The 112140-nt window shown below is 68.4% G+C and carries 115 protein-coding genes, 3 pseudogenes and 2 riboswitches (1 of these 120 only partly in view); of the genes and pseudogenes, 51 read left to right on the top strand and 67 right to left on the bottom strand.

Annotation, left to right across the window (positions count from 1 at the left end; genetic code table 11):
- Positions 1–844 carry the 5' portion of a sensor histidine kinase gene (locus EVU97_RS12315; RefSeq protein ID WP_240730226.1) on the bottom strand. The gene continues 503 nt to the left of window position 1, outside the view, so 844 of the gene's 1347 nt are visible here — the first part of the coding sequence; the start codon lies at positions 842–844; its stop codon lies beyond the left edge, outside the window.
- 258 nt (positions 845–1102) lie between these two features.
- On the opposite strand from EVU97_RS12315, the gene EVU97_RS12310 reads away from it, so the two are divergent.
- The 3 genes from EVU97_RS12310 to EVU97_RS15020 all read left to right on the top strand — a co-directional run bounded on the left by EVU97_RS12310 (position 1103) and on the right by EVU97_RS15020 (position 1953).
- Positions 1103–1285, top strand: coding sequence for a hypothetical protein (locus EVU97_RS12310; RefSeq protein ID WP_047310683.1), 183 nt, complete (start codon positions 1103–1105; stop codon positions 1283–1285).
- A gap of 45 nt (positions 1286–1330) precedes the next feature.
- Positions 1331–1585 (top strand): hypothetical protein, encoded by a 255-nt coding sequence (locus tag EVU97_RS12305; protein WP_047310684.1) that lies wholly within the window; start codon positions 1331–1333, stop codon positions 1583–1585.
- A gap of 209 nt (positions 1586–1794) precedes the next feature.
- Entirely contained in the window at positions 1795–1953 is a 159-nt protein-coding gene (locus EVU97_RS15020; RefSeq protein WP_165357961.1) for a hypothetical protein, read from the top strand.
- Positions 1954–1962: 9 nt separating this feature from the next.
- On the opposite strand, the gene EVU97_RS12300 is transcribed toward EVU97_RS15020, so the two are convergent.
- Both EVU97_RS12300 and EVU97_RS12295 read right to left on the bottom strand, forming a co-directional pair.
- The gene (locus EVU97_RS12300; protein WP_165357960.1) at positions 1963–2619 is read right to left on the bottom strand and encodes a DUF1345 domain-containing protein; all 657 of its coding nucleotides are present in this window, start codon (positions 2617–2619) and stop codon (positions 1963–1965) included.
- Between the two features lie 127 nt (positions 2620–2746).
- Complete coding sequence (locus EVU97_RS12295) at positions 2747–2941, bottom strand: hypothetical protein (RefSeq protein WP_129666189.1); 195 nt, start codon at positions 2939–2941, stop codon at positions 2747–2749.
- Positions 2942–3081: 140 nt separating this feature from the next.
- On the opposite strand from EVU97_RS12295, the gene EVU97_RS12290 reads away from it, so the two are divergent.
- Positions 3082–3654 carry a hypothetical protein gene (locus EVU97_RS12290; RefSeq protein ID WP_129666187.1) on the top strand — a complete coding sequence of 191 codons (573 nt, stop codon included), beginning with the start codon at positions 3082–3084 and terminating at the stop codon, positions 3652–3654.
- Positions 3655–3719: 65 nt separating this feature from the next.
- On the opposite strand, the gene serS is transcribed toward EVU97_RS12290, so the two are convergent.
- From serS to EVU97_RS12265, 5 genes are all read right to left on the bottom strand, one after another.
- Positions 3720–5036, bottom strand: coding sequence for a serine--tRNA ligase (gene serS, locus EVU97_RS12285; protein WP_129666185.1), 1317 nt, complete (start codon positions 5034–5036; stop codon positions 3720–3722).
- A 135-nt stretch (positions 5037–5171) separates the two neighbouring features.
- The gene (locus EVU97_RS12280; RefSeq protein WP_129666183.1) at positions 5172–6029 is read right to left on the bottom strand and encodes a hypothetical protein; all 858 of its coding nucleotides are present in this window, start codon (positions 6027–6029) and stop codon (positions 5172–5174) included.
- 69 nt (positions 6030–6098) lie between these two features.
- Positions 6099–6359 (bottom strand): hypothetical protein, encoded by a 261-nt coding sequence (locus EVU97_RS12275; RefSeq protein WP_047310689.1) that lies wholly within the window; start codon positions 6357–6359, stop codon positions 6099–6101.
- A 94-nt stretch (positions 6360–6453) separates the two neighbouring features.
- On the bottom strand, positions 6454–6753 hold the full coding sequence (locus EVU97_RS12270; RefSeq protein ID WP_052946817.1) for a ribbon-helix-helix protein, CopG family: 300 nt from the start codon (positions 6751–6753) through the stop codon (positions 6454–6456).
- Entirely contained in the window at positions 6750–7016 is a 267-nt protein-coding gene (locus tag EVU97_RS12265) for a hypothetical protein (RefSeq protein ID WP_047310690.1), read from the bottom strand. The genes EVU97_RS12270 and EVU97_RS12265 overlap by 4 nt, the downstream gene beginning before the upstream one ends.
- A 171-nt stretch (positions 7017–7187) precedes the next feature.
- On the opposite strand from EVU97_RS12265, the gene EVU97_RS12260 reads away from it, so the two are divergent.
- Complete coding sequence (locus EVU97_RS12260) at positions 7188–8234, top strand: diacylglycerol kinase family protein (protein WP_165357959.1); 1047 nt, start codon at positions 7188–7190, stop codon at positions 8232–8234.
- A gap of 11 nt (positions 8235–8245) precedes the next feature.
- Here the strand turns inward: EVU97_RS12260 and hutI are convergent, their stop codons facing one another.
- The 5 genes from hutI to hutH are packed head-to-tail and all read right to left on the bottom strand — an operon-like array spanning position 8246 to position 15325.
- A complete protein-coding gene (hutI, locus tag EVU97_RS12255; protein ID WP_129666179.1) occupies positions 8246–9424 on the bottom strand; it encodes an imidazolonepropionase in 1179 nt (392 codons plus the stop codon).
- Complete coding sequence (locus tag EVU97_RS12250; RefSeq protein WP_129666177.1) at positions 9421–10740, bottom strand: formimidoylglutamate deiminase; 1320 nt, start codon at positions 10738–10740, stop codon at positions 9421–9423. Before EVU97_RS12250 ends, hutI begins: the two co-directional genes overlap by 4 nt.
- The gene (locus tag EVU97_RS12245) at positions 10737–11966 is read right to left on the bottom strand and encodes an allantoate amidohydrolase (RefSeq protein WP_240730225.1); all 1230 of its coding nucleotides are present in this window, start codon (positions 11964–11966) and stop codon (positions 10737–10739) included. The genes EVU97_RS12250 and EVU97_RS12245 overlap by 4 nt, the downstream gene beginning before the upstream one ends.
- A 19-nt stretch (positions 11967–11985) precedes the next feature.
- Positions 11986–13737, bottom strand: a complete 1752-nt coding sequence (gene hutU, locus EVU97_RS12240) for a urocanate hydratase (RefSeq protein ID WP_129666175.1) — start codon at positions 13735–13737, stop codon at positions 11986–11988.
- 28 nt (positions 13738–13765) lie between these two features.
- On the bottom strand, positions 13766–15325 hold the full coding sequence (gene hutH, locus EVU97_RS12235; protein ID WP_129666173.1) for a histidine ammonia-lyase: 1560 nt from the start codon (positions 15323–15325) through the stop codon (positions 13766–13768).
- A gap of 99 nt (positions 15326–15424) precedes the next feature.
- Here hutH and EVU97_RS12230 point away from each other — a divergent pair, with 99 nt between their 5' ends.
- From EVU97_RS12230 to EVU97_RS15140, 4 genes and pseudogenes are all read left to right on the top strand, one after another.
- Positions 15425–16180: an IclR family transcriptional regulator gene (locus EVU97_RS12230; protein WP_129666171.1), complete on the top strand. Its 756-nt coding sequence runs from the start codon at positions 15425–15427 to the stop codon at positions 16178–16180.
- Positions 16181–16413: 233 nt separating this feature from the next.
- A pseudogene (locus EVU97_RS12225) lies at positions 16414–17355 on the top strand (SDR family NAD(P)-dependent oxidoreductase).
- A gap of 118 nt (positions 17356–17473) precedes the next feature.
- Positions 17474–17950, top strand: a complete 477-nt coding sequence (locus tag EVU97_RS12220; RefSeq protein ID WP_129666169.1) for a pyridoxamine 5'-phosphate oxidase family protein — start codon at positions 17474–17476, stop codon at positions 17948–17950.
- A 271-nt stretch (positions 17951–18221) separates the two neighbouring features.
- Positions 18222–18557: a hypothetical protein gene (locus EVU97_RS15140; protein WP_187036339.1), complete on the top strand. Its 336-nt coding sequence runs from the start codon at positions 18222–18224 to the stop codon at positions 18555–18557.
- 31 nt (positions 18558–18588) lie between these two features.
- Here the strand turns inward: EVU97_RS15140 and EVU97_RS12210 are convergent, their stop codons facing one another.
- From EVU97_RS12210 to EVU97_RS12140, 15 genes and pseudogenes are all read right to left on the bottom strand, one after another.
- The gene (locus EVU97_RS12210; RefSeq protein ID WP_047310698.1) at positions 18589–19020 is read right to left on the bottom strand and encodes a pyrimidine dimer DNA glycosylase/endonuclease V; all 432 of its coding nucleotides are present in this window, start codon (positions 19018–19020) and stop codon (positions 18589–18591) included.
- A gap of 739 nt (positions 19021–19759) precedes the next feature.
- Positions 19760–19996 (bottom strand): YbdD/YjiX family protein, encoded by a 237-nt coding sequence (locus EVU97_RS12205; RefSeq protein ID WP_129666167.1) that lies wholly within the window; start codon positions 19994–19996, stop codon positions 19760–19762.
- A 106-nt stretch (positions 19997–20102) separates the two neighbouring features.
- Positions 20103–20654 (bottom strand): hypothetical protein, encoded by a 552-nt coding sequence (locus EVU97_RS12200; protein WP_129666165.1) that lies wholly within the window; start codon positions 20652–20654, stop codon positions 20103–20105.
- A gap of 126 nt (positions 20655–20780) precedes the next feature.
- Positions 20781–21014, bottom strand: coding sequence for a YbdD/YjiX family protein (locus EVU97_RS12195; protein ID WP_129666163.1), 234 nt, complete (start codon positions 21012–21014; stop codon positions 20781–20783).
- Positions 21007–23268, bottom strand: coding sequence for a carbon starvation CstA family protein (locus tag EVU97_RS12190; protein WP_205744907.1), 2262 nt, complete (start codon positions 23266–23268; stop codon positions 21007–21009). Before EVU97_RS12190 ends, EVU97_RS12195 begins: the two co-directional genes overlap by 8 nt.
- A 117-nt stretch (positions 23269–23385) precedes the next feature.
- Entirely contained in the window at positions 23386–23973 is a 588-nt protein-coding gene (locus EVU97_RS12185) for a GNAT family N-acetyltransferase (protein ID WP_240730224.1), read from the bottom strand.
- 44 nt (positions 23974–24017) lie between these two features.
- Entirely contained in the window at positions 24018–24902 is an 885-nt protein-coding gene (locus tag EVU97_RS12180; protein WP_129666161.1) for a TauD/TfdA family dioxygenase, read from the bottom strand.
- 15 nt (positions 24903–24917) lie between these two features.
- Positions 24918–25033: riboswitch (SAM riboswitch) on the bottom strand.
- 605 nt (positions 25034–25638) lie between these two features.
- Positions 25639–30432, bottom strand: a complete 4794-nt coding sequence (locus tag EVU97_RS12175; RefSeq protein ID WP_129666159.1) for a type ISP restriction/modification enzyme — start codon at positions 30430–30432, stop codon at positions 25639–25641.
- Positions 30433–30592: 160 nt separating this feature from the next.
- Complete coding sequence (locus tag EVU97_RS12170) at positions 30593–31894, bottom strand: cyclopropane-fatty-acyl-phospholipid synthase family protein (RefSeq protein ID WP_129666157.1); 1302 nt, start codon at positions 31892–31894, stop codon at positions 30593–30595.
- Entirely contained in the window at positions 31891–33285 is a 1395-nt protein-coding gene (locus EVU97_RS12165) for an FAD-binding oxidoreductase (protein ID WP_129666155.1), read from the bottom strand. The genes EVU97_RS12170 and EVU97_RS12165 overlap by 4 nt, the downstream gene beginning before the upstream one ends.
- Before the next feature lie 87 nt (positions 33286–33372).
- Positions 33373–34629 (bottom strand): FAD-binding protein, encoded by a 1257-nt coding sequence (locus EVU97_RS12160; protein ID WP_129666153.1) that lies wholly within the window; start codon positions 34627–34629, stop codon positions 33373–33375.
- A gap of 34 nt (positions 34630–34663) precedes the next feature.
- The gene (locus tag EVU97_RS12155) at positions 34664–35245 is read right to left on the bottom strand and encodes a M15 family metallopeptidase (RefSeq protein WP_129666151.1); all 582 of its coding nucleotides are present in this window, start codon (positions 35243–35245) and stop codon (positions 34664–34666) included.
- 973 nt (positions 35246–36218) lie between these two features.
- Positions 36219–36323, bottom strand: a pseudogene (locus EVU97_RS15460) (NADP-dependent oxidoreductase); the annotation flags it as partial.
- A 293-nt stretch (positions 36324–36616) separates the two neighbouring features.
- Complete coding sequence (locus EVU97_RS12145; RefSeq protein WP_047310707.1) at positions 36617–36994, bottom strand: nuclear transport factor 2 family protein; 378 nt, start codon at positions 36992–36994, stop codon at positions 36617–36619.
- Between the two features lie 8 nt (positions 36995–37002).
- A complete protein-coding gene (locus EVU97_RS12140) occupies positions 37003–38019 on the bottom strand; it encodes an NADP-dependent oxidoreductase (RefSeq protein WP_129666149.1) in 1017 nt (338 codons plus the stop codon).
- A gap of 59 nt (positions 38020–38078) precedes the next feature.
- Between EVU97_RS12140 and EVU97_RS12135 the strand changes: the two genes are divergently transcribed.
- On the top strand, positions 38079–38543 hold the full coding sequence (locus EVU97_RS12135) for a GNAT family N-acetyltransferase (protein WP_165357958.1): 465 nt from the start codon (positions 38079–38081) through the stop codon (positions 38541–38543).
- Between the two features lie 13 nt (positions 38544–38556).
- On the opposite strand, the gene EVU97_RS12130 is transcribed toward EVU97_RS12135, so the two are convergent.
- Positions 38557–39726, bottom strand: a complete 1170-nt coding sequence (locus EVU97_RS12130; protein ID WP_129666145.1) for an acyl-CoA dehydrogenase family protein — start codon at positions 39724–39726, stop codon at positions 38557–38559.
- 333 nt (positions 39727–40059) lie between these two features.
- Between EVU97_RS12130 and EVU97_RS12125 the strand changes: the two genes are divergently transcribed.
- The 3 genes from EVU97_RS12125 (at position 40060) to EVU97_RS15015 (ending at position 43260) form a co-directional block, all read left to right on the top strand.
- The gene (locus EVU97_RS12125; protein ID WP_129666143.1) at positions 40060–41463 is read left to right on the top strand and encodes a hypothetical protein; all 1404 of its coding nucleotides are present in this window, start codon (positions 40060–40062) and stop codon (positions 41461–41463) included.
- Between the two features lie 147 nt (positions 41464–41610).
- Positions 41611–43029, top strand: coding sequence for a hypothetical protein (locus EVU97_RS12120; protein ID WP_129666141.1), 1419 nt, complete (start codon positions 41611–41613; stop codon positions 43027–43029).
- A gap of 84 nt (positions 43030–43113) precedes the next feature.
- Entirely contained in the window at positions 43114–43260 is a 147-nt protein-coding gene (locus tag EVU97_RS15015; RefSeq protein ID WP_156170139.1) for a hypothetical protein, read from the top strand.
- Between the two features lie 71 nt (positions 43261–43331).
- Here the strand turns inward: EVU97_RS15015 and pheA are convergent, their stop codons facing one another.
- The 3 genes from pheA to EVU97_RS12105 are packed head-to-tail and all read right to left on the bottom strand — an operon-like array spanning position 43332 to position 45397.
- Entirely contained in the window at positions 43332–44312 is a 981-nt protein-coding gene (gene pheA / locus EVU97_RS12115) for a prephenate dehydratase (protein ID WP_129666139.1), read from the bottom strand.
- Positions 44309–44737, bottom strand: a complete 429-nt coding sequence (locus EVU97_RS12110) for a DUF4446 family protein (RefSeq protein WP_047310715.1) — start codon at positions 44735–44737, stop codon at positions 44309–44311. The genes pheA and EVU97_RS12110 overlap by 4 nt, the downstream gene beginning before the upstream one ends.
- 33 nt (positions 44738–44770) lie before the next feature.
- The gene (locus EVU97_RS12105; protein ID WP_118913724.1) at positions 44771–45397 is read right to left on the bottom strand and encodes a TMEM165/GDT1 family protein; all 627 of its coding nucleotides are present in this window, start codon (positions 45395–45397) and stop codon (positions 44771–44773) included.
- A 73-nt stretch (positions 45398–45470) separates the two neighbouring features.
- Between EVU97_RS12105 and EVU97_RS12100 the strand changes: the two genes are divergently transcribed.
- Entirely contained in the window at positions 45471–47639 is a 2169-nt protein-coding gene (locus EVU97_RS12100) for a hypothetical protein (protein WP_129666137.1), read from the top strand.
- Positions 47640–47797: 158 nt separating this feature from the next.
- On the opposite strand, the gene EVU97_RS12095 is transcribed toward EVU97_RS12100, so the two are convergent.
- Positions 47798–48691 carry a DUF5926 family protein gene (locus EVU97_RS12095; RefSeq protein ID WP_129666135.1) on the bottom strand — a complete coding sequence of 298 codons (894 nt, stop codon included), beginning with the start codon at positions 48689–48691 and terminating at the stop codon, positions 47798–47800.
- A 185-nt stretch (positions 48692–48876) separates the two neighbouring features.
- Positions 48877–49293: an ATP-binding protein gene (locus EVU97_RS12090; protein ID WP_047310719.1), complete on the bottom strand. Its 417-nt coding sequence runs from the start codon at positions 49291–49293 to the stop codon at positions 48877–48879.
- Positions 49294–49531: 238 nt separating this feature from the next.
- Here EVU97_RS12090 and EVU97_RS12085 point away from each other — a divergent pair, with 238 nt between their 5' ends.
- Positions 49532–50068 (top strand): VOC family protein, encoded by a 537-nt coding sequence (locus EVU97_RS12085; protein WP_129666133.1) that lies wholly within the window; start codon positions 49532–49534, stop codon positions 50066–50068.
- A 110-nt stretch (positions 50069–50178) separates the two neighbouring features.
- Here EVU97_RS12085 and EVU97_RS12080 read toward each other — a convergent pair whose 3' ends face one another.
- Entirely contained in the window at positions 50179–51087 is a 909-nt protein-coding gene (locus EVU97_RS12080) for a glycerophosphodiester phosphodiesterase family protein (protein WP_240730223.1), read from the bottom strand.
- Positions 51088–51181: 94 nt separating this feature from the next.
- On the opposite strand from EVU97_RS12080, the gene EVU97_RS12075 reads away from it, so the two are divergent.
- Positions 51182–52255 carry an enoyl-CoA hydratase/isomerase family protein gene (locus tag EVU97_RS12075; RefSeq protein WP_129666129.1) on the top strand — a complete coding sequence of 358 codons (1074 nt, stop codon included), beginning with the start codon at positions 51182–51184 and terminating at the stop codon, positions 52253–52255.
- Between the two features lie 200 nt (positions 52256–52455).
- Here the strand turns inward: EVU97_RS12075 and EVU97_RS12070 are convergent, their stop codons facing one another.
- The 4 genes from EVU97_RS12070 to ccmA form a co-directional block, all read right to left on the bottom strand.
- Complete coding sequence (locus EVU97_RS12070) at positions 52456–53139, bottom strand: hypothetical protein (RefSeq protein ID WP_129666127.1); 684 nt, start codon at positions 53137–53139, stop codon at positions 52456–52458.
- 339 nt (positions 53140–53478) lie between these two features.
- A complete protein-coding gene (locus tag EVU97_RS12065) occupies positions 53479–53793 on the bottom strand; it encodes a multidrug efflux SMR transporter (protein WP_047311180.1) in 315 nt (104 codons plus the stop codon).
- A 14-nt stretch (positions 53794–53807) separates the two neighbouring features.
- Positions 53808–53871: riboswitch (guanidine-III (ykkC-III) riboswitch) on the bottom strand.
- A 43-nt stretch (positions 53872–53914) separates the two neighbouring features.
- Positions 53915–55429, bottom strand: a complete 1515-nt coding sequence (locus EVU97_RS12060; RefSeq protein WP_129666125.1) for a DUF6297 family protein — start codon at positions 55427–55429, stop codon at positions 53915–53917.
- Positions 55353–55985, bottom strand: a complete 633-nt coding sequence (gene ccmA / locus EVU97_RS12055) for a heme ABC exporter ATP-binding protein CcmA (RefSeq protein ID WP_205744905.1) — start codon at positions 55983–55985, stop codon at positions 55353–55355. Before ccmA ends, EVU97_RS12060 begins: the two co-directional genes overlap by 77 nt.
- Positions 55986–56125: 140 nt before the next feature.
- On the opposite strand from ccmA, the gene EVU97_RS12050 reads away from it, so the two are divergent.
- On the top strand, positions 56126–57601 hold the full coding sequence (locus tag EVU97_RS12050; protein WP_129666121.1) for a UDP-N-acetylmuramoyl-L-alanyl-D-glutamate--2,6-diaminopimelate ligase: 1476 nt from the start codon (positions 56126–56128) through the stop codon (positions 57599–57601).
- A 247-nt stretch (positions 57602–57848) separates the two neighbouring features.
- Positions 57849–58028 carry a hypothetical protein gene (locus EVU97_RS12045; RefSeq protein WP_129666119.1) on the top strand — a complete coding sequence of 60 codons (180 nt, stop codon included), beginning with the start codon at positions 57849–57851 and terminating at the stop codon, positions 58026–58028.
- A 76-nt stretch (positions 58029–58104) separates the two neighbouring features.
- On the opposite strand, the gene EVU97_RS12040 is transcribed toward EVU97_RS12045, so the two are convergent.
- Positions 58105–58869 (bottom strand): ABC transporter permease, encoded by a 765-nt coding sequence (locus EVU97_RS12040; protein WP_052946911.1) that lies wholly within the window; start codon positions 58867–58869, stop codon positions 58105–58107.
- Between the two features lie 104 nt (positions 58870–58973).
- Here EVU97_RS12040 and EVU97_RS12035 point away from each other — a divergent pair, with 104 nt between their 5' ends.
- The 6 genes from EVU97_RS12035 (at position 58974) to EVU97_RS12010 (ending at position 63454) form a co-directional block, all read left to right on the top strand.
- A complete protein-coding gene (locus EVU97_RS12035) occupies positions 58974–59810 on the top strand; it encodes a uracil-DNA glycosylase (RefSeq protein ID WP_129666117.1) in 837 nt (278 codons plus the stop codon).
- Between the two features lie 100 nt (positions 59811–59910).
- Positions 59911–60819: a TIGR04222 domain-containing membrane protein gene (locus EVU97_RS12030; RefSeq protein WP_165357957.1), complete on the top strand. Its 909-nt coding sequence runs from the start codon at positions 59911–59913 to the stop codon at positions 60817–60819.
- A gap of 71 nt (positions 60820–60890) precedes the next feature.
- A complete protein-coding gene (locus EVU97_RS12025; RefSeq protein ID WP_129666116.1) occupies positions 60891–61304 on the top strand; it encodes a hypothetical protein in 414 nt (137 codons plus the stop codon).
- Positions 61305–61333: 29 nt separating this feature from the next.
- The gene (locus EVU97_RS12020) at positions 61334–62134 is read left to right on the top strand and encodes a TIGR04222 domain-containing membrane protein (RefSeq protein ID WP_047310727.1); all 801 of its coding nucleotides are present in this window, start codon (positions 61334–61336) and stop codon (positions 62132–62134) included.
- Positions 62077–62991 carry a DUF692 domain-containing protein gene (locus tag EVU97_RS12015; RefSeq protein ID WP_240730222.1) on the top strand — a complete coding sequence of 305 codons (915 nt, stop codon included), beginning with the start codon at positions 62077–62079 and terminating at the stop codon, positions 62989–62991. Before EVU97_RS12020 ends, EVU97_RS12015 begins: the two co-directional genes overlap by 58 nt.
- Positions 62984–63454: a hypothetical protein gene (locus tag EVU97_RS12010; RefSeq protein WP_129666114.1), complete on the top strand. Its 471-nt coding sequence runs from the start codon at positions 62984–62986 to the stop codon at positions 63452–63454. Before EVU97_RS12015 ends, EVU97_RS12010 begins: the two co-directional genes overlap by 8 nt.
- Here the strand turns inward: EVU97_RS12010 and EVU97_RS12005 are convergent.
- Positions 63451–63912, bottom strand: a complete 462-nt coding sequence (locus EVU97_RS12005; protein ID WP_118913767.1) for a pyridoxamine 5'-phosphate oxidase family protein — start codon at positions 63910–63912, stop codon at positions 63451–63453. The two genes, EVU97_RS12010 and EVU97_RS12005, sit on opposite strands and share 4 nt — an antisense overlap.
- Before the next feature lie 146 nt (positions 63913–64058).
- Between EVU97_RS12005 and EVU97_RS12000 the strand changes: the two genes are divergently transcribed.
- Positions 64059–64262, top strand: a complete 204-nt coding sequence (locus tag EVU97_RS12000; protein WP_047310729.1) for a hypothetical protein — start codon at positions 64059–64061, stop codon at positions 64260–64262.
- Here the strand turns inward: EVU97_RS12000 and EVU97_RS11995 are convergent.
- Complete coding sequence (locus EVU97_RS11995) at positions 64247–65371, bottom strand: FUSC family protein (protein WP_129666112.1); 1125 nt, start codon at positions 65369–65371, stop codon at positions 64247–64249. The two genes, EVU97_RS12000 and EVU97_RS11995, sit on opposite strands and share 16 nt — an antisense overlap.
- Positions 65372–65578: 207 nt before the next feature.
- Here EVU97_RS11995 and EVU97_RS11990 point away from each other — a divergent pair, with 207 nt between their 5' ends.
- Positions 65579–66097, top strand: coding sequence for a hypothetical protein (locus EVU97_RS11990; protein ID WP_047310731.1), 519 nt, complete (start codon positions 65579–65581; stop codon positions 66095–66097).
- A 71-nt stretch (positions 66098–66168) separates the two neighbouring features.
- On the opposite strand, the gene EVU97_RS11985 is transcribed toward EVU97_RS11990, so the two are convergent.
- Together EVU97_RS11985 and EVU97_RS11980 are read right to left on the bottom strand one after the other, a co-directional pair.
- On the bottom strand, positions 66169–67557 hold the full coding sequence (locus tag EVU97_RS11985; protein ID WP_129666110.1) for an NAD(P)/FAD-dependent oxidoreductase: 1389 nt from the start codon (positions 67555–67557) through the stop codon (positions 66169–66171).
- A gap of 122 nt (positions 67558–67679) precedes the next feature.
- Positions 67680–68711 (bottom strand): PDR/VanB family oxidoreductase, encoded by a 1032-nt coding sequence (locus EVU97_RS11980; protein WP_129666108.1) that lies wholly within the window; start codon positions 68709–68711, stop codon positions 67680–67682.
- A 155-nt stretch (positions 68712–68866) separates the two neighbouring features.
- Here EVU97_RS11980 and EVU97_RS11975 point away from each other — a divergent pair, with 155 nt between their 5' ends.
- Both EVU97_RS11975 and EVU97_RS11970 read left to right on the top strand, forming a co-directional pair.
- Entirely contained in the window at positions 68867–69592 is a 726-nt protein-coding gene (locus EVU97_RS11975) for a type 1 glutamine amidotransferase (protein ID WP_129666106.1), read from the top strand.
- 43 nt (positions 69593–69635) lie between these two features.
- On the top strand, positions 69636–69851 hold the full coding sequence (locus EVU97_RS11970; protein WP_129666104.1) for a hypothetical protein: 216 nt from the start codon (positions 69636–69638) through the stop codon (positions 69849–69851).
- Between the two features lie 23 nt (positions 69852–69874).
- Here the strand turns inward: EVU97_RS11970 and EVU97_RS11965 are convergent, their stop codons facing one another.
- Both EVU97_RS11965 and EVU97_RS11960 read right to left on the bottom strand, forming a co-directional pair.
- A complete protein-coding gene (locus EVU97_RS11965) occupies positions 69875–70492 on the bottom strand; it encodes a PaaI family thioesterase (protein ID WP_129666102.1) in 618 nt (205 codons plus the stop codon).
- A 105-nt stretch (positions 70493–70597) separates the two neighbouring features.
- A complete protein-coding gene (locus EVU97_RS11960) occupies positions 70598–71518 on the bottom strand; it encodes a LysR family transcriptional regulator (protein WP_129666100.1) in 921 nt (306 codons plus the stop codon).
- A 145-nt stretch (positions 71519–71663) separates the two neighbouring features.
- On the opposite strand from EVU97_RS11960, the gene EVU97_RS11955 reads away from it, so the two are divergent.
- The 4 genes from EVU97_RS11955 to EVU97_RS11940 all read left to right on the top strand — a co-directional run bounded on the left by EVU97_RS11955 (position 71664) and on the right by EVU97_RS11940 (position 74574).
- Positions 71664–73199, top strand: coding sequence for a pyridoxal-dependent decarboxylase (locus EVU97_RS11955; RefSeq protein ID WP_205744904.1), 1536 nt, complete (start codon positions 71664–71666; stop codon positions 73197–73199).
- 76 nt (positions 73200–73275) lie between these two features.
- Positions 73276–73767: a hypothetical protein gene (locus EVU97_RS11950; RefSeq protein WP_129666098.1), complete on the top strand. Its 492-nt coding sequence runs from the start codon at positions 73276–73278 to the stop codon at positions 73765–73767.
- 42 nt (positions 73768–73809) lie between these two features.
- Positions 73810–74283 (top strand): nucleotidyltransferase domain-containing protein, encoded by a 474-nt coding sequence (locus tag EVU97_RS11945; RefSeq protein ID WP_129666095.1) that lies wholly within the window; start codon positions 73810–73812, stop codon positions 74281–74283.
- 63 nt (positions 74284–74346) lie between these two features.
- The gene (locus EVU97_RS11940; RefSeq protein ID WP_129666093.1) at positions 74347–74574 is read left to right on the top strand and encodes a HepT-like ribonuclease domain-containing protein; all 228 of its coding nucleotides are present in this window, start codon (positions 74347–74349) and stop codon (positions 74572–74574) included.
- Positions 74575–74738: 164 nt separating this feature from the next.
- Here the strand turns inward: EVU97_RS11940 and EVU97_RS11935 are convergent, their stop codons facing one another.
- Positions 74739–76031, bottom strand: coding sequence for a cytochrome P450 (locus EVU97_RS11935; protein WP_129666092.1), 1293 nt, complete (start codon positions 76029–76031; stop codon positions 74739–74741).
- 30 nt (positions 76032–76061) lie between these two features.
- Positions 76062–77414 carry a glutamine synthetase family protein gene (locus tag EVU97_RS11930; protein WP_129666090.1) on the bottom strand — a complete coding sequence of 451 codons (1353 nt, stop codon included), beginning with the start codon at positions 77412–77414 and terminating at the stop codon, positions 76062–76064.
- Between the two features lie 217 nt (positions 77415–77631).
- Here EVU97_RS11930 and EVU97_RS11925 point away from each other — a divergent pair, with 217 nt between their 5' ends.
- From EVU97_RS11925 to EVU97_RS11885, 9 genes are all read left to right on the top strand, one after another.
- Positions 77632–78432 (top strand): acetoacetate decarboxylase family protein, encoded by an 801-nt coding sequence (locus EVU97_RS11925; protein ID WP_129666088.1) that lies wholly within the window; start codon positions 77632–77634, stop codon positions 78430–78432.
- Between the two features lie 233 nt (positions 78433–78665).
- A complete protein-coding gene (locus EVU97_RS11920) occupies positions 78666–79685 on the top strand; it encodes a GAF domain-containing protein (protein ID WP_165357956.1) in 1020 nt (339 codons plus the stop codon).
- 118 nt (positions 79686–79803) lie between these two features.
- Positions 79804–81327 carry an aldehyde dehydrogenase gene (adh, locus tag EVU97_RS11915; RefSeq protein ID WP_047310742.1) on the top strand — a complete coding sequence of 508 codons (1524 nt, stop codon included), beginning with the start codon at positions 79804–79806 and terminating at the stop codon, positions 81325–81327.
- A gap of 48 nt (positions 81328–81375) precedes the next feature.
- Complete coding sequence (adhP, locus tag EVU97_RS11910; RefSeq protein WP_129666084.1) at positions 81376–82419, top strand: alcohol dehydrogenase AdhP; 1044 nt, start codon at positions 81376–81378, stop codon at positions 82417–82419.
- On the top strand, positions 82419–82814 hold the full coding sequence (locus tag EVU97_RS11905; protein ID WP_129666082.1) for a DUF779 domain-containing protein: 396 nt from the start codon (positions 82419–82421) through the stop codon (positions 82812–82814). Before adhP ends, EVU97_RS11905 begins: the two co-directional genes overlap by 1 nt.
- Positions 82815–82940: 126 nt before the next feature.
- Positions 82941–83480 carry a MarR family winged helix-turn-helix transcriptional regulator gene (locus tag EVU97_RS11900; protein WP_129666080.1) on the top strand — a complete coding sequence of 180 codons (540 nt, stop codon included), beginning with the start codon at positions 82941–82943 and terminating at the stop codon, positions 83478–83480.
- Positions 83473–84561: a winged helix DNA-binding domain-containing protein gene (locus EVU97_RS11895; RefSeq protein WP_129666078.1), complete on the top strand. Its 1089-nt coding sequence runs from the start codon at positions 83473–83475 to the stop codon at positions 84559–84561. Before EVU97_RS11900 ends, EVU97_RS11895 begins: the two co-directional genes overlap by 8 nt.
- A 182-nt stretch (positions 84562–84743) precedes the next feature.
- Positions 84744–85109: a hypothetical protein gene (locus tag EVU97_RS15455; RefSeq protein ID WP_370448534.1), complete on the top strand. Its 366-nt coding sequence runs from the start codon at positions 84744–84746 to the stop codon at positions 85107–85109.
- A 205-nt stretch (positions 85110–85314) separates the two neighbouring features.
- Complete coding sequence (locus EVU97_RS11885) at positions 85315–85899, top strand: GNAT family N-acetyltransferase (RefSeq protein ID WP_129666076.1); 585 nt, start codon at positions 85315–85317, stop codon at positions 85897–85899.
- Between the two features lie 119 nt (positions 85900–86018).
- Here the strand turns inward: EVU97_RS11885 and EVU97_RS11880 are convergent, their stop codons facing one another.
- The 4 genes from EVU97_RS11880 to EVU97_RS11865 all read right to left on the bottom strand — a co-directional run bounded on the left by EVU97_RS11880 (position 86019) and on the right by EVU97_RS11865 (position 90444).
- The gene (locus EVU97_RS11880) at positions 86019–86843 is read right to left on the bottom strand and encodes a gamma-glutamyl-gamma-aminobutyrate hydrolase family protein (protein ID WP_129666074.1); all 825 of its coding nucleotides are present in this window, start codon (positions 86841–86843) and stop codon (positions 86019–86021) included.
- A gap of 172 nt (positions 86844–87015) precedes the next feature.
- A complete protein-coding gene (locus tag EVU97_RS11875) occupies positions 87016–87876 on the bottom strand; it encodes a fumarylacetoacetate hydrolase family protein (RefSeq protein ID WP_129666072.1) in 861 nt (286 codons plus the stop codon).
- A gap of 29 nt (positions 87877–87905) precedes the next feature.
- Positions 87906–88892 carry a catechol 1,2-dioxygenase gene (locus EVU97_RS11870; RefSeq protein WP_047310750.1) on the bottom strand — a complete coding sequence of 329 codons (987 nt, stop codon included), beginning with the start codon at positions 88890–88892 and terminating at the stop codon, positions 87906–87908.
- Positions 88893–88965: 73 nt separating this feature from the next.
- A complete protein-coding gene (locus EVU97_RS11865; protein WP_129666070.1) occupies positions 88966–90444 on the bottom strand; it encodes an aldehyde dehydrogenase in 1479 nt (492 codons plus the stop codon).
- Positions 90445–90760: 316 nt separating this feature from the next.
- On the opposite strand from EVU97_RS11865, the gene EVU97_RS11860 reads away from it, so the two are divergent.
- Positions 90761–92347: an APC family permease gene (locus EVU97_RS11860; RefSeq protein ID WP_129666068.1), complete on the top strand. Its 1587-nt coding sequence runs from the start codon at positions 90761–90763 to the stop codon at positions 92345–92347.
- Positions 92348–92524: 177 nt separating this feature from the next.
- Here the strand turns inward: EVU97_RS11860 and EVU97_RS11855 are convergent, their stop codons facing one another.
- Together EVU97_RS11855 and EVU97_RS11850 are read right to left on the bottom strand one after the other, a co-directional pair.
- Positions 92525–93079, bottom strand: coding sequence for a hypothetical protein (locus tag EVU97_RS11855; protein ID WP_129666066.1), 555 nt, complete (start codon positions 93077–93079; stop codon positions 92525–92527).
- 44 nt (positions 93080–93123) lie between these two features.
- A complete protein-coding gene (locus EVU97_RS11850; protein WP_129666064.1) occupies positions 93124–93759 on the bottom strand; it encodes a hypothetical protein in 636 nt (211 codons plus the stop codon).
- 337 nt (positions 93760–94096) lie between these two features.
- Here EVU97_RS11850 and EVU97_RS15010 point away from each other — a divergent pair, with 337 nt between their 5' ends.
- Both EVU97_RS15010 and EVU97_RS11840 read left to right on the top strand, forming a co-directional pair.
- Positions 94097–94723, top strand: a complete 627-nt coding sequence (locus tag EVU97_RS15010; protein WP_165357955.1) for a maleylpyruvate isomerase family mycothiol-dependent enzyme — start codon at positions 94097–94099, stop codon at positions 94721–94723.
- A 145-nt stretch (positions 94724–94868) separates the two neighbouring features.
- Positions 94869–95108, top strand: coding sequence for a hypothetical protein (locus tag EVU97_RS11840; protein ID WP_129666060.1), 240 nt, complete (start codon positions 94869–94871; stop codon positions 95106–95108).
- 6 nt (positions 95109–95114) lie between these two features.
- Here EVU97_RS11840 and EVU97_RS11835 read toward each other — a convergent pair whose 3' ends face one another.
- From EVU97_RS11835 to EVU97_RS11820, 4 genes and pseudogenes are all read right to left on the bottom strand, one after another.
- Positions 95115–95558: a YccF domain-containing protein gene (locus EVU97_RS11835; protein ID WP_129666058.1), complete on the bottom strand. Its 444-nt coding sequence runs from the start codon at positions 95556–95558 to the stop codon at positions 95115–95117.
- Positions 95559–95594: 36 nt separating this feature from the next.
- The gene (locus tag EVU97_RS11830) at positions 95595–95954 is read right to left on the bottom strand and encodes an ArsC/Spx/MgsR family protein (protein ID WP_129666056.1); all 360 of its coding nucleotides are present in this window, start codon (positions 95952–95954) and stop codon (positions 95595–95597) included.
- A gap of 104 nt (positions 95955–96058) precedes the next feature.
- Positions 96059–97227: pseudogene (locus EVU97_RS11825) on the bottom strand (RtcB family protein).
- Positions 97228–97278: 51 nt separating this feature from the next.
- On the bottom strand, positions 97279–98193 hold the full coding sequence (locus EVU97_RS11820; protein ID WP_129666054.1) for a bifunctional 2-polyprenyl-6-hydroxyphenol methylase/3-demethylubiquinol 3-O-methyltransferase UbiG: 915 nt from the start codon (positions 98191–98193) through the stop codon (positions 97279–97281).
- Positions 98194–98415: 222 nt separating this feature from the next.
- Between EVU97_RS11820 and EVU97_RS11815 the strand changes: the two genes are divergently transcribed.
- The 3 genes from EVU97_RS11815 to EVU97_RS11805 all read left to right on the top strand — a co-directional run bounded on the left by EVU97_RS11815 (position 98416) and on the right by EVU97_RS11805 (position 100825).
- On the top strand, positions 98416–99897 hold the full coding sequence (locus EVU97_RS11815) for a hypothetical protein (protein WP_129666052.1): 1482 nt from the start codon (positions 98416–98418) through the stop codon (positions 99895–99897).
- Between the two features lie 182 nt (positions 99898–100079).
- Positions 100080–100433 carry a hypothetical protein gene (locus EVU97_RS11810; protein WP_129666050.1) on the top strand — a complete coding sequence of 118 codons (354 nt, stop codon included), beginning with the start codon at positions 100080–100082 and terminating at the stop codon, positions 100431–100433.
- A complete protein-coding gene (locus EVU97_RS11805) occupies positions 100433–100825 on the top strand; it encodes a hypothetical protein (protein WP_047310763.1) in 393 nt (130 codons plus the stop codon). Before EVU97_RS11810 ends, EVU97_RS11805 begins: the two co-directional genes overlap by 1 nt.
- 67 nt (positions 100826–100892) lie before the next feature.
- Here EVU97_RS11805 and EVU97_RS11800 read toward each other — a convergent pair whose 3' ends face one another.
- The 3 genes from EVU97_RS11800 to EVU97_RS11790 all read right to left on the bottom strand — a co-directional run bounded on the left by EVU97_RS11800 (position 100893) and on the right by EVU97_RS11790 (position 102718).
- Positions 100893–101087: a hypothetical protein gene (locus EVU97_RS11800; protein ID WP_047310764.1), complete on the bottom strand. Its 195-nt coding sequence runs from the start codon at positions 101085–101087 to the stop codon at positions 100893–100895.
- A gap of 207 nt (positions 101088–101294) precedes the next feature.
- Positions 101295–102023 carry a phosphatase PAP2 family protein gene (locus tag EVU97_RS11795; RefSeq protein WP_129666048.1) on the bottom strand — a complete coding sequence of 243 codons (729 nt, stop codon included), beginning with the start codon at positions 102021–102023 and terminating at the stop codon, positions 101295–101297.
- The gene (locus EVU97_RS11790; protein WP_129666046.1) at positions 102023–102718 is read right to left on the bottom strand and encodes a phosphatase PAP2 family protein; all 696 of its coding nucleotides are present in this window, start codon (positions 102716–102718) and stop codon (positions 102023–102025) included. The genes EVU97_RS11795 and EVU97_RS11790 overlap by 1 nt, the downstream gene beginning before the upstream one ends.
- Before the next feature lie 186 nt (positions 102719–102904).
- On the opposite strand from EVU97_RS11790, the gene EVU97_RS11785 reads away from it, so the two are divergent.
- Positions 102905–105208 carry a glycosyltransferase family 39 protein gene (locus EVU97_RS11785; protein WP_129666044.1) on the top strand — a complete coding sequence of 768 codons (2304 nt, stop codon included), beginning with the start codon at positions 102905–102907 and terminating at the stop codon, positions 105206–105208.
- A 288-nt stretch (positions 105209–105496) separates the two neighbouring features.
- Positions 105497–106942 (top strand): APC family permease, encoded by a 1446-nt coding sequence (locus EVU97_RS11780; protein ID WP_129666042.1) that lies wholly within the window; start codon positions 105497–105499, stop codon positions 106940–106942.
- 82 nt (positions 106943–107024) lie between these two features.
- On the opposite strand, the gene EVU97_RS15285 is transcribed toward EVU97_RS11780, so the two are convergent.
- From EVU97_RS15285 to EVU97_RS15275, 3 genes are read right to left on the bottom strand one after another with little or no spacing between them, the layout of a single operon-like run.
- Entirely contained in the window at positions 107025–107372 is a 348-nt protein-coding gene (locus tag EVU97_RS15285) for a hypothetical protein (protein ID WP_240730221.1), read from the bottom strand.
- Positions 107373–107393: 21 nt separating this feature from the next.
- Positions 107394–107651: a hypothetical protein gene (locus tag EVU97_RS15280; protein WP_240730220.1), complete on the bottom strand. Its 258-nt coding sequence runs from the start codon at positions 107649–107651 to the stop codon at positions 107394–107396.
- Positions 107642–108298 carry an MFS transporter gene (locus EVU97_RS15275; protein ID WP_240730219.1) on the bottom strand — a complete coding sequence of 219 codons (657 nt, stop codon included), beginning with the start codon at positions 108296–108298 and terminating at the stop codon, positions 107642–107644. Before EVU97_RS15275 ends, EVU97_RS15280 begins: the two co-directional genes overlap by 10 nt.
- Before the next feature lie 166 nt (positions 108299–108464).
- Here EVU97_RS15275 and EVU97_RS11770 point away from each other — a divergent pair, with 166 nt between their 5' ends.
- A complete protein-coding gene (locus EVU97_RS11770) occupies positions 108465–109232 on the top strand; it encodes an OBAP family protein (protein ID WP_129666040.1) in 768 nt (255 codons plus the stop codon).
- A gap of 146 nt (positions 109233–109378) precedes the next feature.
- On the opposite strand, the gene EVU97_RS11765 is transcribed toward EVU97_RS11770, so the two are convergent.
- Together EVU97_RS11765 and EVU97_RS11760 are read right to left on the bottom strand one after the other, a co-directional pair.
- Complete coding sequence (locus tag EVU97_RS11765; protein ID WP_047310769.1) at positions 109379–110218, bottom strand: hypothetical protein; 840 nt, start codon at positions 110216–110218, stop codon at positions 109379–109381.
- Between the two features lie 27 nt (positions 110219–110245).
- Positions 110246–110503 carry a hypothetical protein gene (locus tag EVU97_RS11760; protein WP_047310770.1) on the bottom strand — a complete coding sequence of 86 codons (258 nt, stop codon included), beginning with the start codon at positions 110501–110503 and terminating at the stop codon, positions 110246–110248.
- 381 nt (positions 110504–110884) lie between these two features.
- Here EVU97_RS11760 and EVU97_RS11755 point away from each other — a divergent pair, with 381 nt between their 5' ends.
- Entirely contained in the window at positions 110885–111679 is a 795-nt protein-coding gene (locus tag EVU97_RS11755; protein WP_129666039.1) for a DUF6226 family protein, read from the top strand.
- Positions 111680–111755: 76 nt separating this feature from the next.
- On the opposite strand, the gene EVU97_RS11750 is transcribed toward EVU97_RS11755, so the two are convergent.
- Positions 111756–112140 (bottom strand): VOC family protein (locus tag EVU97_RS11750; RefSeq protein ID WP_129666037.1); only part of this gene is annotated, 385 nt, incomplete at its 5' end.

The following is a 112140-nucleotide window of genomic DNA, read 5'->3' as shown; positions in this document are numbered from 1 at the left end:
TCTGCGTGACGGCCTCACGCGACGAGGCCTCGACGTTGCTCAGCGAGTCCGTCGCGCGCTCAGGGTCTTTCACCATCACCTTGCGGGCCGCTGCGGCCTGGATGCCGATGGCCGCTACGTGGTGGGCGACGACGTCGTGCAGTTCGCGTGCGATGCGCAGCCGCTCCTCGACGACGGCCTGCTCGGTGAGCTGGCCGGCCTGACGGGTGATCGTCTGGGCCTGCTGGTGGGCGAACGCGCGGGCACGGGCGCCACGCCACGAGTTCGCCCCGGCCCCGACCGCCGTCGCGAAGTAGAGCACGTTGATCATCAGCCCCTGCAGGACGGCTGCGGCCGTCGCGCCGAACCACGGGTCGCGCGCCTTGGCGGGCTGGGCGTTGTAGGAGTCGAGGAGGTCATCGTTCATCGCCGCCACGGACCACTGCACGCTCAGCCAGCCGAACATGAACAGCACGAGGCCCGCTGCCGCGAGGGTGACCAGCTTGCGGTCGGGCGCCCAGGCGAGCGCGGTGAAGATGGCGAAGAAGTACACGCCCTGCATGGCGATGGACGACATCACCGGCACCTGCGTCAGCCCCATGACGAACATGTGCGCGGCCGTGACGAGCATGACGGTGACGGGGAAACGTCGGCGCAGCACGAGCGGGCCGGCTCCGATGGCGGCGCTCAGATACAGCGCCCAACGCGGCCACAGGGAATCGGCCGAGAAGCCGAGTGCGCGCCACACCTCGAGACCCAGCAGCGCGCCGAGGAAGAACAGGATGGCGATGAGAACATCTCGCCTCAGCCAGGCGTCAGGTCGCCTGCGCACCCATTCGTCGTCGAGGCCGAAGAACTGTTTCACCCGACCGAGGGTAGAGCGCAGTCGCCGGGCGCACCTCCCTCAAGCGGCGGAGATGCTCGCACTGGGCTAGGCCACCCCTGGGGTCGGGTGACAGACGACGTACCTCCTGATTGGCTGAGTGGGTGTCCTACTCGCGGCGGCGCCTGAGCGTAAGCCGCACGCGGGCAGACAATTTCGGCAATCATGGCCGGGGCGGCACTCCCACGTGTGGGCCGGCCGTCCACTGCCTTGCACGAGACTCGATGTGGAGGAACTGACATGACGGTAGCGACTGACGCTGTCTTCGAGATGCCGGACGACGGCGACAACGAGGGCGGGCGCCCGAGCGAGCGCGACAAGCGCAACATCACAGACCCGGAGGCGGGCGGCGAAGCAGACCGCGTCGACGAGGACAACGTGCCCCAGTCCGGCCTCGACAAGGACCGCCTCCAGGGCGAGTGACGGCACCAACCCACCCCGCCGGAACACACGAAAAGGACATCACCCATGAGCCACACCCCCGAAGAACTCGAAGCTGCGCGCGAGGCCGCCCAGGCCGCCGTCGACACCGCGACGTCGTGGGACTACAGCGCCGGCGACGCCAAGATCGACAGCAAGCTGCGGGAGGGCCTCGATGCAGCGGGCGTCACCATCGACGATGACGAGTTCGAGCGCATCGTCCGCGAGATCGACGCGCTCACCGGTGACGAGGACGCGGGCACGCCCCAGGTGAGCGCCGCTCGCCCGACGACCGGCGCCTGAGCGCTCCCCGATCGGGCGGCCGCCGGCTGCGCGGGCGCGCTTGCGCGACATCGCGACGAAGCGTCGCAAGTGCGCCCCTGCAGCGTCCTCGTGACGCGTTCACCGGCGGCCGCCCGACTGCCTGCCCTTGATGTGCCCGCGCCGGCCGGGCACGGGCACGCCAAAAACCACGCACACCAGAAGAATGCGCACCGAACAAGGGAGATCCCATGGGTATCGACAAGCTCACCGACGCGTTCTCGAACGACGGGGACCACGACGAGGGCGGCGAAGACGCCCGCAACGAGGCTCGCGCGATCGACGAGGGCTCGCCCGAGCGCGAGATCGTCAGCGACGACCCCGGCACGCCCACCGAAACCACCGACTGACGGCGCGGCCTAGCTCGACGCGAGCGACACGACGAGGTTGAGCGTCGTCGCGACGACGCCGACGCCCAACACGTAGCTCAACAGCGTGTGGGCGAGCACGAGGCGGCGCATCTGGCGGTTCTTCAGCGTGGTGTCGGAGACCTGGTACGTCATGCCGAGGTCGAACGCGACGTAGGCGAAGTCGTAGTAATCGGGCTCGCCGCCCTCGAAGTCGATGCCTCGCCCGCCCGGCTCGTCGCCGTAGTACAGACGCGCGTAGCGGGTCATGTACGTGAGGTGCACGAGGAACCACGACGCGACGACGCTGCCCGCGCCGAGCAGCGCTTCCGGGGTGCCCGAACTCTTGTGCTGCCCCGCCGCGAGCAACAGGCCCACCCCGGCGAGGCTCGCCACGGTTCCACCGATGACGGTCGCCTCGGACAGCGCCACGCTCGGATCTTCCTCGCGCGCGTGCTCGGCGGCCTCGTGCTCGTTCATGGGTCGAACGGTGAGCCACGTCCACAGCCCGTAGATCGTGGCCGCCGCTGTCCAACCCGCCATGACGTGGAAGGCCAGGCTCCGCGCAAGGTTCGCCATCGACAGGGCAGCGACGAGCGCGCCCAGCGCGATGCACACAGCCAGTCTGACGCCGGCGCGCTGCGTCAGCGCGCGAGGGTGCGAAGCCATGGGGTGAACGGTAGCGCTCGCCATGGGCGGGCGATGTGTGACCTTCGGCCCAGGATGTGAGTTGTGGCCCGGTCTGTGAGCTGCGCCGGTCACAGACCGGGCCAGAGCTCACATCCTGCGATGGGTCCTACCGCTTGTCAGCGCGCTTCTTCTCGGCATCGCGCGCGAGGATGTAGCCCACGAACCCACCCGCGATTCCGAGAACGGCGGCGGGGACGACGGTGGCCCACCACGCCTCGCCCTTGTCGTGGAAGAACAACAACCCGAGCACGAATCCGATGACAAAGCCCGTTGAAGCGTTGACGCTGTTCGACAGCTTCATGACAAAGGAATCTAGCCAGCGCAGCGCATCGGGGGGCGAACGATGCGTGAAATCACGTACGTTCCCTGCAGTTCTCCACACTCAGCGGACTCCGAACTCGTCGGCGAAGGACACCCTCTTTGCCTCTTACAAGTGACGCCATGAACAACGACTCTCAGCTCCCACTCTACGAGTCGCTGACACCTGGAACCCCCGTGATCGCCACAGGGTGCACCTACGCCACGCTGGGGCGGCTTACGTTGAACGCAGGGCTACCGGCCCGCGTGTTGGGGCATGACTGGCGCTCTCTCGGCGCTGTCGACCTTGACGTCCCTGCGCATGTGGCAGGTTTTCCTGGGACCTCGAACGACAGCATCGAGGTCACGGGAATCTGGACGGGCCGGTCGATCATCGTCGACGGCTGGCGCTATGCACCCTTCGAGGCGGGAAAAGACCCGGTCGGTGCGCGATTTCCCCACGAGACCACCACAGCGATAGCCCGGTCACTCGACGAGGAAGCAGCCAGCGGGATGCCGAGCCTTGGACAGCTCACGGATCGCGATGACACGCGAAACCTCGTGACGGTGCCCGTCCTCACCGACCACTGGCGACGCTGGGCCGACAGATGGCGAGGCACCGCTTTCGTCCAGGTGCAGGGCTTCGTCACGCCGCTGGGTGGGCAGCTGCGATACCCGGAAGATGCTCCACGCCGGAGTCCCCAGACATCGACGTAAGTGCCCCGTGAACACGCGAGTCCCTGCACCGCGAACGGTGCAGGGACTCGCGTCAGGCAACCAGGTCAGGCGATGACGGGCAGCACCTCGAGGCCACCCATGTACTTGCGCAGAGCCTCGGGAACGCGGACGGAGCCGTCGGCCTGCTGGTGCGTCTCGAGGATGGCGACGAGCCAGCGCGTCGTCGCGAGCGTGCCGTTGAGGGTGGCGACGGAGCGGGTGGCACCGTCGGTGCGCTCACGGATGTTGAGGCGGCGCGCCTGGAAGGTCGTGCAGTTCGACGTCGACGTCAGTTCGCGGTAGGTGCCCTGCGTGGGAACCCAGGCCTCGCAGTCGAACTTGCGCGCGGCGCTCGTGCCGAGGTCGCCGGCGGCCGTGTCGATGACGCGGTAGGAGAGTTCGCACTTGGCGAGCATCTCCTCTTCCCAGGCGAGCATCTTGGCGTGCTCGGCCTCGGCGTCCTCGACCTTGCAGTAGGTGAACATCTCGACCTTGTTGAATTGGTGCACGCGAATGATGCCGCGCGTGTCCTTGCCGTACGAGCCGGCCTCGCGGCGGTAGCAGCTCGACCATCCGGCGTAGCGCACCGGCTCCGTCACGTCGATGATCTCGTTCGCGTGGTAGCCGGCGAGGGCCACCTCGGAGGTGCCGACGAGGTAGAGGTCGTCCTCCTCCTGCACGCGGTAGATCTCGGCGTCGTGCTTGACGTCGAAGCCCGTGCCCTGCATGGTCTCGGGGCGCACGAGCGTCGGCGTGATCATGGGCGTGAAGTCGTTGGCGATGGCCTGGTCGAGTGCCATCTGCAGCAGCGCCAGCTCGAGGCGAGCGCCGACACCCTTGAGGAAGTAGAAGCGCGAACCCGACACCTTCGTGCCGCGCTCCATGTCGATGGCGCCGACCTTCTCGCCGATCTCGAGGTGGTCCTTCGGCTCGAAGTCGAACTGCACCGGCTCGCCGACCGTCTTGACGGTGACGAAGTCGTCCTCGCCGCCGGCGGGCACCCCGTCGAGGACGACGTTGGGGACAGTGCGCATGAGCTCGTCGAACTTGGCTCCGGCCTCGTCGGCGGTGGCCTCGAGCTCCTTGACGCGGGTGCTCAGCGCGGTGGCGTCCTCGCGGGCCTTGTCGGCGTCGGCCTGCAGACGCGCGACCTCGGCGTCGTCACCCGACTTCTTCGCCTTGTTGAGCGCGCCCATCGCGGCACCGACGCTCTTGGAGACCTGCTTCTGCTCGGCACGCACCTTCTCGAACTCGCCGAGGGACGAACGACGCGTCGCGTCGAGTTCGAGAATCTGGTCGACGACGCTCTCGTCGGCGCCGCGAGCCCGCTGGCTCGCGCGGACGGCGTCAGGGTTTTCGCGCAGAAGCTTGATGTCGATCACGAGGTAAGGCTATCGGGTAGGGGCAACCGGGTTGCCCGGAGACGCCCCGACGAGCGCAGAACCCGCCTAAGGGGAGAGCGTTGAACAACTCGTACCGTCCCAACGCACTCGTCACGGGCCTGTGAGGCCCTCCATTCATGGCCTCGACCACACGCGCGAGTCCTCCGCAAACCAGTCCGCAGCATCCAGCAGCATCTCGGCGGCCGGTTCGTTCGGCATGCGCTCACGTGGCGCATCGACGCGTCGGCCGTTCACGAGAAGGTGGACCGAGGTAGACGTCACCAATGCATCGACGCGGATGCCCGCGCGCTCCACTGTCACGGTCGCTTCGGTCGCGCTCGCGGTAACACCTCGCAGCAGGAGAAGGTTCCGCAGATGGGCCGCAGCCGCCTCATCGCTGATCCCCTGGTCAACCGCAAACCGTTCGACGAATCGCTCCACTTCAGTTGCCGGATACCACTCGACGTCCTCCGGCAATCTCGCGTCGTACAGTTCCGACCACGCGCCGGCGAAGCCCGGGCCCCAGCTCACGTTGGGCTCGCGCCCGGGTATCGGCCAGAGATACACGTACGCCAAGCCGAACTCTCCGCACCGTTCCCGCGACCGCCGGACAGCATCACAGAGTCGGCGCATAAGTCCGCGTCGCGGCTGGATGAGCAGGACGGTGACTTCCGTGTCCGCTAGGTCGCCGGAACGCACCCGCCCGGCGAAGAGCGTTTCGCCCCGATTCACCTTGTCGCGCGCCGGTCGACCCTCGCCGCACCGAATCACCCACCCGAAGGCAAGGCGATCGAGCAGATCATCGAACGACCGCAGCTGCATCTCCTCGCGAGAACCGCCCGGGTCCACCACCACCTCATCGCCTTCGGGGGCGACAAGCGCGTGAACGTCGCGTCCTGGCCGCGAAAGGAAGACCTCGTCGAAGGTGCCCGCCACCGCGTATTCGATCTCGACCTGCCATCCGCGAGCCTGCCACCGCTCGACGGATGCCACGCTGCTATCCCTCGATGCCACGTCGGCACCTTATCGATGAGGCACCGACGCGACCTCGTTTCGGTCGGCTCACGGGGGCCATTCCCACAGCGGCCTGGTCCAGGTGATGCGCTGCGTCGGATCGTTCGAGTCCAAGAGTGTGCAGATCAGTCGGAAACGGGCGTAGTCGTGGTCGATCTCCCAACTGACCATCGACGGCGAATCGACCGTCGGCGCGCTCGTCATGCACCGGTCGAGCTCGCGGTGACCCTGCCGCGAGGCCTCGACGAGAAGCGGCGCTGCGAGAACCATCAGCGTCAGGATGACGAAGACAACACGGCGAGGGTTCACGCCCTGACCTTAGGGCGCCTCACGACGGGAGCAGAACCCGCGACGGGCGCGGATTGTGGCGACGGGAGCGCTGCAACACTCCCATCGGCACTGCTCAACCGGCGAGATACTCGTCCAGGGCTCGACGCAGGATGTCACTGGCACTCGTGTGCTCCCGACGCGCCCGCGCGCGGACAGCATCGATGCGCTCAGGGTCCAGCCGTACTGTCACGGTTTCGGCCGGACGCTTCCCCACGGTGCGCGGACGCCCGACCGGAGCCACCCGAGCCTTGGAAAATCCCGCCTCGGCGTCAGCGACGAGGGCCTCGATCGTTTCCTCTGTGATCGGCTGCCCATTCACCGTGCCCCATGAGCCACCGTCGGGTCGGGTTGCCGTGTCGAACTTCTCGTTCATCGCTTTCTCCCCTCTAGTAAGTCGAGCGTGGCCTTGCGTACCGGCATCGCGTGAATGATGAGCGTCCGCTTCTGGTCGAACACCAAGGCGACGACCTCCACGGGCCGCCCTTTCGTGTCGACTCCGATGCGTAGATACCGCTCGGGCTGATCGTCTTCAAGGCGAGCTTGTCGTGCGAAACCAGTCATCCACGCCTGCGTCACGTCCTCGGCGGACAATCCGTGCTTGAAGGCCGAGGGATGGAGTGTGACGGCGTCATCCACAACAATATTGTGTCACGAAACTCGCCCGAAAGACAGAGCCCGCGACGGGCGCCGAAGACGGGGCCCGCAACGCTCCCATCGAGGGTGTTTCGCTCCCACAGCGAGGCATGCTCACGTCGGCAACCAACCGTCGCCCGGGCGCCGACGCTCGCTGACCGATACAGTCGTGAGGTGCCGAACTCCTCACCCTCGCAGGGCGCCCGCAAGCGCGCCGGCATCGTCGTCAACCCCACCAAGGTCGACGACCAGGACAAGCTGCGCCGCGAGTGCACCAAGGCCGCTAAGGAGGCCGGCTGGGACGAACCGCTCTGGCTCGAGACGACGCTCGAGGATCCCGGCGTCGGCCAGGCTCATCAGGCCGTCAGCGCGGGCTGCGACATCGTTTTCGCCGCGGGCGGCGACGGCACGGTCCGTCTGGTCGGCTCCGCGCTCACCGGCACGGACATCCCGCTCGGCCTCATGCCGCAGGGCACGGGCAACCTCCTCGCGCGCAACCTCGGCGTCTCCGTCGACGGCTCGGCCGCGCAGAACTTCGCGCGCTCCCTCGTCGGTCACGACACGCGTATCGACGTCGGCCGCGTGCACGCCACGTTCGACGACGGCTCGGCCAAGAACGACACGTTCCTCATCATGGCCGGGTTCGGTCTCGACGGCGACATCATGGATTCGACGAGCGAAGGCCTCAAGAAGCGCGTCGGTTGGATGGCCTACCCCCTCGCCGGCATCAAGTACTTCACCGAGCGCCCCGAGCGCATGCTCGCCAGCTTCGACGACGGCGCCCCGCGGACGAAGAAGACGACGACGCTGCTCGTCGGCAACTTCGGCCGCCTCACCGGCGGGGTCAAGCTCATGCCCGACGCCACGGGCAACGACGGATGGTTCGACGCCGTCTGGCTTTCGGCCGACGGCCCGCTGCAGTGGGGCGCGCTGACGCGCCAGATCCTCACCAAGTCGCGCCGCAACACGAACCGCGTGGAGCGGGTGCGTGCGCGCCGCGTCGAGGCCCGCGCCATGGGCCGCGAACGCGCCGTCGAGCTCGACGGAGACGTGATCGGCCAGGCCCGCGACGTCAGCATGTGGATCGACTCCGACGCGCTCGTCGTGCGCATCGCCGACCCGAAGGACTCCAAGCTCTCCGACCTGCGCAGCCGCCTGCCCGGGCCGTTCGGTCAGGACTTCAAGGGCCTGCCCGCGAAGGCGAAGAAGTCGAGCACGTAGTCGGGTGAACCTCAGGCCGCGAGCGAGCTGACGATCGGCACACCCGGGCGGTAGGCGATGTGCAGGTAGCTCGGGGCGTCGAGCATCGCCAAATCGGCGCGCGCGCCGACGCGGATGACGCCGACGTCGTCGCGCCGCAGCGCTGCAGCGCCCCCGGCCGTCGCGGCCCACAACGCCTCCGCGGGCGTCATGCCCATCTCGCGCACGGCGAGCGCGATCATGAACGGCATCGAGTTCGAGAAGCACGTGCCCGGGTTGCAGTCGGTCGCGAGCGCCACCTCGACTCCGGCGTCGAGGAGGTCGCGCCCGCTCGGGAACGGCTGACGGGTGGAGAACTCGACACCCGGCAAGAGGGTCGCAACGGTCGACGAACCGGCCAGTGCCGCAACGTCCTCCGTCGACAAGAACGTGCAGTGGTCGACGCTGGCCGCGTCGAACTCGACGGCCAGCTGCACACCGGGTCCCTCCCCGAGCTGCCCCGCGTGAAGGCGCGGCATGAGGCCCGCAGCTACGCCGGCGCCAAGGATCTCGCGCGTCTCGTCGCCGTCGAACGCGTGCGCGCTGTGCGGTTCGCAGAACACGTCGATCCAACGCGCGAGGGGCGCGCACGCTTCGAGCATCGCGCCGGTGACGAGGTCGACGTACTCGCGCCGATCCGTGTCGCTCGGCACGACGTGGGCGCCGAGGTAGGTCACTTCGTCGGTGAACTCCCCCGCGATGCGCAGCGCCCGCGCCTCGTCGTCGACCGACAGCCCGTAGCCCGACTTGATCTCCACGAGCCCAGTGCCCTGCGCCCGTGCCTGCTCTACGCGGGCGGCGACGAGTTCGCGCAGACGCTCGTCGGACGCCTGGCGTGTGGGGCGCACCGTGTTCGCAATGCCGCCGCCGTCGTAGGCCTCCCCCGTCATGCGCGCTGCGAACTCGGCCGAGCGGTCGCCGTCGAAGACGAGGTGGTTGTGCGAGTCGACGAACGCGGGGATGACGGCGGCCCCCTCCATGTCGAGGCAGCGGTCGGCGTCCGGGGCGTCGGAGGCAGCGCCCACCCACACGATGTGTTCACCGTCGATGACGAGCGCGGCGTCACGCAGGAGCGCGATGCGCTCCTCTCCCCGAAGCGCCGCGCCACCCCCGCCCCGCGCCGGATCGTTCGTGACGAGTTCCCCGATGTTCGTGACGAGCGTCGTGCTCATGCGTCCTCCCAGAGTGTGGTGATGGCTTCGGTGAGCAGGGCCCCGACGTCACCGAGGCGGTGACGACCTGCTGTGACGACGTGGGCGCCGTCCGCGACGACGTCCGTGACGTCCTCCGCCGTGGCCGCGAGCAGCACCTGCTCGGGCAGACACCCTGCGGTGCGGCGCGAATCGAGGCGCACGGCAACGGCGTCCGCGCGCATGCCGACCTCGAGGCGTCCGGCGTCCGGCCACCCGATCGTGTCGTGACGCGTGGCCGCGTCGAGCAACTGCTCGGGGCTGAAGCGGCCGCGGTCGTTCGTCACGAGGCGCTCGTGCATCTCGAGCGCGCGGGCGTCCTCGAACGTGTCGACGACCGCGTGCTGGTCGCTGCCGAGGCTGACGCGCACCCCGGCGTCGGCGAGCGCGCGAGCGGGACCGATGCCGTCGGCGAGGTCACGCTCGGTCGTCGGGCAGAAGCACGCGACGGCGTTCGCGGCGGCGAGCAGCGCGATGTCGTCATCGCTCAGGTGCGTGGCGTGGACGGCCGAGAACCGGGAGGTCAACGCGCCTGCGTCGTCCAGAAGCGCCACCGGCGAGCGGCCGTAGAACGCCTCGCACGCCTCGTTCTCCGCGGGCTGCTCGGACAGGTGCGCGTGCACGGGCTGACCATCGCTCGCGGCGAGCACCTCACCGATCTCGTCACGGGCGACGGCCCGGACGGAGTGGACGGCAGCGCCGATCCGCGTCGTTTCGTCGTCGGCGAGCAGGGCGTGGCGTGCAACCCAGGCGGCCGCGGAACCGTCGCTGAAGCGCTGCTGGTCGTCGCCCAGCGGCGCGTGACCGTCGGCGGTGAGCCCGCCGTGGAGGTAACAGGTGTCGAGGAGCGTGAGGCGGATCCCGGCCTCCCGGGCGGCCTCGCGGAGTGCTTCGCCCATCGCGTTCGGGTCGTCGTACGCCGCGCCGCCGGGGCGATGGTGGACGTAGTGGAACTCGCCCACGCTCGTCATGCCGGCCATGACCATCTCGGCGAAGACGGCGCGCGCGAGCGTGCGGTAGTTCTCTGGCGTGAGGCGCCTCGAGACGGCGTACATGCGCTCGCGCCACGTCCAGAAGGTGCCGCCGTCGCCGTGGGTACGTCCGCGCAGCGCGCGGTGGAACGCGTGCGAGTGACAGTTCGCGAAACCGGGCAGGACAACCCCACCCAACGAGACGTCACCGTCGCCACGCTGGACGCCGGGTTCGATTGCGCTCCAGCGCCCTTCGAATTCCGTCAGGCGAACGTTGTGCGCCACGCCCTCCGGCAGAAGTGCGTGTTCGGCCCAGTAGGTCGTCATCCGGCGAGGTCCTCCAGAACGCGGACGAGGGCCTCCACGCCGCGCACGCAGTCGTCGGTCTCGGCGAACTCCTCGGGCGAGTGCGATGTGCCGGTCGGGTTGCGCACGAACAGCATCGCCGTGGGCACGCCGTGGTTGGCGAGGATGCCTGCGTCGTGGCCGGCGCCCGTGCCGAGCAAGGGCACGCCGCCGAGCGTCGCGTCGAGCCGCTCGACCAGGCCCGCGTCGAAGGGCGTCGTCGGCGTCCACGACTCGGCGCGCCAGGACCCCCCAAGTGCCCTGGCGCGCTCCTCGAGCTCGTCGACGACGGCCCGCACGTCCTCCTCTCGGGAGCCTCGTGCGTCCACCCACGCCGTGACGTGCGACGCGATGGCGTTGATACCTCCCGGCACGACGTCGAGCTTGCCGACGGTGGCGACGACGCGGTCGCCGCCCTCGCCCGAGCGGTCACGCGAGGCCGCCGCGCCCCGCGTCGCCTCGATGAACTGCGCCGCCTTGAGCAGCGCGTCGTCGCGGTTGCCGAGGGCCGTCGTGCCGGCGTGGTCGGCGCGTCCGGGCAGGTCGGCGCGGAAGCGGCCGTGCGGCCAGATGTCGGTGCCGATGGCAACCGGGGCGTCGTCGAGATCGATGAGCGCGCGGCCCTGTTCGACGTGCAGCTCCACGAAGGTCCCGACCCGCGCGAGGGTCTCGTCGTCGCGCCCGAGCGTGCCCGGGTCGCGCCCGGCGCGCTGCCATGCCTCGGCCATCGTGACGCCGTCGGCGTCGGTGAGCGAGCGGGCGCGGTCGGCGTCGAGCGCACCGGTGATGATGCGCGAACCGGCGCAGGCGACGCCGAAGCGAGCGCCTTCCTCGTCGACGAAGTTGACGACCCCGATCGGCTTGCACGGAGCGAATCCTTTCTCCTGCAACGCCTTCACGGCCAGGAGCGAGGAGACGACACCGAGGGGCCCGTCGAACGCGCCGCCGTCGGGCACCGAGTCGAGGTGCGAGCCGGTGACGACGCCCTCGCCGGGCGCGTCGTCCGGGTTGCCCCACCACGCCCACTGGTTGCCGGCGCGATCTTCGGTGACGTCGAGCCCCAGCGCGGCGCACTCGCCGACGAACCACTCGCGCAGTGTCGCGTCCTCACGCGTCCACGCGAAGCGCCGGTAGCCGCCGGAGCCGCCGTCACGGCCCACGGGGTGCAGGTCGTTCCACAGCGACTCGAATCGGCGGGTCTCGCTCACGTCAGTACCTCGCACTCGCTCAGTTGCCGGCCTTGGGCGCCGTGCGCTCGGCGGCGGCCCGCGTGGCGGCAGCCTGCGCGGCATCGGCGCCGTCGGCGTCACGAACGGTGGGCGTCATCGGAATGCGCGCGCCACGCTCGTCGGCGACCTCGACGGCGCGGGAGTACCCGGCGTCGACGTGGCGGAAGACGCCCATGGCGGGGTCGTTCGTCAGCAGCGCGGTGAGCTTCGCGGCCGCGAGGTCGGTGCCGTCCGCGACGCCGACCTGGCCGGCGTGGATCGAGCGGCCGATACCTACGCCGCCGCCGTGGTGCAGCGACACCCACGTGGCGCCCGAACTCGTGGCGGTGAGGGCGTTGAGCAGCGGCCAGTCGGCGATGGCGTCGGAGCCGTCGAGCATGCCCTCGGTCTCGCGGTACGGCGAGGCGACGGAGCCGGAGTCGAGGTGGTCGCGGCCGATGACGATGGGTGCGGAGACCTTGCCCTCGGCGACGAGTCGGTTGAACAGCTGCCCGGCCTTGTGACGGTCGCCGTAGCCGAGCCAACAGATGCGCGCGGGCAGGCCCTCGAACTCGACGAGCTCACCGGCGGCGTCGAGCCAGCGGTGCAGGTGCTCGTTCTCGGGGAACAGTTCCTTGAGCGCGGCGTCGGTGACGGCGATGTCCTGCGGGTCGCCTGAGAGCGCCGCCCAGCGGAACGGGCCGAGGCCCTCGCAGAAGAGCGGGCGGATGTAGGCGGGCACGAAGCCCGGGAACTCGAAGGCGCGCGTGTAACCAGCGGTGCGGGCCTCGTCGCGGATGGAGTTGCCGTAGTCGAAGACCTCGGCGCCCTCGTCCTGGAACTCGACCATGGCCTGCACGTGGGCCGCCATCGACTCGCGTGACTTCTTCGTGAAGCCCACCGGGTCGCCCTCGGCCTCGCGCTGCCACTCCTCGACGGCGACCTCGGACGGCAGGTAGCTCAGCGGGTCGTGCGCCGATGTCTGGTCGGTGACGACGTCGATCGTGATGTCGCCTGCGCGGTGGCGCGCGAGCATCTGCGGGAAGACGTCGGCGGCGTTTCCGACGATGCCGATGGAGACGCCGCGCTTCTCGGCCTTCGCGGCGTTGGCGCGGGCGATGGCGTCGTCGAGGTCGTCGGCGATCTCGGTGAGGTAGCGCTTGGCGACGCGGCGCTCGAGGCGCGTGCGGTCGACGTCGGCGATGAGGCACACGCCGTCGTTGAGCGTGACGGCGAGGGGCTGCGCCCCGCCCATGCCGCCGCAGCCGCCCGTCAGCGTGATGGTGCCGGCGAGCGTCCCACCGAACCGCTTGCGGGCGACGGCGGCGAACGTCTCGTAGGTGCCCTGGAGGATGCCCTGCGTCGCGATGTAGATCCACGAACCGGCCGTCATCTGGCCGTACATCATGAGGCCCTCGGCCTCGAGGCGGCGGAACTCGGGCCACGTGGCCCAGTCCGGCACGAGGTGGGAGTTGGCGATGAGCACGCGCGGCGCCCACTCGTTCGTCGTCACGACACCGACGGGCTTACCCGACTGCACGAGGAGCGTCTCGTTCGGCTCGAGGTCCTTGAGCGTCTCGACGATGGCGTCGAACGCCTCCCAGGAGCGGGCTGCGCGGCCGGTGCCGCCGTAGACGACGAGGTCGTCGGGGCGCTCGGCGACCTCGGGGTCGAGGTTGTTCATGAGCATGCGCAGCGGGGCTTCGGTCTGCCAGCACTTCGCGTTGAGTTCGGTTCCGCGCGGTGCGCGGACGGGGCGGGCGCCCTCCATGGCGGTCTCCTTCGGTTCGTGCTGGGGGTCAGTTGAAGTCGCCGGCTGCGCGCGTGGCGGCGGCGAGGACGTCGCCGTCGGCGACACGGGCGACGACGGATTCGATCTCGGGCGACAGGTAGCGGTCGGGGCCGGGGCGGCCCGCGCCGTCGAGCGTTTCGATGACGGCGGCGCCGACCGGGCCCGGCGTGAGCGGGGCGCGCATCTGGATGCCGCGCGTGGCGGTGAGCAGTTCGATGGCGAGCACGCGCGTCAGGCCGTCGACGGAGCGGCGCAGCTTACGCGCACCGGCCCAGCCCATGGAGACGTGGTCTTCCTGCATGGCGCTGCTGGGGATCGAGTCGGCGCTGGCCGGGTTCGCGAGGCGCTTGAGTTCGCTGACGATGCCCGCCGCCGTGTACTGGGCGATCATGAGGCCCGAGTCGGTGCCGGGGTCGTCGGCGAGGAACGGCGGGAGGCCGTTGTTGCGGGCGCGGTCGAGGAAGCGATCGGTGCGGCGTTCGCTCATCGAGGCGACGTCGGCGATGACGATGGCGAGGAAGTCGAGCGCGTACGCGACGGGGGCGCCGTGGAAGTTGCCGTTCGACTCCACGCGGCCGTCGAGCGTGACGACGGGGTTGTCGACGGCGGCGGCGAGCTCGCGCTCGGCGACGGTGGTGACGTAATCGAGGGTGTCGCGGGCGGCGCCGATGACCTGCGGCGAGCAGCGCAGCGAGTACGCGTCCTGCACGCGGGTGCAGGCGTGCGGGTCACGGTGCGAATCGCGGATGCCGCTGGCGTCGAGCACCTTGCGCAGGTTGGCGGCCGACTTGGCCTGGCCCGGGTGGGGACGCAGCTTCTGCAGGTCGTCGGCGAACACGTCGTCGGTGCCAAGCAGGCCCTCGACCGAGAGGCCCGAGGCGATGTCGGCTGTTGACAGGAGCATCCGCAGGTCGGCGATGGCGAGGCACAGGGTGCCGAGCATGCCGTCGGTGCCGTTGATGAGGGCCAGGCCCTCCTTCTCCTGCAGGACGACCGGCTTGATGCCCGCGGCCTTGAGCGCGTCGGCGGCGTGGACGACGTCGCCGCCGGCGGTGGCCACCTCACCGTCGCCCGTGAGCGCGAGCGCGCAGTGCGCGAGCGGCGCGAGGTCGCCGGAGCAGCCGAGGGAGCCGTACTCGCGCACGAGCGGCGTGATGCCGGCGTTGAGCATCGCGATGTACGCGTCGAGGGTTTCGGGGCGGATGCCGGTGCGGCCGGTGGCGAGGGTGGAGATGCGCAGCAGCATGAGGGCGCGCACGATCTCGCGCTCGACGGGTTCGCCGGAGCCCGCGGCGTGGGAGGCGACGAGGCTGCGCTGGAGCTTCTGCCGCTTCTCGGGCGGGATGCTCGTGTTCGCGAGCGCGCCGAAGCCCGTCGAGATGCCGTAGTGCGGGATGGTGTCGCTCGCGAGGGCGTCGATGATAGCGCGGGATTTCGCGACTTCGGCGACGGAGTCGGCGCTCAGCTCGATGGTGGCGCCGTGGCGGGCGACGGCGACGACGTCGTCGATCGTGAGTGGGCCGACGCCGACGGTGACGCTGCCGGTGGGCTGTGCTGCAGAAGTCATGCGCCCATTGCATCGTGCGAGCCCGGGCGCGGCGTGACACGGGCGACGCGAACTGTCCCAGGATTGAGACAGTTGCCCTCGAATGGCTACCGTTGGTGCGTGAGTTCTGCCCCCGCCGCCGCCCAGGTCATCGCCCTGTTGCAGCTGCTCGCGGGGCGACCGTCGCCGCAGCCTGCCGCGACGTTGGCGCGCGAGTTGGGGCTTCCACGGTCGACGACGTACCGGCTGCTCGGGGTGCTCAAGGACGCGGGGTTCGTCACGCACTCGGAGGAGACGCGGCGCTGGGGGCTGGGCATCGCGGCGTACGAGTTGGGCTCGGCCTACTCGCGGCAGCAGCCGTTGCAGCGCATGGCCCGCGCGGTGATGACGCGCCTGGCGGAGAGCACGGGGCAGGCAGCGCACCTCGGGGTGCTGCACGGCTCGGACGTGCTGTACGTCATCGAGGAGCGGCCGCTCGGGATTTCACCGCTCGTGACGGACGTCGGCGTGCGCCTGCCTGCGAACGTGACGGCGAGCGGGATGGCGATGCTCGCGCACCTGCCGGCCGCGCAGGTGCGGGCGCTGTTCCCCTCCGGCGCGGAGCTCGTGCAGCGCAACTCCGGGGCGGATCAGCCGGAGACGGTGGCGGGCCTGCGTTCGGAGCTCGCGCAGGTGCGTCAGCGCGGGTACGCGCGGGAGGTCGGGCGCGTGACGCCGGGCTTCCAGACGGTGGCAGCGGCAGCCCTCGACCTCAACGGCCTGCCTGCCGCGAGCCTCGCCGTCACGTGGCCTCAGGACGCGGGCGACCGCGAGACCGAGTACGCCACAGCGGTCAAGGATGCCGCTAGAGAACTGACGTCTCGTCTGGCTCGATAAGCCAACGGGGTCTCGGCATTGGCGGCTGTGCCCGCTGACCCGCACCTTCGGGTGGCACATGCCACGACCCATTGGCGTGGTCACGACGGCCTGTGATGATCGAACGTGGGCGCCGATGAGGTCGGTGACTGCCGCTGACCACTGCGCCCCCGCCGTCACCCGATGGTCTTGGGCTGGGCCGCCCGGCCCCGTCCTGACACCCCGCCCGCTCTCACAGCATCGGAGATGCAACCATGAACGACCGACCGATCGCTCTCGTCGTGGGAGCCTCCCGCGGCTTGGGACTGCTCGTCGCCGCCGACCTCGCGAAGCGCGGGCACCAGGTCGTGCTCGCTGCCCGCTCTCAGGAAACGCTCGACGCGGCGGCCCGCTGGATCACCCGCTAAGGGGTACCAGAAACGTTCGTCCACACGGCCGTGATGGACGCCTCCGATGCGCGCAGTGTTGCCGACGCGGTCGAAGACGTCGAGACCACCGTCGGCCCGGTCGACGTGGCAATCCATGTGGCAGGCATCATCGAGGTGGGCCCGGCCGAGAACACGACGCGTGGGCACATGGAACACGCGATGAACATCATGGCGTGGGGGCCCGTCAACCTCGCGGACGCCGTGGTCGCGCGTATGCGCGAGCGGCAACGCGGCCGCTTCGCAGTCGTCACCTCGATCGGCGGCATGCTGAGCGCGCCACACCTGCTGGCCTACTCGACGGCCAAGTTCGCCGCGGTCGGTTTCACGGAGGGCTTGGCGGCCTCGCTCGCCGGCAGCGGCGTCACGGCCAGCGTCGTCGCGCCGGGTCTGATGCGCACCGGTTCGCACGCCGCCGCCGAGTTCTACGGTGACCGTCAGCGCGAGTACGCCTGGTTCGCGCCCGCCGCATCGCTGCCCCTCGTGAGCATGGATGCCCAACGCGCCGCGCAGGCCATCGTCGGCGGGGTCCTCGCCGGCAAGCCCTACGTCATCCTCACCCCCGCGGCAAAGGTGGGCGCGCGCGTCCATGGCCTCGCGCCGGGGCTGACGACCCGCCTCCTCGGCGTCGTCAACCGGTTGCTTCCCGGCCCGGTGGACGGGGCCACGAAGCCGATACCGGGTGCCGAACTCGCGCCGTCCGCCGGGCGACTCGTCAAGGTGCTGACCTCACTCGGCGACCGATCCCGCCGGCGCAACCTGGAGCCGTGAAGCGGCCACCCCACCGGAGGTAGTGACACCCGACGGCGCCTCGTTAGCGTTGCAAGAGAGCAACGTAACGCCCCGACGGAGGTTCGCACCCGCCGAGACAGCGATAGAAAGGTTCAACATGTCCGAGATCACGCAAGAACAGGTCGTCGAGATCATGCGCGGTGAGCGCTTCGTCATGATGACCTCTATCGCCGACGACGGAACGCTGCTCAGCCACCCGATGACCCCGAAGCAGGTCACCGATGACGCCGACGTCTGGTTCTTCATCGGTCTTCAGGGCGAGCAGGCCCAGGCGCTGCGCACCCAGCCGGAGGTCAACCTCGCCTTCGCCGAAACCGGCTCCTGGCTCTCCGTCGCTGGTCGCGTCGAGTTCGTCGAGGACCGACAGAAGATCGACGAGCTGTGGGACGACGGGGTCTCCGCTTGGTTCGACGGTGGCAAGGAAGACCCGAACCTTGGTCTCATCCGATTCGAGAGCGACTCCGCGCAGTTCTGGGGGCAGCCCGGCGGCAAGGTCTCAGCGCTCGCGAGCATCATGAAGGCCCGCGTCACCGGTGAGCGCCCGTCCGCCATCAGCGCGACGACCGAGATGTAGATCCCGAACGAGCACGCGTCAGAGCTATCGCTCGACGAATGCTCGGGTGTCGGCCGGGTGCGCGTGGCCCCCGGCCGACGGCTCGTTCGAACCGAGCACTCCGACGCTGACGGCACTTGCCGTCACACCTCGAACCGCGAAAGGTGCTATGAGACATCCGCCCAGCTTTCGCATCACACGGAGTTCGGCCCACGCTCGGTCGGCCGTGTGGGACGCACTGTGGGATCTCGAGATTCACTCACGCGTGATCCCGTTCACCACCGTGACCCTCGTGCCCACCGAAGTCGGACACGAGAGCGGCCTGCGAGAAGGGTCACGGTTCGACGCCCGCACGCATCTCGGGCCCCTGACGATCGACGACGTCATGCGCGTCGACCGCTGGGATCCGCCGGCGGAGGCTCGAATCGTGAAGGTCGGGCGAGTGTTCGGTGGCACAATCACCGTGCGCCTGAGTGACGTCGATGGCGGGAGCCGTCTCGACTGGCATCAGACGTACAGCGTTCACGGGCTGCCCGACATCGTCGCGTGGTTGGCGGTGCCTCTCGTTCGTGCCGGATACGTGAGAACTCTGAGCCGCATCATCGGATCTCAGGAACCGGCTGGGTGAGCGTGGCCTGCGCGGCCGCTACCGGCATCGCTCAGACTATCTCCCACTCGGCGACGGGGCCGGGAATCAGCGTGAACATCGGATGCGGCCGCGGCGCGCTCGCGGCCAAGTGCGCGCGGAACCACGGCGGGTCTCGCTGCTCGACCTTTCGGCACAGATGGGCCCACTCGTAATCGAGTTGCCCTTGCGCGAGCGTCAGCGATACGGAGGGCTCGAGGGGCCTCAAAAGCTTGTCCGAACGAAACGTGTAGCCACGTCGATCCGCTTCCTCAGCGAGTCGCCAAAGATACGACGTGATGGCGCGGATCGGGTCGTCGGTGGCACGAAACCTCAGCAGCTGCGGGTGGTTCCTGTACCCCGTGGTCTCTCCGGCGAGAACCTTCTGCGCGAGCAGCCCCTCACGCCATCCCGCCACGAGAGCGCGTCTGTCCAGCTGGGCAGGGTGAAGGCTCCATATGCGCATACCCTGAATTTACCGACACTCCTAAGCCGTCGACATTCGGCTCCGAAGGGAAAATCGTGAACTCTACTGCCCGACATCGCTTCGACGGGTACATCCTGGGCGTCGGCACACCGTGTAGTCGCCGATTCGTCGTGGGGTGCTGGCAGCGCTCCCCGTTCGGCGCGTTCGCCGACATCATGGTGGCCCACCCGGACGGCGCGCGAACTCATCGCTCCCAACGAAGAAGTCGGAGCGTACGTCTGCGAGACGTACCAGTTCGATCAGGTCACGTTGTCGGACGTTCACGTCGCGCGCAACTCTTCGAAGTGGGTCATCGCCACCGATCGGTCGAGGCTTAGCGCTACGTTCGGTCGTCGCAGGCTCTTGGGCTACCCCTTGCGCCTGGTCCGTGGACCGCTCATCCACCCTGTGACGGCACGATTGTCGAACCCGCTGGCTCGTCGCCTCGTGGAGGGGGTTCAGAAGCACGGGTCCGCAGGCCACGGGGCGCACGAGTATTACGTCGCCGAGGACCTTCGCCGCGTGGCGACGCTGAGCGGCTCGTGGGAAGGAGAGCCGATCGGCGTCCTGGCCCCCGTGACCCCGGCCCCGCAGTTCGGGTTCAGCTCCACACCGCAGATTCCCTCTGACGCGTGTCACCTCGTTCATTGACCGGCCTGGCGCGTGATCTGAACGAGGCGGAAACGCCGCGGCCCCGCAGAACCTCAGAGGTTCTGCGGGGCCCGGCGTTGTGCGACGTTCAGCAGCAGCGGCTGCGCGGGTTGGTGTCCTGCGCGTCCGTGCGTTCGCGCCAGTACTCCTTCTTCGTCATCGGAGCCTCACCGGGGTGAGTGCGCTCGTGATGCGCGAGGTAGCGCTCGTAGTGGTTGTCGCCCATGACGGACGCCCAGTACCAGCGCACCGCACCGAACGCACGGCGGAGGCCGTCTGGCTGTTCCTGCTCCAGGCGGCACTCCGTCGTCGTGCGATCAGGCATGGACACGCCCACCGGCCGTCGTCGTGCGATCAGGCATGGACACGCCCACCGGCCGTCGTCCTGACGCCGGTCGACCACACCGCGGCATCGCGCGCGGTGAGCCTCGTCAGTCGCGCTCGCGCACCACGTCGCCGGGGTGGATGAGGTAGGCGCCACCACGAACGGGCGGTTGGAGGTCTGCCCAGGGTCCGAGCATCCGCGGAGCGTCCTTGCCGAGGTTGTAGAGCATCGCCATGACCCGGCGGTGACGCACCACGGTGCCTTCTCCGTCGACGATCCACCGCTCCAGCTCCCGTTCGTCGGCACGCATAGTCGGGGCGAACACCGGCGCATGGTCGGTGTCGAACACGTCGTCCGACGGACGTCTCAGATCACACCCCTCGACGCGCAGACACCAGGACTCGATGGCCACGATCCGCCCGTCGACCGCCGTTGCTCGGCACCGGTCACCCTGCGGCAAGAAGGCGACGAGCGAGCCGGCGCACGGCACGGCGAACGCGCACGTCAGTGCGGCCAGGGCGGCGCGCCCCCACGGTCCGAACTCCGCCCACCCGCCGAACAGACCCCACGCGCACAACACGGTGAAGATCCCCCACGTGAGCGCCGTTCCGACGAGTCGCGGGTACGGGCTCCGCTCCTTGCCCAGCATCTGTCTCACACCTGAATCCCTCTCATGCCTCGGCGCCCCACACTTGGTGACGGCTGGGGTAGATGGTGACGTTCAGCCGTCACCATCTACCCCAACCGTCACCAATTCATGGAGCCAGCCCGCGGGCTCACACGCTCAGCAGCACCTGCTGCGCGGGTTGCGGTCCTGGGCGTCGGTGCGCATCCGCCAGTACTCGCTCTTCGTCAGCGGCGTCTGGCCCGGGTGGGTGCGTTCGTGATGCGCGAGGTAGCGCTCGTAGTGGTTGTCGCCCATGACCGAGGCCCAGTACCAACGGAATCCGTCCCAGGCGCGGCGAATGCCGCCCGGCTCCTTCGCCGGACGGCACTCACCCGTCGCCTGCTCAGGCATGGACCCGCCCGCCTGCGGGAGCGCCCTCGGGGTCGAGCCCGGCCTCCCGCCACTGTGCGAGCACGGCCTTCTCGTCGTCCGTGGCCGAGAAACCGGCCGGGGCGAAGATCTTCGAAGGCACCTTCTCGTCGGTGACGCCGTCGTCGGCTTCGCCCGCACGAACCGCCTTGATCGCGGCGATGACACCGGCGATGACGACGATGAGAACGAGACCCGCGAACAGGATCGACAGCGACTGCTGGATGAACGTGTTGCGGATGACCGCGTCGATCGCCTCCGGCGTCTTGGCCGTCTTGAAGCTCGTCAGGCCCTTCTCCTTGGCGTCGACGAACGCCTTGTGCTGCGCCCAGTAGCCGAGCTTCGGGTCGGAGGAGAAGATCTTCTGGTAGCTGGCCGTCATCGTGACGATGACGTCCCACGCGAGCGGAACGCCCGGAATCCAGGCCCACTTCACGTGGCCGCTCTTGACGACGACGACGACCACGACCGTCAGCGCCACCGCGGCGAGCAGCTGGTTGGCGATACCGAACAGCGGGAACAGCGTGTTGATGCCGCCCAGCGGGTCGGTGACACCCATGAGGAGGATGGAGCCCCAGCCAGCGACGACGAGGAACGTCGTGATCCAGGCGCCGACCTTCCAGGACGTCTCACGGAAGCGCTTGAGGCCCGGGACGTTGCTGAGCGTGTCGGAGAGCATGAAGCGCGCGACGCGGGTACCGGCGTCGACCGTCGTCAGGATGAACAGCGCCTCGAACATGATCGCGAAGTGGTACCAGAACTGCTTCATCGAAGCGCCGGGGATGACCTGCGAGAACACGTTCGACATACCGAAGGCGAACGTCGGTGCGCCACCCGTGCGGGAGACGACCGACTCCTCGCCGACGTCCTTCGCGGCCTGCGCGATCTCGGTGGCCGACGTCGGGTCGCCGCCGAGGCCGAGCGAGTTCACCCACGCGGCAGCCTTCTCGGGCGTACCGCCGGTGACGCCGGCGGGCGAGTTCATGACGAAGTACAGGTGGTGGTCGATGATGGCGGCCGCGATGAGCGCCATGATCGCGACGAACGACTCCACGAGCATCGAGCCGTAGCCGATGAGGCGAGCCTGGCTCTCCTTCTGCAGCAGCTTCGGCGTCGTGCCCGAGGATATGAGAGCGTGGAAGCCGGAGAGCGCACCACAGGCGATCGTGATGAACAGGAACGGGAACAGCGAACCGGCGAAGACCGGGCCGTTGCCCTCCTTGCCGAACGAGGTGATGGCTGGGATGTCGATGGCCGGTCGGGCGATGACGATGCCGAGCGCGAGCAGCACGATCGTGCCGACCTTCATGAAGGTCGACAGGTAGTCACGCGGAGCGAGCAGCAGCCACACCGGAAGGACGGCGGCGGCGAAACCGTAGATGATGATGGCCCACGCGAGCGCCGTCGGCGACAGCGTGAACATGTCCTTGCCCCAGTCGGTGCCGGCAACCCAGCCACCGGCGACGATGGCGAGGAGCAGCAGGACGACGCCGATGCCCGAGACCTCGGAGACGGCACCCGGGCGCACGAAGCGCAGGTAGCACCCCATGAAGAGAGCGATCGGGATCGTCATCGCGAGCGAGAAGACACCCCAGGGCGACTCGGCGAGCGCGTTGACGACGACGAGGCCGAGCACGGCGATCAGGATGATCATGATCGTCATGACGGCGAACATGGCCGCCCAACCGCCGACCGGGCCGAGCGTGTCACGGGCCATCTGGCCGAGGCTGCGACCGCCGCGGCGCGTGGAGATGGCGAGCACCATGTAGTCCTGCACGGCGCCCGCGAAGATCACACCGAAGATGATCCAAAGCGTGCCCGGCAGGTAACCCATCTGCGCGGCGAGCACGGGGCCGACGAGCGGGCCGGCGCCGGCGATGGCGGCGAAGTGGTGACCGAACAGCACGCGCCGGTCGGTGGGCAGGAAATCCTGGCCGTTCTCGAACTGCTCGGCCGGGGTGGCGAGATCGTCGCGCGGACGGATGACCTTGTACTGGATGAGGCGGCTGTACAGCATGTAGCCGATGACGTAGCTGCCGACGGCAGCCATGACGAACCAGATCGAGTTGACGTGCTCGCCGCGGACGAACGCAACCATCGTCCAACCGATGGCGGCGATGACGGCCGCGACGGCGATGACGATCTTCTGACGTCCCGTGATCTGGCGGGGTAGGTCGACCGCGACCGGGGGCGTGTTCCCGTCGCGCTCGGGGGTTTTGGTGCTCGACGCGGGCACGAAGACCTCCCTTTTCGTGTGAGTGTGAGCAGGGACACGTTATGCCGTGTCGGGTAGGTCACAGGGTTTTGACACCGCGAGTGGAGGTCACACCTTCATCACGAATTTGGACGAGCGTCACGCAGTGGGGCCGGTGGGGCGCGGCCCGTCGCCGAACCAGTAGCGACGGCTGTCTTCACGAACGTCCTCGAGCTGCCCGCCGCAGGCCTCGATGACGGCGCGCGAGGCGCCGTTCGTCTGCGCGCAGCAGACGAGCACGGGGGCGATGTCGAGCGCGGCGGCTTCGGCGAGCCCGAGCTTCAGAGCCTCCTTCGCGATGCCGCGTCCGCGAGCGGCCGGCCGCACGGAGTAGCCGATGTGGCCGCCGAGTTCGTAGAGGAACTCGTTGAGCGCGTGACGCAGGGCGAGGTGACCGACGAGGGCGCCGTCGTCGACGATCCAGAAGTAGGAGCAGTGGACGAGGCCGGTGTGCGGCGGCCACATCGTGTTGCCCTGGCGGGCGCAGTCTTCGACGTAGGCGGCAAAGCCGTCGGAGGTGATGTCGACGTCGGTGCCCGCGAAGAAGCCCGAGCCGTCCATGCCGCCCGCGCACACCCAGTGGTCGCCGCGCGAGTCGGTGGTGGCGTCGCGAAACTCGCGCAGCATGGCCGACCAGTCGTCGTAGCGCGCGGCGTCGGGGGCGATGAGTTCGATCATGTCGGTCATCTCATCACCCCCGACGGTGGAGCGTCGATCAGTTTTCGTTGCGCTTACTGAGCGCGCAGGCCGTCGACGCCGCGGGGCTCGTCGCCGCGCACGGTGACGCGGTGCATGACGCGGGTGTTCGTGTAGTCGCGGTTGGCGTAGTGGGAGGTGGCGCGGTTGTCCCAGAGGCCGACGTCGCCGGGCGCCCAGCGGTGACGGATCGTGTGCTCGGGCTGCGTGAGGTGGGCGTAGAGGGCGTCGAGGATGGCACGCGATTCGGCTTCGGAGACGTCGCTGACGTGGGACGTGAAGCCGGGGTTGACGAAGAGGCCGCGGCGGCCGGTCTCGGGGTGGACGCGGACGACGGGGTGCTCGACGGCGGGCAGTTCGGTGACGATCTCGCCCTCCCACTCGTGGCCGCCGTTCTTCTTGAGGAAGGCGCCCCACTCGCGGTTGCCGTCGTGGACGGCGAGCAGCTGGTCGGCGAGCGCCTTGAAGGGTGCGGAGAGGGAGTCGTAGGCGGCCTGGCTGTCGGCCCAGGACGTGTCGCCGCCGTAGGGCGGGAGCGTCACGGCGCGGAGGATGCTGATGGCCGGCGGCCGCTTCATGAACGTGACGTCGGTGTGCCAGACATCGGAGAAGGAGAACTCGGGGTCGCTCGAATCGATGTTGTAGATCTCGCTGCGCTCGTGGTTGCCGGCGACAGGGTGGCCGGGCGTCAGGTCGCCGAGGAGGTTGCCGAGGCGCACCTGGGCGTCGTCGTCGAAGCCGTGCTGATCGCGGAAAAAGAGCACCTTGTGGGCGAGCAGGGCGCGGCGGATGTCGAAGGCCGCGATCTCGTCGATGGACGCCAGGTCGATGCCGTGGATGACGGCGCCCAGGGCCGGGCCGAGGCGCTCGATGCGCAGGCCGGGCGTCGTGGCGGGAGCGTGGGTGGCGAGAAGTGTCATGACAGCCTCTTTGGTTCGATGCGCTTGCGCAGACGCCGGGCGGCGTTGCGCCAGGTCGTTACTCGGGGCACCCCACCGCAGTGGAGGGTTGCCGTCCGGCCAGCCGAGACTTGTCGCCGGAACTCGTGACCCACTCATAACTTAAGCGCAGGCTTCGCAGAACGAACAGTTATTGGTTGGTGAGTGTCCGCATCGCGGGATCTAACGGAAGGTCGTGCTGTTGTCGCGGGCAACCTGGACACCCGCAGTCGATCGCCTTCCGATCGTCGCTCACTAGGGAGCTCCGACGAGGGGCCCCTACCGGCGACGACTCCCACTTCAACGCTTCGATCCTGGCGCACCCCCGCCAACGATCCGAACGGCCGCCTTTGGCACTCCGTACCCGCGGCCGGGCAGAACCGCTCGCTTCGCTTTCGATGGCCTTCCATGGCCAGCCAAGCGCAAGCACTCCCTGCACCGCGACATCCGTGAAAGCGCGGCAACCGCGCTCACAATGGCCACACCGCAACGAACCTTGCCTGGCTCACAGCCCCTATCCGCGAGGTGTGCCTCCTTCTCGCCCGGCATCTCTAGCCAAAGGCGAGGGCCGGAGACCTTCCAGGCCTGGCCCATCACACGGTTCCATCCGCAATGACACCCCTAAAGCCCCGAGCTGTTCGAGTGCAGGAGTGCCCGTCAAACTTTTCACCTGCCAGAGCGCAACTGACACTCTCATCCTGGATCTTGCCGGTCACTTTCATGGCTGCGACTTAACCTTCAAGAAAGGGAGGGAGTCGACAATTTTCATCGTTCCGAGGCTCACTGTGACGATGCGGGCTAGGAGGTCGATGATGTACCGCGGGTCGCCGACTTCCTTCGACCAGTCGTTCGGGTCGTTGACGATGCCCGAGGCCTTGTCCGTCTTGATGTAGTAGCGATCAATGATCCACTCGATCGCCGAACGTGAGCCCAGCATGTAGCGGTACGCCTCCTGCGGGATGCCCGCGAGGGTGATACGCGAGTTGTAGTGGATCGTCGCGCGGTCGTGGCGCTCACCCGCGGCCTTCTGTTCGGGCGACGGCTTCCCGAAGCGCATCTTCTTGTCGCCGACGGCGTAGAACGCGTACGGGTCCTGACCGCCGGCAGGCTGCGCGCCGAGGCCCGGGAGTGGATACGGCTCCACGGTCTCGTATCCGAGGTGCAGCTCCGAGAGCTTGCGCCCTGCGTCGATGAACGGCTGCGCTTCTTCGACGAGCGGGATACGCGGCAGCACCTTCTTCAAGTCCGCCGCGTACGTCTCGCGGTAGTCGGGCGAGTGCAGCAGCCCGTAGACGTAGAAGAAGATGTCGTCCTTCGTGATCGAGGTTCCGTACGCCGCCTGGAACCTCGTCAGCGCCTCATCGGTGATGTTGTCGATGCGGCGGTATCCGTCGACGACGTCGTGTGCGGCTGAGGTGCCGAGCGACAGCATGCCTTCGTCAGCATCGACCTTCTCGTAGCGGTACCGGGGCACGAACTGGGTCGCATAACCGAACAACGCTGTGTCGGGGACGCAATCGAGCATCTGGACTGCGGGAAGAGCAACGTCCCGCGGGCCCATCGTCACGATTCCCAAATTGTCAACATTGGGAACTGGGAAGGAAACTGGGAGGATTCCTGGACGGTGTAACCAGTCGGGGTCGATCACCAGATTGGCCTTTTCGAAGGGGCGGTACATCGCGTGCCCTAGGCGGCCGGGGTCGAATCCGATGCGTTGTCCGCGGGCCAAACGCGATTCAAGAGAAGAGGACCACTTGATTCTGGCCGGGTCGTAGGACCGCTCGCCAGCGAGGGCTTCTTCATACGTCTGGACGGCACGGCGCATGGCAAGCGCAATGCGCTTTCTGCCCGCGTTATAGACCCAAGCGTCCCGGTTGCTCTGAACACCTGGCCTTCCGACCTGAAAGATTCCTCGCGGACCCTGGTCCGCCGCAAGGGGCAGGAACGCCTCAAAGTCGTCGCGGCGCTGGTTGAGCCAGTCGCCATGCGCGTTCGGGGCGATGGTCACGGCTCCGAGTCCCTTGACATCGACTGCTTTGGCGACTCTGGCAAGCTTCTGCTCGCGGGTGAGGTAGTCGCCGATGTCGGTGTAGTGGATCGTCGCGGAGCCCGACTTGGCAGGGTCCTTTACCACCACCAGTACGGCCGCAGTCGTTCTACCACCGGCGGCAAATACGTTGCCTGCCTCCTTCTTGCGCTGTTCGCCTGCAGTGCGTGCGTTGCCGCGCAGGTTGTAGACGTAGATGTCGCTGAACTCCTCGGCGAGGCTCTTGCGCATCCCGTCGGCGGTGTTCGAATCCAGCCAGCCACCATTCGTCACGTACGCGATGACGCCGCGGTCCTTGATCCGCAGGCTCGCCCACTTGATGGCGCGGATGTAGGAGTCGTACAGCGAGTTCTTGTTCGTCGCACTCGACTTTGCGGCGTAGGTATCACGGATCGCGGCGTCGAGGTCGGGGTACTTCTCGTTCGCGTTGTTGTCGTTCGCCGAGTCCTGCCCCGACGAGTACGGCGGGTTGCCCACAATCACCTGGATATCGAGCTTCTTGAGCTTCTCCAGGCGCTCGTTGTTCTGCACGAACACTTCGGTGTCGAGACGGTCGTCGTTCTCCCACGACTGGAACGTGTCGGTAAGGATCAGCCCCTCGAACGGCTCGTAGTCCGTCGGCTGCTCCAGCGACCCGCGCAAGTCCTGATACGTCGTCTCGATGTTGACGGCGGCGATGTAGTACGCGAGCAGCAGGATCTCGTTGGCGTGCAACTCGCTGGCGTACTTGCGCGCCAGGTCGTGCGGTTCGATGAGCCCGAGCTGCAGCAGGCGCACGATGAACGTGCCCGTGCCGACGAACCCGTCGAGGATGTGTACGCCCTCATCACTCAGCGTCTGTCCGAAGTGTTCGCGCAGCACGACGTCGGCCGAGCGCAGGATGAAGTCGACGATCTCGACGGGGGTGTAGACGATACCGAGCTTGTCGACGGTCCGCTTGAACGCCGTCGCGAAGAACTTGTCGTACAACTCGACGATGATGCGCTGACGCCCTTCAGCGTTGTCGATGCCCTCCACGCGCGAACGGACGCTCGTGTAGAACCCTTCGAGGCCTGAGTTCTCCGTGTCGAGGGAATGCTCGTCGAGGAGTTCGAGCATCTTCTCCATCGCCTGCGCGACAGGGTTGTGCTCGGCGAAGTCGTACCCGCCGAACAGAGCCTCGAACACCGGGCGAGTGATGAGGTGCTGCGCGAGCATCTCCACCGCATCATCACGCGTGATGCCCTCGTTGAGGTTGCCGCGCAGGCCCTCGAGGAACCGGTCGAACTCGATGGTGGCCGGGCTGCTCGAGTCGGTGAGGATGCCGTTGATGCGAGTGATGTGCTGCTCGGCGATCTTGGCCACATCGGTAGCCCACGATTCCCAATAACGACGCTCGCCGACCTTCTGCACGATCTTCGCGTAGATCGCGTCCGACCACTCACCCCAGATGAGGTCGAGCTCGCCCTGTGTCGTCTCCTCGTCGGGCGTGTGGACGTTGCCGTCACGGTCGATGCCGGCGATGCCGATCTTCTTCGTCGGCTTCTTCTTGTTCAGTTCGATCTGGTTGACGGTCGAGGTGAATCGGTCGTCATGGGCACGCAGCGCGCGCAGGACCTGCCACACGGTGGCGTACTTCTTGTTGTCGTTGAGGGCCTGCTCCGGCGGCGTCCCGGCCGGCACGGCCACCGGCAGGATGATGTAGCCGTACTCCTTGCCCGGTGCCTTGCGCATCACACGGCCGACGGACTGCACGACGTCCACCTCGGACGAGCGCGGCGTGAGGAAGAGCACCGCGTCGAGGTTCGGCACGTCCACGCCCTCGCTCAGGCATCGGGCGTTCGTCAGGATGCGGCACGTGTTGTCGGCCGGCTCGGCCTTGAGCCAGTCGAGACGCTCGTTACGAGCCAGCGCATTGAACGAGCCGTCGACGTGCTTGATCTCGATGCGCAGCGAGATCGACTGGTCCGAGGTGTCGTCATCAGGCAGATCCACGGCAGCAACGTGCTTGTTGACGACATCAGGGAAGGCCTGAGCGATCGCCTTGGACGTCTTGATGTCCTTCGCGAACGCCACCGCGCGCTTCATCGGCGCGAGGCTCTCCCCCTCGACCGTGTCGAAGTGCTTCGCGAGCCCCTGCCAACACCCGACCATGCGTGCGGCATCGCCGAGCTGGATCTCGCCATCCTGCGCAAGTTCGGACTGGAAGTTCTTGCTCACGTACTCCTCGTCGACAGCGAGGATGACGACGCGGTAATCGGTAAGCAGGTTCTTCTCGACCGCTTCCCCGAACCCGAGGCGGTGCAACTCCGGTCCGAACTTCGCCTCGTCGTCCATCGACGCGAGCTCCGCTGCGCCATCGAGTGCCTTCTTTTTCGAGTCCTCCCCGAAGATGCGAGGCGTCGCCGTCATGTAGAGACGCTTGACGCCCTTGATGACATCGTCGTTGTGCACGCGCACGAACGCGGACTCGTCCTGCCCCGCGACGCTCACACCCGTCGTGCGGTGCGCCTCGTCGCAGACGACGAGATCGAACGCTCCGAACCCGCCATGCTTCTGCGCGGCAGCGACGACGTCGATCGACTGATACGTCGAGAACACCACCGTCATCGATTCGGAACGCTCGGCCGCACGCGCCCATCGCTCCTGCACCACAGCGTTGTTCGTCGACGCAGGCAACGCGACGTCCACCGCAGAGATGTCCTCGACCGCGTTCGAACGACTCGTCGACTTCGGATCCGAACAGATCGCAATCATGTCGAGCGGCACCTCGGCATTCGCCGCCCACTCACGCACCGTCTGACTCAACAGGGAGATAGACGGCACGAGGAACAACACACTGCCACCCACGCCGACCTGCTGCTCAGCCAGACGCAACGACGTGAACGTCTTACCCGTACCGCACGCCATGATGAGCTTGCCGCGATCATGCGTCTTCAACCCGTCGATGACCTTGTCGATCGCGGTGCGCTGATGCGGGCGCGGGTTCTTCTTGCCCACCGTCGGGAGGGTGTCCGGCGCCGACCAGGAGAACTTCGCCCAGTCGACGTTCGACTCCTGCAGGTCCGCGAGGCTGATGCGGCGCACCGCGACGGCCTGATCACGGATGGTGTCCTCAGCGTTCTTCCCCCACGCCGCGCCCGTATCGACAATGATCCGCTGCCCGAACTTCGACGTGCCCGACGCCGACAGGAACGAGACGATATCGCCCTTCGACACCGTGTGATTCTCGGCGTAGAACTTGCACTGGATGGCGACGTTCTCCCCCGTCACCCGGTCGACGGCGACGAGGTCGATGCCCGTATCACTCTTGCCGTCACGCCCTGGCCAGTCCTGCCACAACCACACGTCAGAGAACTGATCGGCGAACAACGGATCCGTCTGCAAGTACGCCGCCATGAGCTGCTCGAACCGCGAGCCCTTGTCGCGCTCAGACGTCGCCTTCTCGCGCAGATCGTCGAGAACCTCATGCACCGTGACAGACATGGGGCCAATCTTGGCAGTTGCGCTTACTCCACCAGACCAAGACGCTCCGAATTCTCTTTCCGCGTTATAGGAATGGGCGCCGCCTGACACACCTGACGACGCGGCGCCTGCCTCTTCACAGAGGCAGGCGCCGCGTTACGTTCGTCGATGCGGAGCGGGCTCAGGCCCGCCAGTGCGAGCCGAGCGGGTAGCCGCCGTTGTCGCCGTTCTCCGTCGTCTTCGTCGCGAGCACCTGGTGCAGGTGCAGCCAGCCCTCCTCGAACGCCAGACGCGAGCCGGCCATGTAGATGCCCCACACACGAGCGGTGGGCAGCCCCGCTTCACCGACGCAGAAATCCCAGTTCGCCTCGAGGTTGTGGCACCACGCGGCGAGCGTGTGCGCGTACGACAGGCGCAGGTTCTCGTCGTGCTGCACCTCGAACCCGGCGTCGTGGCACTCCGCGATGAGGCGCCCCGGCGACGCGAGCTCCCCATCGGGGAACACGTAGCGGTCCGTGAACGGCTCCGGGCGCGCCGACGCCGTGTCGTCACGACGCGTGATGCAGTGGTTGAGCAGACGCCCGCCGTCACGCAGCTTCGAGTGCAGGAACGTGAAGTAGTCGTGGTAGTTCTTCACGCCGATGTGCTCCGTCAGGCCGATCGAGCTCACCTTGTCGAAGCCCGTCTCCGTCACGTCGCGGTAGTCGCTGTGGCGAATCTCGACGAGGTGCTCAAGGCCCGCCTCGCGCACCGCGCGCTGGCCCCACTCCGCCTGCTCGCGGCTCAGCGTCACACCGAGCACACTCACGCCACGCTCGCGCGCCGCGTGGATCGCCATGCCGCCCCAGCCGCAGCCGACGTCGAGCAACCGATCGCCCGGCTGCAGGTCGAGCTTGTCCGCCACGAGCGCGAACTTTCGCTCCTGCGCCTCCTCCAGCGAATCCGTCGCCGCGTCGTAGACGGCACACGTGTACGCCATCGACGGGCCGAGCACCTTCTCGTAGAACGCGTTCGAGACGTCGTAGTGGTAGCTGATCGAATCGGCCGCCCGCGACATCGGGTTCACCTTCGCGAGGTGACGCTTCCAGCGCGGCTGGCTCTCGATCTCCGGCAACGGCGGGTGCTTGAGCGCCTTCGTCCCCAGCGCCTTGACGATCGGCGCGAGCACCGACGCCGCGTCACGCTTGCCCAGATCCTTCACGCGCAGATCGCGCTTGATGAGGCTGAACACCTCGTAGGGGTCGCCCTCGGAGAAGCCCGTCCCCGTCAGCGTGCCCGTGAGGTACGCGCGAGCGAGCCCCAGGTCGCCGGGCGCTGTGAGGAGGTAGCGCAGCCCCTCCTCGTTCTCGATCCGCAGCTGGATCGCAGCGTCCTTCGGCCCGACGTCGGTGCCGTCGTACGCGGTGAGGCGCATCGGCAGCGGCTCCTCGAGCACCGCGGTGACGGCCTGCTGAACGAGGGGTGCGCCGGTCGGCGTGGTCATGCGTGGGTCCTTACCTTGTCTGCGAATTCGGGCAGTCGTCCCGAGGGGTCGTACATCGACTTCATACGGCGGTATTCGTCCGCGCCGTAGAGGTCTTCGAAGGTCTGAGCGTCGTAGTAGACGTCGGAGTACAGCGACTTGTGACCGCCCATCGTGGGCAGCACGGCCTCGATGTCGCGGTTGACGTCGCCGTCCGCGCGGCCGGGCTCGATGGCCACCGTGCCCCAGAACCCGACATTGACGTAGGTGCGGTTCGGCTCGAGCCGGTACAGGGGCCACGCCTGATCGCCGCGCAAACGCAGCGGGCAGACCCACACCGGCGTCATGCCGACGTGCTCGTCGAACCACGGCGTGAAGTTCACGAGTTCCTCGAGCGGCACCTCGACGTCCTGGACGACGCGCTCACGCGGTAGCTCGCCGCGCATCGAGTCGATCTTCGCGGCCACGCCGTAGCGGTTCTCGAAGCCGACAATGCGGTGGAATACGTCGCTGCGGCGGTACTTGCTCGGCCACAGCCGGCGGACCGTCGGGTTCTGCACACCGAACGCGTTGGAGCACCAGAACCAGTCCGTGTCCCAGCGCCAGATGTAGTCGTGCGCCGTGAGGGTGTCGCGGTCCAGCTCTTCGATGCTGCGGTAGAAGATGCGCTGACCGGTGTAATCGCTCGGGTGACGGCGAACGTCGGGGAAGAAGTTCGCGAGGACGAGGTAGCACTCGCCCGGCGAGACGATCATGCCGTCGAGGCCGTCGACGCGCTCGCCCTCCCACACCTCGTCCGCGACGATGCGCTCGATCGCCTCCGTCATCGCCCGGGCGGAATCGAAGCGGACGTTGCGCGTCTCGACGAGGTCGCCGATCGGCGCGAGCTCGATGCGCAGGCGCGTCGCATAGCCGAGGCTGCCGTAGCTGTTCGGGAAGGCCCGGAAGAGGTCGGCGTGCTCGTTCGTCGGCGTCGCCGTGACGATCGTGCCCTCCCCCGTGAACACGTCCATCTCAAGGACGGATTCGTGCGGCAGTCCGTTGCGGAACGACGTCGACTCGATGCCCAGGCCCGTCACCGCACCGCCGAGCGTGATGGTGCGCAGCTGCGGCACGACGAACGGCATGAGGCCGTGCTGAAGCGTGACGTCGACAAGGTTCTCGTACGTGCACATGCCCTGGACGTCGGCGGTGCGCGCTTCGGCGTCGATGCTGATGACGCCGACGAGGCCCTCGACGTCGAGCCCGCGGGTGGCGCGCTCGCGTGGACGGAAGAGGTTCGAGGTCTTCTTCGCGAGGCGCACCGTCTCGTCCGGGCCGAGCGCGGCGAAGGACTCTCGCAGGCGCGAAACAGCCCGCTCGTGAGCCTCGACTCCGACCGGACGCGCGGTCTGAGAATTTCTATTGAACACCGAAGTACCTCACGTTCTGACGCTACACCCGGCCCCAGATTATCCGCGACCTCCCGCGGATGAGACGGTGCTCACGCCCTGGGGTGTCTACCCGAACAGGGTTTCGCTCCACGCGTTGCGGAACATCCCGTCGGGGTCGAGACCGCGCGCCTCGGCATCCACCTCCGGCAGCGCCGGGATGAGTTCGAGCATCCGCTCGCGCGACGTGGCGTAGAGCTTGCCCCAGTGCGGGCGCGCGTCGAACGGCTCGAGCGCAGCCTCCAACCGAGGCAGGAAGCGCATGACGGCGTCCGGGTCGCGGTGCCACGTGATGTGCACCGCGACGACGTCCGCGCCGCGCATCGGGCTGAGCGACAGGTGGTCACCGGCGACGGCGCGAATCTCCATCGAGTGCGCCAGCGTGGCGAAGACGTCGGCGAACTGCGGCAGCGCTGACAGTGCGGCACGGGCGTGCTCGCGCGGCACGAGGTACTCCGACTGCACCTCCTCCCCCACGCTCGGCTCGAACTCGGAGCGGAAGTGCGTGAGGCGCTCGTAGCTCGGCCCGGCCACTCCGAGTTGCTCCGTGACGGCCACGGGGTCGGCACCCGGCGAGGGATGACGCGCACTCGTGGCGGCGCGGGCTCCGAGGATCTCAGCCGGCGCGGCGTCACCGCCGCGACGCTTGGCGAACAGGAGCGCGCGACCACCGTCCTGCCAGTTCGGGGCGAGGCTGAACGAGTACAGCTCGCCGACGAGCGTGTCGAAGTGCTCGACGGCGGCCGCGTAGTCGAGGCCCTCGTACACCGTCGTCGCGATCTCGAACGCGGGCACGACGTCGAGTTCGAGCTCGACGATCGGCCCGAACAGCCCCAGGTGCACGGGGTAGTGCGCAAAACCTGCGTCACCGCGACGCACGATGCGCAGATCGCCGTCGGCCGTGACGTGCGTGAGGGAACGCACCGCGGACGCAAGGCTCGGCTGCGTGACGCCGGAGCCGTGCGTCGCCGTCGCGATGGCGCCGGCGATGGTGATGTGCGGCAGCGACGCGAGGTTCGCGAGCGCCAACCCGTGCTCGGCGAGCGCCGCGTTCGCCTCGGCGTAGGTGATGCCGCCGTCGACCCACGCGGTGCCCTCGTTCGTCACCTCGACGCGGCGCGGCAGGTCGCGCAGGGTGACGTGGACGCCGTCGGTGTCGGCCATGGCGTTGAAGCAGTGGCGGGTGCCGACGACCCGCAGCCGCTTGCCCGACGCTCGAGCCGCGCGCACCGCGTCCTGCACCTGCTCGACGCTCGTGGGAGCGAGGCGCTCACTGGCTTCGTAGACGACGTTTCCGGCCCAGTTCGTCACGGGGATCTCGCTCATGAAACGACGCTATACCCGCGGGCCGAGGGTGAGATCAGCCGATGAAGTTGTAGTGCCAGGACTCGGGATTCGAGCCGTTCCGGTCGAGGTAGGCGGGCCGGTCCCAGCCGTACTCCTTGCCGTGAGCGGTGATCCACGTGTCGTACGGGCCACCGAAGCCGGAGCGATACGGAGTGCCGGACATGGCGCTGCTGCTGCGGGTCTCCAGATCGATGGCCACGCCCATCCCGTGGTTGGACGTGCCCGGCCGGGCAGCCCGGGGGTATCCGAGGAAGCCGGCGTACTTCTGCTGCGTCGTCAGGTCGCGGTAGGCCTCGCCGATCTTGATGTCGTAGCCGTACTGAGCGCGGAAGGCCGCGTTCATCTCGACGAACGACTTCGCGGCCGGGCACGCCAGGAACCGGGGCTGCGTGGGGGCCCAGTTCGTCTGGGTCCAAGAGGGCAGGGCGCACATGTCGTTCTTCTTCGCGACGCCGTTGTACGCGGACATGGCGTTGGTCGCGTAGATGAGGGCCGACGAGACGTAGCGACCCGTGTGAGCGCCGGAGGTGATCCTGAACCAGTCGTCGCTCACGTACTTGCCCTTGAGTGCGGTGCCCTTCGGGATGTACGCCACGAGCTTGGAGTGCGTTATCGCCGCCGAGCGCACCGCGATGGGGTCGCGGTTCGTGATGACGTACCGGGTGACGGTGATGCCGACGGGCGCTTTGTTCGTGCCGAGTGCGGTGGGCCCGGACCGCAGCGGGTCGGTCCACAGCAGGTCGATGTTGCGCAGGTACTTGCCGTTGTAGGGCCCGCCGGTGATCTTGAACAGCTTGGTGCCGGCAATATTGCCGGGTGACCTTGGTGTTCACGGGGATCGTGGTCAGCTGGGTTCCGGCGCTGTTGTACAGGTAGGTCTTGGCGTACCCGACCCAGGCCGGCGTGCCGGTCGGCGCGGGGAGGCTCGGCTTCTTGGCCGGCGGGGCAGTGGCCGTCGTCCTCGCGAGAACGCTGTCCTTGACGTACCTGCCCGCGTACTTGCTGGGGGTGCTGATCTTGACCCAGCCGTGGGAAAGCGTGCCGGTGACCGTTGTGCCAACGGGCATCTTGCCGACGAGGACGGAGCTCGTGGCCGGGCTCGTGCGCACATTCGTGGTCTGGAACGTGGAGCGGGTCACCGTGGTGGAGGTCGCGGCGGGCGCCGCGAGGCTGACGGCGGCGCTCCCCGCGACCGTGCCCCCGAGGGCGAGCGTCACGGCCACAACGAAGCTGCGGGGGTTGGCGAGGATCATGCAGTTCTCCAGGATTCAGGCATGCCCGCTCGCGAGGCGACCGAGGTGGTGGCCGGCGACGGACGACGGGCTCGTCAGGCAGCGCGAGCGCCGAGAATCCCGGCCACCACAGAGTCGCCCACACGACGCTGCGCGATGCCCGAAGGCACCGATCTTCGACGCCCCCGTGGAAGACGTTGCCGCCACGGTGCGTGACGGAGATCTCGCTCTTGGCGTGACGTTATACCCCCTGCACCGACAATCAGCCCGAAGCGCACGAATCCTTCAGACAGCCCCCGGTGACAAGTTCGTGTCGACACCCATGGCTGGCGGGCCTCAGATCGTGACGACCATCTTGCCGGTGTTGCCGCCGGTGAGCAGATCCATGAACGCCTGCGGCGCGTTCTCCAGCCCCTCGACAACCGTCTCGTCTTCGGTCACGAGACATTGCGAGGTGACGAAGATGCCCCGCTCAGTTGACAAGATTCTGGAGCACGCCGACGAACTGACCACCCGATTCGAGACCTAGGAGCCCAGCCCGAACGACGAGGTCGACCCGCGTGCTCCCGTGAACTGCGTTCGGCCGCCGCGGAACGCTCCTCCGCCGAGCGTCACCTCTGGGATCGGAAGCGGTTCGCCTGGCACGCGACTTCGGGATGTCGTGGCGGCCCTCGGAACCTTCATCGGAGCAGTAGCGAGACAGCGCTACTGCCCATGCGACGCATTAACCCGATTCACGAGTGCAGCGGCGCAACTGTCTGCTGGTAGAGCGCCAGGCGCGGTTCGTCGTCGACGAGCCGATAAACGCTCGTCATGAGCGCGGTGAACGGCTCGTCGTCCCCGCGACGTGCCGTGGCGCGGTACGTCAGCGCGGCAGCCGATGCGCCGAGGGGTAGCAGCTTCACGTTGCTGAGCTCGTACATCGACCACGGCGGCGCGCCGTCGAGCGACTCGACCACCCCGCCGCGATCGAGCAGGAGCCCGCCCGCCAGGAGCATGACGCCGTCATCGGTCATAAGGCGGCCGTAGAAGTCAGCACCCGTGCGCGAACACAGCGCCTGCCAACCGCGGTGCTCCAATGTGACGAGGCGTTCTTCGCTCAGGTTCGACACGGTGGGCCTCAGATCGTGACGACCATCTTGCCGGTGTTGCCGCCGGTGAGCAGATCCATGAACGCCTGCGGCGCGTTCTCGAGCCCCTCGACAACCGTCTCGTCCCACGTGACCTCGCCGGAGCCGATCCAGCGCGCCATCTTCTCCTGGAACTCGGGCACGAGGTCGCGGTGGTCGGCCTGGATGAACCCGCGCATCGTGAGGCGCTTTCCGATCATGAGGGCCAGGTTGCGCGGCGCAGCTGGCGGCTCTGCCGAGTTGTACTGCGCGATGGCGCCACACATCGCGATGCGCCCGTTGAGGTTGAGGGCCGAGATGGCCGCCTCGAGGTGGTCGCCGCCCACGTTGTCGAAGTACACGTCGATACCGTCGGGCGCCGCGTCCTTGAGCTGACGACGCACGTCGCCGTCCTTGTAGTTGAACGCCGCGTCGAAGCCGCTCTCCTTGGCGCGCTCAACCTTCTCCGGCGAACCGGCCGAACCGATGACGCGCGACGCGCCCTCGAGCTTCGCGATCTGCCCCACGAGCGAACCGACGGCACCCGCCGCGCCCGAGACGAAGACCGCGTCGCCCGGCTTGAACTCGGCCGTGCGCAGCAGGCCGCCGTACGCGGTGATGCCCGGCATGCCCAGCACGCCGAGGTACGTGGACGGCGAGATCTCGACGCCGTCGATCTCCCGCTCCACCTTGCGCGCGCCCTTCGCCGGGACGACCGCGAGGTCGCGCCAGCCGAGACCGTGCAGCACGAGGTCGCCCGCGGCGAACCCGTCGGCCTTCGACTCGACGACCTCACCGACCGCGCCACCGTCGAGCGGCTCGTCGATCTGGAACGGCGGAACGTACGACTTCACGTCGTTCATGCGCCCACGCATGTACGGGTCGACGCTCATCACGACGTTGCGCACGAGCAGCTCACCGTCACCGAGCGCGGGCAGTTCGCGCTCCTCGAGACGGAAGTTGTCGGCCGTCGGAGCACCCTCCGGGCGCGACGCGAGAACGATGATGCGGGCCTTGTCGAAAGTCATGCCTTCACCATGTCACACACCCCTGACAACCCCCTGGCCGCATGGCGCAAGATGGAACCATGACCATCGAGATCTCGTACGCCACCGAGGCCGACATCGACGACGTCGCAAGCCTTTTCGAGCAGTACCGCAGCTTCTACGGCAAGGCCCCGACGCACGACGCCCGCACCTTCCTCGAGGAGCGCGTGGCCGGTGGCCAGTCGCTCGTCCTCGTCGCCCGCGACGGCTACCGCGTCCTCGGCTTCGCTCAGGCCTACCGCGCGTTCGACTCGATCCGCCTCGCCCACGAGTGGATCCTCACCGACCTCTTCGTCGACGGCGCCGCCCGCGGTCGTCGCGTCGGCGGTGGCCTCGTCGACGCTCTCGTGACGTCGGCGCGCGACAACGGCGCCCACGCCGTCATCGTCGAGACGGAGGCCGACAACGGCTACGCCCACCGTCTCTACGAATCGCGCGGGTTCGAGCAGGCCCGTGACACCGGCCGCTCCGTCCGCTACGCCCTGCACCTGCGCGACCACCACTGACGTCCGCAACGGGCTACAGCGAGCGCGCGACGAGCTCCTTCATCACCTCGTTGGCTCCGCCGTAGATCTTCTGGATGCGCGCGCCGGCGTACATCTTGGCGATGGGGTACTCGGACATGAAGCCGTACCCGCCGAAGAGCTGCAGCACGCGGTCGATGACGTTGCACTGCACGTCGGTGGTCCAGAACTTCGCCCGCGAGGCCGTCGCGGAGTCGAGGTCTCCGTTGACGTGCAACCCGATGCAGTGGTCGAGCAGTGTGCGGGCGGCGAGTACGTCCGTCGAGCACTCGGCGAGGACGAAGCGCGTGTTCTGCAGGTCCATGAGCACGCCGTCGAACATCTCGCGCGACTTCGCGTGTTCCACACCCAGCTCGATGGCGAGCTCCGCCGAACCGACGGCCGTGCACGCCAGGCCGAGGCGCTCCTGCGGCAGCTGCTCCATGAGGTGGTAGAAACCGCGGCCCTCCTCGCCGAGAACGTTCTCGACCGGAACGCGCATGTCGGTGAAGTGCAGCTCGCGGGTGTCCTGGCCGTGCTGGCCGATCTTCTGCAGCACACGTCCGCGCTCGAATCCCTCGAGTCCGTCCGTCTCGACGACGAGCAGCGAAATGCCCTTGTGCCCGGCCTTAGGGTCACGCTCGCTGGTGCGGGCCACGACGACGATGAGGTCCGCGTGGCCGGCGTTCGTGATGAACGTCTTCGACCCGTTGACGACGAAGTCGTCGCCGTCACGCACCGCGCGGGTGCGCAAACGCTTGAGGTCCGAACCGGCACCCGGCTCCGTCATCGCGACGGCGCCGACCATCTCGCCGGTGCACATCTTCGGCAGCCACCGCTTCTTCTGTTCCTCCGTGCCGTAGGCGAGCACGTAGTGCATCACGATGATCGAGTGCACGACAAAGCCCCACGAGTCGTCACCGGCGCGTGCCTGCTCCAGCGCGACGACGGCCTCGTGGGCGAACGTACCGCCCCCGCCGCCGTACTCCTCGGGGATCGACAGGCCCAGCAGCCCGAGCTCACCGGCCTTCGTCCACACCTCGCGGTCCACGGCGTGCTGCTCGTGGAAACGGTCGATGTGCGCGGCGAGTTCGTCCTCGCAGAAACGTCGGGCGAGGGTGCGCAGATCGTCGAGTTCCTCGTTCATCCACGGCGATCGGTAGGGCAGAGGCGCGGTGGGGCTCATGCCTGATCCTTTCGAGCTGACGGGCGGTGCCCCCAGTGTGCCGCACCTCACATGAACGGCGGGCGTTCGCCCCCGCCGAACCTGTCGACCGAAATTCAAACCGAAGGGCGAAAAACAGCGTCGAATATCGCCCGGTTCGGTGCATCTGAGACAAGCGTTCGGCTACGATCTCGCCTGCAGGGGTGCACACGGGAGCGAAGGTTGCAAAATCGCCACGCAGCCACCGCTTTTGAAACACGTTGCAACCGCCAGGTTGCGAAGTGTCGACACGAGAGAACTCTCGCGTCTACGCAGGACGTCGCCCGGGAGGGCGGCACGAAGGAGTCGACACCGATGGCGAGCCACGACGCCGGATGGGACGCGTTCCGTAGCGAACTGCGTCACTGGATGGAACTGCGTCACTTCACGAGCCGCGCGCTCGCAATGAAGCTGAACGACGCCCTCGGGGCGTCGAGCGACGTCAACCTCGACGAGCACGTGGTCAAGCGTTGGCGCCACTCCACCGCGCCGCCCCTGGCCGCGGTTCGCCACATCGCCGCCATCCTCGAGATGAGCGACGACCCGACGGGCGCCGCTCCGCACGACCCGACCTTCATCCTGCGCCGCATGGGCCTGCTCGACGAGCCCGCGACGACGGGCGAACTCGTCGACTCCAGCTTCCGCCTGCAGGAGCTGCGTCTGCGCCTGCTCGACGTGCGTGCCTCCCTCGGCGAACACTCGGCACGAAGCGGCGCCGGCCGCCTCGTCCAGACGGCGATGTCGCACGGCTACGCCGCAGCCGTCTACCCCGTGTGGGCCGGCCCCACCGGCTACCCAATGCACGTCTCCGACCGCATCGACTTCCGCGCAGCGCGCCCGGGCCTCGGCAGCATCGACGACGTCCCCGCGATGCGGTCGCTGTTCGTGGAGAACTTCGTCGTGCCCGGCGAGCTCGGTCCACGATTCAGCACCCAACCCGACGACCTCGCGACGCAGGAGCACTGGGCCATCCCGCACATCGGGCGCCCCTCGACGCGCAGCGGGCACGTGCTGCACCTCGCCGTGCCGTCGATCGCCGTGTCGGCGCAGACGGCCCGCGCATGGGTCGACGACGTCGCCTCGATGCTCGCCTGGGTGCTCGGCTACGGCTTCGTCAGCACCCGCGAGATCGCTCGCGAACTGACGCGCAACCCGTTCGCCACCGAGGCACTGCGCAACGACGTCCACGAGCAGTTCCTCACCCAGGCGCCCGCGCGTCACGTGTGGTCACACCACGCCGCCGGCCTGCCCAGCGACAACCCGGGCGCGCCCTGGACCGACGCCAGCGGCGCCGTCGCCTCCTCGCTCGTCCACGTCCGCCTAGTCGAGACCGACGCCGTCCTCGACCACGAGAGCGACTGGCTCGCCGAGCAGCTCGGCACCACCGAGGAGGAGGCAGCCGTGCTCGCCAAGCGCGACCGCGACGAAGCCGCCAGCCGCCTCGACTCCCCGACCATGCAGCAGGTGCGCCACCGCGTCGTCACCGTGCCGGTCGAACTGCTGACCGACGCCTCGGACCGCTGGGAGCAGGTCTTCCAGACCGTGCTGCTCGTGACGCACCGCCTCCACGAGCTGGGCGTGAACGTCGACCTGTACCCCATCCACGAACGACTCGCGCGCGACGAACCGGACATCGCGCCGACGATCCTGCGATGGCTGGCCGACCACGGCTCGCCGCTCGTCAGCGAGACCTTCTCGTCGTCGCACCATCTCGGCTGAAGTTTCACCGGAAATCTGGCAACGCTGTGCCGTAGATTGAACATTCGACCTGCTTCTCGAGGTCGAAGCGCGAGACGACGGCGCCTCCATGCTGCGCCACCCCGCCCCCGGATCCTTCTCCTCTACCACCAGGAGCACCTTCGACGGATGGCTGCACACGACGCGAGTTGGGACATCTTCCGCTCCGAACTCAAGCATTGGATGGAACTGCGCAGGTACACGAACAAGGCCCTCGCAGACGCGATCAACGCCGACGCCGATGACGCCGGCCTCTCCGCGCCCATCACCGAACAGATCATCAAGCGCTGGCGGCACTCCACGTCGCCGCCGCTGCAGTCACTCAAGGTGATCGGCCGCATTCTCGGCATGAGCAACGACCCCGCCGGGAACGCACCGTACGACCCGACGTACCTGCCGCGCGCCATGGGAATCCTCGAGGCCGCACCGGAGCACTCGGAACTCATCGAGGCGGCCTACCGGCTGCAGACCATCCGCGCGAAGATCACCGACGCCCAGAGCACCCTCGCGAGCGCCACGGCCGACGAAGGTGTCGTCAACATCGTGCGCAGGGCGATGGAGAGCGGCCTCGGTGCCGCCGTCCTCCCGGTGTTCGAGGGGCCGCGCGGTTACCCGATGCACGTGTCGGACCGCATCGATCTGCGTGAACCGCAGCCCGACCGTCCCGCGCCCAAGCCGATCGACCATCCCGGGCTCGCCGACGCTCTGCAGGACTCGTTCGCCGTCGTCAGTCGACGGACGCCGCGTTTCGCGGTCGCAGCCGACGCCGCTCCCCCGGTGACGTTGTCGCCGTGGGCCGTTCAGTACGTCGGACGCCCCCGCCCCGGCATCGTGCACCGCCCGCACGACGGCGTTCCGGCCGTCGTCATCACCTCCGTCACGACGACGCCGTGGACCGACGACGTCGGCGCCCTCGTGGCGATGGTGCTCGGCTACGGCTTCACGACGACGCGTGAGTTGGCGCGCGAACTCGTCAAGGACCCGTACCGCAGCGACCACCTGCGCAACGACATCCACGACAACTTCCTGTCCGCGGCGACGCCGACGCGGCGCGTCTGGTCGCACCACGGCTCGATCCTTTCCGGCGACAATCCGTACGCACCGTTCCGCGACGCACAGGGACGCGTCACGAATCAGCTCGTGCAGATCTGCCTCGTCGAGGACGACGCCTCCCTCCTGCACACCGCGCAGTTCCCGCCCGGGCGTCTCGGCGGGGGACGCCCCGTCGACGAGGTGTCCTCGGAGTTCGACGAACTGCGCCGTCAGCGGGACACCATGGTGGCGCGCGCGGAGGAACTCACCGGGAACGTGCGCGTCTTCTCCCTGCCCGTGACCTTCTCCCCGGAACCCGACGAGCGCTGGCTGCAGGTCTTCCGCTGCACCCTCGCCGTGCTGCAGATCATCGCCGGGCTCGGTATCGACGGCGACCTGCGTGACGTCCACGACCGTCTCGTGCGCAGCGACCCGCAGGTGGCGCCGCAGGTGCTGCGCTGGCTCGCCGACCACGACGCGCCCTTCGTCGATCCGCGCTACCGCACGCGCCGCTGACCCCCGCGGGGTGGAGATGCTGGACGCGTGGACGGCGAGGGCGTAGAACAGGAATCGACTTGTACGACGCACGAGGAGGACTCCATGAGCGACATGGGTAACGACAAGAACGCTTCCGACGTGGCCGACACGCCGACGCCCGACGCCGACGAGGCCGTCGACGAGCAGACGGGCTCCGACCTCGAGGGCAACGCCAACGACGACGTCGTCGAGACCGAGGACGCCGGCTGAGCCGACCGATCCGACGAGAAGGGGCTGCCGCAGTTCGACACCGCGGCAGCCCCTTTCGTCACATCTGTGCGTCAGCGCAGGGAGTCGAGCCACTCCTGGGCAGCGACGTAGGCCTCGTCGCTCGCGTCCGGGCGGACGTCGACCGGACGGCGGTCGGCGCGCGCGTAGGAACCGAGGAAGCGGACCTGCGCGGCAACGCGCTGCAGGCCCATGAGCGCCTCGCCGACGCGCTCGTCCGCGACGTGCCCGTCGACGTCGATGGAGAAGCAGTAGCTGCCCATCGCCGCACCGGTCGGGCGCGACTCGAGGCGCGTCATGCTGATGCCGCGCGTGGCGAGTTGTTCGAGCAGTTCGAGCAGACCACCGGGGCGGTCGTCGTGCTGGTAGAGCACGAGCGTCGTCTTGTCGTGGCCGGTCGGCTCCGGCGTCGAGCTTCCCCCGTCCCGCCCACGGGCACGCTTGACGAGGACGAAGCGCGTCACGGCCCCGACGTTGTCACCGATGTCGGTGGCGAGCGTCTCCAGACCGAAGACCTGCGCGGCCATCGGCGCGCAGACGGCCGCCTGGTACTGGCCGATCTCACCGCGCGCGAGACCCTGCGCCGCGGCCGCCGTCGACAGCGTGGGCACGTACGTGGCCCCCGGCAGGTTCTTCGTCATCCACCCGCGCACCTGCGGCCACGCGTGCGAGTGCGAGCCGACGCCGGTGATCGCGTCCTCACGCGTGCCGGGGCGCACCGCCAGGACGAACGTGATCGGCACGAGCACCTCGCCGACGAGCCGCAGCGTGCCCTCGGAGTCCTCCGAGTTGAGGGCGTCGAGCGTCGAACTCACGCCACCCTCGACGCTGTTCTCGATCGGCACCATGACGGCGTCGACCTCACCCTCGCGCACCGCGTCGAGCGCCGCCGGGACGGTGGCATAGGGCACCGACTCGGCCAGCAGCGCCTCGGCCGTCTCGGCATCGTTGTGCTGGTGGTGCCACTGACGCAGCGCCGCCTGGGTGAACGTGCCCTCGGGGCCGAAGTAGCCGAAGGTCTCGCGTGCGCTCACGGTGTCTCTTTCCCGGCCCGCGCTGCCGCGACGGCCTGCTTCTCCTCGGGCGTGAGCTCGATCGAGCTCCGCCCGTTCTCGATGCTCTTGGCGTAGGTGCGCGACTCGCTGCGCGCGTGGATCGACGAGATGACGAGCCCGTCGCCGTCGTCGTCGAGCAGGGCCGCGGAGAACGACAGGCGCCCCGCGATGTCGCCGAACGCGTCGTAACGCACGAGCGCCACACGCTTGAGGCTGTCGCCTGCGTCGTCGGTTGCGCTGCGAAGTTCGCTTCGCGCGGAAGCGAGTTCTCGCGCAACCTCCTTCGGGCCGTCGCCGTCACCCCAGAGCACCCGGAAGCGCCGTTCCAACGTCACGACGCGCCACAGCGAGACCACCGCGACGAGGCACGCCACGGCGGCGACGGCGAGAGCGGCGATCAGCATTGGTTCAGCCTAGGGAAGCTCGGGCGGCCCGCGTCAGGCCGGTACCCAGCTCGGGAACTCGACGCCCGCGAGCCCGGCGATCATGAGCGCGGCGAAGATGAGGCAGACGACGCCGCCCGCAGCGCGGATCGTGGACAGGCTGATGCGGTTGAGCAGCGCGCGGCCGACAGCCGCACCGAGGCCCGAGACGAGCGCGAGCGCCGTGAACGCGGCGATGCCGACGGCCCAGGGATTGCCGCCCCGGGCGACGAACCCGGCCGTCGCGAGCTGCGACAGGTCGCCCCACTCGGCGAGGAAGAGGATGAGGAAGCTCGCGCTGATCGCCTTGAGGCCCTCGGCGGGCTTCGCCTTGCCGGCGAACTCCTCCTCGGCCTCGTCGCCCTCGGCGGCAGCGTCCTTGGCGCCCTTGATGAGCAGGATGCCGGCCACGAGGAAAAGCAGCGCGACGACGACGTGAACCGGCGTCTCCGGCAGCTTGCTCAGCACAGCACCGAACGCGACGGCGACGAACGTCTGGACGAGGAACGCCGACGCCACCCCGATCCACACGTACAACGGGCGGTACTTCGTCGCGAGAACGAGCGTCGCGATGAACGTCTTGTCGGGCAGTTCCACGAGGAACAGCGTCGTGAAGACGGTCAGCATGAGGGCGATATCCACGCTGGCCAACGATACGCGAGCCGGGCCGCCGGGGACTCACCTCCGTCTCAGGGCCGACACCTATGCTTGAGCGATGTTCCGCCGGTGGCTCGTCAGCGTCCTCGCGGCCGCGCTGGCGTTCGCGGCAGCGGCGCTCGGCATCAGCACGATCAAGGGCGACCGGCCTCCCACGCACCGCGTTCAGCCCGGCAACCTCGTCGTCATCGGCATGCCGGGCCTCACGTGGAGCGACATCAACGAGGAGACCACTCCGACACTGGCGCAGATGGCCGGTCACGGCGCCATCGGCAACCAACTCGTGCGCGCCATCAGCGCCCACACGTGCAGCGACGCGGCGTGGGTGACATTGGGCGCCGGCGCCCGCACTCCCATGGGGTACGGGCCCCCGATGGCGTCCAGTTCCGGCACCAACTCGTTCTGCCCCGAGCCCGTCACCGGCGTCCACAACCCGACGACCCAGACCTACACCTTCCACCAGTGGGACACGTGGTCGAAGGTCGCCTTCCGTCGCAACATCCCCTCCCGCATGGGCCTCGTCGCGAGCACCCTCGAGGACGACCAACAGTGCGTCGCCGCCGTCGGCGAGCGCGCCACGCTCGCCGCCGCGAACCGCGACGGCTTGGTCAGCCACTACTCACCGACGCTCACCAAGGACGCCCTCAGCGCCTGCCCGGTGACCTTCGTGTCCCTCGAGAGCCGCAACGACGCAGAGCTGCGCTACGTCATCGACAACGCGCCCATCGACACCACGTTCCTCGTCACCGGTCTCACCGACGACGAGCGACCCGAGTCGCCGCGCGCCATCATCCTCGACGGGCCCAACATCGGCGGCGGCATGCTGCGTTCGCGCTCGACGCGCCAGCCCGGCCTCGTGACGACGACCGACATCTCCGCGTTCATCCTCGAACGCGTGCCGAACCCGCCGACGCTCGGTGAGGGCAGGCCCCTCTCGGTCGAACGCACGTCGACACCCGCGACGATCCGCTCGGTCCACAACATGCAGACCCTGTTGCGCACCGAGCACAACCTCATTGCGCCGTTCTTCACCTGGGTGTTCTCCATCGCCCTGGCACTCACGCTCGTGGGAGTCGGGCTGTTCGTGCGGGCGCGACGGCTTTCCGGCGGCCACCTGACGCCGCCGTCACGAAAGGACGCCGAGGCCGAGAGCCCACAGGTGACTCGAGCCCGGCGACTCAACCGATGGTGGTGGAGCGTGACGGCCGCGCTCCTCGCCAGCGTGCCGGTCGCCACGTTCCTCGCGAACCTCTACGCCTGGTACCTGCACGAGCACGCCCTCGTGCGCTACGGGTTGAGCGTGCTCGTCGTGCTCGTGCCGACGGCGATCGTCGCCTTCCTCGGGCCGTGGCGCAGGTGGACGCCCGGGCCGGCCGTTTTCCTCGCGGGGTTCACCGCCGTCACGCTCGCCATGGACGTCGTGCAGGGTTCGCGCCTGCAACTCGTGTCGATGCTCGGCCTGCAGCCGGTGTACGGCGGGCGTCACTTCGGTATGGGCAACGTCGGGTACGCGCTGTTCATGACGTCCGCGCTGTTCATGGCCGCGATGCTCGCCGGGCGCTACCGCGCGATGAAGCGGCCTCGTTTGGCGCTGCTCACGGTGCTCGCCATCGGCGTGCCCGCGATCCTCGTCAACGGGGTGCCGCAGTGGGGCAACGAGGGCGGCGGCTCGGCGGCGTTCGTGCCCGCGCTCGTGTACCTCGCCATGCGTGCGCGCGGATGGCGCATCACGTTCACGCGCCTCGTCGCTGCCGCTTTCGCGGGCGTCGTCTTCGTCCTCGGCGTCGCATGGCTGGACTACCTGCGCGGCGAGTCGGAGCGAACCCACCTCGGTGACGTGTTCGCCGGGCTCATCGGCGACGGGCAGATCAACCCCGTCAAGCGCATCCTCTACACGAACTGGAACATGCTCAACCAGCACTGGTTCCACTGGCTCGTGCCCCTCGGGCTGCTCGTCGCCGTCGTCGTGACGGCCTTCCCGACGGGCCCGGGGCGCTTCCTCCAGCCGCTCTTCGTGCGTGTGCCGATGCTGCGCCACGGGCTCATCGCCATCATCATCATGCTCGGCTTCGGGTTCATCGCGAACGACTCCGGCACGTCGATCCCGCCCGCCGGCGCCCTCGTCGTCATCCCCCTGCTCGTACTGACGGCCGCCCGTCTCACGTCGTCGGCCACCTACGAGGCGCCCCGCGTTCCTGCGGCCGGTCGACTGCCGTCGAAGAAGTGACGCGAGCGTTCGAAGGTGCCGCGCCGAGGCGGGGTTGAGGACTCAACGCGCCCTGACGGCGAGCACGCACCTGGCACCGCGTCGCCTCGCCCCCGCGTTCCCCCGAACGCACTGCGCCCCTCGTCCGAAGCAGACGAGGGGCGCGGGTGGCGCGACAGTCAGCGAAGCGTGATCTGGCGCGAGACGATGCCGTTGCGTGCGCGGCGCTCCTCGGCGTCGAGCGGCGTCGAATCGAGCGAGGCGTAGGCCTCCTCGTAGGCGGCGGCGAGTTCGAGCATCGGCTTGCGCTGTTCCTCGGGCAGACGCGTGGTGACGACCTCCCACACCGGCGTCAGCACCCCGCAGGCACGGAAGGCGCCGAGGAGACGGCCGTCGTCGTCGTTGCTCGGCATACGGCCCTTGCCCGACGCGGAGAGGCGTGCGAGAGCGTCGGTGGCCTTGTTCTCCTCCTGCGGGAGCACCCAGCGCACGAAAGCGCGGTCGCCGATGAGCACCCAGTACGCCGAGTCGACGCCGGGCAGCTTGAAGGTGGGAGCGATGGAGTCGTTGGCGTCCTCCATCGAGATGGAGGCCTCTTCGCCGACCTCGTGGTCCTCGGGGATCCAGAAGTCGAACGTGTCGTGCACCGTGGGCTCGAGTGAGGTGCTCGTGAGGATGTCCTGCAGACGCGGGGTGGCGGCGCTGACGGGCGGCATCGCGGCGAGCGGCTGACCCGGCTCGAGCTGCGTGACGGCGATGAGTTGCGCGGCGACGTCACGGCTGGCGTCGCCGGAGCCGCCGCCGGTCTGCAGCGCGACCATCATCTCGCCACTCTCGCGACGCAGGCCGGGCCACGCCATCGGCAGGATGGTGGCGACGATCGCCTCGTGCTCGGCGCCGTCGACCTCGAAGGTGACCTTCGCGGTGGCGGACGGCACGATCTCGCGCATGGCGACCCAGTCGGTCTCGTTCGCGAGGCCCTCGAAGGGGCGCGCGACGAACGGGGCCGGCTGCTGCGAGGGGTCTTTCGCGACCCGGTTTTCCTTGCCCTTACGGCGTGAAGCCTTACCCATGGGCACGATTCTAGGCGTGACGACGCCGGGGTGCTTGCCCCCCCGTCGCGCGAGGTATCAGCGGCTGATGGGTGGGCGTCGACCGTGGTGTCCGGGGACGTTGTGTGGATCCGGGGGCGATATGTCGCGGCCAGATCGAGACAAGTGCCCTGGCCAGGAAGTCGGCCTAGCGGCGGAGGCGGGCGTCAGGCGCGGCGGCGGCTCGGGCCGCCGAGGCTGGCCCACACGGTGCGGCCGTTGCGCTCGTCGGTGACGCCCCACTCGTGCGCGAGGGAGCGGACGATGCGCAGCCCGCGGCCCGCGTTGACCCACTCGGCCTTGGGTTTGGGGACGGGAACGTCGTCGCTGCCGCCGTCGGTGACCTCGACCTCGACGCGGGGCGCGCGCACCTTCCAGTGCACGCGGATGCTGCCGTCGGCGAGGGGCTTGGCGTGGCGGATCGCGTTCGTGACGAGTTCGCTGACGACCATCTCGCACTCGCTGATGATGTCGTCCTCGATGGTGCCGTCGGAGAGGTCGTCGACGATCGCGTGGCGAATCTTGGGCACCGACTCCAGGCTCCAGTCGAGGCGGACAGTTCGGACGCGTGCGTCACTCGACACGGTGACTCCTCTCCCTGGGGGTGTGCTCCGTGCATAGTTTCTCACGCGCGTGAAAAACCGACCGGTAGCGCTTGGAGGTCGTCGCCGCAGTCCAGTCGCTGCCGGGCTCGCTTCGTAGCCGGTGACGTTCGGTGCGGTTGGTGACGTTGCACCGTCACCAACCGCAGGAAACGCAGCCGGCTGGAACAGGACGTCGGCCCCTTGTCGCCTCGCCGCCGCCCTCGCTAGCGTCGAAGTCATGACGACGAACTCCCCTCTGCCCCGCGGTATCCAGCACATCGGCGTCACCGTGCCCGACCTCGAGGCGGCCACGCGCTTCTTCGTCGAGGGTCTCGGCGCGAAGGTGGCCTACGACGGGCTCTCCCCGGACGACGAACCCCGCCAGGGCGCCGAGGTGGAGCGTCAGCTCGGGTTGCCGCGCGGCGCGGCCATCCACCGTCAGCGCATGTTCGTCATCGGCGAGGGGCCGGGGCTCGAGGTGTTCGAGGTCAGCGGCGAGCAGCGTCCGGCGGCCGGCCTGGCTGACTTCGGCCTCAACCACATCAGCTTCTACTGCGACGACATCGAAGGGTCGCTGCGCCGTCTCGTCGACGCGGGCGGCGAAGCGCTGAGCGAGGTGCACGGCAACAGCCGCTACGAGGATTCCGAAGGCAACGGTAGCGTCTACGTCAAGGCTCCGTGGGGCATGCTCGTCGAGCTGCAGACGATCCCAGGCGGGCACTACTACCCCGACGACTCCGAGGCCGAGGTCTGGATGCCGAAGCCCCGCGACTGAGATCAGCGGACCGCGGACCCAAGGTTCCCCACTCGCGTGACATCCCGCGCTTGTGGGGAAATCTCACCCCTGTTGAGCCCCACGTGCGCGACATCTCGCGCGAGTGGGGCTCACCCGTAGAACGCCGCCCGGGCGGCGAGGACCTCTGCAGGCTTGTTGGTGATGATCGCGTCGACGCCGTTGCGCAGACAGCGCAGGACGTCGTCGGGTTCGTCGACCGTCCACACGTGCACCTCATGCCCGCGGCCGTGCTGCTCGGCGACGAGACCCGGGTTGCGGCGCAGTATCCCGACGCTGATCGCCGCGATCGAGATGCCGCTCGGCAGCCGTCCGCCACGGATGCGCTGCGGCATGACGCCCTCCATGAGCCACGCGAGCGGCACCTCGGGCGCGAGCCGCGTCAGCCGCGTGACGGCCGGCAGCGAGAACGACATGACGCGCACGTTCGTGCGCTCCGGGTCGTGCGTGTCCAACCCGAAATCCGCCAAGACCCGCGCGAGTTCGGCCTCCACCTTGCCCGCGTGCCGCGACGGGTGCTTCGTCTCGATCGCGAGATCCACGCGGCGCCCCGCCGCCAGCGTCGTCCTCACGAGCTGACGCAGCGTGAGGATCTTCGAGGCGTTCCGGTCAGCCAGTTCCAGTTCATCCGCGCCGACGCGCGTCTTCCACGAACCCCAGTCGAGTTCCTCCAGACGCGCCAACTCGAGCGCGCTGATCGCCCCCGTGCCGTTCGACGTCCGTTTCGCCGTACGGTCGTGGACGCAGACGAGGTGCCCGTCGGCGGTGAGCCGTACGTCGCACTCCAACGCGTCGGCCCCCACCTCGATGGCCCGCTCGTACGCCTCCAGCGTGTGCTCCGGCTCGTGGTGCGAGGCCCCACGGTGGGCCACGACCTGCGGCGGCCGGCCCGTCAGCGTCGGAATGTCGAGCGGCTCCACGGGCGGGCGTACCGCCCGAAACCCGTGCGCGAGCACCTTCGTCGGCGTCGTCAATGCCGGGCGCTGGGGCTGAACGGGCACGTCGACCATCCTTCCGCGAGGAGCGAACCGGGCGCACCGCCCGCCCACTAGGGTGACGACGACGGCACACGCCCACGATTTCACGAGGAGCCTCATGAGCACCCAGGAGATTCCCGAAGAACTTGCCGCGGCCGGCTTCGCCCCCACGAGCACGCCCGAGGTGCTCGCGGCCCGCACCGGCTCGCTGGCCCGCATCATGCTCAACCGCCCGAAGGCGATCAACGCGCTCACCACCGACATGGTCGACGCCGTGCGCGAGTGCCTCGACGCCTGGCGTGACGACGACACCGTCACCGCCGTGACCATCGAGGGCGCCGGCGAACGCGGCCTGTGCGCGGGCGGCGACGTACGCAGCGTCCGTGAGGCCTTCCTCGAGGGCCAGCACGAGCGCACGTTCAGCTTCTTCGAGCGCGAGTACCGTATGAACGCGGCCATCGCCGACTACCCGAAACTCATCGTGAGTTACCAGGACGGCATCGTCATGGGCGGCGGCGTCGGCATCTCCGCCTACGCCGGTCTGCGCGTCGCGACGGAGCGCACGAAGGTTGCGATGCCGGAGACGATCATCGGCTTCTTCCCGGACGTAGGCGCTCTCTACCTCCTCTCGCGCGCACCCGGCGGCACAGGCGCCTACCTCGCGCTCACCGGCACCACCGTCGACGGGCGCGACTCCTGCTACGTCGGGCTCTCGGACGTCGTCATCGACTCGGCGTCGTGGGCGACCGTCATCGAGCGCCTCGCCGACGGCGCCACCCGCAACGAGGCCGTCGCCGGCCTCACGACGAGCGGGGACGCCTCGCTCGAGGGCGAACGCGCGTGGATCGACGACGCCTTCGGCTCCGGCGAGCAATTGCGCGCGCCGTCGGACGTCCTGGCCCGTCTTCGCGACTCGGACGAGACGGCGGCCGGCGAAGCTGCTGACCTGCTCGTTCAGCGTTCACCCCTGTCCGTGGCGGCGACCCTCGAGGCTTTGCGTCGCGCCGCGTCGATGGATTCGGTTCACGAGGTGCTCGACCAGGACAAACGCCTCGCCCGCGGCCTCGTCGAACACGGCGACTTCGTCGAGGGCGTGCGCGCGCAGCTCGTCGACAAGGACCGCGCGCCGCAGTGGTCGCAGAAGTCCTTCGACGAGATGAGCGACGAGCAGGTCGCGCGCCTCTTCGACTGAAGAACCGCCCTGTGACGAACGGCCCGGTGTGTGAGCTGCGCAGCTCACACACCGGGCCGTCGGTCACAGATCGTAAAAGCGTCAGTGGCGCACCTTGTGCCCGATGACACAGCCGACGATGCCGTCACTGACATTCGATTCACACGGGCTCCCGCTACCTCGAGAGTCATTCGGCTGACCGGCGATCCGCCGCATGCCCTCTAGACGACGGTGAACGCGGGCGCGGCGAAGCCGAGACCATCGGCGTAGAGGCTCGTGTTCTTGTTCGTCGGGGTGGTGAAGGTCGCCTTGAAGACGTAAGTCCCCGCCACCGCCTTGAAACTGAACGACGTCGACGAGCGAGTGCGGCTGATGGCGCCGGAGGCCACGTACGGCACCTGCACGCCGCTGGTACCGCTCGGCGTCGTATAGGTGGCCGCAGACCCCGAAACGACCACGCCCGAGGGTGAGGTCAGCTGCACTGCAAGCGTCTGCGCACCAATGGGTGAATTCGCAGGGCGAACCGCACCCAGGTCGTACGAGACCCGGTACGTGCACCCCTCTCGCAGACGCGACGCTGAACTCGACGACGGCTGGACCACCACGTTGTAGGTCGCCGTGGTCGTGGCGGGGTCCGTGCTCGTGGCCGTCGTCTGAGCTATGAAGTAACTCTTGCCATCGGCACCGGTCGTCACCTTGTTCGACGTGGGGCTTACAAGCGTGCCGGTGGCGGGACTGGCGAAGACCCACGTCGAGTCGAAGGTCGTCGCCACGGACTGGCACGTCGAGGCAGCTACGGCCGGGGCGGCCGCCCCCACGACGATCACGGGCGCAGCCCACGCCAGCCCCTTGGCCACATTGCGGCGGCTGACTCCACTGCCGTCGGATTGGAACTGGTCTTCCATTACCACAAGCCTTTCGCGCGACAGAAAACTGGCCCCGCAGGGCTCACGAGTAGCCGGAGACATCGAACCTCACGCTGCTGCGGTGGGATCATTGGCAACACGACGTGTCGCGATCACCCTCAGCCCCCGGTGACTCCCTACGGGACATCATCCTACGAATCCCCTAGCAGATCTACCCCCTAGAACCCATCAAGGCTCCGCCACCACAGGACCCAGCGCCACGGTTGTGCGTGTACCGGAGTGGTGCCGAAAGTCCTCCGCGCCGATCCACGACGAGCAGGCCGCGCGTCTCCTCGGCTGCCGAACGAGGATGTGACGAACGGCCCTGTCACGGAAGCGTCAGTGGAGCACCTTGAGCCCGATGACGCAGCCGACGATGCCGAGCAGCAACAGAACCTTGGCGAGTGAGACCGGTTCCTCTCCCGTCGCCATCGCGTAGGCCACCGTGAGAACGGCACCGATGCCGACCCAGACGGCGTAGGCCGTACCCACCGGCAGCGACTTCATCGCCGTCGCCAGGCCGATCATGCTGAAGGCGCACCCCACGACGAACACGATGCTCGGGCCGAGCTTCGTGAACCCCTCCGACTTACCGAGCGCCGTCGCCCAAACCGCTTCCATCGCACCGGAAATCACGAGAATCACCCATGCCATCGTCATTCACTCCCGATGGCCGTCTTGTCGCGTTCCGGGTACGGCTCCCTCGTCCGGGCCCCGCGGTGGCGGGGTCGATTCCACGATCTCAGACCTGGAGGTCACGTGCCACCGGGCACCTTCAGCGCCGTCTCCCTCCGGGCCGAGCCGTGAGAACGACGCGAGCGAACCACCCGAGGGCCGCGAAACATCCGAGCTGCGGGCCGGCGAGCATGCCGGCCAGGAGGCACAGCGCGACGACGTCCGGACCGTGCAGGAGCGCTGCGGCCAGGCCGATCTCGACGTCCCCGGGCGGCGTGCTGACGCTGTTGCCGAACGTCACGGGCGGCGGATCGGCGCGGCGGGCGACGCCTGCCACGGTCGAGACGGCGAGGAGCACACCCCACGCCAGGGCGGCGGCCGCACCGACCCCGGCGCCGCCGAGCATCACCGCCCCGAGGAATGCGCCGAGAACCAACGGGGTAAGCGTGAGTGCCAACGTCACAGCCTGCGGACGCGTCGGCACGAGGCGCCACAGCGACGACGAGCCGAGCCACGTCGTCAGGCCCTGCCCGGCCATGGCGACGACGCTCCAGACGACGAAGGCCGCCACGACGACGGTGGAGCGCTCACTGAATGCCGGCCCGAAGATCGCCCCGAACGCCCAGACGCCGAGCATCCATGCGGCCCTAGCAGCGAGCGGTCCCCGACGACGGAACGCTGCGACGACGTCGCGTGCGAGGAAGTCGACCACGACAAAACGGTGGCGGAAGTGAGCCACGCCGAAGCTCGTCGCGCGGCCTCGACGACGACCCGCCCTACGCGCACTGCGCACCGCGAACACACTCGGGTCGAGCATCACCGCGCCCGTCACCGCCGTGTCCACGGCATCACCCGCAGTCCGAAGACTCGGCCTACCGACTTGGCGCAGCCACGTCGCCCAACGCCACGTTGAGACGAGCGTCACCGCGGCCACGAGAACGGTCGTCACTCCGATGATCCACGGCCTCGCACCCGTGACCTCCCACGTCGCCCCGACATGGCGCCCCCAGGTGATGACGAGTGCAGCGGCCGCTACCACGACTGCCGCGGCCACGCGAAGTCGATCGGCCACCCGGCGAGCCTGCGCCCAGAGCGCGATCTGGTGCACGGCTACACCGACGAGGCCGCCCAGGGGAACGAGTACGACGGCGCCGCTGCCTCCACCACCCAGGAGCGCCGTCGTCAGGCCACCGAGGGCACCGAGAGTCGCGACGAGCCCGAACGTCACGAGGAGGGGTCGCCTCAGCAGCCGAGCCCGATCGATCGGTGAGGGCAACAACCACATCGCCGGAGCCGGCCGCGCGTGGGCTGGGCCGAACGACAGACACGTCGCGAGGAGGCCTGCAGCCCAAGCGGCAGCGAGGGCACACGGCACCCATGATGCTCCCGCACCCCCGAGGGTCCCCACTGCCTCATGGACGACGGCGAGCCCCATGGCGCAGCCGGTGAGGGTGAGGAGGAACCCGCCGTAGACGAGAGTCCATGTGGAGGTCCGGCTCTCCCGGCTGCGCGCCCGGGCGTCGCGCAGGACGTCGGCCTCACCCATCGGCACGCTCGTGGGCGCGCTCGACGTCGAGAAGGCGAGCGCCCGCGATCGCGCACAGCGTGTGGTCATGACTGGCCATGAGAACGGCGCGGCCTTCGTCGGCGCACGCTCGCAGGTAGTGGCCTAGCCACTCGCGGCCGTCCGCGTCGAGACGTTGCTCCGGTTCGTCGAGCACGAGCAACCGCCACGGCCGCGCGAGCGCTTGGGCTAGACGGAGGCGCTGTGTCTGCCCGGAACTCAGGGTGGCGGGCATCCTGTCACCGAGGTCGGCGAGCCCGAGGGCGTCGAGGGCATCGACGACGACGCGGGCCTCCTCACCGTGGGCCCGGGCGAGGATCGCGAGATGTTCGGCGACGGTGAGGTCGGGAAACCAAGCCGTGTCGTCGAGGAGCGCGCACACCTCGCGCCGCGTGGCCGAGTCGCGTTCGTCGAGGGGCGAACCGTCCCAGAGCACAGCGCCGCCGTCGCACTCGTCGAGGCCGGCGATGCAGCGCAACGTCGTCGTCTTGCCCGCGCCGTTGGCGCCGACGAGTGCTACGACCTCGCCGGCGGCGAGGGTGAACGTCAGATCGTCGACGACACGCACGCCGCCGAACGATCGCTGCAATGATTCGACCTCGAGCACACCTTCTCCTTGGGGGGGTCGACGACAGCCTGCCACGGTTCGTCGCCGGGGGCGCTCACGCGACGTGTGAGGGGCCATCCAGGCGTGCCACCCCGCGCGGCGACGGCGGTGCCGGGGTCGCCCGTTGTTAACCTCGGACGGTGTTTGTGAGCCGCGCAGAACTCGAGACGATCCTCGGAACGTCGATCCCCGACGGTGTCGACGGCGTCGACGCCGTCACCCACGACTCTCGCGCCGCGGGCCCCGGTGGAGCGTTCGTCGCCGTCCCCGGGTTCACCGTCGACGGCGTGACGTTCGTGCCGCAGGCCATGGCCAACGGTGTCTCACTCGTCGTCGCCGAGCGTGACGTCGACGGCGCACCCACCGCCGTCGTGCCCGACGCGCGCGCTGCCCTGGCCGCCCTCGCGACGGCGACGGCCGGCCACCCGAGCCACGACGTCGTCGTCTACGGCATCACGGGAACGAACGGCAAGACAACGAGCAGCTACGTCCTGCACGGCATCCTTTCCGCCGCGTACGGCGAGGAGCACACGGGCCTCCTGACGACGGCGGAGATCGTCGTCGGCACCCACCGCGAGCCTGCCGTGCGCACCACGGGCGAGGCGCCGCAGGTGCAGGGCAACCTCGCGCGCATGCGGGACGCAGGCGTGCAGCACGTCGTCCTCGAGACGAGTTCACACGGCATCCACCTCCAGCGCGTGGCCGGAACCCGCTACGCCGCAGCGCTGTTCACGAACCTCACGCGCGACCACATCGACCTGCACGGCACGATGGAGGACTACTTCCTCACCAAACGCCGCCTCTTCGAGTGGACCGAGGGCCCCAAGCTCACGAACGTCGACGACGCCTACGGCGCCCGCATCGTCACCGAGGTGCCCGGCACGCTCGGCTTCGGCGTGAGCGAGAAGGCCGACTACCGCATCAGCGACGCCCGCCCGAGCGAGGGCGGCACCGCCTTCACCCTGACGACGCCCGCCACGTTCCTCGACGGCCGCGAAGCGCCGGGACGCATCGAGCTGCAGATGCCGCTGCTCGGCGACTACAACGTGCACAACGTCGCCGGCGCCTCCGCGATCGCCCTTGAGATGGGCATGCCGCTCGACACGCTCGTCGACGCCGTGAAGAACATGGGCCAGGTTCCCGGCCGCTTCGAGCGCGTGGCCGCGGCCACCGACAAGGGCTTCGAGGTCGTCGTCGACTATGCCCACACCGAGGTTGGCCTCGAGCTCGTGCTCGACGTGGCGCGCGACGTCATCTCCCCCGAGGGCCGCGTCATCTGCGTCTACGGCGCAGCGGGGCGCCGCGACCCGGCCAAGCGCCCCAAGATGGGTGAGGTCGCGAGCCGCCTGGCCGACGTCAACATCATCACGAACGACGACACCTACGACGAGGATCCGCAGGCCATCGCGGACGAGGTCATGGCCGGCGCCGACGCGGCTGACACGACGGTCGTGCTCGACCGCCGCGAGGCGATCCGCCAGGCGCTGGCGCAGGCTCGCCCGGGCGACATCGTCGTCGTCGCGGGTAAGGGCCACGAGCGCGTGCAGCACCTGCCGCACGGTGACGTCGACTTCCACGACGCCACCGTCGTCACGGAGTTGCTCACCGAGAGCTGACGAACCGAAGGCACCGACGAAGGGCCGGTACTGCGCAGGACGCAGTACCGGCCCTTCGTCGTGTCCTGGCCACGAAATATCGGGTGTCCATGAACGTGATGCACGAGACAGTCACTGGACTTGCACCCTATTCACTACAGGCGTAGTGTGAAAGACATCGAGGCACTACAGATGTAGAAGAAGCCACGAAGAGCCTCGAAGCGCCTGTCTCAACACCTCGCGCACACGACTTTCGAAGGAGAACATCATGGACAACCTCAACACCGTCTTCTGGATCCTCATGACGATCAGCGCCATCGGCGTCATCGCCTTCGTCGCCACCCTCGCCACCTGGGGCACGCAGTTCTTCGCTGCCAACCGCCCGGTGCGCAAGGAGCGCCGCGAGAGCATCCCGGCCTACTACGGTCGCCTCGCCACGAGCCACTGATCGTTCGCGATCATCGCGAGACCCCGTCACACCTTCGCGGTGTGACGGGGTCTCGCTCTGTCTGTAGACGGGGGCGTCAGTCGAGGAGCGACTCGCGCAGCTCAGGCGGCAAGAGGCGGCGCGCGCAGATCATCTTCTGCTCGACGGCCGACGTCACGGCCTGAGCCGCGAGGATCGACGTCGACACGACAACCTGCGCCGTCGCGGCCTGAACGGCCGAACCGCCACCGAGCATGACGCCGATGAAGGCGCCGGGCAACGTCACCATGCCGGCCGTCCGGGTCTGGTCGAGCACGGGGATGAGCGACTCGGGCAGGCGCCGTTCGATGACGAGCGCGATCGCGTCCTTGGGCAGCAGACCAATCGAGAGGCCCGCCTCGTACTGGTTCTTCTCCTCGCGCAGGCCGTCGAAGGCGCGACGCGAAACGAGCGTGTGCACGCTCATGACGTTGCCGATGACGATGCCCGCGGTGGGGATGATCGACTCGCCCTTGAGCGGCACGACGCCGGCCGCCGCGACGATGACGAGCACGGGAAGCAGCCCTGACGCCATGGCGATGGCCGCGGCCACGCGGGCGCGATGATCGGTGGCTCCCGAGCGTTTCGTCGTCGTGAGGACGGCGACGAGGAACATCGCGACAACCGCAGCGATGGACGCCCAGAGGTACTTCACGACGCCCGTGATGAGCAGCGCGGCCAGCGTCAACTGCACGGCGGCGCGGGCCACCGCGATAAGCGATGTGCGCGACAGGCGGACACCGGACATCCGGTAGCCGACCTGGATCATGAGGAGCAGGCACACGATCGCGACGACGACGTGCCAGCCGAAACCTGTTGTCACCCGTGCAGTCTGCCCGCGTTCGCCCCCGTCGGCCAGTGAGGCGAGACTGTGCAGACGCCCCATGGCCGGTTCGGCGGCTTGTGACGAACGCAGAGGAGACGCCCATGACGACGCTGCCCCACCCGGGCACCGGCGAGCCGTTCGCCTCCCCCGTGCCGCCGGGCACGGGATGGCCGGCCGACCCCGCTCGACCGCGCACCCGCCTCGCGCGCAGTTCGGACGACGTCGAGCGGCTCGCAGCGTCGTCGCGTTCCCTGGAGCAGCTGGACGCCCGGGTGACGGTGTGCCGCGCCTGCCCGCGGCTCGTCGCATGGCGCGAATCGGTGGCGCGCGACAAGCGGGCAGCGTTCGCGGGCGAGCCCTACTGGGGACGGCCGGTGGCGGCCTTCGGCAGCACCAACCCCCACGGCCTGATCGTCGGCCTGGCCCCGGCAGCCAACGGCGCCAACCGCACGGGCCGGATGTTCACCGGCGACCGCAGCGGCGAGTGGCTCTTCGCGAGCCTGCACCGGGTGGGCATCGCATCGCAGCCGGTGAGCAAACACGCCGGTGACGCACTGGAACTCGACGGCGTCCGCATCACCTCCCCGGTGCACTGCGCGCCGCCGGACAACGTACCGACGAGCGTGGAGAAGGCCACCTGTTCCACCTGGCTCGTGCGTGAGCTGCAGTTGCTCGAGCCGGGGTTGCGCACGGTCGTTACGCTCGGCGGTATCGCGTGGACGCAGACGCTCGGCGTCGCGCGGCGCCTCGGCTGGGAGGTGCCGCGCCCCGCCCCCCGCTTCGGCCACGGCGCCGAGGTGGAGCTACGCACGGCGAAGGGACGCCCGATCAAGCTGCTCGGGTGCTACCACGTGAGCCAGCGCAACACCCAGACCGGAGTGCTCACCGAGGACATGCTCGACGCGGTGCTCGCGCGGCTTCACGACCCGATTCTGTAGACGTTCGGCGTCATATACGACGCGCAACGTCGACAGAATCCGCAGGAAACCTCCCAGCGGATCGCCACGTCGAAGGGCTGTGACTGCATATCGTGACGTCGTGACAAGCACAGCTGGCGAGACGTGGGGGATTTCCGGCCCGAACTTCCTCATCGGCTACGTCATTCTCACGTTCGCGGGCTACCTCATCGCCCGCTGGATCTTCGCGCCGCAGCAACGCGGGCCCAAGGATCTCGGCATCCCTCTCGACTCGTTGAGTTCACCCGAATGGGGCCTCATGCGACGGCCGGAGGCCGCAGTGAACGCTGCGATCGCCGACCTGCTCAGCGACGGCTGGTTAGTCGGCACGCCCGGACGGTGCGCGCCGGCCGGGCGCGGTGAACGCCCCCTTCGCACCCCGTTCCACGGGGCGGTCCTCACTGCGGTTGCGAATGCCGGTACCCACCAGCCGACGACGAAGCAGCTCCTCGCCGACCCGACGGTCGTGCGCGAGATGGCGACGATGCGCGGCCACCTCGAACGCCTGGGTGTTCTCACGACCCCTGCCCGCGAACGTCGCGCCTGGGGACTGCCCCTCGTCATGACGGCGGTGATCGCGCTCGGCGTCGCGCGGCTCGTCGCGGGCCTGAACAACGGCAAGCCGATCCTCTACCTCCTCGCTGCGCTGTTCTTCGCCGCTCTGTTCACCATGGCTGCCTACGGCGAACCGCGCCACCTCACGCGGGCGGGTCAGCGGTTGATCACCGAGAAGGCGAAGGCCAACCCCGACCTCGTCATCTCGAAGGCCACGCGCAAGGGCGGGTACGTCGGGGGCGCCGGGCGCGACATCGGCCTCTCGGTGGCCCTCTTCGGCACCTCCGCGCTCGTCCTCGCCCACCCCGCAGCGGCGTCCGCGTTCGGTATCGAGCACACCACCTACGGCGCCATCCCCACCGCCGGCAGCAGCGGGTCGTCGTACACGAGTTCGTCCTGCAGCAGCGGAGGCTGTGGCAGTGGATGCGGCGGCTGACACCCTGCAGGCCGATTCTGTAGACGTTCGGCGTCACATACGCCGCGCGATGTCTACAGAATCCGACGGAGTTGATCGCCACCCGGCGTCAGCAGCACGGTTGGATCCTCTCCTACGCCGGGCTCGTCGCGTGGTTCGCCCTCGGCACGGTGCGCCTCGTCGTCTGGCTCGGGCGCGGCAGGCCCGTCGGCTATCTCGTTGCGGAACTGATCGCCTTCACCGTTGCCCTCGCCCTGAATTTCACCTTCCGGCGCGACCGCATGACGAAGGTCGGCACCGAGGCGCCGGCACCGCGCGACCTCGGGCTTGCCGTCGGACTCTTCGGCACGGCTGCCCTCTTCGTCGCGGCTCCGGCCTTCGCGGAAACGATCGCCCTCCCGAAACAGGTGTACGGCTCCGTGGCGAGCGACGGCTCCGGCGGCGGCGACTCGGGAGGCTCGGGATCGTCGTGCGGTGGCGGCTGCGGAGGTGGTTGTGGTGGATGATGGCGCCATCACACCTGGGGAGGGACGAGATGACCACACCTGAGCACATCGCGATGCTGAACGGCCGCACCGCCGCAGTTCAGGCTGCCACCGCCGACCTGCTCGAACGCGGCGCCCTGCGCAGCGACGGCCACACCGTCTCCGCGGGGGCCACCGTTCCCGGCATGACGGACCTGCAGCGAGCCATCCACCGCGCCGTCCACAACGGCGCGCCGCGTGTCGAACAGGACCGCGACGTCGTCGCCCAGCTCGACCTCCTCCAGCGTGACTGCGTGCGCCGCGGCCTCCTGCACCCGCCGAAGCGGGCCAAGAACGGCAGTTCGGTGGGCGGCCTCCTCCTCGGCGGAGTCATCCTGCTCGTCGTCCTCGCCGTCCTGAAGGCGCCGATTCCCCTCGTCGTGGTGACCATGGTCGCCATCGTCGTCGCCCTCTTCTTCGCCATCCGCCGCCCGGCAGCCCCACGTGACCGCCGCACGAAGCAGGGCATCGCCGCCCTCCAGCAGGCGCGCGCGGAAACGGGCGAGGCGTCGCCGCTCGGCGTGCGGGTGGCCGCGTTCGGCACCCGCCCGCTCCTGCTCGCCTTTCCCGCGGCAGCCGTCCTCGGCTGGCCGCTCGTCGACTTCGACGACCCCATGGTGCAGGCCCAGCGCTGGGCCGGTGGAAGCGGTGGCGGCTACTCCTGCTCGTCGTCGTCCGGGAGCGACGGCAACCACGACGCGTGGTGCAGCGGCGGCAACACCTGTGGCTCCGGCGGCTCGTGCAACTCCGGGTCGTGCAGTTCGAGCAGCTGTGGCGGCGGTTCCTCCTGCGGCGGCGGGTGCTCGTCATGACGACGACGCCGGCCACCACGCGCCTGCCCATGCCCTCCGGCGTCGGCATCGGCTGGCGTCAGGAGATCGCGCCCCTGCTCGCGGGGATGCCGGACCTGCGCTGGGTCGAGGTCGTCGCCGAGGGCGTCATGCACGGTATGCCACCGGCCCTGCGTCGGCTGCGTGACGACGGTGTCACCGTCATCCCGCACGGCGTGCGCCTCGGCCTCGGCGACGCCGAAGGACTCGACGAGCACCGCATCGCCCACTTCGCCGATGCCGCCCGCATCACAGGGGCGCCGCTCGTCAGCGAGCACATCGCGTTCGTGCGCTCCGGAGGCGTCGAGGCCGGACACCTCCTGCCGCTGCCGCGCACGCGGGAGGCGGCCGACGTCATGGTCGCCAACGTCAAGCGCGTGCAGGCCGAGCTCGACGTCCCGATCGCCCTCGAACCCATCGCGGCCGTCTTCACGTGGCCCGAGGACGAGCTGACCGAGGCGCAGTTCGTCACCGAGATCGTCGAACGCACCGATGCGATGCTGCTGCTCGACATCGCCAACGTCTACGCGAACGCGCGCAACCACGGCTGGGACGCCCTCGAGCAGGCCCGGGCCATGCCGCTGGAGCGCCTCGCGTACATGCACGTCGCCGGAGGCGCGGAGAACGAGGGCATCTACCACGACACCCACGCCCACCGCGTCGAGCCGGAGGTGCTCGCCCTCATCGCAGAGCTGTCGACGCACACGCAGTTGCCCGTCGCGATGCTCGAACGCGACGGCAACTACCCGCCTGCGAGCGAACTGCTCGGCGAGCTCGACGCCATCGCCGACGCCGCCCGCATGCCGCGCGTCAGCACCCAGGTGTCGGTCGGTGTCTGAGCCGGACGTCAACGCCTCGCTCGCCGCCCGTCAGCGGCAGGTGCTCGACGCCGTCACCGGAACGGCCGCCATCCCCGACGGCTTCGCGGCATTCAACGTCGACGTCGCACGCCGCGCACTGCTCGACAAGCGGGCGCGCGAACTGCACTACGCGTGGCCGATCCTCGCCGCGTCACTCGGCGAGCACGTGCGACCGCTCTTCGCCGAGTTCGCCGAGCACCGCCCGACCCGCGGCATGCGCAACGACGGGTACGCGTTCGCCACGTGGCTCGAAGCGCGCGACGACCTCCCCCTGGCCGGCGCTCTCGAACTCGCCGAGGCACGCCTCTGGTGGGTCTGGTCCGATGACGACACCCCACCTCAGCGGCGGACGTCACGGATCGCGAGCGCCCGCTTCCCCGGCGGCCGTCTCGTGCGCACGGGCAACCGCGTTCACACGATCGGCCGACCGCGCACGTCCTAGCCGCGCGTGCTCATGTGCTCCCACGGCTTCGACAGGTCGAAGCGGCGCCCGCTGATTTCCGAGACGGCAATACGCACGATCGTGTGCTTCTGCGTGGGCACCCACGGGCGCAGCGGAAGCTGTTCGGCGCGTGCCTTGTCCTGGCCCTCGAGCACCTCGGCCTTGCCGTGGACGACGACGCTGCACGCCTCGGCGTCGCGCCTGCCGTCCGGCGCAGCCACGAGGTCGTCGACCTCGAACGCGACGGCGTCGTTCATCGTCACGCCGAGCAGCTTGCTGCCCTCTGCGGTGCGGAAGTAGACGGCCTCGTGGTCGGAGACGTAGTTGATCGGCACGATCTGCACGTCGCCCACGAGCGTGTAGGCAAGGCGGCCGAACTCGTGGCGGCCGAGAAACTCCCAGCACTCCTTCTCGTCGAGCGGGTGGACGACGTCACGCGGTTCCGCGAACTCGGGCATGGCTCCTCCTGGTGCTCCGGCGGGGGCTGGTGCGCCCCGCACCTCCAGCCTGCCCTGCCTGCGGGCGCGGTGGGGACCTTCGGCCCCGGGCCCTTCGTCCCTTCCCTGGGCTACTCTCGAAAGGTCAGCCGCGAGGAGGTGCCCACGTGAACGCAGCCATCGGTCTGATGATCGCCTCGGTCGTCGTCATGGCGCTCATCGTCGTCTTCATCGTGCGCGTCAACAATCAGGTGCAGCGCCAGCAGCGCGAGCGCTACTTCGGCGACATCAGCCACGTGCGCATCCCCGACGACACGAGTGAACTCACCGACCGTCGTCAGCGTCCGAAGCCGCCCTACCGCCCGCTCTGACGCGCGCGAACCCGCGTGGCGTAGAGCAGGAGCATCGCGACGACGCAGCCGACGGCGGTCTCGGCGGCACGATCGAACAGCAGCGGTCCGACGGCCACCTCGTGCCCCAACTGCCCCATGAGCAGGGCGAGTGGCGTGACGAAGATCAACGCGATGCCGTAATTACGACCCACGAACAATTCCGCCGCGGCTTGGAGCACGGTGAGTACGAGCACCGCCACGACGCCCCGGGGGTACAGCGGCAGGATGAGCGCGGCGAGGCCCACACCGGCGAGGGTGCCGATGAGGCGGGCGCGACGCGTGGCTCCCGTCAGCCCCGCGACGACGGCGACCATGGCCCAGTACGCGTGCGTGCTGCCGTAGAGCGAACCGACGACTGCGCCGATGAGGCCCGCGACGAGGGCTCCCCCGGCGAACAACATGGCCCGCCGACGGTTCGCCTCAACGCTCAGAACCTGCGCGAGATCGAAGTGCGGGAGGACGACCTTCTTCGCACCGTCAGCGCCGCCGCGCGATGATTCGACACGCACCCGGCCCACCTGACTGACGACGACGGAGAACGCCGCCGCGAGCGCCGCCACGGCGAAGGCGACCGGCACGTTGCGCGGGTCGTGCGGCAACGACGTCACGGCCGTGAAGGCGAAGACCGGGAACAGCGGGCCGGGCGGGTGCCAACGCATCCCGTCGGAGAGCAGGGAGGTCGCGCCGGCCACGAGCGTGCCGCCGAGGATGACGGCGACTTCGCGTTGGGGCATGAGCGAAAGGGCGGTGCCTGCGGTGACGAGCACGGTCAGGACGCTGCCGACGACGATCTGTTCCCCCGCGCGCCGGGCGTGCTGCTGCCCTCGCGCGTACAACGAGGTGAAGGCTCCGAAGGCGGCGAACATCGTCCACTGCGGACGGTCGAGGACGACGAGCACGAGCAGCGGGACGAAGACGGAGACGGCCGCGCGGACCGCGACACGGTGCGCTCCGGCGTGGGGCCCGACGGTGAAGAAATCGGTGAGGTAACCGGAGTTCGAACGCTGGGAGGCCACCGCTCGACGGTACGCCGCACATGAGCCGCACACCTCATCGCGAGCACCCTCGCGGCCCGTGATGTTGCTCATCCTGACAGCGTGGACGCGCGAATGTTCCTCGCGCAGTTGGGCGTTCGACCTGGGCGCCCCGGCGGGGGCTATCCACGCGACAGGCGGTCGGCACCACACCGCGAAGGTGGATTCGGGCAATCGGGCGGGCTAATCTCGTGAGCAAGTAGTGGTGGCCGCATCCGAGAAACCTCCCTGACCGCAACACGCCACCCGAGGAGTTTGAACATGTTCGCACTCGCCATCGTGCTGCTCATCGCAGCCGCTGCCCTCGTCCTGTGGGTCATCTTCGGACTCAACGACGCAGGCAACAACAAGATCCACTTCGACGGCTTCGGCATCACCGCCGACCTCAGCCCCCTCACCCTGTTCCTGCTCGGCGCCCTCGCGCTGCTGCTCGTGTGGGCCGCCACGCGCCTCATCGCCGCCGGCACGAAGCGCGGCATGCGCAAGCGTCGCGAGCGCAAGACGCTGGAGAAGGAGCACAAGCTTCACGAGAAGGACCGTCTCGCCGCCGAGCGCGACCGCGACGCCCTGCGTGACGAGCGTGACGCCGAAGCCCACCAGCGTGAGACCGCCGAGGCCCGCCAGCGCGTCGCCGAGCGTGACGTCGCCCGCTCCGAGGACGACCACCGCACGGACGCCAACTACGTGCGCGGCACCGAGCCGCAGCGCGGCGCGCACAGTGACGTGCGAGACGCTGACGTGCGTGACGCCGGCACGGACGGTCGCCACTACCGCGACTGATCCACAGCGTCACTCATGACGAAGGGGTGCCCCACCGATTCGGTGGGGCACCCCTTCGTCATGGGCGAGGGTCAGCTCTTCGCGGGCTCTCCCTTCGGCTCCTTCTTCGGCGCCGGCTTCGAGTTGGCGGCGTCGACGAACGCGTGACGCGGCGACTCAAGATCCATGAGCGCGCTGGCGTCGCGGCCGAACATGAGACCGACGGCCCAGTTACCGAGGATGCGCGCCTTGCGCTCGAACGTCGGCATCGCGTACGCGTGGTAACCGCGGTGCATCATCCACGCCGGCAGGCCGCGCAGACCGAACTTGCCGACCTGGGCCACACCCTTACCGACACCGAGACCGGCGACCGAGCCGATCGTCTTGTGCTTGTACTGCTTGAGCTCGCCGCCCCCGCGGATGACGGTGAGGATGTTGCTTGCGAGCACCGGCGCGTGACGCAGCGCGTGCTGAGCGTTCGGCACACAGAAGCCGCCGGGGCCCATGCCGGTGACGTCGGGAACGGCCGCGTTGTCGCCGGCACCCCAGGCGCCCTCGACGACGTTGCCGTCGTCGTCACGCACGCGCAGGTCGGTGCCGACCATGAGGCGGCCACGGTCGTCGATCGGCAGGTCGGAGTCGACGAGCACCGGGTTGGCCTTGACGCCCGCGTTCCACACGATGGTGTCGGCGTCGAACTCCTCGCCGGTCGACAGCACGATGTGCTTGTTCTCGCAGCTCTTGAGCTGCGTGTCGAGGTAGACGTCGACGCCGCGCTCGCGCAGGGAGGCGACGACCCACTTCGCCTGCTCCTCGCTGACCTCGGGCATGACGCGGCTCATGGCCTCGACGAGCACGAAGCGCGGGTCTTCGGGCGACAGACGCGTGTAGTGCTTGATGGCGTCCTTCACCATGTCCTGGATCTCGGCGATCGCCTCGATGCCGGCGAACCCGCCGCCGACGAAGACGAACGTCAGCGCACGCTTGCGCTCCTCGGGGTCGGTGAGGACGGCGGCCTCGTCGAGGCGCGCGAGGACGTGGTCACGCAGCGTGACTGCTTCCTCGATCGTCTTGAAACCGATGCCCTCCTCGGCGAGGCCGGGGATTGGCAGCGCGCGCGGCACGGAGCCGGCGGCCATGACGATGTGGTCGTACTCGAGCGTGAAGTCGTCACCGAGCTCGGGGTCGACGTTGACCGTGCGGTTCGCGTGGTCGATCGACGTCACCTTGCCGGTGATGATGTCGGCACCCTTGAGGTGACGGCGCAGCGGCACGAGCGCGTGGCGCGCCTCGATTGAACCGGCCGCGACCTCGGGGAGGAAGGGCTGGTAGGTCATGTAGGGGTTCGGGTCGACGACCGTCACCGAACCTTCACCCTGGTCCAGCCCCGCGAGGAGCTTCTTCGCCGTGATGAAGCCGAGGTATCCGCCGCCGACGATGAGGATGCGGGGGCGCACGTTCGTGTTCTGCGAGAAAGGCATGTCTTCACTCTAGAACCGTTCGAGGCACCGGTCGAAATGCAGAGGGCAAACGACCAACTGTAGGTGATGACGCTCGCCCGCGTGTGGTTCCGGCCTCGTCAGTTCAGCCGTCCGAACGGGTCTCAGAGCTCGAGCACGAGCTCCTTGCCCTTGCAGCGGCTGACGCAGATCATCATGACGTCGCCCTCCTCGCGCTCGTCGTCCTCGAGGACGGAGTCGCGGTGGTCGATCTCGCCGGAGACGACGCCCGTCTCGCAGGTGCCGCAGATGCCCTCGAGGCACGAGCCGAGCACCGAGATGCCGTTCTCACGCACGACCTCGAAGATCGACTTGTCGGCCGGCACCGTGAGGCGCATGTCGGACTCCTCGAGGACGATCTCGAACTCGGAGTTGTCCGAGTCGTCGATCTCCTTGGGCGTGAAGCGCTCGACGTGGGCGACGAGCGTCGCGCGCGTGCGGCACTGGTTTTCGACCGCTTCGAGCAGACGCTCGGGGCCACACGAGTAGACGAGTGCAGCACCCTCGGCCTCGATCTGGTCGAACATGCCCTGCAGGTCGAAGGCACCCTTCGGGTCCTTGGCCCAGAGCGACACCTTGTCGCCGTACTGGGCGAGCTCGTCACGGAAGGCCATCGTCGCCTCGCTGCGGCCGAGGTAGTACAGGTGCCAGTTCTTCCCGGCGGCCTCGACCTCGCGGATCATCGGCATGATCGGCGTGATGCCGATGCCCCCGGCGACGAAGACGTACTTGGGTGCCTTGCGCAGTTCGAAGTGGTTGCGCGGGCCGTAGCTGACGAGTTCGTCGCCGGCCTTGAGCGTGTCGTGGACGTAGGAGGAGCCGCCGCGCGACTCCACCTCGCGCAGCACCGCGACGCGGTAGCAGGAGCGGTCGGCCACGTCACCGCAGAGGGAGTACTGGCGGATCGTCTCGGCGAACGGGTCATGCTCGGGCATCGCGCCGGCTTCGGCGGCCTGCATCTGGGCCGCGTCGACGCCGCCCAGGACGAGGTCGAGGTGCGAGCCGGGCGTCCACGGCGGCAGGTCGCTGCCGTCCTTGGACCGCAGGGTGAGGAGACGGACACCGTCGGCAGCTTCGTCGATGGTGTCGACGACGAGCAGGGTCGACGATTCCGGCTGGGTCGATTCCGAGATCATGCGCTTCTCCTTCGGCGGTGCTGACACTCCGCGGCCCTTTCGTTCGGGTGCGAACGAGTCACCAGTGTACGCACCACATCATGCATCTGTGACCTGCGTCTCAATCGTTGCCCCGAAGTCTTTCGGGGCCGAACGAAACGTCCTAGCGTAGGGACATGACTCAGCGCGTCCTCATCGTCCAACACGACCACTGCTCCCCTCCCGGCGCCGTCGCGGAGCGTTTCCGCGAGCGCGGCTACGAGGAGACGCTCTTCCAGATCGTGCCGGAAGCCGATTTCGAGAACCCGGGCGTCGAGGTGGAGTTCCCCGACGTTCGCGGGTTCGACGCGATCGTCGTCATGGGCTCGTACTGGTCGGCGTGGGACGACGACCTCATCGGCTCGTGGCTGCGCCCCGAGATGGAGATGCTGCGCGAGGCTGACGAAGCCGGCGTGCCGGTGCTCGGCATCTGCTTCGGCGGGCAGCTGCTGGCGCGCACGCACGGCGGCTCGGTGGCGCGTGCCCCGGAGCCGGAGATCGGCTTCGTCGAGGTGACGAGCGAACGTGAGGAGCTGGCTCCGGGCGGACGCTGGTTCGCGTGGCACTACGACCGCTGGCAGCTGCCGCCGCAGGGCGTCGAGTTCGCGCGCAACGCGATGGCGTCACAGGGATTCATCCTCCGCAAGAACCTCGCCGTCCAGTTCCACCCGGAGCTGTCGTCGGACATGCTGACCGGCTGGTGCGACAACGGTGGCCGCGAGATGCTCGCCGGCATGGGCCGCAGCGCCGACGACCTCATCGCGCAGGCGCGCGACTGGGACGAGCGCGGTCGCGAGCGCGCCCACGCCGTCGTCGACGGATTTCTCGACAACGTGGCGTCACAGGAGGCCCGTGCCTCGTGAATGCCGTAATGGGATTGATGGGATGAACCGATGAGCGTTTGCCGTGAGCCTGCCCAGCACTGCGGTTGCCTTCCTCGACCACAGCGTGGCTGCAGGGGAAGCGCCGAGTCGAGCCGCGCTCATCACGATCGCGCTCGAGCGAGAGTTGCGCCATCGTCTGGCCATGCGCGACACGGAAATCCTGAGCCAGGTCGGGCCCGCGGACGAACTGGACGACCTCGTGCTCTGGAGCGGTCGCTCCTTCGACGATCTCGACTGAGCCGCGGCCGCCCACTCACGGGGTCAGGGCTGGCCGGGCTTGAGGGCCACCCACAGCCCCTCGGCTTCGGCACACAGGCGTTCGCCCGCCCACAGCGAGCCGCGGATGAATTGCTTGCGCCCCTCGATGCGATCGACGGTGGCCGTCACCGTCAGCGTCTCGTCGACCGGCGCGACGGAGCGGAAGTTCACGGTGAGGTACGCCGTGCGACTGGGGTCGAGCTCGGCTTCCAGAGCGAGTGCTCCGAGGACGTCGTCGAAGAGCAGGCAGATCGCGCCGCCGTGGACGACGGAGTTCTCCCCGACGTGGAACGTGCCGAAGCGGACGCTGCCGGAGAACGAGTCGCCGACGTAGGTGCCGTCGACGACGGACGGCACGAGGGTCTGCGCGCGGCCGACGGTGTCGACTCGACCCCAGACTCGCTCGGGTTCGGGGGCTCCGGCGCCGCGCAGAATGGTGTTCACCTCGCGCAGGTGTTCCGTGATTTCGGCGGCCTGAGCGGCGTCGAGGCGAGAGGCGGCCACGAGGTCGAGCAGCTCGCGTATTTGCGTCGCCACCGAATCGTGGGCATCGATCGTCTCGGGCGGCACCGTGTTCTCACGCAGGGCGTGCAGGGCGGCGATGGCGTCGCGCTCGGTCATGGGTTCTCCTTTGAGTTCGGCATCGCCGGGGCGGGCGCCGGCCTGTGCGCATGATGCCCCGAGCAGGGCGAGTACGTCGAGGGTGCCTGGTGACGAGGGAAAGGTTCAGGCGAGGTCGTCGGCGTACTGACGCGCGCAGAAGTCACGCAGATCCTCCGCGAGCGCGGCCAGCTCGCCCGCTGCGTGATGATCGGGCGACCATGCGGCCCGCAGCGACTGTGTGAGCACCTGGCCGTCGACGTCGAGCACCCGCCGCGGTACGAGGCCGAAGCGCGGGTCGTTCGTCAGCACCGCGATGCCGCGGCCGGACGCGGCGATGGCCTGGGCCGCCTCCGGGGAGTCGACCTCCTGCAGGTGTGCCGGCGCGAGCCCCGCGTCCTCGAAGGCGCGCGAAAGAACCTTCCGCACCGGGTAGCGACCGGGCAGGACGACGAGGGGGTCGGCGGTCGCGAGGGTCGCGAGGGAGAGGGCGCGCGGCACCTCGTGGCTGTGCGCCTCGCCGTCCGCCGAGGGTCGTGAACCGACGTAGGCGCGCACCGGTAGCTCGGCGATGATCATCGACGCGAGGCCGCTCGGGGCGGGCGCCGGGGCGACGACGAAGTCCGCGCCCTCGTCGAGCGCGGCGAAGACGTCGTCGCTCGGGCGCGCGACGACATTCGGCGTCGGCGAGGCGCCGTCGTCAGCGGGTCGCGAGGCGAGGAACGGTGCGATCACGTCGCTCAGGGTTGTCGGCGGAGCGGCGAACGTCAGCGAGACGAGACGTCCGGCCGCGAGCGAGGTCGCGGTGCGTTTGATGAAGGCCTCGCGCTCGAGGAGATCCCGGGCGAGGGCGAGCAGTTCCGCACCCGCGGCGGTGAGGCGGACGCCACCCTCGGAGCGGGCGAAGAGCGTCACGCCGAGTTCGTGTTCGAGACCGCGGATCTGCCTCGACACCGCCGGCTGGCTGACGTGGACGGCGGCCGAACCGCCCGTCACGGTGCCGGCGTCGGCCACGGCAACGAAATAGCGCAGTGCCCGTAGCTCCACTGGCCGTCCTCCTCACGTCATGGGTCAGTCCACCGCCACGTCATAACCAGAAGGCATGGCAGACAGCCGAAACAAGTATTGGACAGCCTAGCCACCATGCTTCAGCCTGAGTGACGCACACCACTCCCCACCTTCGGAGGTATCGATGTCGTCCGACGAGATCGTCACGAACCCGGCCCCGCTGCCGGGCATGTCCGCGGCGGCCATGGGCCCGCTGCGCGGATACCTCGACGAGGCGATGGGCTTCATCACCGAGTGGATGAACGAGTACGGCCCCTCCACGCCACACCCGACGCAGGAGGTGGACGCCGACGCGTTCCACGGCGCCTTCGAGGAACTGACGACGCGCCTGCGCGCGAACTACCCGTTCTTCCACCCGCGCTACGTCGGACAGATGCTCAAGCCACCGCACCCGGCGGCCGTCGTCGGCTACCTCACGACGATGCTCATCAACCCGAACAACCACGACCTCGACGCGGGCGCCGCGACGACGCGTATGGAGCAGGAGTGCGTCGACGCCATCGCGCACATGTTCGGCTGCCGCGCGCATCGTCAGTCGATGGAGGGCAAGAACGGTTCGTCAGCGAGCTTCGGTGTGCCGCATGACGACTCGGAGCACGAGAGCGGCATGTGCCACCTCGGGCACCTCACGACGTCGGGCACCGTGGCCAACCTCGAGGCGCTGTTCGTCGCACGCGAGACGCATCCGCGCAACGCCATCGCGCACAGCGCCGACGCGCACTACACGCACGGGCGCATGAGTCACCTGCTCAACGTGCCGTCGGTCGCCGTACCCACCGACTCGCGTGGACGCATGGATCTCGTGGCGCTGGAACGCCTCATCTCGGCGGGCGGCATCGGCACCGTCGTCCTGACGGCCGGAACGACGGGCTTGGGGGCCGTCGATCCGATCGACAAGGCGATTCCGCTGTGCCGCAAGTACGGCGTGCGCGTGCACGTCGACGCGGCGTACGGCGGTTTCTTCCGCCTGCTCGCCGAGGAGGGCGACGACCTTCTCGCGCCGGACGTGGCCGCCGCCTTCCGGGCGATCGACGAGGCCGACTCCGTCGTCATCGACCCGCACAAGCACGGGCTGCAGCCGTACGGCTGCGGCGCGGTGCTGTTCCGCGACCCGAACGTGGCCAACTTCTACGACCACACCTCGCCGTACACGTACTTCACGAGCGGTGACGACCTGCACATGGGCGAGATCTCCCTCGAGTGCTCGCGTTCGGGCGCGTCCGCGGCGGCGCTGTGGATGACGCTCCAGCTACTGCCGCTCACGCGGGAGGGCATGGGCGAGATCGTCGCGCCGGGACGTCGCGCCGCGCTGGCGTGGGCCGAGAAGCTGCGCGGCTCGGAGGTGTTCGACCTCTACCAGGAGCCCGACCTCGACATCGTCAGCTACTTCCCGAAGGGCGACTCTCTCGCTGATGTCGACCGCCGTTCGGGCGCGATCCTCACGAACGGCATGAACGCGCCGCGTGACGAGTCGCTCTTCGTCGCGACGTACCAGGTGAAGCCCGACGACATGACGAACCGTGGCCACGACGTGCCCGGCGAGGCTCCCGAGGCGGGCGCGCGCATCCTGCGCAGCGTGACGATGAAGCCGGAGACCGAGCCCCTCATCGAGGACATCCACGCCGCCGTCGAGAAGCTCGCCCGCGCCGTCGACGCCTGACCCGATGTTGAGCGGCGTGCGCGGCACCGGTGCCGCGTTTCCCAGGCAACATCGCGCCACGCCGTAGGGTGGAGGCATGGCACTCAACACGGCCTTTGCGGTCCTGCCCGGTCTGACGATCGACACGCTGCCCAGCGGCATTCTCGACCCGACGACGGACTACGTCACGGGCGAGGAGGCCATCTCCAACGCGCTGCCGGCGGGGTACGTCGGCGCGTTCACGGCGCGTACGGATGACGACGAGGACGCGGTCGTCCTCGTCGGCTACGAGCTCATGCTGCAGCCCGACCTCATCCCCGACATCGCGGACGAGGCCGTCACCGCGGTTTTCGCGGGCAACTCGAAGACGTGGCTGCTCATCGTCGACGGTGACGAGCAGAGCCGCATGCTGACGCTCGACGCGTCGGGCGTCACGGCGGAGGACGGCGAGCCCGTCGAGGGCGAACCGACCGCCATCATCGACGGCGACCCCGAGAAGACCCTCAAGCAGGCCGTCGTCGACCTTACCGGCATCGACCTCGACGCCGTCGTCGCCGCCAAGGGCGTCCTCGTCATCGTCGAGGACTGAGGATTCACCGATAGGTCTTGCTATCGGCTGTAGTCTGTAGCCATGGCGACGGGCTTGGAGGAGATCGCAGCCGCGAGCGACCGCATGACGCGTGACGCTCGCGCCATGTTGACCGCTGCCGTCCGCGACGCACACCGCGAGGGACTGTCCCAGCGCGAGATCGCCCGGCGTATCGGACGCAGCCAGCCTGAGGTGTCGCGCCTCATCCGCTTTCACGGGTCCGGACCTCTTGCCCGCAGGTTGCGCGCCCACCGCCAAGCGGTGATCCACCTCATCGAGGATGCCGGGGGACGCAATGTGCGTGTCTTCGGCTCCGTCGCCACGGGCCGCGAGCACCCCGGCTCGGACATCGATCTCTTGGCGGACCTCAGCCTCGCTGACCTCAGCCTGCTCGACCTCGAGCGCCTCCAGTCACGACTCACCGAAGAAGTGGGCGCGACAGTGGAACTCACGCCCGACTCGGGGCTGAGGCCCTACCTACGCGAACGCGTCCTGAAGGAAGCCGTTCCGCTGTGAGCCCCCACCGGACGCACACCCGCCGAGAACGTTGAAGAAGCCCGCTACCACTTGCAGTTCGTCGTGACCTACCTCGACGAACCCGCTACGCAAGTTGCGACGGACGCCATCGCCATGCGCCTGTCGGCTGCCCTGGAGGCGATCTCCGCACTGCCCGTCGAGATGCGTGATCGCGTCTGCATGGGCGAGTGGAAGGAAATGTGGGGCATGCGCAATCGAATCGCGCACGGCTACGCACTGACGGACGCCTCCTGCGAACCACCGCAGAACGGGATGTCCCAACCCTTCTGACTCGCCTCGCAGCCGAGCTCACCTGACGATCGGACCGCGCGTCAGCGTGCGTCGGGCATCCCTCGCCCCCCACTCGCGCGAGATGTCGCAATTGGGGACAGACCAGGCACAAAGATCCCCACTCGCGCGATTCGTCGCGCAAGTGGGGATCTTTGGCGGTCGGATCACTCCGCCCAGGTCACCTTCACCGGGAACTTCTTCACACCATTGACGAAGTTGGAGCGCACGCGCTTCACGTCGCCGACGAGCTCGATCTTCTCGATGCGCGGCAGCAGCTCCTCGAGCAGCAGGCGGATCTCGAGGCGGGCGAGGTTGTTGCCGAGGCACAGGTGCGGCGAACCCTTGCCGAACGTCATGTGGTCGACGTTCTTGCGCGTCACGTCGATCTTGTTCGGGTTCTCGAAGACGTCCTCGTCACGGTTGCCCGAGCCGAACCACATGACGACCTTGTCGCCTTCCTTGATCTGCTTGCCACCGAGCTCGACGTCCTTTGTCGCCGTGCGGCGGAAGTGGTAAACCGGCGTCGCCCAGCGCAGCAGCTCCTCGAGGCCGGACTCGATGAGCGACGGGTCCTCCTTGAGCAGCTTGAACTGGTCGGGCTGCGCGATGAGGCCCAGCATGATCTGGCTGATCGCGTGGCGCGTCGTCTCGTTGCCGGCGATGACGAGCAGCGAGAAGTAGTTGTTGAAGTCCTGGTCCGAGAGCGGCACGCCGTCCTCGGGCATCTTGTTGGCGAGGATCGAGACGAGGTCCTTGCCCTCGCCGCCGACACGCTTGTCACGCAGGTCGCGCCCGTAGTCCCAGACGTCCTGCACGGTGGGCGAACGGAACGGCAGGTGGCGGTACTTCTCCGACTCGGGCGAGTCGAGCAGGTGCTGCGTGTAGTCCGGGTCGGTGTTGGCCACCATCTCGTTGCCCCACGCGATGAGCTGCGGCGTGTGGTCGCGCGGCACGTCGAGCAGGCGCGCGAGCACCTGGATCGGGAAGTCGGCCGAGATCTTCTCGACGAAGTCGAACTCGCCGTCGGGCGACGTCTTCTTCGCCTCGTCGATCGTGTTCTTCATCAGCTCGCGCAGGAACGCCTCGTAGTTCTTGAGGAGGTTGCGCGGCGAGAACTCACGCTGGATGAGCTTGCGCAGCGCCGTGTGACGCGCGCCGTCCGTCTCCAGCATGGAACGGCGGAAGTCCATGAGGTCGTCGTCGACGTCCTCGAGGTTGACGAACTTCTCCGACGTGAACGTCTCGGAGTCCTTGTCGACGGCCCAGATGTCGTCGTACTTCGTGACGGCCCAGAAGCCCTTGCCGTCGGACTCCTCGTTCCAGTGCACCGGGTCACCGGCGCGCAGGGCGGCGAACTGGGCCCAACCCTCGTTGTCGCGGAACCTGTCGAGGTTCGCGAGGTCGACGTCTTCGAGCGTGTACTGGCTGCTGGGTGCGGCACCCACGTCAGTGGTCATGTCGGTCTCCTTCGATCGCTGAAGTCTGGATCACAGGTGGTAGGTGTACTCACGGAACTCCCAGTCCGTGATGAAGGCGTTGAAACGCTCGATCTCGTTGCGCTTGTACGCGAGGAAGGTCGTGACGAAGCCCTCGCCGAGCACCTCGCGCATCTCCGAGTCGGCCTCGAGGGCGTCGAGCGCCTCGCACAGGGACGAGGGCAGCTTGGGCGAACGCTCCAGGTCGTATCCGTAGCCCTCGAGCGCGGGGCCCGGGTCGATCTCGTTCTTGATGCCGAGGTAGGCCGCGGCCAGCGTCGCCGCCGTGAGCAGGTAGGGGTTGGCCGACGCGTCGCCGAGGCGCAGCTCCAGGCGCGACGCCGAGCCACGCTCCGGGGGGATGCGCACCATCGCGCTGCGGTTGTCGAGACCCCAGTCGATGAGCCACGGGGCGAGCGTGTCCGGCCCGAAGCGCTTGTAGGAGTTGATCGTCGGGTTCGCGAGCGCCGCGAGCGCCGGGGCGTGCTTGAGGATGCCGCCGATCGCGTGGTGAGCGACGGCGGAGAGGCCGTTGTGGCTGTTCGGGTCGTCGAAGAGGTGGTTGCCCGCGGCGTCCTGCGTCGAGAAGTGCAGGTGGAAGCCCGAGCCGCCCTCATCGTTGAACGGCTTGGCCATGAACGTCGCGAGCTTGCCGCCGGCGCGCGCCATCTCCTTGACGGCGGCCTTGAAGCGGAACGCGCGGTCGGAGGCGTCGAGTGCGTCGGAGTGCCAGAGGTTGATCTCGAACTGGCCGGAGCTGAACTCGTGGTTCGCGGCGATGACGTCGAGGTCGTAGGCGCCGAGCTGACGCAGCGAGGCGAGCAGAACGTTCTCGGGGTCGCCGCGCAGGCCGGAGACGTAGACGTTGCCGGGGCTCTCGCCGTAGCGCGCCCAGCCGGAGTCGTTCGTGTCCGACTCCTCGAGGAGGTAGAACTCGAGCTCCGGGCCGCAGATCGGGGTGCCCGCGATGGAGCTGAACTTCTCGATGACCTGCTTGAGCACGTAGCGCGGGCTCTCGGCGGACGGCGAACCGTCCGGGTTGAACACGTCGGCGATGACGTGGGCGACGCCCGGCTCCCACGGCACGGTCTTGATCGTCTCGATGTCGGGGTAGGCCACGATGTCGGGCAGACCAGCGGCGAGGCCGCCCTCGATGTCGACGACGTCACCCATGGGCGTCGTGCCGTACACGCTGCGGCAGAACGCGACGCCGTGGCCGGTGGTGCGCTCGAAGCGGTTGACGAGCAGATCCTTGCTGCGGTCGGTGCCGATGATGTCGGAGTAGCCGAGGCGGACGACGTCGATGCCCTCCGCCGCACACTTGCTCATGGCTTCCGCCATGAGCCTCGAGTCGATCTTCGTCATGCCATCGCCTTTCACGCCTTTGTGAGCGAACGCCTCCCCCGACGGTTGCCGTGCCGGGAGTGAGTCAAAAGGTCGTTCGGATCCGAACAGTAGCCGTGTGACTCAGACCACACAACCCCTCCTGATCGGGTAGCCTAGCCGGTGTCGTACGGACACGAACGATTTCTCGGCAACAAACTTGCGGCACGGGCCGCAGACGGTGAAAGGGTGCACGCACATGAGCGACCAGAAGGGCTTCTTCTACCCCCGCACCGCCGGCGGAACCTCGGGCATCATCCCGAGCCCGCCGTGGTACTACTCGGGCGACCTGCTGACGGTCGAGTACCGCACCAACCCGGAGCGTGTGCGCGAACTCCTGCCCGCCCCACTGGAACTCGCTGACGAGGACCCGGGCGCCGTTGCGCTCATCTGGGCCGACTGGCAGAGCTGCTCCAGCTCCCGCGAGGAGCTGCTCGACCCGGTGCGCGCCCAGTACAAGGAGGCGTTCGTCGTCGTCCGCTGCTCGTACAAGGGCAAGACGTTCAGCCGCTGCGTCTACATCTGGGTCGACAAGGACTTCGCGATCGGCCGCGGCCTGCACCAGGGCTACCCGAAGAAGCTCGGCTCGATGTGGCAGACGCGCCCCCACCCCTTCAGCCAGGGCGCGCCGCAGATCGCGGAGGGCGGAATGTTCGGCGCGACGCTCGCCGCCGGCGACCGTCGTCTCGCCGAGGCCGTGCTGACGCTGCGCGAGCCGAGTGAGACGAACGGCTTCGTCAACGGCCACCCGATGGCCCACCACCGTATCTACCCCGACATCGCCCGCGGGGCGACGGGCGACACCTACAGCGAGCTCATCTCGTCCGGCGCGGCCGAGTTCGAGGGCGGGCAGGCGTGGCGTGGTGACGTCGATCTGCGCCTGTTCGAATCGCCCACGGAGGAACTCGCCGCCCTGGAGGTCGACGAGATCATCGGCGGCTACTACCGGCAGATCGGCGTCGTCTGGAACGGCGGCGAGACGCTCGAACGTCTCGTGTGAGCCAGGCGGCCGCGAAGGGCGGCAGCCTGCGTCGCAGATGAGTTCGTGGACACACGGCACGCAGCGTCACGCCGCCGACCCACCCCACCCCGGACGGGTGTAGTGTGAGGTGGATCACTACGAGGGGGGAAGGGATGCGGCACAAATCACGTCCACAGGGTTGCGCCTGCGGGTGCGGCCCCGGCTGCGTCCACGCTCGGCTCGCCGACGCGATCCCCCTCGTCAGTTCGCTGTTGAGCTCGACGGCACGCGACGAGGGTCTCGTCATCGCCATCGCGGACCGCGAGGCACGCCTGCACTACGTCGACGGAGACTCCCGCGCCCGCAGCCGCGCCGAGAGCATCGGCTTCACCGCGGGGGCGAACTGGTCGGAGGCGCAGGTCGGCACGAACGCGCCGGGCCGAGCTGTGGCCCGCGGCGAGGCGGTCTCGATCCATCGCGAGGAGCACACGCGCCCGGACGTCCACCCGTTCAGCTGCTCCGCGGCGCCGCTCGTCGACCCCGTCACCGGCGAGGTGCTCGGCGCTCTCGACGTGACGGGAGGTGACGCTGCGGCAGACCGGCGCACCCTCGCACTCGTGCAGGCCACCGCGGCCGCGGTGGCTCGTGAACTTCGCCTCGCCGGGGTGCCGGTCGGCCCTCAACCGCACACGAGCGCGAGGCTGCGCCTCGTCCACCACGGCCGCCCCTGCATCGAAACGGGTACGGCCACCCACGCACTCACCGACCGCCACGCCGAACTCCTCGCGACACTCGCGCTCAAACCCCAAGGCCTCAGCGCCGACGAGATCGGGGCCCTCGTCTACCCGGACGGCACGCCGCCCGCCACCATCCGCGGCGAGTTGCTGCGGCTTCGTCGACGGCTCGACACGATTCCCGGCGCGCCGAACCTCGAAAGCCGCCCCTACCGCCTCACGGGGCCACTGCTCATCGATGCCGTCCAGGTCACGGAGCATCTGCGTCGCGGCGAGCACGACGAAGCCCTCGAGCTGTATCGCGGAGCCTCGCTGACGCACAGCGAGGCGGAGCCCGTCGTCGACCTGCTGCGTTCGACGTCCGGGTCGCTGCGCGAAGCGATGCTCAGTGACGCCACTCCCGAGACCCTTCTGCGCTACCTCGACCTGCCCGAAGCCACCGATGACGTCGAGTCGTGGCACATGGCACTCACCGTCCTGCCACCGCGCGCGCCACAGCGGGCCATCGTTCTCACGCATCTCGAACAGCTCGACACTCGTCTGCGCCAGGCGAACTGACGCCCGCACAGCGCGTTGCACGGGCAGTGCAACGTTGATGCAACGCAGCCCTTCGTAACGTGACGCACATCACGCAACCCCGCGTCACATCCCGCGGGCTCAGGGAAAGGAAGCTGCGATGACGGTCTACGCCAACCCGGGAACCGAGGGCTCCAAGGTCGAGTTCAAGAAGCGCTACGAGCACTTCATCGGCGGCGAATGGGTCGCGCCGAAGAAAGGGCAGTACTTCGAGAACCCCACCCCGGTCACCGGCAAGACGTTCTGCGAGGTGGGCCGCGGCACCGCCGAGGACATCGAGGCCGCCCTCGACGCGGCATGGGCGGCGGCACCGACGTGGAACAAGACCTCGCCCGCGGAGCGGGCACTCATCCTCAACCGGATCGCCGACCGGATGGAGGAGAACCTCGAGAAGATCGCCGTCGCGGAGACGTGGGACAACGGCAAGCCGGTGCGCGAGACGCTCAACGCCGACATCCCCCTCGCGATCGACCACTTCCGCTACTTCGCCGGTGCCATCCGCGCGCAGGAAGGCAGCCTCTCGCAGATCGACGAGGACACCGTCGCTTACCACTTCCACGAGCCGCTCGGCGTCGTCGGGCAGATCATCCCGTGGAACTTCCCCATCCTCATGGCCGTGTGGAAGCTCGCGCCGGCGCTGGCGGCCGGCAACTGCGTCGTCCTCAAGCCCGCCGAGCAGACGCCCGCGTCGATCATGGTGCTCATCGAACTGATCGAGGACCTCCTCCCCGCAGGAGTCGTCAACGTCGTCAACGGGTTCGGCGTCGAGGCCGGCGCGCCGCTCGCGTCGAACAAGCGCATCCGCAAGATCGCGTTCACGGGTGAGACGACGACCGGCCGCCTCATCATGCAGTACGCCTCGGAGAACCTCATCCCGGTGACGCTCGAGCTCGGCGGCAAGAGCCCCAACATCTTCTTCGAGGACATCGCGCAGGCCGACGACGCGTTCTACGACAAGGCGCAGGAGGGCTTCACCCTCTTCGCTCTCAACCAGGGCGAGGTGTGCACCTGCCCGTCACGCGCGCTCGTCCAGGAGTCGATCTACGACCAGTTCATGGCCGACGTCGTCGAGCGCACGAAGAAGATCAAGGCCGGTAACCCGCTCGACGACTCGACGATGATCGGTGCGCAGGCCTCCAACGACCAGTTGCAGAAGATCCTGTCCTACCTCGACATCGGCCAGAAGGAAGGCGCGAAGGTGCTCACCGGTGGTCGGCAGGCCGAGTTGGACGGCGATCTGGGCGGCGGCTTCTACGTCGAGCCGACCATCTTCGAGGGCACGAACAACATGCGGATCTTCCAGGAGGAGATCTTCGGGCCGGTCGTGTCCGTGGCGAAGTTCGGCACGTACGACGAGGCACTGAAGATCGCGAACGACACCCTTTACGGCCTCGGCGCCGGCGTGTGGTCGCGCAACGGCAACACCGCCTACCGCGCGGGCCGCGACATCCAGGCCGGCCGCGTGTGGGTGAACAACTACCACAACTACCCGGCGCACGCAGCGTTCGGTGGCTACAAGAGCTCGGGCATCGGGCGGGAGAACCACCTCATGATGCTCGACCACTACCAGCAGACGAAGAACCTCCTCGTCTCCTACTCGGAGAACAAGCTCGGCTTCTTCTGAGCCGACCCGCATCACCGATCAGATCGCAACCACACGAAGGGAAGAGTCATGAGCACCATGCAAGCTGCAGTCGTGGACGTCTTCGGCGAAGACCTGAACGTCAAGGATGTGGAACTGCCGGAACCCGGGCCGGGTCAGGCGCTGGTCAAGCTCATCGCATCGGGGGTGTGCCACACCGACCTGCACGCCAAGGACGGTGACTGGCCGGTCAAGCCCGAACCGCCGTTCATCCCCGGCCACGAGGGAGTCGGCGTCGTCGAGAAACTCGGCGAGGGCGTCACCGAACTCGCCGTCGGCGACATGGTGGGCAACGCCTGGCTCGCCTCCGCGTGCGGCACGTGTGAACACTGCCGCAACGGCTGGGAGACGCTGTGCGAGGAGCAGACCAACGGCGGGTACAGCGTCAACGGCTCGTTCGGGCAGTACATGCTCGTCGACGCCACGTTCGCCGCTCGCATCCCCGAGGGCGCGGACCCCCACGAGATCGCTCCCGTGCTGTGCGCCGGCGTCACCGTCTACAAGGGGCTGAAGGTGACGGAGGTGCGCCCCGGGCAGTGGGTCGTCATCTCCGGCATCGGCGGGCTAGGGCACATCGCCGTCCAGTACGCCAAGGCCATGGGCATGCGGATCGTCGCCGTGGACGTCGCCGACGACAAGCTGGAGCTCGCGAAGAAGCACGGCGCGGAGGTCACGGTGAACGCCGCGGTCGAGGACCCGACGCAGGCCGTCCTCGACGCCACAGGCGGTGGCGCCCACGGCGTCCTCGTCACGGCGGTGCACCCCAAGGCGTTCGGCCAGGCCATCGGCATGGCGCGTCGCGGGGGAACCATCGTGTTCAACGGTCTTCCTCCGGGTGATTTCCCGGCGCCGATCTTCGACGTCGTCCTCAAGGGCCTGACGATCCGCGGATCGATCGTCGGCACCCGGCAGGACATGGTCGAGGCTCTCGACTTCTACGCCCGAGGCCTCATCCACCCGACGTTCAGCAAGCGGAACCTCGACGACATCAACGCGGTGTTCGACGAGATGCACCACGGCAAGATCGACGGGCGCGTCGTCATCGACTACACGACGGAGCGCGAGGAGAAGTGATGAACCTCGAGTCACGAGCCGCTGTGGCCGGCGAGAGCGTCAGCCGGGTCGCATTGACGCCGGACGCCGTCGCTCTGCTGCACCAGCTCGTGGCCGAGCACGGTCGTCTCATGTTCCACCAGTCCGGCGGGTGCTGTGACGGGTCGACCCCGATGTGTTACCCGGCAGGGCAGTTCCGCACGGGTCAGGCCGACGTCCTGCTCGGCACGTTCACCCTTCCGGACGTGGCGGGTGACGATGCGGAACTGGAGTTCTGGATGAGCCGCGAACAGTTCGAGACGTGGAAGCACACTCACCTCACCGTTGACGTCGTCGACGGACGCGGTGGCGGCTTCTCCGTGGAGAGCCCGACCGGAAAGCGCTTCCTCATCCGTTCGGACGTGCTCGGAGGCTGACGGCTCGATCGTCGAGCGCGGGGGCCGTGGTTCGCCACGGCCTCCGCGTTCGGCGTTGTCGGTGTGAGCGTCGGGCGAGGCCGTGCCAGGAGGAGATCGCCGTGGCGTGACGGCTAATCTGTCCGCATGCCAAGCCATCACACGCTCGTCGAGACCGAGGCCGCCGTATCCGGTCGCTTGGCCACCGTCAGCATCAACGCTGACGCGATGCATGCGGTTTCGAGCATCCACCGCGCGGCGAACGCGTCGCGCAATCACATGACGAACACCGTTCTGCGTCCGCACGACCTGTCGTGGACCGGGTTCGTCGTCCTGTGGAGCGTGTGGATCTTCGACAACCCCGAGACGCGTGAGGTCGCCGACAGCGCCGGCATCTCGAAGGCGACGCTGAGCGGGGTCGTCAAGACGCTCAGTGCGCGGGGTTGGCTGACGCGCAGCCAGTCGAGCACGGACAAGCGCTTCGCCCACCTGAGCCTCACCCCGGCCGGCGTGGCCCTCATGGAGGAGCTGTTCCCGCGCTTCAACGCCCTCGAGGAAGAACTCATCTCCGGTCTCACGCCCGAGGAAGTCGACGTCCTGACGAAGGCGCTGCGCAAGGTCGTCACGACGGCCGAGTCCATGAGCGCCGACGGCCCGAGGCCCGAGTCAGGCGTGACTCATGGTTGATTCCGCGCTGGTCCGCCGCCGCCTCGTGGCCCAAGGGTTGGCGACCCGGCCCTTCAGCAGTCCCCACGACGCCGTGGCTGCGTTCGGTGCCATGCAGGGGCAGGACCTGCCGGGCGTCATGGCGTCCATTGCGCTGCGGTTGAGCGAGCCGGGTGGGCGTTTCGGGCTCGACGGCGTCGTGGCCGCCTTCGACGACGGCTCCGTCGTCCGCGGATATCCGATGCGTGGCACTGTCTTCGCCGTGGCCGCCGAGGACGTCCGATGGATGACTGAGCTCTGCGCGGGACCGGCCGTCAAAGCCCAGGTGAGGCGCCGCGCCCAGTTGGAGCTGGACGACGAGCAGATCGCGCGGGCGCAGGAGATTCTCCTGACGCAGTGCACCGCCTCGCCGCGCGGGCTGTCGCGCGGCGACCTCTTCGCCCACTGGGAGGCGGCGGGCCTCGCCCCCGCCGGCGGCCGCGGCTACCACATGCTGTCGTACCTCATCGCGACCGGCGTTGCCGTGTACGGGCCGTGGAACGGTTCGGACAACAACGTCGTGTCAGCTCAGGCTTGGCTGCCCGCCGGGTCGTCGCTCGGGGAACGCTTCAACGGTGACGAAACCGCCGCCATCGCCGAACTGCTGCGCCGATACCTCACGAGCCACGGCCCCGCCACGCTGCGCGACTTCGCCTGGTGGACCAAGCTGCCCATCACGAAGATTCGCCGCGCTTTCGCCACGATCGCAGACGAGTTCGTCGGCGACGACTCCGATGAGGGCCGTTACTGGCGTCAGACACTCGACGACGAGGTGGACGCCGCCGACGGGCTGTTCCTCCTGCCCGGCTTCGACGAGATCGTGCTCGGCTACCCCGACCGGCTGGCCCTGCTCGAAGAGGCACACCATCCGCGACTCGTGCCCGGCAACAACGGCGTCTTCCAGCGCGGCATCATGCACGCGGGCACCATCGTCGGCACCTGGCGTCGCGGCGGGCGTCCCGGCCGACGAGCGCTTGACGTCGTCGGCTTCGACACCTTGCCCCCCGACGTGGCCCACGACGCTGAACGTCTGCACGCCCAGTTCCCCTACCTCGGGGCGTGACGCTGACCGGGCGGGCCGGGACAAGCGCACAGCTTGCCTCGATGCCGTCCCCAGGTACTGCGCAAACCGGGGGCAGATGGGTAACTTCAGTCGGGTGAAACCCGTTCCGGCCGACGCCATGGTCTCGCGGCGCATGCGCGGGCAGCGCCGCCGTGACACGTCACCAGAGATGAGCCTCCGCCGTGCCCTCCACGCCAGGGGACATCGGTACCGAGTCGATGCACCACTGCCAGGTATGCCGGGCCGACGAGCCGATCTACTCGCACAACGACCTCGCCGCCACCCTCATCGACGCAGCCGACGTCGTCGCTGAGCTGCGCTCCCAGGGACTCAGCGCGCTGCTGCACTGCGTCCACGCTCACCACCGCACGCCGTCGGTCGCTCTCGTCTACGCCGTGAAGTACCGCTGGCTGACGACGGACGCCGCGGCCGAGCAGATCCGCCGGGCGCTCGGCGTCACCTCGATCGACGGACTCCTCTGGCAGACCGCGCTGGATGTGGCCCGCGCCATCGAAACGCCCCGCGTCATGACTCCCGCGACGGCGTGACCTGCGGTGGGGACGGGAGGCGTTCCCGTCCCTATCGGCTGCGCCCCTCATGGATGGGCAGACTTCCCTGCGGTTGGGTAGCCACCGCCTCGGCCCAAGGGCAGCAAACTGTGCCCAGCGGCGTGACGTGACGATGCCGCCGTGCTCCCGGTCGGTGCCGACTCGTAGGCTGCGAGAACAACGCACGCACCGGCCGGAGGTCACCATGCCCGCACGCACCGTCACGACCTGGACGCTCGAGATGACGACGCGCCCCGAACTGGCCGCGACGCTGCCCGACGGCGTGCGCATCGACCTCGCCGAGAACATCACCCCGGAGTTTGCGCGCTACCTCTACGCCGTCGTCGGCGGACCGTGGACGTGGACCGACCGCCTCGCCTGGTCACGCGAGCAGTGGCTCGAGGATCTCGGCGTTCCCGGAACGGAGACGTGGGTGGCCTACGCCGACGGCGCCCCCGCGGGGTACGTGCAGATCCAGCCGACGAAGGACGATCAACACCCGGCATCGGTGGAGATTCGTTATTTCGGCCTCGTCGAGGAAGCGATCGGACGCGGCATCGGCCGGGCGCTGCTCGAGCACGGCATCGCCTCGGCGTGGAGCCTCGGCGAGCGCCACGACGACCTGCCTGCGACGTCGCGCGTCTGGGTTCACACGTGCGACCTCGACGGCCCCGCAGCGCTGCCCAACTACGAGAAGCGCGGGTTCACGCTCACCGACGAGAGCGTCGACGAGATGGACTACCCCGACGAGCCGCTCGGCGCGTGGCGCTCGTCGGGCGGACCGGCCTGACGACACCCCGTCGACGTCGCCGTCGCTGGGCAGAGTTTCCTGCGGCTGGGTAGAGGCACACACTGCCCAACCGCAGGGAAGTCTGCCCAAGCGCTGAGAGGGCGCCGAGCAGGAACCGCCTAAGCGCGCTGACGCGCCCGTTCGACGAGGTCGGCGAAGAGCTTCGCCTGCTGCGGGTCGGTGTCGAAGGTGTCCTCCGGGTGCCACTGCACCGCGACAACGCTCGCGCCGCCCGCAATGGTGGCCGCACCGCTCGCACCCTCACCCGCAGCGGCACCGTCCAGCTCCACCGCCTCGGTGACGCCGTCCGACGACCGCGCCACGACGCGCCATCCGGGCGCCACGTCCTTGAGGCACTGGTGGTGGTAGCAGCTGGCGCGCACCTGCGGCACGCCGAGTACTCCCGCCAGGCGCGAATCGGCGTCCACCTCGACGCCCTCGACCCGGTGACGGTGCGCCTCGACGGAGAGTTCGTCGTCCATGTCGAAGTGCAGCGTGCCGCCGAGGGCCACGTTGAGCAGCTGCATGCCGCGGCAGATCGCGAGCGCCGGCACACCGCGCTCGATGACGACGCGTGCCAGGGCGAAGTCGAACGCGTCCTGCTCAACGTCGACGTCGTAGTGCGTCTCATGCAGGGCATCGCCGGTCCAGACCGGCGACACGTCACCGCCACCGGGCAGCAGAATGCCGTCGGCAAAGGCCACACGCTCGGCGACCTCGTCGACGAAATCCTGTGTCAACGCACTGAATCCACGCGATGGGTCGATGCGCCGGTCGGCCGGTATGTCGTGGCCGACGGGCGCCACCGGGTGGATGACGACCGGCTCGCCACCCGCTGCCCACACGGCGTCGAGCAGCCTGCGCGCCGTCACGTCGGCGCCGAACCGCAGCGCCGATGCCGACGCCGAGAACCGCGCCGGGATGGCGATGATGGGCCGACCCATGGCCCCTCCTTCGTTGACGATCACATCGAGCCCCGGCTCAAGGTACCGAACCGGCTCCATGACGATTCGGCACCTCAATCAGGGCGGTTCAGGTGCGATGGCGCCACGACGCTTCGTCGCACCCTGAAGCCGAAACCTGAGCGGGCCGGGGCAAGCGCCCCGGCCCGAACGATCAGGGCTGCGGCGGCTTCGGCTTGCGGATGCCGCGGAACTCCCAGTCGCCACCCTGGGCGGTGGAGAGAACTTCCTCGGACTCGGTCACCTGAGCGCCGACGTCGGTGCGGATCGGCGTCGGGCCCGTGACGATGTGATTGCGCAGCGTGCCGAGACCCTCGACCTCGACCTCGACGACGTCACCCGGGTACACCGTGCGCGAGATCGCGGGCGTGCCCGAGAGCAGCAGGTCGCCCGGCTGCAGAGTGATGGTGCGGGCGATGTCGGCGACGAGGTAGTGCATGTCCCACTCCATCTCGTCGGTCGTGCCGTCCTGCTTCACCTCGCCGTTGACGATGGTGCGGATGCGCTTGCCGCGGAAGTCCCACCCCTCGACGATGCCCGGGCCGACCGGACAGAGCGTGTCGGCGCCCTTGACGCGCAGCATCGAACCGGAGTCGGTGTCACGGAAGTCGTGCAGGCCGTAGTCGTTGGCCACGGTGTAGCCGCGGATGTAGTCCCCGGCTTCCTCGGGCGAGATATTGCGGCACGTCTTGCCGATGACGATGGCGATCTCGCCTTCGTAGTTGAGCCACTTGCAGCCCTCGGGTCGCACGACAGCACCCTCGTGCGTGTTGAGCGCGGAGACCGGCTTGTGGAAGTAGGTGGGCGCCTTCGGCAGCGACGTCATCATTTCCTCGACGCGGCTGCGGTAGTTGAGGTGGACGCAGACGATCTTGCTCGGCGTCACCGGCGGCAGGTGCGTGGCGTCGGCGATGGCGATGCGGCGGCCGTCACCGGCAACGAGCTCGTCCCCCTCGACGACGACGTCGACGGGGTTGCCGTCGAGCAGGATGCGACGGAATTCCTTGGTGGCCATGGTGATTACTCCTCGAAGTTCTCGGGTGGTCAGCCGGCGGCGGGCAGGTCGGGGATGTGCTCGGGTCCGGCTTCCTCAGCGGCTGCGGCAGCCTTCTGACGCTTGACGTCGTCGTCGATGTCGGTGCGGCGCGGCGCCGGGAAGCCGCCGTCGGGCTGGTCGAACCACAGGTGCACCTGCCCGGTGCCCACCGAGTTCTCGTACTCGCCGTACTGGCGCGACGTGGCGGTACAGTCGCCCTCGCCGAGGGCGCCGATCATCATGAGGTAGTGCCCGAAGCGGGCCTCGGGCTTGTAGCGGTAGAACTCGTCCATCGTGTCGAGCACGCGGGCGTGGTCGCCCTGGCCGAACCACTCCATCCGCTGCAGATCGGCCTGGTAGGCCTCCTGAGAGAAGATGTGCTTCGGGTCGGCAGCCTCGTGGTCGCGCAGCTTGCGCAGCGGGTGGAACGTGTGGCTGAGCGCGCCGCTCGCGATGAGCAGCACCTTGCGGTCGCTCTCACGAATGGCGTCGCCGAGCGCACGCCCGAGGCGCAGGTTGTCCTCCATGTCGGCCGTCTGGCACACGCCGATGGAGATCCAGCGCTTGTCGTCGAGCCCCTTGCCGAGGTACTCCCACATGTTCGTCGTCGCGTAGAAGATCGGCAGCGAGTGGTCGTCGATCGCGGTGATCCACGTGCCGTGCTCGTCGGCCTTGCTCGCGATGAGGTGCGCGAGTTCCGGGTCGCCCGGGAAGTCGTAGTGACGGCGCGTCATGCCGCGCGGCAACTCCTCCGACGTGAACAGCCCCGAGCGGCGGTCCTGCGCCGTGACGACGAACTCGACGGTGGTTGCCCAGTGGCTGTCGAGCACGACGACGGTGTCGTAGTCGAGCGTCTCGAAGACCTCCTTGCGCAACTGCTCGAGCCCGGCGACGAGCGTCGAGTCCTCACCGTGGTTCAGGCTGCGGCGGATCTCCTCCGGCAGCATGATCGTCGGAACGTGCGCGAGCAATCCCGCGCCGACTACCTCACCCATCGGCCCATTCCTCTCTCTGCCCCGCCGCCGGTGACGACGTCCGTCGTCAGCCGTGTGCGGGCGTTTCGTCGTGTCAGTTCGATGCGGGCGCGAAGACGGAGTTCTTCACGTCGCAGTAGAAGTCGAAGCTCCAGATGCCACCCTCGCGCCCGATGCCGGACTGGCCACTGCCGCCGAACGGCGCGCCCAGGTCACGCACGAAGAAGCAGTTGACCCAGACGGTGCCCGCGCGAAGCTGCGCGGAGACCTTCTCGGCACGCTCCGGGTCGGACGTGACGAGCGTGGCAGCGAGCCCGAAGCGTGTGTCGTTCGCCTTGGCGACGCCCTCGTCGTCACCGGAGAACGTCTCGATCGTGAGCACCGGGCCGAAGACCTCCTCGGTGAGGATCTCCGAGCCCTCCGGGCAGTCGGCGAGGATCGTCGGCTCGTAGAAGAGGCCGCCGAGTTCCGTGTTGGGGCCGCCGCCGGTGAGCACCGTGGCGCCGTCGGCCTTGGCGCGCTCGACGAAGCCGTCGATCGTCTCGAAGTGCTTGCGCGTGATGAGCGCCGAGACATCGGTCTCGAGGTCGCGCGGGTCGCCCTGCTTGAGCGTCTTCGACTTCTCGACCACGCGCTTCGTGAACTCCTCGGCGATGGCCTCGTCGACGAGGATGCGCGAGCCCTTGAGGCAGACCTGGCCGGCGTTGTCGAACTGCTCGACGGCGATGTCGACGGCCGTGTCCATGTCGGCGTCGGCGAGCACGAGCAGCGGCGACTTGCCGCCGAGTTCGAAGCTGAGCGGCACGATGTTCGGCGCGGCAGCGGCGGCAATGACGCCGGCCGTCGGCACCGAGCCGGTGAAGCACAGGCGGTTGATGTCCGGGTGACGCGTGAGCGGCGCGCCCGCGTCCACACCAGTGCCCTGGACGACGTTGAACACGCCGGCCGGAAGGCCTGCTTCGTGGGCGATGTCGGCGAGCAGCGACGCCGTGAGCGGCGCCCACTCCGGCGGCTTGAGGACGACGCAGTTACCCGCGGCGAGCGCCGGGCCGATGCGCCACGTGGCCAGCATGAGGGGCGCGTTCCACGGCGTGATGATGGCGACGACACCCGCGGGGTCGTACGTGATGCGCTCGCGGTGGCCGCGCCCGGCGACCTCCATGTCGGGGTGCTCGAGATCCTTCTCGAGGTAGTCCGCGAAAAAGCGGAAGTTCATCGCCACACGCGGCATGACGCCACGCAGGTGGCTGCGAAGCAGCGCGCCGTTGTCACGCGTCTCGACCTTGCCCAGCTCCTCGACGCGGGCCTCGATGCCCTCGGCAACCTTGCGCAGGACGGCGGCGCGCTCGGCGGGGCTCGTCTTCGACCAGGCGGGGAACGCCTTGCGAGCTGCGGCGACCGCGGCGTCGACCTCGGCCTCACCGGCGGCACTGACCTCACCGATGACCGACTCGTCGATCGGCGAGACGGTGGTGAACGTGGCGCCGTCGGCGCTCGCGACGCGCTCGCCGCCGATCCAGTGCCGGGTGTCGACCTCGACACCCTCGACGGTGATCTTCTCCGGGTTCGCCATGACGCTCCTCGCCGTTCGTGTGGGTGGTGACATGAGTCACAGTAGCAATCGTTCGGGCCCAAACGTATCTGACGGCCGAGGCTTTTGGAAGCGCGTCAAGACCCCGCGGAGAGCGTCGAAAGGACGCTTCGGAAATTTTCCGACGAAATGCTGTGGCCCAGGTCACACCGTGCGCTACCGTGAGCCTCACGCAGATCGTTCGCTCCCTAACGAGTGGGGTGACTCGGAGTGAACGTGCGTAACACCCCGGCCCGCGACACGCGGCGTCACGGGCCGGGGTGCCTCCCCACGCAACCCCCTGGCGAAAGGCGATGCCATGAGCAGCGCACCACTTCACGACGACGCACGCGAGCGCGCGACGTCCGGCGACGAACACAGGCTGCGCAGCGGCCGACTCGGCTCGGTCGCCATCGCATTCATCGTCGTTTCGGCGGCGGCACCTCTGACCGCCATGGCCGGCGGAGCCCCCGTCGCGATGCTGCTCGGCAACGGCCCCGGCATACCGTTCGCCTACCTCATCGTCAGCGCCCTGCTGCTCCTCTTCGCCGTCGGGTACACGGCCATGGCACGCCACCACACGAGCACGGGCGCCTTCTACGCGTACGTCGCGCGTGGCCTCAAGCAGCCCGCCGGTGGCGCGGCCGCGTGGATCGCGCTGCTCGGCTACAACTCGATGCAGATCGGCCTCTACGGACTCTTCGGCGCCGCCGCCGCGAGCTTCTGCGCGGAGACCCTCGGGTTCAACCCGCCGTGGTGGGCGTGCTCGTTCGTCGCCTGGGCGATCATCGGCGTCCTCGGCTACCGCCAGGTCGACCTCTCGGTCAAGGTGCTCGGCATCCTCGTCGCCCTCGAGTTCCTCATCGTGCTCCTGCTCGACGTCGCGATCGTCGGCAAGGGCGGCAACGGAGGCACCGGCGGCTTCGCCTCGAACCTGTCGATGGAGCCCTTCAGCTTCGGCGCCCTGACGAGCGGTTCGCTCGCCATCGCGCTGCTGTTCAACTCCGCCAGCTACATCGGCTTCGAGTCGACGACGATCTACTCCGAGGAGGCGAAGGACCCGCGCCGCACGGTGCCCCGCGCGACCTACCTCGCCGTCATCGTCATCGGCGTCTTCTACTCGATCACGACGTGGCTCATGGTGAGCGCCCAGGGCCCCTCGACGCTCGTGTCGCACCTCGGCGAACTCAAGCCCGACCCCACCGTCTTCCTCTTCGAGCTCGGCGGTACCTACCTCGGCTCAACGGCCACGCAGGTCATGTCGCTGCTGTTCGCGACGTCGGTGTTCGCGGCCCTGCTCGCCTTCCACAACGCGGTGGCCCGCTACCTCTACGCCCTCGGGCGTGAGGGGCTCGTGCCGCGCAAGCTCGGCCACACGCACGCGCTGCACCTGTCGCCCCACATGGGCTCGATGAGCCAGACGGCCCTCGCCGCCGTCGTCCTGCTGCTCTTCACGGTGACGGGTCAGGATCCGGTGCTCAACCTCTTCACCTGGCTGACGCAGCTCGGCACGCTCGCCATTCTGTTCCTCATGTCGCTCGCGTCCGTCGCCGTCGTCGCGTTCTTCGCGCGCTACCGCGGCGAGCGCCGCAAGGCCGCGGCCGACGAGGCCGTGACGGCGGACGTCGCCACCGCAGGAACCGGGGCCGGCGGAATGTGGCGGACGGCCGTGGCCCCCGCGCTCTCCGCGGTCTTCATGGGCGCGGTCGCCGTGTACGCCACCTCGCAGTTCGGCAACCTCATCGGCAACCCGGAGAGCGCTCTTCGCTGGGTGTTGCCGGGCCTCATCCTCGTGGCGGTCGTCGTCGGCATCATCTCGGCGGCGGCGCTCAAGAAGCGCGACCCCGAGCGTTGGGCCCTCATGGGCAAGGACCGGGTCGACGAGCTGGTTCCCGACCACCACTGACGGCGTTCGCACACACCCGTGCCCGGGCCGATGATCGGCCCGGGCACGGGTGTGTGTGCGTCAGTAGCGGTTCTTCGGCAGCGAACCGATCTTGTACTGCTCGATGTGAACGTCCTTGGCGACGGGGGCCGTGCCCGACAGGGGCGTCGGCTGGCTCCACGTGCCGTTGAGCTTGCATTACTGCTGCGTGCCCTTGAACGTGACGGTGTTGAAGCCGTGCGTCGCGCGTCCGACCATGCCGGGCTTGATGTCGTAGGGGCCGATCTCCTGACCGGTCGTCCACGACGCCTCGTAGGAGAAGCCGGGCTTGATGGCCTGGGTCCACGTCGCGGCGAGGTTGCCGCCGCCGGTCATGCCGTCCTTGCTGCCCGAGCCCATGAGGCCCGCGGTGAAGGAGCGGCCGAAGTCGCCGTCGATCTTCATCGTCAGCGTCTGGGTGGACGACAACGTCTGCGTGAGCGGCACGCTCGAGTCGGAGTCGTTCGTCGTCTGCACGGCGCCCATCGGCGTGAACGACGTCTTCACGCTCGTGATGTGCGTGCGGTACTGCGACCAGGGGTTGCAGACCGGGTTCGGGTTGGAGGCGTTGGGCTTGATCGGGCCGGCGTTCTTGATGTGCCAGATGTCGACGTTCTCGGTCGACGCGTCAGCCTGCGCCGGGGCCGCGGCGAAGCCGGTGGCGACGGTGGCGGCCGCGGCGAACGTCGCGAGGGTGCGCTTGATGGTCGTCATGGTTCCTACCTCGTGTCGTGGGGTCGAAGTGCGGGGTGGGCCGATCAGAGGTCGGCGTCGTAGGTGAAGGTGCCGCCCTTGATCGTGACGACGTGCTCGATCTCGACGAGCTCGCCCGCCGACGTGTTGGCGCGGCTCGTGTACGTCATCGTGCGCGACGGCGCCGTGACGGAGACGCGGTAGCGCATCGTCGCGGAACGTTGGCCGTCGGCGGAGATCGGGGCGCCCGACCAGGTGCCGTAGATGCCCTGGCCCGGGGCGAGGGTCTTCGTCAGCTCGACGTTGGCGACGCCGTTCTTACCGGCCGACGCGTTCGTCGCGCCGGCGTACTTCACCGACGACGAGGCGAGCGACGGGGTGGCCGTCGTGCTCACGTACGACTGGTAGCCCTTGCGGCCACCCTCGTTGGCCGGGTTCTTCACGACCTGCCATCCGACCTGTACCGAGTAACCCTTGGGCAGCGAGTAGGCGCTCTCATTGGCGACGGGGAACTGGCCCGCCGTGAGCGAGCCCGGAACCGACGCGTCGGAGTAGACGCTGGAGTTCGACTGGTCGATCGTCTCGTGCTGCGTGACGTGGCGGACCTGCGGCTCGGCGGACGCCGTGGCGCCGTGGCGCCGGCGCCGATGCTGGCGAACGCGACGGCGACGGTGGCCGCAGCGGCCGTCGTGCGGCCCCATGAACGGACGTGCATGTGCTCCTCTCCAAGATGAATCCCCGACCGCGAGACGGCCGAGGCGCTCGAACATGGACGACCGTACAAGAAGGAATCGACCGAGTTTCCGCGGGTTTTTCGTGAGGACTCTCACACTTGATCGGAGAGCGATGGGCTTTCATCCCGCGTCGAGGAGGGCGCCTCCGAGCAGTCACGACGCGTTCATCGCAGGTTCACCGTCGAGTGATTTCCCGCGCGCGAACGGCCGTCGCGCTGTGAGCAGGTTCACGCGCTCGGATGGCCGATCGCTCGCCGTTTCGGCAGACTGGAGCCAAGATTCGGCCCCGACGAAAGGCAACGTCATGTCGCACGAGATGGTGTGGACGAAGATCCACGACGAGCGCGAGGCTCTCCTCGCCGAGCTGGAGCAGCTCTCCGACGAGCAGTGGCGCAGCCCGTCGCTGTGCGAGGGCTGGACGATCCAGGACGTCGTCGCCCACCTCGCTTCCGGCGCCTCGACGTCGAAGGCCGACGTCGCCAAGCTCGTGCTCAAGCACAAGGGCGACTTCCAGGCCGTCACCGACGCCGGCGTGGCCGAGTACTCGAAGGGCAAGCCCGCCGAGACGCTCGCCGCGTTCAAGGCCGTGCTCCACGAGCGCACCGCCCCGCTGAGCGGCGAAGCGATGCTGGGTGACACGCTCGTGCACGCCGAAGACATCCGCCGTCCGCTCGGGCTCACCCGCGAGTACCCGCTCGAGACGCTGCGTGAGCTCGGCGACTACTACAAGGATTCGAGTGGCCTCGGTGTGAAGAAGCGCATCGACGGCCTGCACCTCATGGCCACGGACCAGAAGTGGGATCACGGCAAGGGTGAGATCGTCCAGGGCCCGTTGCTCGCGCTCATCATGACGATGACGGGCCGCGCCGAGTACCTTGACGACCTCGCCGGCGACGGCCTGCCCGAGTACCGCGCCCGCCTCACGAAGTAACGGGGCGCCGCTCACGAACGCAGGGCGCTCGTCTCCGACATTCGTGTCGGCGGCGGGCGCCCTTCGTCATCCCCTGACGAATGTCATGGGGCGTTCGTGACACCAACCCCGGGCTGCGCGACCACCACGGGGGAAGAGTGAAGACATGAAGACCAACCAGCCCATGACCACCGCGCAGAAGTTGCTCGCAGTCTCCGGCACCCTGGCGCTCATCACGTTCTTCGTGCTCGGCTTCGCCTTCCACGCGTGGGAGATCGCGTGGGTGGTTTTCCTCGTGCCCGGCCTGCTGCGCCGCTGGGTGAGTTTCGACGAACCGAAGGAGAACCCTCGCAGCGGCTACGGCATTGACGACGACGGAACGCCCAAGCCCTACCCCTACACGTGAGGCCACTCAGTAGCGCGAAAGTGGCGGGCCGCCCTGGCCGTAGGCCTGCGGCGGTGTGTACCGGGGCGGAGCGAGGGCACCCTCCGGCACGATCTCCTTGCCCAGGGGGAACAGCGCGAGCGGGATCATCTTGAGGTTCGCCCACGCCAACGGGATACCGATGATCGTCACCGCGAGCGCGATGGCCGTGCCGATGTGCGCGAGCGCGATCCACAGGCCGGCCAACACGAACCAGATGACGTTGCCGATCATCGACGCCGCGCCGGCGGTCGGCTTGTCGATGTAGGTGCGGCCGAAGGGCCAGGCCGCGAAGTTGGCGATGCGGAACGACGCGATGCCGAACGGAATCGTCACGATGAGAATGCACATGACGAGAGCCGCGACCGCGTACGCGATCCACAGCCAGAAGCCGGCCAGCACAAACCAGATGATGTTGAGCAGCGTCTTCACGCGGCCTCCCCCAGTGGTGATCAGTAGTGCGAGAAGTCAGTTGCCTGCGAGGAACGCGGGCACGCGGTCTTTCGGGCGCCCGATGATGGCGCGGTTGCCACGCACGAGCACGGGGCGCTGCATGAGCTTCGGGTGCTCCGCGAGGAGGTCGGCCACCTGGTCGGGCGCCGCGACGTCGGCGTCGGTGAGGCCGAGCTCCTTGAACGTGGCATCACGTCGCACGAGGTCAGTGGGTGCGTCCTCGAGCTTGCCCAGCAACTCGAGCAGGGCCTCACGGGTGAGGGGCTCCTTGAGGTACTGGAGGACCTCGACGTCGACGTTCGCCTCCTGCGCCGCGTCGAGGGCGGCGCGTGACGTCGAGCAGCGCGGGTTGTGCAGAACGGTGGTCTCAGCCATGCCCCTGACGCTACCCGTCGCCACCGACAACCCGATGGGAACGCCGATTCCCCCGATGTCGCGCGGCGGAGGGGCCACACTCCATCGGGGGAATCGGGCTATGACTAATCGCCCTTGACGTTGACGATCTGACGCAGCGTGTGCCGGATCTCGACGAGGTCGGCGGCATCCGCCATCACCTGGTCGATGTCCTTGTACGCGCCCGGGATCTCGTCGATGAACGCATCGGTGTCGCGGTACTCGATGCCCTTCATCGCCTCCCGCAGCTCGTCACCAGTGAAGCGCTTGCGCGCCGCAGAACGGGAGAACGCACGACCCGCACCGTGCGGCGACGAGTTGAGCGAGAGCGCGTTGCCCTTGCCGACGACCACGTACGACGCCGTACCCATCGAGCCCGGAATGAGACCCGGACGCCCTGCCTCGGCGTTGATCGCGCCCTTCCGTGAGAGCCACACGTTCTTCCCGAAGTGCTTCTCCTGCTCCGTGTAGTTGTGGTGGCAGTTGATGCGCTCAAGCTCTGTCACCGGCTCGCCCACCCACTCGGCGTACTGGCGCACGACGCGGTCCATCATTTCCTCGCGGTTGAGGAGCGCGAAGTGCTGCGCCCAGCGCAGTTCACGGATGTAGGCGTCGAACTGCGGCGTTCCCTCGACGAGGTAGGCGAGGTCACGGTCGGGCAGCTGGATCCAGTTCGTCCGGCAGTACGCCTCGGCCGCCTTGATGTGGTGCTGGGCGATGCGGTTGCCGACACCTCGCGAACCGGAGTGCAGGAAGAGCCACACCCGGTCCTCCTCGTCGAGCGAGATCTCGATGAAGTGGTTACCGGAACCGAGCGAGCCGAGCTGGAGCTTCCACTTCTTCGCGTACGCGGCCGGGTCGAACCCGGCCTCTTCGGCCATCGTCTCGAGCTCGTCGAGGCGCACCTGCGTGTGCTCTCGGCTGATCTTGCGGTTGGCCCCACCCGCCGAGAGCGGGATGGCGCGCTCGATCGCCTGACGCACGGACGCACGCTCGGTGGGCAGATCCGCCGCCGTGTGCTGCGTACGGACGGCGATCATCCCGCACCCGATGTCGACGCCGACAGCGGCCGGGATGATGGCCCCGAGCGTCGGGATGACCGAGCCGACGGTCGCGCCACGGCCGAGGTGGGCATCCGGCATGAGGCAAGGTGCGGGAAGACGAACGGCATCGACGCCGTGGTGACGGCCTGCTCGCGGGTCGAATCCTCAAGGATCGAGGCCCAGTTGAAGAGGGTCGGGGAAATGCGCTCCATTGTTCTTTCTCCTTGCGGTCACCCTGCACCGCAACGGAGTACGGAGCAAGGTCAGGTTTCGGGTGCCACCTTCGTGGCGGTGATCGTGTACGTGGCGGCGAGACGTTCCGGCGCTTCGGCGAGCTGCCATTCGCCGGCGCCGATCTCGACCATCTGGCCGGGCATCGCGTTCCAGGGGACGCTCTGGTGTTCGGTGAACGAGTCGAGGCGCAGGCCCGCCTTGAGCAGCGCGGTGATGATCTCGCCGAGCCCGTGATTCCACTCGTGCGTGATCGTCGCGTTGAACTCGCCCTCGGTCTCGACGTAGGTGCCGCCGTCGTCGAACACGAGTGGCTCGGGCATCTCGAAGTAGGGGAATTCGAGCGCTGGGCCGGTGAACTCGCCGTCCGCGAGGGTGCGCTGCCCGGTGGCTGGGTTGTCGCCCATTGCCCAGAGCATGGGGTGCCCCTCGCGGATGAACAGTCGCCCGCCTGGTCGTAGCAGCTCAGCCACCACGGCGGCCCACCGTTCGACGCTCGGCAACCAGCACAACGCGCCGATGCCGGTATAGACGAGGTCGAACTGCTGTCGTTCGAACGCGGCCGGAGCGTCGTAGACATCGGACTGAACGAACCGGATGTCGCGGTGCCCGGCGCGCTCGGTGATGCTGCGCGCCTGCTCGAGCGACGCCGTCGAGAAGTCGAGACCCGTAAGGGACGCTGCCCCGAGACGCGCCAACGAGAGTGTGTCCGTGCCGATGTGGCACTGCAGGTGCACGACGTCGAGGCCCTCGATCGAGCCGAGACAAGGTCGGTCGAACTCGACGACGCCACTGAGGGCGTCGGGGTCGTCGATGAAGCGCTGGACGGCGTAGTCGGGGCTCGAAGCGTGCGCGGCGGCGCGCTCGTCCCAGTTGGCCTGATTGTGCGAGCGGGAGTTCTCCCACGTCGCGTCGGCGCTGGGAGAACTCGTGGTGAAGGAGTTCATGGAAGAGAGTCTGACGCAGGTGATCCCGGTGCGCGACCGAATATCTCCGACGATGTTGCCTCGGAAACGCGGCACGGGTGCCGCGGTCACCGCTCATCATCGGGAAGTTGGAGAAAACCTCCAAAGACGCCCGTCCGACGTTGGCGGTTCTTCGGATGATCCGGCCACACGTCCTGGGATTTCATGGAAGCGACCGCTGCACCGATCAGGAAGAGACAGACGATGACGACGCTTCGTGGCATCACCTTCCCCGCGCCCGACACCGCGGAGAGCGCTGACGCCGAGCGCCCCACCACCCCGACCGTTCGGGGCATCGTCACCGACGCCGTCCGCGGCAGCGACGCGGTCCTCGCCGCACGCGTGGAGGGCGCGAAGAACTGGCGCGAGGCCTACCTCGCCGCGGTTCGCGACCTCACGATGACGACGGCCTCCACGCCGCAGGCCGCCGTCGACATCGCCCGCGCGGGGCTCGACTCCGCCTACCGCCGCATGCACGTCGTCGGGGACGACGGCCACGAAACACCACTCGCCGAGTGGGCCTTCGACGACGCCGTCGAAGCGGCTCACGGCACGTACGAGATTCGCACGATCGACGGTCGCAAGCCTCGGGTCGAGGCGTTGGCGGTGCCCTACAAGGGACGCGATCTCACGGGCCACGACCTCGAGCGTCAGCTCGACACGTGGGTGGCCAAGGGCGTCATCGAGGCCTCGTGCGCCGAAGCGGTCAAGCGCGTCATCAACCACCCGGAATGGCTGAGCCTGCCCGGTCACGTCCTCGCGAGCGTCGGCGCGGGCGCCGAGATGGGCCCCACCGACATGCTGTCGCGCTGGGGCGCACGCATCCTCGCCGTGGACATTCCGCGCGTCAGCGAGCGTCTCGCGAAGTTCGCCGAGGCCGGGGCGGGCAGCATCACCCTGCCCGTCAGGGACGGCGAGGCGGGTGCCGACATCGTGGCCGACCCGGCCGGTGTTGCAGCCTGGTTCGCCGACAACGCCGGCGACGACACGATCGTCTTCGGCATGCACGCCTACGCCGACTCGGGCATGCACATCCGCCTCACGCTGGCGGCCGACGCCATCGGCCAGTACCTGCAACGCATGCGCCCCACCACGGTCCTCGCGTACCTCGCCACTCCGACGGACGCCTTCGTCGTGCCGCAGGAGATCGTCGACGCCTCGCGGGGACGCTGGCAGCGTCACGGCAGTCGCGGCGTCGCGAAGAAAGGGCTACGACTGGCCTCGCGGGGCCAGCTGTTCAGCGAGCCGTACCCCAAGCACTCGCACGTGGCCGACTGCCTCGTCGCGCAGCAGGGCCCGAACTACGCCGTCGCGAAGCGACTGCAGCGCTGGCGTGCTGTGGCGGCGGAGGCCGACGGCAAGCGCGTGTCGTTCAACGTCGCCCCGGCCACGCTAACGCGATCGGTGACGAAGAACCCCGTCCTACGTGCGGCGTACGGCGGCGCCCACCACTTCGGCGTCGAGGTCTTCGCCCCCGAGACGAGCCGCGCCCTCATGGCCGCGCTGCTCATGCACGACGTCATGCGTGATGACCTGGCGCCCGGCGAGGCGCCGCACCGCGACTACCCGGAGGCACTCTTCAGCGACGGCGCCGCTCACGGCGGGCTGTGGCGGACGGCGTGGGCCCCGCGTTCCGCGCTCGGCGTGGCCGCCGTGCTCGGCCTGCCCAAGGTCGTGCGCCGCTGACACGCGCACCGGCTTCGAGCATCTCGGCCCGACGACGCGCACACGTTTTCCGTTGATCACCTCACGACGTGCAACCCAAACCTTGATCGAGCGTCCTACTTCTGTCAGGACTGTCGATCAGCTTTGGAGTTCGTGTGGCGACCTTCGCTCTTCGTCGTGCCCTCGTGCGCACTTTCGCTCCGGTGAACCTCGTCTCGTCCAGCACCCGTACGGCGGCTGCAACGGGTGCCGCGAGCCGCACCCCTGAGCGCCCGTTCGTCCCGTCGCTGGCGAGTGAATGGATCGGTGAACAGGCCGAGCACGTGCGCGTGCCGGTGGAGATCGTCGCCATCACCGACATGGGTCATCGAATTCAGCGTTATCTCGTCCGCCAAATCGGCACTCACAATTTGCTTGAATGGTCATCAGCCCGCCGCTACGGATTCCGCGTGGGCGATCGAGTGAAATTGTCCGGCCGCGTACAGGCCCACATCCGTCGTGACGATGTCTGCATCACGACGCTCCACGAGTGCTTCAACCCGCTGAGGATGACCTGATGTTCGGCCCCTTGACCCTCTCCCGCGTCTCCGCGCAACGTCGCGGCGCGGCCCGCGACGACCGGTTCGCCGGGGTCGCTGCCGGCCCGGCCGAGCAGGATTCCACCCGCACAACGTCGTCGGGCTACCTCGGCGAGGTCGGCGAGCCCTTCGAGATCGTCGTACGCGTTGCCGGCACCACCCCCCGCCACGCGCAGGACGGCCCGGACATCGTGCGCCACTGCTTCCGCACCGTCGACTCGGGTCTCGCCCTGTGCTGCCCGCTGCCGAACACCCAGCACCTCCGCCTCGGCAGCGTCGTTCGCGTGCGCGGCTCGGTGACGGGGCAGCGCACCCAGGGCATCAACGACGTCACGGAGATCAGCGCCGAGTCGATCGAACGCATGGGCTGAAGCCTGCACGCCTCACCTCGTCGGCGCCCTTCGCGATTCGTCGTGGAGGGCGCCTCGTGCGTCATCGTCAGCGACGCGCGCCGGGTGTGTTGTCCTCACCGCGAACGGACGGGGCGTTGTCCTCGCCGCGCGCCGTGGGGGCGTTGTCCTCACCGTGCTTCGCGGTGACCGGGTGGCTCACAGCGTTGGCCGCCCCCGCGGAGAGGGCGACGAAGGATCCGGCGACGAGCATCGAAGCAGCCGCTGCGGTGAGTCGTTTCATGGTCTCTCCTCGAAGAAAGCCGCCACCGTGGTGCGCCGGCGTCCGGGAACGGAGTCTGACCTTCTCACCTCGACGGGAGTGAAATCGAGCGTGCATCGAAAAGTGAACCGAGAATTTTTCGCGGTCCTGCTTTCCGGTCCGTCACCACCTGAACAACACGGCCGAACACCGCGATCCGTCCCAAATTGGACACCTTGGGCTCACGCTTCAGACCGTCGTCAGCTTCCCCCGATCCACCTGACGTTCGGTGGCATGGCGATCCGCCGCTCGAACAGCAAGGTAGGCCGCGAACGCGCACCCGATGCCAAGGAGGCCACCAAACACGATGTCGCTGAAGTGGTGCATGCCGCGGTAGAGACGTGCGGCGCCCACGCCGAACGGAGAGAGGACGCACAGCGTCTGCACGGTGCGTCGCAGAGCCGAGTTCTCGATACGCGTCGCGAGCATCGCGAGTGACCAGAACAGCGCGAACGAGGCGGCCGTGTGGCCGCTGGGAAAGCTGGAGGTCGGCGGCGCGTTGTCGAGCCGACCGACCTCGGGGCGCGGTCGGCCGACGAGGTGCGTCACGGGCACGAAGACGCTCGCTTCGAGACTGATGGCGAGCAGCGGCACGACGCTCAGCCACCACTTCCGCGTCAGCGCGAGAAGAGCGAGCCCGATGACGATCGCTCCGCCGATCGTGAACCAGGTGTCGTTGACCGTCGAGACGACCTTCGTCACGGTGTTGAGCACACCGTCACGCTCGGCGGCCACCTTCTGCGAGATGCGCTCTTCGGACGGCACCTCGTGGAACACCGTCATGAGGGCCTTGCCGATACCGAGCAGGAGCCCGAACATCACGAGCGCCGGAAGAACGGCGCGAAGCAGTACCGATCGCAGCACCTCGTGGACGGTGGGCCGAGCGGCGCGCGTGTTCGCAGCGGGTCCAACCGCCATCACGCCGGCTCCTTCGTCGCTCGCGGTCGGTGACTGAACCCGATGAACGAAGCCACCGACAGCCCGCACCCCAGCAGAACGCCGGCCGTCACGTCACTCGGGTAATGGACGCCGAGGAAAACACGGTCGAGGGCCGTGAGCACGGCGATGACGGCGGCGCCCGCGACGAGAAGGGCACGCAGCGCGAGCGCCCTTTCGCGCACGAGCGGCCAGAGCATGATGAGGCTCGTCGTGAGCATCATGGCGACGTTGAACGCGTGCCCGCTGGGGAAGCTGTAGCCCGGCGCGTGGGCGACGGGATCGTCGATGAGGGGCCGCGCACGCTCGACGACGAGCTTCGCCTGGAGGCCGAGGTTCCAGCCGACGAGCATCGTCGCGACACCCCAGATGGTGCGTCCGCGAAGACGCCGGTGCCACGTCCACAGCGCAATCGGCACGGCCGCGATGTAGACCCGCATCGGGTGGAGCCACCACTGCCACGCCTCGAGCGCCGGGAGGAAACCCCGCTCGCGCGTGACGTTCGTGGCTGCGAGGACGGCGCGTTGGTCGGCGTCGACGATGGGCGACCAGTGACGTGTGACCAGCACGGCTAGGACGACAACGGGCAGGCAGAGCACTGCGGCTGCGAGGGCACCGCGCACGAGGCGGGGCAGGACGACGCGGACGAACCACGCGCCCGACGTTGCTGGGGACACGCCGTCAGGGTACGCGCGGCGAACTGAGACGCCGCCGCGCTCGGTGATTCCTGGCCGCGGACGATTCGGACGAATTCGCCCACAGGAATCCCACAGAGCCACCCAGTGGCCCGCAAAGAGCGGGCCGGGAGTTTGGTCTCGTCACGGTCGCACTCGGCGGCCGTCGAACGGACCCAAGGATCAGCGATGACGACGACCACCCCGGCGCGGTTGCTGCGGCGATCACGCAGCGACACCGCGCCTCATGACAAACACCTGACGGACGGCGCGTCACGCACGAACGCCGTCACGGGCCAGACCTCGAGCCGTGGGCGCGCGGCCACTCTCCTGCGCGGCAGGCAGGACGACCCGACGTGGGCGCGTCCCGCGCTCTTCGCGCTGCTCGCGTTCGCCGCGTTCGTGTACTTGTGGGATCTGACGAACTCCGGCTACGCCAACGAGTTCTACGCCGCCGCAGTGAAGTCGGCGACCCAGGACGCGAAGGCCTGGCTCTTCGGGTCGCTCGATGCGAGCAACGCCATCACGGTCGACAAGCCCCCGGCGTCACTGTGGGTCATGGGCCTGTCGGCTCGGATCTTCGGCTTCTCGAGCTTCTCCCTCCTCCTGCCGCAGGCGCTCATGGGCGTCGGCACGGTGGCGCTGACGTACGGCGCGGTGCGTCGGTGGTCGGGTCACGCCGCCGGCCTGTTCGCCGGGCTCCTCGTCACCCTGACCCCGGTTGCGGCCCTCATGTTCCGCTTCGACAACCCCGACGCGATGCTCGTTCTCCTCATGACGGCGGCCGCCTACGCGGTGGTGCGCGCTGTGGAGACCACACGCGGACGCGTGGCCCTGCGGTGGATGCTCGGGGCCGGTCTACTCATCGGCTTCGCGTTCCTCACCAAGATGCTCCAAGGCTTGCTCGTGCTGCCCGGCCTCGGCCTCGCCTACCTCGTCGCGGCCCGGTTCTCCCTCAAGCAGCGCCTGGCACACCTCGTCGCGGGCCTCGTCGGCGTCGTCGTCGGAGCTGGCTGGCTCGTCGCACTCGTCTCGCTGTGGCCTGCGTCGGCACGCCCGTACATCGGCGGCTCGACGAACAACTCGCTGTGGGAGCTCGCCCTCGGTTACAACGGCCTCGGCCGCATCCTCGGCGGCGCGGGCAACGGCGGCGGAGGTGGTGGCGGAGGCGGCTTCGGTGGCACCGCAGGCCTCCTGCGCATGTTCAACAGCCAGTTCGCCGGTGAAATCTCATGGTTGCTGCCGGCCGCTCTCCTGCTGCTCGTCGCCGGTTTCGTCGCTCAAGGACGGGCGCCGCGCACCGACCGTGTTCGCGCGTCGCTCATCCTCTGGGGCGGCTGGCTCGTCGTCACGGTGCTGTGCCTGTCGTTCATGCAGGGCACCGTCCACTCGTACTACGCGGTGGCTCTCGCTCCGGCGATCGCGGCGTGCGTCGCCGTCGGTGGCCGTGAGGCGTGGGCCCGACGCGACTCGTTCGTGTGGCGGCTCGTCATCGCCGCGGCTGTCGTTGTGACGGCGGCCTGGAGCTTCCAGGTGCTGTCGACGAACGCTGCGTCGTGGATGCCGTGGCTCAAGTGGGTGTCGCTGGTGCTCGCCGTCATCGGGGCGCTGACGTTCGTGGTCGCCGGTGCTCGCCCTGCGCGAGTGCGTCGTTTCGCGACGATCGGACTCGTCATCGGCGTGCTCGGTGGCCTGGGCGGAACGACGGCGTACACGCTCGCGACGATCACGCAGGGTCACACCGGCTCGATGCCGGCGTCCGGCCCGGCTGTGGCTGGCGGAGCGGGCGGCGGCCCCATGGGTGGCGGCCCGTCGGGCGGCCAGGCCGGCATTCGACCGAGCGGTCAGCAAGGCACCCAGCAGAACGCCCAACAGGGCGGCACGACAGGCGGGTCGTCGTCGTCATCGTCGGCGCAAGCACCCACCGGAACGCCGCCGAACGGGCAGCCGCCGACGGGAACGCCGCCGTCCGGCAGCCCGGGTGGATCGGCACCGAACGGTGCCGCACCGGGAGCGTCCGGCACGAACGGCCAGTCGTCGTCAGGTTCGACGAACTCCCCCGGGAGCGGGTCCGCGTCGTCGGGCGGTGCAACGTCGGGATCGGCAACGTCCGGTTCGATGCAGGCCGCTCCCGGCGGCCAGGGCAGCGCGACGCGCAACACGGCCCTCAGCGCCAAGCTCGACGCGACGACATCCACGTGGTCCGCTGCGGTCATCGGTGACCAGAGTGCGGCCGGGTACATCCTCGCCTCGGACACCGCGGTGATGTCGATCGGCGGATGGAGCGGCAGCGACAACAACGTCACGCTCGCGCAGTTCCAGGAGTACGTGAAGAACGGCGACATCACGTACTTCATCGCCGGAGGCGGCATGGGCGGTGGCCAGGGTGGCAACGGGTTGGCCGCGCAGATCACGGCCTGGGTCAAGGCGCACTACACGGCGACGACCGTCGGCGGCGTGACGATGTACGACCTGACGAAGGCGACGTCGTAAGCCTCTCCCCCTATCTGGGTACGTTGTGTGGATCTGGCCGCGAGATATCGCGGCCAGATCCACACAAGTGCTCCGGCTGCGGCTGGCAGCCGCCGAGCCTCATGACCCGAACCGATTTGCCGGAATCGTGAGCCGCCAACACCCACAACGGTGTTCGTCAGCGTGCAAAATGGGTCGGCCCCCGAAAGGCGTTCGTGAAAGTCGCGAAGGGGCGGCATGTCAGGGTTGCTCTACCGCTGCGTACGCGACAGTGTGAGTGACACGCATCACGGGGTGAGAGGACACATCATGGCTGCGACGGACGCGGCGCAAGCCGAGGCGCACGAGCCGAAGACCGAGCTCAAGCGGGTCCTCAGCCCGAAGCTGCTGCTTCTGTTCATCGTCGGCGACATTCTCGGCGCAGGCATCTACGCCGTCACCGGCGACATTGCGGGCGAAGTGGGCGGCATGGCGTGGCTGCCGTTCCTCATCGCGTTCACCGTCGCCACCCTGACGGCGTTCAGCTACCTCGAACTCGTGACGAAGTACCCGCAAGCCGCCGGCGCTGCTCTCTATACGCACAAGGCGTTCGGCATCCACTTCCTCACGTTCATCGTGGCGTTCACCGTCGTCTGCTCGGGCATCACGAGCGCTGCGACGTCGTCGAACCTGCTCGCCGCGAACCTCCTCACCGGTCTCGGCGTCGGCGGTGACGACGGCCCGGGTGCCCTCGGCACGATGCTCGTCGCCCTCGCGTTCATGGTGCTGCTCGCGCTCATCAACCTGCGCGGCGTCGGCGAGAGCGTGAAGTTCAACGTCGTGCTCACCGTCGTCGAGTTGTTCGCACTGGCCGTCGTCATCGGAATCGGCTTCTACGCCATGGCCACGAAGGGCGCCGACTTCAGCCAGCTCACGACGTTCGAGTCGTCCTCGGACCGCAACATGTTCGCCGCGACGACCGTCGCCACCGCCATCGCGTTCTTCTCGATGGTGGGCTTCGAGGACTCGGTCAACATGGTCGAAGAGACGGAGAACCCGCGTCAGGTCTTCCCGCGCATCATGCTCACGGGCCTCGGCATCGCCGTGCTCATCTACATGCTCGTCGCCGTGTCGGTCGTGCTCGTGCTGCCGATCAAGGACATCCAGAACTTCGACGGCGAGACCGGCATCCTGCTCGAGGTCGTCAAGACCGGCATGCCCGGCTTCCCCGTCGACGCAGTCTTCCCGTTCCTCACGGTGTTCGCCGTCGCCAACACCGCACTCATCAACATGATGATGGCGAGCCGCCTCATCTACGGCCTGGCGAAGCAGGAAGTGCTCCCGCCGGCACTCGGCAAGGTGTCGCGCCGCCAGTCGCCCTACGCGGCCGTGTTCTTCACGACGGCGCTCGCCCTGGCGCTCATCATCTACGTGTCGATGCAGGAGGGCACGCCGGTCGTCGGCGCACTCGGCGGCACGACGGGTCTGCTGCTGCTCATCGTGTTCACCATCGTCAACACCGCGTGCCTCGTGCTGCGCCGGGAAAAGGCACACCCCGAGGCCTTCCGTGCGCCCACCGTCATCCCGATCCTCGGTGCGGTGCTGTGCGCCTTCCTAGCCGGCCCGTGGGCGCGCGACCCGGAGAAGTACATCCAGTACAAGATCGGCGCGGCCCTGCTCGCCATCGGCGTCGTGCTGTCGCTGTTCACGTGGTTCGTCCACACGCGCCACCACGAGAAGACGCGCTTCAGCGACATCGAGAACCTCGAGGAGTAAACCCTCTCCCGACGACAACGGCGCCCGCCCGACCCTCATGGTCGAGCGGGCGCCGTCGCGTCGCGAGGCGTTGATGCGCTTCTCAGAGGGGGACGGCGATCTGGTCGTCGTCGCGGGTCTTGGGGCCGCGTTTCATCGTCAGCGGCAGCACCCCGGCGACGAGGCACAGCCCCGCCGTGAGGAGCCACGCGGACGCGTACGACCCCGCTCCCGAGCGCAGCGCGCCCGAGACGCTCGCGCCGATTCCGGCGCCGATCATGTGCGACGCGTAGATCCAGCCGAAGACGACGCCGGACGCGTGCAGCCCGAAGTGACGACGACACAACTCGACGGTGGGCGGCACCGTCGCCGTCCAGTCGAGGCCGTAGAAGACGACGAACGCCCACATGGGCATGTCGACGCTCGGGCCGAGCAAGCCGTTGATGAACACAAGCGAGATGCCGCGCGTGACCTAGTAGATCGCGAGAAGAATGCGCGGGTCGTAGCGGTCGGTCAGCCAGCCGGAGGCGACCGTGCCGACGATGTCGAAGATCCCGATGATGCCGATGAGGGTGGCGGCCGTCGTCGGCACCATCGAATGGTCGTGAGCGGCCGGCGCGAGGTGCGTGACGACCATGCCGTTCGTCGACCAGCCGCACACGAAGAACGTCAGCATGAGCACCCAGAAGGCCCAGTGTCGAGCGGCACTGCGCAAGGCCGTCAGGGCCATCGACCGGAAGCGGGGCCCTCGTCCTCAACATCCTGCGCACTCGCGGCACCGATGGCGCCGACCCCGACGTCGGCGGGCCGGTCGCGCAGGAACAGCGCGCAGAGCACCGCCATGACGAGGGAACACACCCCGGCGACCAATGACGCTGTGCGCCAACCGGGCCCGGCCGCAATCATGGCAATGACCGGGACGAAGAGCACCTGCCCGGCCGCCGTGGCGGCGGAGAAGATGCCCGTCACCGTGCCGCGGTGGCTGACGAACCAGCGGTTGGCGATGATCGTGCCGAACGTCAGCGCCATCGAGCCCGTGCCGAGGCCGATGAAGACGCCCCACAACAGCCACAGCTGCCACGGCTCGCCGATGAGCGTGACGGCCGCGCTCGCCAGACCGACGATGACCAGGGACGCCGTCACGGTGCGACGCACGCCCCACGCCTGCATGAGCGCCGCGGTGAACGGGGCAGCGATGCCGTAGAGCACGAGGTTGAGGCTCGCGGCGCCCGACGTCACGTCGCGCGACCACCCCGTCGAGTGCTCGATCGGTTCCATGAGCACACCGGTCGTCGAACGGAAGGCCGACGCGGCGAGCAGCGCACCCGCCGTCACGCACGCGACTCCCCAGGCGGGATGGCGGCTGGCGGTACTCACGGGCGGCTCCTCGTGCGGGTGGCGAGTCCTCGATGCTACGAACTCCTGACGAACCGACCTACCGCACTTCCACCCCTCGGTCCACGCCCAGCGCTGCGCCGCCGTGATGACGCTGCCCGCCTGTTCGGGTGGGCAGCAGGGCCGATGAGGTTTCTAGCGTGGAGTCATGACTTCCCGTCACCTCTTCAGCTCGGAACACCGTCACACCTTCACCGCCTTCGGCGCCGGCGCCCTCACGGCGGCAGGTCTGGGCCTTGCCAAGAAGGTCACCGCGATCATGAAGACCGGCAAGGGGCATTCGGCCAAGCACCGCGCCCTCGACTTCGCGTCGGCGATAGCGCAGCCGAAGTACCCGCTCGACGCGATGAGTACCTACCTCAACGGTTTCCACTTCTACGCCGACGACATGGGCCGTCAGGTCGAGGCGACGCACTTCTGCACCCACCTGCGTCACGACCTGCATCAGTGCGTCATCTACGACAGCAACGCCGCGGACGCTCGCCTCATCGGCATCGAATACATCATCAGCGCAGAGAAATTCGCGACGCTGCCCGAGGACGAGAAGAAGCTGTGGCACAGCCACCACTACGAGGTGAAGTCGGGGATGCTCGTGGCGCCGGGCATTCCGGATCTCGCGGAGCGTTCCTACTTCGAAGATCTCGTCTCGACGTACGGCAAGACGTTCCACACGTGGCAGTACGACAAAGCCGACTTCCCGTTCGGCATCCCGCAACTCATGATGGGCTTCACCGACGACGGACAGGCCGACGAGAACGCCACGCGCGAACGCGACGAGCGCCTCGGCGTCTCCACGCCCGACAAGCGACGCGACCGCGCCGACATCCCGATGCCCGACGTCGACCCCGCCGCGAACTCGTGGCAGAGCGGACGCTCGGTGCAGACAACGCTCGAGGATGTCGACTTCACGCGCTGAGGAAGGCGGGACGTTGCCGATAAGGGCGGGTGCTTTGACTGCAGGCGCTCCTCGTCCCGCGGGAGCAGATGCTGTCGGTGCGAGCCGCTTAACGTCCCGTGTGTCGAACCCGCTCCCCTCGGCGGCTTGAGGTGAGCGTTCCCGAGTCACACAGGCTCGTCGCTCCAGGGCACCGCGTCGAGAATCGCGTTAGCTGCCTCCGGCGTCAGGACGGCCGACCAGACAACTTCACCCGGACCAGGCGCCAGGTCCGCTATCCCCGCAGGCTCCGGACCCCAGTCGTCCCCGGACACACCCGGGAGGGCCGACATCATGACCGCGAGCCTCTTCGGGTCGTAAACCTGTCTCGCAATGAAGGCAACGAATTGCTCTCCGCGATCCGCGCGGATCAGGACACCCATTGCGAAGGCATCGAAGTGTGCCATGACGATCTTCCCACTGCGCAAGCTGCGCGCAGCGCACTGCATCATGACCGTCCGATAGGCGCGCTGCTCGGCTACGGCGCGCTCGGCAATGATTCTGCGTCGATCCCATTCCTGGGGCAGAAGCGAATCGGTGTTGATCCTGTCCTTCTTCGCTTCGCTCCAGACGCACCGGCACTCGGACTCGATTCTGGTGTAAAAGTCGCGACGCGCGCCGTCTTCCCGCCACCCAGCAGCCCCAAGCCACCACCGCGAGGATTCGTTCACGCTTCGCGTCCACCCAGCGGCATCATCGAGTCGTGCGTTCTCGTGTAGGTCCGCGTCGGTGAGGCGGGTGGCGACGCCGCGCCACCGCCCGCGCTTCACCTTGAACCAGACTCGGTCTTTGAGCACCCCGATGCGGGTGGCTCGGCCAGCAAGCATGCGGGCCGGAAGCGACTGTGCTTCCTCGACGAGCTCGTGGGCCAGCAGATGCAGGGGAGCGTCCAACTTCGGGATCTCGATCTCGAGCGAGTCTAGGCAACGTCGGGTGGGACGTACACCTGAATGATCATCAGCCTGCATAGCGAGAGACTAGCGAGTCCTCACATGTCAGTCGGGCAATCCACCCAGATCGTCGAGCTCCTGCGCAGAGAAGCCGCTGAGGGCCGAAACGGCGGCAGCGTCCGAACCGTTGATCTCGCGAAGAATGTTCTGCACGGAGGCGTTGATCTCGTCACGGTGGCGATCGATGTATTCCTGCACAGCAACCTCGACGACATCCTTCTTGGACGTCGAGAGGAAGTGCGCTGCGTGAGAGATGAGCGCGTCCGTCGAAGAGGACACCTTGATAGGCGCAACGGCAGGCATGAAGAGTGTCCTTTCGTGAGTTCTTGGTACCAAAGTACCATAGCGGTGAAGTTGCCTATCGCCCCGGCTCGGGGCGCGTAGGCAACGCGCCGTGTCGGGATGGGCTCGCCGCCTCTTCGCCTGACGCGTGTCGGAGCCGCTACACCGCAGCCGGGGACGAGGCGCGCTTTCGGACGATCCCCGGCACGTCGGCGCGCAGAAAACCTCGTCGCCTAACCCGGCCGCGCCCCCGTAGCGTGAGGGAGAGCGCTCAGGCGCTCCCAGACCCGCCGTACCCGTCCTGCTGGAGGCGCGATGTCGACCTGGTGGCACGACCACAACGCCTACTGGCGCGCTCATCCCGACGAATCAACCGGGAATCCATACTTTCCCGATCATCTGGTGAGCCTGCTCGATGCCGTGGAGGCCTGCTTCGTGGCAGCGGGCGGCTCCTCGGCTTGGCCGGACCCACACGCAGACCCCAGCTCGCCGGGCGGCTGCAGCGCTCCCACCGACGACGAGTACAGCCGCCTCACCCACCCCGAGCTCTACGTCATCCTCGAGGTTCGCGTGCGGGCCTGGATGGACGCCCTCGCCCAACTCGGTCTCGCTCACGTGGCACCACACGGAGCTGGACCACTGCCGACTCAGGGGCAGGCAACAACACCCTGTGCCTCCGCCGACGAGAGTCGCCCTCGCGCCGCGGATGCCGGCCTCGATGGACGCGATGGACTCGGCCAACACGACCATCTCGTCGAACCGAGCCCAGTGGGTGAGCGTGGCGAAGGTGGCCCGGCGTGGCCGAATTGTCCGCGACAACCGTCGGTGGTGTGGATGGCCATCCCGCACGAGAACGCGCCGACCCTACGCGTAGCGGCGTGGCCCCTGGACGAGCTCGGCACTCAGTTCGAGGTGGGTTTGAGCGACCCGATCGTCATCATCGATCGTGTGCCCGATTGCCCCTGCGACGCATGCGATGACGGTTCGGCTGATCTCTTGGAAGGTCTCGACCGGACGTTGCTGTCGATCGTCGACGGCTCGATCGAGGTCGTCGCGACCGGAGGTGTCCGGCGCGAGCGCAGCGCATGGGACGGCTCATCGGGAAGCGACTGGCTCGGTCAGGGTGACTACGCCGTCCGAGGAGCCTCATGGTTTCCCGGTCGTGAACCCCTGCCGCTCATCACGCCGATGACGTGATGACGTTCGGGCGACGCCCAGGCCCCGCTGTGGCTGACCCTGACGACAACCCGACGCGGCGGTCGCCCAGTTCCGGTCAGGCTTGCGGCGTCGATTCTGCGGCTTCGTATCGCTCCGGCTGTTCGAGGCACAGGCAGAAGGGATGCCCGTCCGGGTCGGCGTACACACGAAAATCGGCGTGGGCACTCTCGTCCTCGAGGAACGTCGCACCCAGGCTGAGCGCATGCGCGTGCGCCGCCTCGTATTCAGGCACGTGGAAATCCACGTGCGCCTGCTGCGGCACGGTGTTGGCCGGCCAGGTCGGAGCCACGTAGTCGGGCGACAACTGAAACGAGAGTCGCTGACCGGTGGGGTACTGCGTCTCGACCCAGTCGTCGCTGCGGTACGTGACGCGCCCGCCTGCGAGGTTGCAGTAGAACGCGGCGAGACGCTCAGGGTCAGGCGTGTCGATGGCGACGGAA

Source organism: Dermacoccus sp. 147Ba (genome assembly GCF_004151355.1).
Lineage (GTDB): Bacteria > Actinomycetota > Actinomycetes > Actinomycetales > Dermatophilaceae > Dermacoccus > Dermacoccus abyssi.
This window is presented reverse-complemented; position numbering and strand designations above follow the sequence as displayed.

Excerpts from the sequence above, each read along its gene's own strand:
- EVU97_RS12220 (WP_129666169.1), top strand. The coding sequence starts at position 17,474 with ATGTCCGAGATCACGCAAGAACAGGTCGTCGAGATCATGCGCGGTGAG.
- EVU97_RS11905 (WP_129666082.1), top strand. The coding sequence starts at position 82,419 with ATGAACCTCGAGTCACGAGCCGCTGTGGCCGGCGAGAGCGTCAGCCGG.
- EVU97_RS12140 (WP_129666149.1), bottom strand. The coding sequence starts at position 38,019 with ATGACTTTCGACAAGGCCCGCATCATCGTTCTCGCGTCGCGCCCGGAG.
- EVU97_RS11955 (WP_205744904.1), top strand. The coding sequence starts at position 71,664 with ATGTCGTCCGACGAGATCGTCACGAACCCGGCCCCGCTGCCGGGCATG.
- EVU97_RS12110 (WP_047310715.1), bottom strand. The coding sequence starts at position 44,737 with ATGCTGATCGCCGCTCTCGCCGTCGCCGCCGTGGCGTGCCTCGTCGCG.
- EVU97_RS11990 (WP_047310731.1), top strand. The coding sequence starts at position 65,579 with ATGTTCGCACTCGCCATCGTGCTGCTCATCGCAGCCGCTGCCCTCGTC.
- EVU97_RS12070 (WP_129666127.1), bottom strand. The coding sequence starts at position 53,139 with ATGGAAGACCAGTTCCAATCCGACGGCAGTGGAGTCAGCCGCCGCAAT.
- adh (WP_047310742.1), top strand. The coding sequence starts at position 79,804 with ATGACGGTCTACGCCAACCCGGGAACCGAGGGCTCCAAGGTCGAGTTC.
- EVU97_RS12035 (WP_129666117.1), top strand. The coding sequence starts at position 58,974 with ATGACGACGCTGCCCCACCCGGGCACCGGCGAGCCGTTCGCCTCCCCC.
- EVU97_RS11985 (WP_129666110.1), bottom strand. The coding sequence starts at position 67,557 with ATGCCTTTCTCGCAGAACACGAACGTGCGCCCCCGCATCCTCATCGTC.
- EVU97_RS11795 (WP_129666048.1), bottom strand. The coding sequence starts at position 102,023 with ATGGCGGTTGGACCCGCTGCGAACACGCGCGCCGCTCGGCCCACCGTC.
- EVU97_RS12120 (WP_129666141.1), top strand. The coding sequence starts at position 41,611 with ATGGCTGCACACGACGCGAGTTGGGACATCTTCCGCTCCGAACTCAAG.
- hutI (WP_129666179.1), bottom strand. The coding sequence starts at position 9,424 with ATGAGCACGACGCTCGTCACGAACATCGGGGAACTCGTCACGAACGAT.
- EVU97_RS12180 (WP_129666161.1), bottom strand. The coding sequence starts at position 24,902 with ATGACACTTCTCGCCACCCACGCTCCCGCCACGACGCCCGGCCTGCGC.
- EVU97_RS11805 (WP_047310763.1), top strand. The coding sequence starts at position 100,433 with ATGTTCGGCCCCTTGACCCTCTCCCGCGTCTCCGCGCAACGTCGCGGC.
- EVU97_RS12210 (WP_047310698.1), bottom strand. The coding sequence starts at position 19,020 with ATGCGCATATGGAGCCTTCACCCTGCCCAGCTGGACAGACGCGCTCTC.
- EVU97_RS11900 (WP_129666080.1), top strand. The coding sequence starts at position 82,941 with ATGCCAAGCCATCACACGCTCGTCGAGACCGAGGCCGCCGTATCCGGT.
- EVU97_RS12020 (WP_047310727.1), top strand. The coding sequence starts at position 61,334 with ATGACCACACCTGAGCACATCGCGATGCTGAACGGCCGCACCGCCGCA.
- hutH (WP_129666173.1), bottom strand. The coding sequence starts at position 15,325 with ATGACTTCTGCAGCACAGCCCACCGGCAGCGTCACCGTCGGCGTCGGC.
- EVU97_RS11870 (WP_047310750.1), bottom strand. The coding sequence starts at position 88,892 with ATGGGTGAGGTAGTCGGCGCGGGATTGCTCGCGCACGTTCCGACGATC.
- EVU97_RS11880 (WP_129666074.1), bottom strand. The coding sequence starts at position 86,843 with ATGGGTCGGCCCATCATCGCCATCCCGGCGCGGTTCTCGGCGTCGGCA.
- EVU97_RS11855 (WP_129666066.1), bottom strand. The coding sequence starts at position 93,079 with ATGACGACCATCAAGCGCACCCTCGCGACGTTCGCCGCGGCCGCCACC.
- EVU97_RS12295 (WP_129666189.1), bottom strand. The coding sequence starts at position 2,941 with ATGAAGCTGTCGAACAGCGTCAACGCTTCAACGGGCTTTGTCATCGGA.
- EVU97_RS11995 (WP_129666112.1), bottom strand. The coding sequence starts at position 65,371 with ATGAGCAACATCACGGGCCGCGAGGGTGCTCGCGATGAGGTGTGCGGC.
- EVU97_RS11930 (WP_129666090.1), bottom strand. The coding sequence starts at position 77,414 with ATGACGAAGATCGACTCGAGGCTCATGGCGGAAGCCATGAGCAAGTGT.
- EVU97_RS12310 (WP_047310683.1), top strand. The coding sequence starts at position 1,103 with ATGACGGTAGCGACTGACGCTGTCTTCGAGATGCCGGACGACGGCGAC.
- EVU97_RS12085 (WP_129666133.1), top strand. The coding sequence starts at position 49,532 with ATGACGACGAACTCCCCTCTGCCCCGCGGTATCCAGCACATCGGCGTC.
- EVU97_RS12045 (WP_129666119.1), top strand. The coding sequence starts at position 57,849 with ATGGACAACCTCAACACCGTCTTCTGGATCCTCATGACGATCAGCGCC.
- EVU97_RS15020 (WP_165357961.1), top strand. The coding sequence starts at position 1,795 with ATGGGTATCGACAAGCTCACCGACGCGTTCTCGAACGACGGGGACCAC.
- EVU97_RS11780 (WP_129666042.1), top strand. The coding sequence starts at position 105,497 with ATGGCTGCGACGGACGCGGCGCAAGCCGAGGCGCACGAGCCGAAGACC.
- EVU97_RS12250 (WP_129666177.1), bottom strand. The coding sequence starts at position 10,740 with ATGACGACCTACTGGGCCGAACACGCACTTCTGCCGGAGGGCGTGGCG.
- EVU97_RS11945 (WP_129666095.1), top strand. The coding sequence starts at position 73,810 with ATGGCGACGGGCTTGGAGGAGATCGCAGCCGCGAGCGACCGCATGACG.
- EVU97_RS11770 (WP_129666040.1), top strand. The coding sequence starts at position 108,465 with ATGACTTCCCGTCACCTCTTCAGCTCGGAACACCGTCACACCTTCACC.
- EVU97_RS12305 (WP_047310684.1), top strand. The coding sequence starts at position 1,331 with ATGAGCCACACCCCCGAAGAACTCGAAGCTGCGCGCGAGGCCGCCCAG.
- EVU97_RS11815 (WP_129666052.1), top strand. The coding sequence starts at position 98,416 with ATGACGACGCTTCGTGGCATCACCTTCCCCGCGCCCGACACCGCGGAG.
- EVU97_RS12290 (WP_129666187.1), top strand. The coding sequence starts at position 3,082 with ATGAACAACGACTCTCAGCTCCCACTCTACGAGTCGCTGACACCTGGA.
- EVU97_RS12195 (WP_129666163.1), bottom strand. The coding sequence starts at position 21,014 with ATGCCTGAGCAGGCGACGGGTGAGTGCCGTCCGGCGAAGGAGCCGGGC.
- EVU97_RS12205 (WP_129666167.1), bottom strand. The coding sequence starts at position 19,996 with ATGCCTGATCGCACGACGACGGAGTGCCGCCTGGAGCAGGAACAGCCA.
- EVU97_RS12005 (WP_118913767.1), bottom strand. The coding sequence starts at position 63,912 with ATGCCCGAGTTCGCGGAACCGCGTGACGTCGTCCACCCGCTCGACGAG.
- EVU97_RS11860 (WP_129666068.1), top strand. The coding sequence starts at position 90,761 with ATGAGCAGCGCACCACTTCACGACGACGCACGCGAGCGCGCGACGTCC.
- EVU97_RS12170 (WP_129666157.1), bottom strand. The coding sequence starts at position 31,894 with ATGACCACGCCGACCGGCGCACCCCTCGTTCAGCAGGCCGTCACCGCG.
- EVU97_RS11975 (WP_129666106.1), top strand. The coding sequence starts at position 68,867 with ATGACTCAGCGCGTCCTCATCGTCCAACACGACCACTGCTCCCCTCCC.
- EVU97_RS11935 (WP_129666092.1), bottom strand. The coding sequence starts at position 76,031 with ATGACCACTGACGTGGGTGCCGCACCCAGCAGCCAGTACACGCTCGAA.
- EVU97_RS11820 (WP_129666054.1), bottom strand. The coding sequence starts at position 98,193 with ATGAACTCCTTCACCACGAGTTCTCCCAGCGCCGACGCGACGTGGGAG.
- EVU97_RS12065 (WP_047311180.1), bottom strand. The coding sequence starts at position 53,793 with ATGGCATGGGTGATTCTCGTGATTTCCGGTGCGATGGAAGCGGTTTGG.
- hutU (WP_129666175.1), bottom strand. The coding sequence starts at position 13,737 with ATGGAGGGCGCCCGCCCCGTCCGCGCACCGCGCGGAACCGAACTCAAC.
- EVU97_RS11925 (WP_129666088.1), top strand. The coding sequence starts at position 77,632 with ATGAGCGACCAGAAGGGCTTCTTCTACCCCCGCACCGCCGGCGGAACC.
- EVU97_RS15010 (WP_165357955.1), top strand. The coding sequence starts at position 94,097 with ATGTCGCACGAGATGGTGTGGACGAAGATCCACGACGAGCGCGAGGCT.
- EVU97_RS11850 (WP_129666064.1), bottom strand. The coding sequence starts at position 93,759 with ATGGGGCCGCACGACGGCCGCTGCGGCCACCGTCGCCGTCGCGTTCGC.
- EVU97_RS11875 (WP_129666072.1), bottom strand. The coding sequence starts at position 87,876 with ATGGCCACCAAGGAATTCCGTCGCATCCTGCTCGACGGCAACCCCGTC.
- EVU97_RS11865 (WP_129666070.1), bottom strand. The coding sequence starts at position 90,444 with ATGGCGAACCCGGAGAAGATCACCGTCGAGGGTGTCGAGGTCGACACC.
- EVU97_RS12060 (WP_129666125.1), bottom strand. The coding sequence starts at position 55,429 with ATGACCACACGCTGTGCGCGATCGCGGGCGCTCGCCTTCTCGACGTCG.
- EVU97_RS12300 (WP_165357960.1), bottom strand. The coding sequence starts at position 2,619 with ATGGCTTCGCACCCTCGCGCGCTGACGCAGCGCGCCGGCGTCAGACTG.
- EVU97_RS15015 (WP_156170139.1), top strand. The coding sequence starts at position 43,114 with ATGAGCGACATGGGTAACGACAAGAACGCTTCCGACGTGGCCGACACG.
- EVU97_RS11760 (WP_047310770.1), bottom strand. The coding sequence starts at position 110,503 with ATGCCTGCCGTTGCGCCTATCAAGGTGTCCTCTTCGACGGACGCGCTC.
- EVU97_RS12160 (WP_129666153.1), bottom strand. The coding sequence starts at position 34,629 with ATGAGCGAGATCCCCGTGACGAACTGGGCCGGAAACGTCGTCTACGAA.
- EVU97_RS12100 (WP_129666137.1), top strand. The coding sequence starts at position 45,471 with ATGTTCCGCCGGTGGCTCGTCAGCGTCCTCGCGGCCGCGCTGGCGTTC.
- EVU97_RS11965 (WP_129666102.1), bottom strand. The coding sequence starts at position 70,492 with ATGACCGAGCGCGACGCCATCGCCGCCCTGCACGCCCTGCGTGAGAAC.
- EVU97_RS11950 (WP_129666098.1), top strand. The coding sequence starts at position 73,276 with ATGGCACTCAACACGGCCTTTGCGGTCCTGCCCGGTCTGACGATCGAC.
- EVU97_RS12175 (WP_129666159.1), bottom strand. The coding sequence starts at position 30,432 with ATGTCTGTCACGGTGCATGAGGTTCTCGACGATCTGCGCGAGAAGGCG.
- EVU97_RS12075 (WP_129666129.1), top strand. The coding sequence starts at position 51,182 with ATGAGCACCCAGGAGATTCCCGAAGAACTTGCCGCGGCCGGCTTCGCC.
- EVU97_RS11885 (WP_129666076.1), top strand. The coding sequence starts at position 85,315 with ATGCCCGCACGCACCGTCACGACCTGGACGCTCGAGATGACGACGCGC.
- EVU97_RS12135 (WP_165357958.1), top strand. The coding sequence starts at position 38,079 with ATGACCATCGAGATCTCGTACGCCACCGAGGCCGACATCGACGACGTC.
- EVU97_RS11800 (WP_047310764.1), bottom strand. The coding sequence starts at position 101,087 with ATGAAACGACTCACCGCAGCGGCTGCTTCGATGCTCGTCGCCGGATCC.
- adhP (WP_129666084.1), top strand. The coding sequence starts at position 81,376 with ATGAGCACCATGCAAGCTGCAGTCGTGGACGTCTTCGGCGAAGACCTG.
- EVU97_RS11980 (WP_129666108.1), bottom strand. The coding sequence starts at position 68,711 with ATGATCTCGGAATCGACCCAGCCGGAATCGTCGACCCTGCTCGTCGTC.
- EVU97_RS15280 (WP_240730220.1), bottom strand. The coding sequence starts at position 107,651 with ATGGCCCTGACGGCCTTGCGCAGTGCCGCTCGACACTGGGCCTTCTGG.
- EVU97_RS11765 (WP_047310769.1), bottom strand. The coding sequence starts at position 110,218 with ATGCAGGCTGATGATCATTCAGGTGTACGTCCCACCCGACGTTGCCTA.
- EVU97_RS11895 (WP_129666078.1), top strand. The coding sequence starts at position 83,473 with ATGGTTGATTCCGCGCTGGTCCGCCGCCGCCTCGTGGCCCAAGGGTTG.
- EVU97_RS11830 (WP_129666056.1), bottom strand. The coding sequence starts at position 95,954 with ATGGCTGAGACCACCGTTCTGCACAACCCGCGCTGCTCGACGTCACGC.
- EVU97_RS12185 (WP_240730224.1), bottom strand. The coding sequence starts at position 23,973 with ATGACCGACATGATCGAACTCATCGCCCCCGACGCCGCGCGCTACGAC.
- EVU97_RS12270 (WP_052946817.1), bottom strand. The coding sequence starts at position 6,753 with ATGAACGAGAAGTTCGACACGGCAACCCGACCCGACGGTGGCTCATGG.
- EVU97_RS12095 (WP_129666135.1), bottom strand. The coding sequence starts at position 48,691 with ATGGGTAAGGCTTCACGCCGTAAGGGCAAGGAAAACCGGGTCGCGAAA.
- EVU97_RS12125 (WP_129666143.1), top strand. The coding sequence starts at position 40,060 with ATGGCGAGCCACGACGCCGGATGGGACGCGTTCCGTAGCGAACTGCGT.
- EVU97_RS11840 (WP_129666060.1), top strand. The coding sequence starts at position 94,869 with ATGAAGACCAACCAGCCCATGACCACCGCGCAGAAGTTGCTCGCAGTC.
- EVU97_RS12130 (WP_129666145.1), bottom strand. The coding sequence starts at position 39,726 with ATGAGCCCCACCGCGCCTCTGCCCTACCGATCGCCGTGGATGAACGAG.
- EVU97_RS11785 (WP_129666044.1), top strand. The coding sequence starts at position 102,905 with ATGACGACGACCACCCCGGCGCGGTTGCTGCGGCGATCACGCAGCGAC.